At 45.9% G+C, this 87,329-nt stretch carries 70 protein-coding genes and 2 pseudogenes (2 of these 72 cut by a window edge); 24 read left to right on the top strand and 48 right to left on the bottom strand.

Annotated elements, in window-relative coordinates; all coding sequences use genetic code 11:
- From C400_RS0101200 to C400_RS0101150, 11 genes are all read right to left on the bottom strand, one after another.
- Positions 1-1,509 carry the 5' portion of an FAD-dependent oxidoreductase gene (locus C400_RS0101200; RefSeq protein WP_017425716.1) on the bottom strand. It extends 102 nt beyond the left edge of the window, so only the first 1,509 of its 1,611 coding nucleotides appear in the window; its start codon is at positions 1,507-1,509; its stop codon lies beyond the left edge, outside the window.
- A gap of 25 nt (positions 1,510-1,534) precedes the next feature.
- Positions 1,535-2,476, bottom strand: coding sequence for an ROK family protein (locus C400_RS0101195; protein WP_038978227.1), 942 nt, complete (start codon positions 2,474-2,476; stop codon positions 1,535-1,537).
- A 116-nt stretch (positions 2,477-2,592) separates the two neighbouring features.
- The gene (locus C400_RS0101190; RefSeq protein ID WP_017425714.1) at positions 2,593-3,432 is read right to left on the bottom strand and encodes a MurR/RpiR family transcriptional regulator; all 840 of its coding nucleotides are present in this window, start codon (positions 3,430-3,432) and stop codon (positions 2,593-2,595) included.
- A complete protein-coding gene (locus C400_RS0101185; RefSeq protein ID WP_017425713.1) occupies positions 3,410-4,129 on the bottom strand; it encodes an N-acetylmannosamine-6-phosphate 2-epimerase in 720 nt (239 codons plus the stop codon). Before C400_RS0101185 ends, C400_RS0101190 begins: the two co-directional genes overlap by 23 nt.
- A gap of 5 nt (positions 4,130-4,134) precedes the next feature.
- Entirely contained in the window at positions 4,135-5,676 is a 1,542-nt protein-coding gene (locus C400_RS0101180) for a DUF4127 family protein (protein WP_017425712.1), read from the bottom strand.
- A 95-nt stretch (positions 5,677-5,771) separates the two neighbouring features.
- Positions 5,772-7,598, bottom strand: coding sequence for a protein O-GlcNAcase (locus tag C400_RS0101175; RefSeq protein ID WP_017425711.1), 1,827 nt, complete (start codon positions 7,596-7,598; stop codon positions 5,772-5,774).
- A gap of 50 nt (positions 7,599-7,648) precedes the next feature.
- Positions 7,649-8,539: a carbohydrate ABC transporter permease gene (locus tag C400_RS0101170; protein ID WP_017425710.1), complete on the bottom strand. Its 891-nt coding sequence runs from the start codon at positions 8,537-8,539 to the stop codon at positions 7,649-7,651.
- On the bottom strand, positions 8,539-9,420 hold the full coding sequence (locus tag C400_RS0101165) for a carbohydrate ABC transporter permease (protein ID WP_016820245.1): 882 nt from the start codon (positions 9,418-9,420) through the stop codon (positions 8,539-8,541). Before C400_RS0101165 ends, C400_RS0101170 begins: the two co-directional genes overlap by 1 nt.
- Positions 9,421-9,484: 64 nt before the next feature.
- Complete coding sequence (locus C400_RS0101160; RefSeq protein WP_016820244.1) at positions 9,485-10,759, bottom strand: ABC transporter substrate-binding protein; 1,275 nt, start codon at positions 10,757-10,759, stop codon at positions 9,485-9,487.
- 184 nt (positions 10,760-10,943) lie between these two features.
- The gene (locus C400_RS0101155; protein ID WP_017425709.1) at positions 10,944-11,507 is read right to left on the bottom strand and encodes a DUF420 domain-containing protein; all 564 of its coding nucleotides are present in this window, start codon (positions 11,505-11,507) and stop codon (positions 10,944-10,946) included.
- A 291-nt stretch (positions 11,508-11,798) separates the two neighbouring features.
- Positions 11,799-12,074 (bottom strand): GNAT family N-acetyltransferase, encoded by a 276-nt coding sequence (locus C400_RS0101150; RefSeq protein WP_013369011.1) that lies wholly within the window; start codon positions 12,072-12,074, stop codon positions 11,799-11,801.
- A gap of 193 nt (positions 12,075-12,267) precedes the next feature.
- Between C400_RS0101150 and C400_RS0101145 the strand changes: the two genes are divergently transcribed.
- From C400_RS0101145 to C400_RS0101135, 3 genes are all read left to right on the top strand, one after another.
- On the top strand, positions 12,268-13,230 hold the full coding sequence (locus tag C400_RS0101145; protein ID WP_017425708.1) for an ATP-dependent DNA ligase: 963 nt from the start codon (positions 12,268-12,270) through the stop codon (positions 13,228-13,230).
- 110 nt (positions 13,231-13,340) lie between these two features.
- Entirely contained in the window at positions 13,341-13,892 is a 552-nt protein-coding gene (locus C400_RS0101140; RefSeq protein ID WP_016820242.1) for a MarR family winged helix-turn-helix transcriptional regulator, read from the top strand.
- A complete protein-coding gene (locus C400_RS0101135; protein WP_017425707.1) occupies positions 13,877-14,800 on the top strand; it encodes an alpha/beta hydrolase in 924 nt (307 codons plus the stop codon). The genes C400_RS0101140 and C400_RS0101135 overlap by 16 nt, the downstream gene beginning before the upstream one ends.
- Positions 14,801-14,868: 68 nt before the next feature.
- On the opposite strand, the gene C400_RS0101130 is transcribed toward C400_RS0101135, so the two are convergent.
- Positions 14,869-15,804, bottom strand: a complete 936-nt coding sequence (locus tag C400_RS0101130) for a manganese-dependent inorganic pyrophosphatase (RefSeq protein ID WP_016820240.1) — start codon at positions 15,802-15,804, stop codon at positions 14,869-14,871.
- Between the two features lie 362 nt (positions 15,805-16,166).
- Here C400_RS0101130 and C400_RS0101125 point away from each other — a divergent pair, with 362 nt between their 5' ends.
- Complete coding sequence (locus tag C400_RS0101125) at positions 16,167-20,459, top strand: S8 family serine peptidase (protein ID WP_017425706.1); 4,293 nt, start codon at positions 16,167-16,169, stop codon at positions 20,457-20,459.
- Positions 20,460-20,544: 85 nt separating this feature from the next.
- Here the strand turns inward: C400_RS0101125 and C400_RS0101120 are convergent, their stop codons facing one another.
- Both C400_RS0101120 and C400_RS0101115 read right to left on the bottom strand, forming a co-directional pair.
- A complete protein-coding gene (locus tag C400_RS0101120; protein WP_017425705.1) occupies positions 20,545-22,041 on the bottom strand; it encodes a sensor histidine kinase in 1,497 nt (498 codons plus the stop codon).
- Positions 22,038-22,724 carry a response regulator transcription factor gene (locus C400_RS0101115; protein WP_017425704.1) on the bottom strand — a complete coding sequence of 229 codons (687 nt, stop codon included), beginning with the start codon at positions 22,722-22,724 and terminating at the stop codon, positions 22,038-22,040. Before C400_RS0101115 ends, C400_RS0101120 begins: the two co-directional genes overlap by 4 nt.
- 290 nt (positions 22,725-23,014) lie before the next feature.
- Between C400_RS0101115 and C400_RS0101110 the strand changes: the two genes are divergently transcribed.
- The 5 genes from C400_RS0101110 to C400_RS0101090 all read left to right on the top strand — a co-directional run bounded on the left by C400_RS0101110 (position 23,015) and on the right by C400_RS0101090 (position 28,742).
- A complete protein-coding gene (locus C400_RS0101110; protein WP_017425703.1) occupies positions 23,015-25,360 on the top strand; it encodes a glycosyltransferase family 39 protein in 2,346 nt (781 codons plus the stop codon).
- 17 nt (positions 25,361-25,377) lie between these two features.
- Complete coding sequence (locus C400_RS0101105) at positions 25,378-26,469, top strand: glycosyltransferase family 2 protein (RefSeq protein WP_017425702.1); 1,092 nt, start codon at positions 25,378-25,380, stop codon at positions 26,467-26,469.
- A gap of 3 nt (positions 26,470-26,472) precedes the next feature.
- The gene (locus tag C400_RS0101100; RefSeq protein WP_017425701.1) at positions 26,473-26,895 is read left to right on the top strand and encodes a GtrA family protein; all 423 of its coding nucleotides are present in this window, start codon (positions 26,473-26,475) and stop codon (positions 26,893-26,895) included.
- Positions 26,892-27,773 carry a UTP--glucose-1-phosphate uridylyltransferase GalU gene (gene galU, locus C400_RS0101095; protein WP_017425700.1) on the top strand — a complete coding sequence of 294 codons (882 nt, stop codon included), beginning with the start codon at positions 26,892-26,894 and terminating at the stop codon, positions 27,771-27,773. Before C400_RS0101100 ends, galU begins: the two co-directional genes overlap by 4 nt.
- A gap of 141 nt (positions 27,774-27,914) precedes the next feature.
- A complete protein-coding gene (locus C400_RS0101090) occupies positions 27,915-28,742 on the top strand; it encodes a class I SAM-dependent methyltransferase (protein WP_017425699.1) in 828 nt (275 codons plus the stop codon).
- 167 nt (positions 28,743-28,909) lie between these two features.
- On the opposite strand, the gene C400_RS0101085 is transcribed toward C400_RS0101090, so the two are convergent.
- The 13 genes and pseudogenes from C400_RS0101085 to C400_RS0101025 all read right to left on the bottom strand — a co-directional run bounded on the left by C400_RS0101085 (position 28,910) and on the right by C400_RS0101025 (position 45,783).
- Positions 28,910-29,656 (bottom strand): glycerophosphodiester phosphodiesterase, encoded by a 747-nt coding sequence (locus tag C400_RS0101085; RefSeq protein WP_017425698.1) that lies wholly within the window; start codon positions 29,654-29,656, stop codon positions 28,910-28,912.
- 90 nt (positions 29,657-29,746) lie between these two features.
- Positions 29,747-30,808, bottom strand: coding sequence for a hypothetical protein (locus tag C400_RS0101080; protein WP_017425697.1), 1,062 nt, complete (start codon positions 30,806-30,808; stop codon positions 29,747-29,749).
- 23 nt (positions 30,809-30,831) lie between these two features.
- A complete protein-coding gene (locus C400_RS0101075) occupies positions 30,832-32,727 on the bottom strand; it encodes an HSP90 family protein (RefSeq protein ID WP_017425696.1) in 1,896 nt (631 codons plus the stop codon).
- Between the two features lie 414 nt (positions 32,728-33,141).
- A pseudogene (gene arfA / locus C400_RS0101070) lies at positions 33,142-34,657 on the bottom strand (arabinosylfuranosidase ArfA).
- Between the two features lie 343 nt (positions 34,658-35,000).
- Entirely contained in the window at positions 35,001-35,312 is a 312-nt protein-coding gene (locus C400_RS27260; RefSeq protein ID WP_017425695.1) for a hypothetical protein, read from the bottom strand.
- A gap of 673 nt (positions 35,313-35,985) precedes the next feature.
- Positions 35,986-37,833, bottom strand: coding sequence for an ABC transporter ATP-binding protein (locus C400_RS0101060; RefSeq protein WP_017425694.1), 1,848 nt, complete (start codon positions 37,831-37,833; stop codon positions 35,986-35,988).
- Positions 37,834-37,899: 66 nt separating this feature from the next.
- The gene (locus tag C400_RS0101055) at positions 37,900-38,751 is read right to left on the bottom strand and encodes a hypothetical protein (RefSeq protein WP_232795292.1); all 852 of its coding nucleotides are present in this window, start codon (positions 38,749-38,751) and stop codon (positions 37,900-37,902) included.
- Between the two features lie 291 nt (positions 38,752-39,042).
- The gene (locus C400_RS0101050; protein ID WP_017425692.1) at positions 39,043-39,732 is read right to left on the bottom strand and encodes a hypothetical protein; all 690 of its coding nucleotides are present in this window, start codon (positions 39,730-39,732) and stop codon (positions 39,043-39,045) included.
- A 4-nt stretch (positions 39,733-39,736) separates the two neighbouring features.
- Positions 39,737-40,624, bottom strand: a complete 888-nt coding sequence (locus C400_RS0101045; RefSeq protein WP_044788282.1) for an ABC transporter ATP-binding protein — start codon at positions 40,622-40,624, stop codon at positions 39,737-39,739.
- Entirely contained in the window at positions 40,605-42,026 is a 1,422-nt protein-coding gene (papB, locus tag C400_RS0101040; protein WP_017425690.1) for a PapB family radical SAM/SPASM ranthipeptide maturase, read from the bottom strand. Before papB ends, C400_RS0101045 begins: the two co-directional genes overlap by 20 nt.
- Before the next feature lie 709 nt (positions 42,027-42,735).
- Positions 42,736-43,590: a carbohydrate ABC transporter permease gene (locus tag C400_RS0101035; protein WP_013368987.1), complete on the bottom strand. Its 855-nt coding sequence runs from the start codon at positions 43,588-43,590 to the stop codon at positions 42,736-42,738.
- 18 nt (positions 43,591-43,608) lie between these two features.
- Positions 43,609-44,493 carry a carbohydrate ABC transporter permease gene (locus C400_RS0101030; protein WP_016820227.1) on the bottom strand — a complete coding sequence of 295 codons (885 nt, stop codon included), beginning with the start codon at positions 44,491-44,493 and terminating at the stop codon, positions 43,609-43,611.
- A 36-nt stretch (positions 44,494-44,529) separates the two neighbouring features.
- The gene (locus C400_RS0101025; RefSeq protein WP_017425689.1) at positions 44,530-45,783 is read right to left on the bottom strand and encodes an extracellular solute-binding protein; all 1,254 of its coding nucleotides are present in this window, start codon (positions 45,781-45,783) and stop codon (positions 44,530-44,532) included.
- A 572-nt stretch (positions 45,784-46,355) separates the two neighbouring features.
- Between C400_RS0101025 and bglX the strand changes: the two genes are divergently transcribed.
- The 3 genes from bglX (at position 46,356) to C400_RS0101010 (ending at position 53,154) form a co-directional block, all read left to right on the top strand.
- Positions 46,356-48,530 (top strand): beta-glucosidase BglX, encoded by a 2,175-nt coding sequence (gene bglX / locus C400_RS0101020; RefSeq protein WP_017425688.1) that lies wholly within the window; start codon positions 46,356-46,358, stop codon positions 48,528-48,530.
- Positions 48,531-48,543: 13 nt separating this feature from the next.
- A complete protein-coding gene (locus tag C400_RS0101015; RefSeq protein ID WP_017425687.1) occupies positions 48,544-51,984 on the top strand; it encodes a GH36-type glycosyl hydrolase domain-containing protein in 3,441 nt (1,146 codons plus the stop codon).
- 165 nt (positions 51,985-52,149) lie between these two features.
- Positions 52,150-53,154, top strand: a complete 1,005-nt coding sequence (locus tag C400_RS0101010; RefSeq protein WP_017425686.1) for a LacI family DNA-binding transcriptional regulator — start codon at positions 52,150-52,152, stop codon at positions 53,152-53,154.
- A 94-nt stretch (positions 53,155-53,248) separates the two neighbouring features.
- On the opposite strand, the gene C400_RS0101005 is transcribed toward C400_RS0101010, so the two are convergent.
- The 6 genes from C400_RS0101005 to C400_RS0100980 form a co-directional block, all read right to left on the bottom strand.
- Positions 53,249-53,926, bottom strand: coding sequence for a hypothetical protein (locus C400_RS0101005; RefSeq protein WP_017425685.1), 678 nt, complete (start codon positions 53,924-53,926; stop codon positions 53,249-53,251).
- A 90-nt stretch (positions 53,927-54,016) separates the two neighbouring features.
- On the bottom strand, positions 54,017-55,234 hold the full coding sequence (locus tag C400_RS0101000; protein ID WP_017425684.1) for a stalk domain-containing protein: 1,218 nt from the start codon (positions 55,232-55,234) through the stop codon (positions 54,017-54,019).
- Between the two features lie 362 nt (positions 55,235-55,596).
- Complete coding sequence (locus tag C400_RS0100995; RefSeq protein ID WP_017425683.1) at positions 55,597-56,082, bottom strand: cytochrome c biogenesis protein CcdC; 486 nt, start codon at positions 56,080-56,082, stop codon at positions 55,597-55,599.
- A gap of 39 nt (positions 56,083-56,121) precedes the next feature.
- The gene (locus C400_RS0100990) at positions 56,122-56,889 is read right to left on the bottom strand and encodes an ABC-2 transporter permease (RefSeq protein WP_017425682.1); all 768 of its coding nucleotides are present in this window, start codon (positions 56,887-56,889) and stop codon (positions 56,122-56,124) included.
- Positions 56,886-57,599: an ABC transporter ATP-binding protein gene (locus C400_RS0100985; RefSeq protein ID WP_016820219.1), complete on the bottom strand. Its 714-nt coding sequence runs from the start codon at positions 57,597-57,599 to the stop codon at positions 56,886-56,888. The genes C400_RS0100990 and C400_RS0100985 overlap by 4 nt, the downstream gene beginning before the upstream one ends.
- The gene (locus tag C400_RS0100980) at positions 57,596-58,009 is read right to left on the bottom strand and encodes a GntR family transcriptional regulator (protein ID WP_017425681.1); all 414 of its coding nucleotides are present in this window, start codon (positions 58,007-58,009) and stop codon (positions 57,596-57,598) included. Before C400_RS0100980 ends, C400_RS0100985 begins: the two co-directional genes overlap by 4 nt.
- Before the next feature lie 213 nt (positions 58,010-58,222).
- Between C400_RS0100980 and C400_RS0100975 the strand changes: the two genes are divergently transcribed.
- Entirely contained in the window at positions 58,223-58,795 is a 573-nt protein-coding gene (locus C400_RS0100975) for a hypothetical protein (RefSeq protein ID WP_017425680.1), read from the top strand.
- 259 nt (positions 58,796-59,054) lie between these two features.
- Positions 59,055-59,600 (top strand): GNAT family N-acetyltransferase, encoded by a 546-nt coding sequence (locus C400_RS0100970; protein WP_017425679.1) that lies wholly within the window; start codon positions 59,055-59,057, stop codon positions 59,598-59,600.
- A 50-nt stretch (positions 59,601-59,650) separates the two neighbouring features.
- Here C400_RS0100970 and C400_RS0100965 read toward each other — a convergent pair whose 3' ends face one another.
- Positions 59,651-59,983: a hypothetical protein gene (locus tag C400_RS0100965; RefSeq protein WP_016820215.1), complete on the bottom strand. Its 333-nt coding sequence runs from the start codon at positions 59,981-59,983 to the stop codon at positions 59,651-59,653.
- Positions 59,984-60,169: 186 nt separating this feature from the next.
- Between C400_RS0100965 and C400_RS0100960 the strand changes: the two genes are divergently transcribed.
- Positions 60,170-60,994, top strand: a complete 825-nt coding sequence (locus tag C400_RS0100960; RefSeq protein WP_017425678.1) for an alpha/beta fold hydrolase — start codon at positions 60,170-60,172, stop codon at positions 60,992-60,994.
- A gap of 82 nt (positions 60,995-61,076) precedes the next feature.
- Here C400_RS0100960 and C400_RS0100955 read toward each other — a convergent pair whose 3' ends face one another.
- The 3 genes from C400_RS0100955 to C400_RS0100945 form a co-directional block, all read right to left on the bottom strand.
- Complete coding sequence (locus tag C400_RS0100955) at positions 61,077-61,292, bottom strand: cold-shock protein (RefSeq protein WP_013308357.1); 216 nt, start codon at positions 61,290-61,292, stop codon at positions 61,077-61,079.
- Between the two features lie 131 nt (positions 61,293-61,423).
- Positions 61,424-61,624, bottom strand: a complete 201-nt coding sequence (locus C400_RS0100950) for a cold-shock protein (RefSeq protein WP_007428290.1) — start codon at positions 61,622-61,624, stop codon at positions 61,424-61,426.
- 384 nt (positions 61,625-62,008) lie between these two features.
- A complete protein-coding gene (locus C400_RS0100945; RefSeq protein ID WP_017425677.1) occupies positions 62,009-64,444 on the bottom strand; it encodes a LamG-like jellyroll fold domain-containing protein in 2,436 nt (811 codons plus the stop codon).
- Between the two features lie 430 nt (positions 64,445-64,874).
- On the opposite strand from C400_RS0100945, the gene C400_RS0100940 reads away from it, so the two are divergent.
- From C400_RS0100940 to C400_RS0100915, 5 genes are all read left to right on the top strand, one after another.
- Positions 64,875-65,216, top strand: a complete 342-nt coding sequence (locus C400_RS0100940; protein ID WP_017425676.1) for a DUF805 domain-containing protein — start codon at positions 64,875-64,877, stop codon at positions 65,214-65,216.
- Between the two features lie 155 nt (positions 65,217-65,371).
- Positions 65,372-66,967: a spore germination protein gene (locus C400_RS0100935; RefSeq protein ID WP_017425675.1), complete on the top strand. Its 1,596-nt coding sequence runs from the start codon at positions 65,372-65,374 to the stop codon at positions 66,965-66,967.
- 35 nt (positions 66,968-67,002) lie between these two features.
- A complete protein-coding gene (locus C400_RS0100930; protein WP_017425674.1) occupies positions 67,003-68,208 on the top strand; it encodes a Ger(x)C family spore germination protein in 1,206 nt (401 codons plus the stop codon).
- Positions 68,209-68,510: 302 nt separating this feature from the next.
- Positions 68,511-69,365 carry a GerAB/ArcD/ProY family transporter gene (locus tag C400_RS0100920; RefSeq protein WP_017425672.1) on the top strand — a complete coding sequence of 285 codons (855 nt, stop codon included), beginning with the start codon at positions 68,511-68,513 and terminating at the stop codon, positions 69,363-69,365.
- A 510-nt stretch (positions 69,366-69,875) separates the two neighbouring features.
- Positions 69,876-70,274: a hypothetical protein gene (locus tag C400_RS0100915; RefSeq protein ID WP_017425671.1), complete on the top strand. Its 399-nt coding sequence runs from the start codon at positions 69,876-69,878 to the stop codon at positions 70,272-70,274.
- Between the two features lie 75 nt (positions 70,275-70,349).
- On the opposite strand, the gene pyk is transcribed toward C400_RS0100915, so the two are convergent.
- Positions 70,350-71,765, bottom strand: a complete 1,416-nt coding sequence (gene pyk / locus C400_RS0100910) for a pyruvate kinase (RefSeq protein WP_017425670.1) — start codon at positions 71,763-71,765, stop codon at positions 70,350-70,352.
- Between the two features lie 178 nt (positions 71,766-71,943).
- On the opposite strand from pyk, the gene C400_RS0100905 reads away from it, so the two are divergent.
- Positions 71,944-72,732 carry an AraC family transcriptional regulator gene (locus C400_RS0100905; RefSeq protein ID WP_016820209.1) on the top strand — a complete coding sequence of 263 codons (789 nt, stop codon included), beginning with the start codon at positions 71,944-71,946 and terminating at the stop codon, positions 72,730-72,732.
- A gap of 171 nt (positions 72,733-72,903) precedes the next feature.
- Here the strand turns inward: C400_RS0100905 and C400_RS0100900 are convergent, their stop codons facing one another.
- From C400_RS0100900 to C400_RS0100880, 5 genes and pseudogenes are all read right to left on the bottom strand, one after another.
- Complete coding sequence (locus C400_RS0100900) at positions 72,904-74,322, bottom strand: sucrose-specific PTS transporter subunit IIBC (protein ID WP_016820208.1); 1,419 nt, start codon at positions 74,320-74,322, stop codon at positions 72,904-72,906.
- A 67-nt stretch (positions 74,323-74,389) separates the two neighbouring features.
- Positions 74,390-75,865 (bottom strand): glycoside hydrolase family 32 protein, encoded by a 1,476-nt coding sequence (locus C400_RS0100895; protein WP_017425669.1) that lies wholly within the window; start codon positions 75,863-75,865, stop codon positions 74,390-74,392.
- Positions 75,866-76,046: 181 nt separating this feature from the next.
- Positions 76,047-77,069: a LacI family DNA-binding transcriptional regulator gene (locus C400_RS0100890; RefSeq protein WP_017425668.1), complete on the bottom strand. Its 1,023-nt coding sequence runs from the start codon at positions 77,067-77,069 to the stop codon at positions 76,047-76,049.
- 168 nt (positions 77,070-77,237) lie between these two features.
- Positions 77,238-78,080 (bottom strand): aldo/keto reductase, encoded by an 843-nt coding sequence (locus C400_RS0100885; RefSeq protein WP_017425667.1) that lies wholly within the window; start codon positions 78,078-78,080, stop codon positions 77,238-77,240.
- A gap of 31 nt (positions 78,081-78,111) precedes the next feature.
- Positions 78,112-79,309, bottom strand: a pseudogene (locus C400_RS0100880) (MFS transporter).
- A gap of 140 nt (positions 79,310-79,449) precedes the next feature.
- Between C400_RS0100880 and C400_RS0100875 the strand changes: the two are divergent.
- Complete coding sequence (locus C400_RS0100875; protein ID WP_013368959.1) at positions 79,450-79,815, top strand: winged helix-turn-helix transcriptional regulator; 366 nt, start codon at positions 79,450-79,452, stop codon at positions 79,813-79,815.
- A 79-nt stretch (positions 79,816-79,894) separates the two neighbouring features.
- Here the strand turns inward: C400_RS0100875 and adhP are convergent, their stop codons facing one another.
- Complete coding sequence (gene adhP, locus C400_RS0100870) at positions 79,895-80,911, bottom strand: alcohol dehydrogenase AdhP (protein ID WP_016820203.1); 1,017 nt, start codon at positions 80,909-80,911, stop codon at positions 79,895-79,897.
- 241 nt (positions 80,912-81,152) lie between these two features.
- Between adhP and C400_RS0100865 the strand changes: the two genes are divergently transcribed.
- Entirely contained in the window at positions 81,153-81,989 is an 837-nt protein-coding gene (locus tag C400_RS0100865) for a carbonic anhydrase (RefSeq protein WP_017425666.1), read from the top strand.
- Between the two features lie 116 nt (positions 81,990-82,105).
- On the opposite strand, the gene C400_RS0100860 is transcribed toward C400_RS0100865, so the two are convergent.
- Positions 82,106-83,392 (bottom strand): Gfo/Idh/MocA family protein, encoded by a 1,287-nt coding sequence (locus C400_RS0100860; RefSeq protein ID WP_017425665.1) that lies wholly within the window; start codon positions 83,390-83,392, stop codon positions 82,106-82,108.
- A 137-nt stretch (positions 83,393-83,529) separates the two neighbouring features.
- Between C400_RS0100860 and C400_RS0100855 the strand changes: the two genes are divergently transcribed.
- The gene (locus tag C400_RS0100855) at positions 83,530-84,366 is read left to right on the top strand and encodes a helix-turn-helix transcriptional regulator (protein ID WP_017425664.1); all 837 of its coding nucleotides are present in this window, start codon (positions 83,530-83,532) and stop codon (positions 84,364-84,366) included.
- A 10-nt stretch (positions 84,367-84,376) separates the two neighbouring features.
- Here C400_RS0100855 and C400_RS0100850 read toward each other — a convergent pair whose 3' ends face one another.
- The 3 genes in view from C400_RS0100850 to C400_RS0100840 are tightly spaced (at most 38 nt apart) and all read right to left on the bottom strand, a layout consistent with a single transcriptional unit that may run on beyond the window.
- Entirely contained in the window at positions 84,377-85,207 is an 831-nt protein-coding gene (locus C400_RS0100850) for a carbohydrate ABC transporter permease (RefSeq protein WP_017425663.1), read from the bottom strand.
- Positions 85,197-86,069, bottom strand: coding sequence for a carbohydrate ABC transporter permease (locus tag C400_RS0100845; protein WP_017425662.1), 873 nt, complete (start codon positions 86,067-86,069; stop codon positions 85,197-85,199). The genes C400_RS0100850 and C400_RS0100845 overlap by 11 nt, the downstream gene beginning before the upstream one ends.
- Positions 86,070-86,107: 38 nt before the next feature.
- A protein-coding gene (locus tag C400_RS0100840) for an ABC transporter substrate-binding protein (RefSeq protein WP_017425661.1) crosses the window boundary here: on the bottom strand, positions 86,108-87,329 show its 3' portion. The gene runs 77 nt beyond the window's last position; 1,222 of the gene's 1,299 nt are visible here — the last part of the coding sequence; the start codon falls outside the window, past its right edge; the stop codon is at positions 86,108-86,110.

The raw sequence follows: 87,329 nt of genomic DNA, 5'->3' as shown, positions 1-87,329 counted from the left end.
CCGACTCACTTCAAAAGGATATACTCCGTTGGAGACACAGTAAGCCGCCAAGCTTCCCGACGCTTCTCCTATATTCCATTCTGTAGGATGTAGCCGATAGCAACCATTGGCTATTTGAGTCATCCCTATATTTTTGCAAGCAGGAAGCAAATTACGTACTCTCACGGGAATAAGTGAGCCCAATGGAATTTCATAAGGATAGTTAGGGATATAAAAGGTTCGCTGAGATACCGTAGTCGGATGAAGATCTAAATGATAGCTGCCCACACCTACACTGTCTGAATACCGTTTGGGTCCCTCCTTACCCCGAAGCTCACGACTTACATCAAACTCTGAGATCGTATACTTGGCCTTAATCCTACGCGACTCGCGAATATAAGCCGTTTTAGCCAGCCCGTCAGAAGTCCCAAGAAAATCACCCCGTGGTCGAATTCCTGGATAGCCGAAACCTCCATCTAAGCGGGGAGCTTCAGTTTGAAGCCAATATATTAATGAACGGGTCAACTCACGCGCTCCTTCTCGATGTTTTGCCTGCTCCTGAGCGGTGACGCCGATCAAGGGTCCTAGGTAATAATCATTTTGCGCCCAGTTTAAAAGAGTAACCTCGCCATCGTTTAGCGGTTGGCTCCATATGGAGGGATCTACGATACGACGATAATCCCATAAGGATACAATACCCTGATCGTTAGGGAATAATGTGAACTGTTTTAGCTTACTGGTATCATCTGCATCTGTAGCAAACCAGCTCAAAATCGGAAAACGGGAAAATGACGGGATATAATTCCTCCAGAAATCGTATTGCTGCGGTCGCTCTATAATGAAGCTTTCCTGGGGGATATAGTCTACAGCAGCCACATGTGTGATAGATTGCATATCAAGAGGATTAGCACACTCCAGTGCGTGAGGCTCCCCCGTTGCAGCCCGTGACTCCGCTCCACTCGTATGCTCCACACCCGCCATGGGAAGGAGATCACCACACTCTGTGGCATCCAGATAAAACGTTCCATGCAGCACTCTGAGGCCACTCTTATGATCAGGGTTATGCGAGGTACGGACGGTAACAGAAGTAATACAATCTCCATCTGTCTGAGCAGCAATAGGCACGGTGTGATAATATACACGAACGCGTCCCGTATTTAAATAAGGAGCAAGCATATCCTCAAGCACCTGTAGAGCTACCCGTGGTTCATGGGCCAGACGACTTACCCAGCCGTTCCCAGGATTAAGAATCGGATCATTGTAGGCTTCTTCGGTTAACGGATAGTTCTGACGGTAATACTCGCGTACACGATTACGGAACTGACGATATGCGGCTGTGCAACCAAACTGTTCGATCCATCGGTGCTCATCTGGGGGAACAGCCTGTGAAGTTAATTGCCCTCCCAGCCAGTCCGTCTCCTCTGTCATGATGACTCTCATACCAGCTTTCGCCGCCGCAAGGGCTGCCGATGTTCCTCCCAGACCTCCGCCAATCACAACAACATCGGCATCAAGCCGTTTTTGCGTCATGGTTCGTTCCCCTTTCATTATTGTACTAAGATTCCATCACTTCAAAAGCTAGTCTAGCAGCGCCGATGAATCCAGCGCGATTGCCCAACATTGCCCGACTTACTTCTGTTTGAACTCCCAGTTGGTACAAATGCTTTTCCAGCAAGGGCCACCATACCTCTCCCGCATCCGCTACTCCTCCCCCAACAATGATCAACTCAGGATCAAGGGTCACCGAAATATTAGCCAGAAGCACAGCTAAATCTGCCGTGTAGTCATCCAGTGCCTGAATAGTCTTCAGATTGCCGTGAGCGGCCTCTGTCACAATCTCGTTCCCCGAACGGTACAGTTTTCCGGTGTATTCACTGCCTCGACGTAACAGGGCACTACCTGATACGTATTGCTCGGCACATCCCTTTTTCCCGCAATTACAAGGGTGACCTTCGGGAAATAAAATACTGTGCCCCCAATCGCCGCCGCTCCAGTGAGCCCCTCTACACAAGAGGCCATTTTCCATATACGCGCCTCCGACCCCTGTTCCCAAGGTGAGCATGACCAAGCGCTGTTTGCCCTTCCCAGCTCCCTGCCACGCTTCTCCTAGTAACGCAGCGTTCGCATCATTATCTGCAACCGCACGTAGCGCCAACTTTTCTTTAGCCCACTCCACCAAGGATGTCCCCTGCCAGCCAGGCAGGTTATCTGTGGCGTACACAACTTCACCGCTCTCCACGTTCACTCTGCCAGCAGTAGCAATACCTAAAGCGCCTATACCTATAGGGGTACTCACACTGGTATCTCCAAATGAACGCATCAGTCCGAATACAGCCTCAGACACACGCGACAACACCCATTCACGCCCACGTGAGGCATCTGTATCCATTCGGATTTCATCAAGTACCGATCCATCCCGCGCCACTATGGCGGCCTTTACGGAAGTTCCTCCAATGTCGATCCCAATGACTTTGTTCAATGCAACTGCCACCACCATATCCTCCTTGTTCCCCCACATAAAAGCTTACGAGCTCTTAGCACAAACCTTCTATAGATAGAAAAACATGATGAACTGTCGGAGCGTATCATATTCTAATCTACAACCGCAGAATCTCAATAACTTCGTTCAATAACCGCCCTCGCTGTTTTTTCCTTCATCTCTTCGGTGCGGCTTGTGTGCTTGCGAGCAAGTCCTTCGCAGATGAGGTCAATCACGAATAGCTGTGAGATTTTGGCGCCGATTGAACCGCCTTCTATCGGAGCTTCCTTCCCTGCGGTCAGTAAAACAATATCTGCAATGGAGGTAATAGGTGATTTTGCATAATTCGTAATTGCGATAACTGTTGCTCCGTTCTGCTTGGCCTTGTGCAGCATGTCGTTGGTATCCAGTGTACTTCCTGATACACTGATGCCAATAGCGACATCACCAGGACTCATGGACACGGCCATCATCGACTGAATATGTCCGTCTGCCACAGCCTCGGCGCGCCGCCCAATCCGCAAGAAGCGGTTTTTGGCATCCTGGGCGGAAATTCCCGATGCACCTACACCGAAAAATTGAACATAACCCGCTTGATCGAGACACGCTATCGCACGACTAAGCTCCGAACGGTCCAGGAGTCCCATACTGGAATGCAAAATATCGAGCATATTGTGATACACCGTGCGGGTAATATCATGTTCGTGATCTGGATCGATGTTCTCCTCGCTCATATCGGTTTTGCGATAAGTCTGGTTTTGTGCCAGCGACAGTCGGAAATCCTGATACCCTTTAAAACCAATTTTCCGGCAAAAACGCATAACAGTCGTTTCGCCTGTACCTGCAAAGTCAGCCAGCTCCGTCACGGAGAAATATATGATGTCAGCGGGGCACTCCAGTACGCACAAAGCGACTTTTTGCTCCGATTTCGTTAATGAAGGATAATACGTGTTAATTCGGTCGTTCATCTCCATAGATGCATTTCACTGCCTTCCTTGCGGCATCGGCAAACCGCTGCGTAATCAATTGGGGTCTAGTAATCGCCGAGCCTACAACCACTGCATGTGCACCCAGCCGAAATGCTTCCTCTACTTGTGCCGGATCATGGATTCTGCCCTCTGCAATGACAGGAACAGGAACCAGCTCTGATGCTCTCCGAACCAATTCCAGATCCGGACCCTCTATCTGAGTAGAATATGGCGTATAACCGGATAACGTCGTGGATACGCAGCCTATACCAAGGGAAGCCGCATGAAGTGCTTCCTCTAGTGTCGATATATCCGCCATGGAAGCGACTCCGTGCTCATGGGCGTAATCTATGAGGTGTTTCAACTTACACCCCGCTGGGCGCGGTCTCAATGTGGCATCCAGCGCAATGATATCCGCACCTGCCTCCACCAGTTCCTCCATTTCACGGAGGGTAGGCGTAATGTAAATATCAGAATCATTATAATCCCGTTTAATCAAACCAATGACTGGTAGAGGGATCGCCTGTTTAATCGCACGTACATCCGATGCACCATTGGCACGAATCGCTACAGCTCCACCCTCCTGTGCAGCACATGCCATTTTGACCATAGAATCTGCTCCATGCAACGGTTCGCCTGGTAGCGCCTGACAGGAAACGATCAGTCCATGCCGAACCTTGGATAATACACCTTCCATTCCCATAGGAATCACTCCCTCCCCTCGGCATAATGCCGTACAGTCAATCCAACTTCAAAGGTACGGTTCCACGGCATGTAGCAATCTGTAATTTCCACGCGACCTTCCGGCCCGTTTACATATTCATCGAGCGCCTGCTCCAGCCGTCCGCGAATGACTGCAGCTACCGCCCCTCTAGAGCCATCGAGCATAAACTTGTTAAAACCCATCTGCTCCACAATTCCATTATTCATAGCTGTACGTACCACAGCGCAATAACAGGCATCCTCAGCGTAGCGTAGCCCCAGAAAATCCAGGTGTTCCTCCGTAGGACCATAGCGGACATAAAGCATAGACTGAGCAATGACAGTACCGAGCGTATTGGAACTGGTATTCCAGCCTGCATAGCCTGCCAGCTTAAATAGCAATCCCTTTTGCCTCAATAGTCTAAGTAGCTTGAGATCGGCGCCGTTGGCGTAGGCTACATCCGCAATTGCAATATTTTTATTGGCATGATGCTGCATATGAGCACCGTACTCCACCAGCTCTACCAGATTCCGATGTACATCATATCCGGCCATCGCATGCTGCTGGGATGAAGCTTCTGCCATCGTGTCTCCGGGCGTGTTCGCCAGCAAAATCAAATCAGCCTCCGCTGCTGAGGAAGCAATCAGCCCACCTGCCGCTATAATCTGATACTTTAACGTCTCGTAAAAATAACGATCCTCAAAAAGCGGGACTACGAACGCCCCCTGCAAAGCAGATAATCGAGGATATACCAGTGGAACTACATGATTCGTCCGATTCACCCAACGAGCTAGCAACGTACAACCCACTTCGTCTGCCCCCGGATACATGTATACTTTCAAATCCAGCCCAAGCTCGGAAATACGACTTCTTAGTCGCTGTTGATCCTTGGCGGTATAGCCGTAGGGAGCCGAATCATCCTGTGGAATGATCAGAAAATCAATCACGCCTTCTGCTACCAGTTCCAGTGCTACTTGATTAACTTCCAAATTCACACGGCGCCGCCCTAGATAATCGTCCAAAATCTCTATAGGCAAACGCTTGTTGATGTCCGCTAATTCCAGCAACTCTTCTGCGGTAGCGATCGCTAGCTCCTGACGATGCTCAATGAAGCCTTTTCTAAATATTTCACGGCCCCAATCAGCATAGTAGTCTGGTTCCTCATCAGCCAAAGAGTATTGCGGACAACGCATAATCAATTGAAATGCATACAGAGTTAGTTGCGGGTATAGCTGCTTCAACAGACGAAGACAATTGGCCCTGTCCGTGACCTGCTCACTCGACATTCCGTGTAGCCGAGAGGGTACAATTCCTCCGTACAGCAGCGTATCCATCGCAATAATCGCTCCATCAGCGCTCGCCGCACGTTCTTCGAGCCACGTCCATAGCCTGGTCGTATCGCCAGGGGTTTTCTTTTGTCCCATCCATTCCAATGGAGGGCGCTCCATTTCAAGGTCTGTGCCTTGTGCCAGTAAGTAAGGAAATTGATAATTGCAGGGCCGCTCATCCAGCGGTACAAAAAGTAATCGGGTATTTGGCTTCACCATACGCTCCACCTCTCCTGGAAATTACGGTTATTCTAACGGCAAATGGTAATTTTCAAGGCAGCTATGCTGTCTTGTTTCTTAACCATCACCAATTCTCACAAGATCAGTCGATATTTTCCTTGTTCATCCTGATTGACATAGCCCCACTGCACGGCGGCACGGATCGCCGGATTGCTCCCCAGTCGAGTTTCTGCTTCTAGGCAAGCCGTGATACCGCGTCGTAGTTCGTCCACGGCCTTGTCCGTCAGAGGCGGCGGCTTTTGTCCGCCAGTTGCTTCGCTCTGCATGAGGTTTCCTAGCGACTGCACATCGTTCTGGCGCTCGTTGCCTAGCGCAGCTTGGCGCAGCACTTGCCACAGGTCCACATCCAACTTGGCACGTTCCAGCCAAGGCGTAGCCTGTGCCACGAAGCCTGCCGCCGCATCATTGGCAGATATATTCTGTAGGACGCTCACAACGTGAAGCAGCTGCTCGAAGTAGATATCCAGCGCAGGGATATCGCGCATTTGCAAGGCAAGGTCCACGTCCTCATACGTGCTGCTGCCCAGTCGGCTGTTCTTGTTTTGACGACAGAAAAACATCAGTTCATCTGCATGCTCCCCCGCTAACTCCCGCACAGCCCATTCCCAGGACAGCCCCGGCATATAACGCTCACTGTTCCACATATAGTGGGACATCGTAATAAGCGTCACCTTGGAGCACTCCCACTGGTTCATCGGGTTGGCTACCATGCCGGTATGTCCGCAATCTGGAAGACCGGAATACCGTCCGCGCAGTGGATCGAGGAATAACCGATCATGGTCACAGTCATTCACCGGGATGTTATCCCACAACCACAGCTCATGCCCATAGAACGCATGATTATCGGCAGCATGCTGGCGACCTATCTGTGGAGCAAATACAAAGTATCCCGTCCAGAATACCTTAATATCTGGATGCAATCGCTCCCGGAAATCCTTTTTGTATTCGGTATCCCAATAGGACCAATATTCCGATGGACAGACTGTCAGCGTAAATTCAGGCAGCCGCTCAGCCAACCATGTATGAACCTTGTTCGTCAAGAAGACATGAGCGTGACCCGAACGGCCCAGCAAATGCCGATTTTCCCCTTTAAGGACGTAATCAATATCATCCATTAATACAGAAAAATGACGTACGCCTATCGTTATCATGGCTGCCAGCTTCTCCGTCAATTTGAGAAAATCTTCAGCGCTACCAAAGTTCAGGTCATTCCCTGGACTAATACAATAGTGAAAATCAATCTCGTGCCGTTCACAGGCTTCCTTTAATTCGCGGATTTGGGCAAATGTCTCCTCGGGGTACGGTTCCCTCCATAGCTCGCGATGATAGGGATCGTCCTTGGGAGCGTACATAAACGTGTTCATCCGATGCGCAGCCATAAAATGAACGGCATCCAGCCGATCCGCGAAACTCCACGGTTTCCCGTAGAAGCCTTCAATGATTCCTCTGACCGGAAAGGAAGGCTCATCCCGAATAGATATCACCGGTAGCGTACATCGTTCCTGTTCTACTTGAAGCAGGAGATGCAGGGCATCCATGCCGTATTTGAGCCCTCTTTTATTGGATGCATGGATTTCAATTCTCCCTTCCTTCTGAATGTCCAAACGATATCCATCGGCAGTAAGCGTTCCGTCATATTCGAGCATCAACTGCACGCTTCCCCTTGTTTCAGTCGGAACACCGGGCCCCGGAGGTGCAATGAGTCGGATCGGTCCCTCGGGGTCAAGCACACCTTCATACTCCTGATTCATTGCAAAGCGAGAGGACAGTTCACAGATCAGGTTCGGTTCAGCGATAACCAGTTTGTCCCCACTGTCATACACATCACGAAAATAATATTGAACCTCCTGTGGTATTAGCCCTACATCCGAATTAGGTCTCATTCTTTTGGACAGTTCCATCGCAATCGTCTCCTTCCATTTACGCGCTCTCCGTAGCCGTGACCTCTGACTTAGCCTTTTACGGCTCCCGCCAAGCCTTCCATATAATAACGCTGCGTGAACAGGAACAATATAATGATTGGCAATACCGAAATCATTGTGCCTGCAGCAATCCAGCCAAAGTTATAGGCAAACTGACCATTGAGATACGTAAGCGCAGCTGCCAGCGGGTAAAGATCCGTATCGTTCAGAATAACGATAGGCCACAGGAAACTGTTCCAGAATGACATGGCCTCCAACAGAGAAATCACAGCAAGCGCCGGCTTGACCAGCGGAAGCACCAGTTGCCACCAAATTCGAAACTCCGAAGCGCCATCCATTTTACCCGAATCACGCACATCGGCGGGGATATGAATAAACGTCTGCCGCATTAGAAAAATGTTGAACACAGAGACTGCCCCGGGCAACACCACACCCATATATGTATTGCCCAGATGAAGCCCTTGAATGGTCAGATAATGCACAATAAATGCCGTGTAAGAAGGAATAATCATTGTAGCAATCAGCAGCGTAAACACCACATTTTTACCCTTAAAACGAAATACAGCCAAGGGATATCCCGTCAAACTGGCCAGTACCACATTGAGCACAACGCCCAACACCGTAATGATGACTGTATTCAGCATATATTTAGGAAAATCCATGAACTGCCACACCTGAACATAGTTGTTGAAATCAATAAAGGTCGGGAAAATCGCAGGCGGCGTTGAAAAAATATTACGGCCTGGCATGAGGGATACACTAAGCAGCCATAGAAACGGTCCCATCAAAAAGAGGGCTAGCAGCACTAAAAGCACATACATTACCGTCATTCTGATCACTCGACCAAGACTACGCATGATGCGACTGCTTTCTTTTTTAGGAAGAGACGAGCGTAGCATTTTATCATTCTGTAGATTCATCAATAGGGATTGACACCGCCTTTCCTATTGAATCGGAATACAATAATACTAAGTACCGCAATCATTGCACCGACAATTAAGCCAAGTGCCGAAGCGTACCCAAAATTAAACTGCTCCATCCCCTTTTGAAAAATATACAAGCTGGATGTCAACGTGGCCGTTCCCGGTCCACCCTTGGTTAACACATATACCTCATCAAATACGCGAATAGCTGACATGAGCGATATGAGGGTACAAAACAGAACGTATGGCTTCAGCAGCGGAAGTGTAATATGAACAATCAGACGCCATCGACTGGCTCCATCCACCCTAGCGGCTTCGTACAGATCTTGAGGAATGTTTTGTAATCCTGCCAGATAGAGCATCATATAATACCCGAGTCCCTTCCACATCGTAATGAACATCAGTACATACAAGGCTAAATTGCTGTCCGATAACCAGTGTATGTCTTTGCTAATCAAACCGACTTGTATAAGCAAATAGTTCACTACGCTGTTATTGCCCAACAGCCAGCTCCAAATTAAGGCCACAGCTACCATCGAAGTCACAACAGGGATGTAGTAGGTCGTACGAAATATTTTAATTCCGGGGATACGACTGTTCACCAGCACAGCCATCAGGATAGAGAATATTTGAAGAAAGGGAACAATGAGCACGTACAACAATGAGTTCCAAATCGAAATAAGAAAGTTACGGTCCTTAAACGCTGCTTCAAAATTATCCAGGCCGACAAAATGGGTATCTGATATGACAGAGTAGTCCGTCAATGCCAGCGGAATGCTGTAAATAATAGGCCAAAATACAAAGACGGCAAGCAATAACAGTCCCGGCGTCATAAAGGCCCAGGCCGTAAAGGACTCCGACCTCAACCATTTGATCATGCTGCATCACCACCTGATTTTGATAAATGAACAGGGGAGTATTCGCATTACTCCCCTGTCATACCTATTGCTTTAAAATATCATTCACTTCCTGCTCCAAGGCAGTAAGCGTCTCCTTCGTATTACTTCCGTTCAATAAAATATTTTGCAAGGCTCGCGCGATCGCGCTGTTCACATCCTTGGCATTAGGCACACCGACCATATAATCTGTCGCCTTATCCAAGCTTTGTGCAGATACTACCTTGGCTTGTGCCTCTAATGATTGGTCAGACTGAGTAAAATACGGGTCTTTAATCGATTCTTTTGTGGAAGGTAGTGTATTGGCCTCTTTAGAAAATGCCGTTTGACTCTCTGCATTTGTTAAGAAAACAGCAAATTTCACCGCCTCGTCTATATGTGCAGACTTGGTAGGTACGACCAGGTCCATAGAGTTGGAAAGCCGCAAATCAGCTTTGCCGGTTGGGACGGGAACAGCAATCGTATTTTTATATACGTCCGGCGCTGCCGTTTTGATAAAATTAATGAATGTCGGGCCCGCCAGCTCGAAGGCAACCTGCTCGCCAGCGTAATATTTCACTTGCTGCGAGAAGTCAGCATCTTCCTTAAGCACGACTCCATCTTCCATCTGTTTTTTTAGATTATCGATCATGGTGACTGCGTCTGGTGTGTTGAATGCAGCTGCTGTCTTTTCTTTATTTAAGATAGGAATACCGTCAACCGCAAAAAGCTTGGATACAAGCTGCTGAGCATAGCCGGCCTTACCGATTTTTCTATTGATTTGGCGGCCCCATTCTGACAATTCCTCCCGCGTTTTGGGCGGATGGGCAGGGTCCAATCCAGCTGCTTTAACTAGCTTTGTATTCATGTAAAGCACTTCCGTGCCTGTATACCAGGGGAGTGCATAAGCTTTACCGTTAATAACAGTCGAATTATAAATACCTTCGAAATAAGCAGCCTTTTCCTCAGGCGACAAGTGTTCATTCATATCAACAACAGCGCCCTTAGAGCCCATTTGGCTAGCAAATTCCGTATTGAGATTCACTACATCCGGACTGCTGTTGCTAGCGATACTCGTCAACAACTTATTGGTCACTGCATCATACGGGTAATCCTTCCAATCAATTTTGACATTAGGGTTCTTCTGCTCATAATCGGCAATGACCCGATTAAAATACGGGGTAAATGTAGGTTGTAGCGCAATGGTCCAAAATTGGAGTGTCACTTTCCCTCCGTCTACCTTTTCCGGCTTTGAGCCTCCGCCACCGCAGCCGCTCAGCAGTACAACCAGCGCCAGCATAGATACAAGCAACCGTAACCTGCCTTTCGCTTTCTTTGTCACATGGTGACCCCCTTGTTCTTAGTTGATTAAGGTAAATTATAACAGAAATACCGTTATAGAAGGAACATTTTTTCAATAAAATAAATTTAGAAGGAATAATTTTTCTTTTATTGGATACAAAAAAGACGCCTCTTCAATAGAGACGCCATGTTTGCCAAATCAACCCACAGAGGATTCATATCTATTAATAATATGGAGCCATGAAAACGTACACCAAAACTCCAGTCAAGCTCACATATAGCCAAATAGGCATCGTCCAACGGGCAATTTTACGATGTTTTGCTACCTGCATCGTCCATCCCCATACAACTGTGAATAGCGCCAACGGTACGATAATCGCCGCCAATATACTATGCGAAATCAACAGCGTAAAGTAAATCGGCCGAAGGATACCCACACCGCCATATTTTGCAGTTTCCGGTGAAATGTAATGGAAGGTCAGATAGGAAAACAAAAACAAAACGGTACTGGCGAAGGCCAGCAGAATAAAGGTTTTATGCACCTTAATGTTTTTCTTGAAAATCGCAACCAATGCAGCCACCAAGAAAATAAATGTGAAGCTGTTAAAAATCGCATTCAACCTTGGGAAAATAGTGAGATCAAAACTAACACTCCCCTGGTATCCGATCGGCGAAAAGAACAGCAGCAAAATAATCACATTGGCTATAATGGAAACGGTGATAATCAAGGCTGTAAAATTACGATTGCTCGTTGGAACGTACTGCTTGTCCTCACTCGCTTTATTCATCATGAGCGTCTCCTTCGTTTAAATTCAGGTTTTCGTTATTTTTGCGGTCATAACCATAATATATTATATAGAACTCATAGATAGCCTGTGAAGTGACAACAGTATGAACAATTTCACAGCCATTCTCCAGGAAATATGCTTCATCGATTTGGGAACCACTCTTCCTTCCCAATATCAACGGTAGAATGCATTCATTTTACAAGCTTTATGCACACAAAAAACACCGGGAAGGGATCGTTCCCCACTCCGGTGTTGTGTCGGCTATGCAATAACGCGCCTTGATAGCAATATTCATTGCTGCCAGACGTCACTGTATTCCTGATGGCGCTTGAACAGAGCCAGCGCATACGAGCAAGCCGGGATCACCTTTTTATGCTGTTCCCTCGCCATAGCAACAACTTTGTCGATGAGCTCCTTGCCAATTTTTTGACCCCGTAACTGCTCGGATACAAATGTATGGTCAATGACCAGAGAGTGGTCATCTACAGATTTATAACCTACTTCTGCAACTACCTGTCCATCATCCACCATGACTACTGCATGGTCCTCCTCGCGAATTTGTCTCATGAGACCAATCCCCTTTCTGACTGAAGAAATGCCGTAACGACTCCATGCGAACGAACGCTGCATTCACTTGATAACCACGCTAGATATCCTTATCATTCCCCTATTTAGGGGACAGCGAAACATCACATACATAAAAAAAGGAACTATCGTCGACACTATATTTATTCCAATTAAGGTAAAGGGAGGTGCTGTATTGGGTACGGAAATGAAACCTGTCATCCCGTTTGAACCAGAACTGAGTGAAAAAGTCCCTATAGATGCAGGCCCTTGGCGTTACGAAATAAAATGGGACGGTACAAGAATTTTAACGTATCACGACCAGGGCAACACGCGTCTGTTCAATCGTAAGCAGCATGAACGAACGCTGTTGTACCCGGAGCTTGCTCGCTTCTCCTCCTACTGTATGGCAGATTCAGTCATACTGGACGGGGAGATGATCGCACTTGGTGCCGACGGTAAACCGTCGTTCCATGAAATTATGCGCCGGGATCTGATTCGCCGGACGGAGCGAATTCAGGCAGCCTATGAAGCCGTACCCGCTACTTACATGTTGTTTGACATTGTATATCTAAATGGGGAATGGGTTCATCGCAAACCGTTACAGGAAAGGCTTGAACTGCTGCATCAGATCATCTTACCGAATGAACGGATCCAACTGGCTCCTGCTCATCCTGATGGACAGGCTCTTTTTCAGGTTATGTGCAGCCAAGGAATGGAAGGTATTGTGTGCAAAAAACTGGATAGTCCCTACACATTGGGCGGACAGGACAGACGATGGGTCAAGGTCAAAAATTATGGCGATATCATTGCCGTTATCGGTGGCTATACCCTGAACGGAGGTGTGATCAATGCTGTATTGCTGGGTCAGTATGATAAGCAAGGAATGCTGCGCTATATCGGGCACGTGGGTACAGGTAAGCTGACTCGTGGAGATTGGCGTCAGCTTACCGAGCGCCTGATGCCACATACTCTATCGGAGCGACCTTTTATTAACAAACCGGATCGGCATCAAGACGCATTTTGGGTGAAGCCCATGTTTACCGCCAAAATTCAATATAGTGAGTGGCGGTGGCAAGAAGGACGTACCTTGCGTCAGCCCTCCATCCAAGCTCTTGTGGATCAAGGTATTGAACAGTGCATCGGACCCTGGAAGTGACGTTTTGCCGATACTTTTTCAAAAAATGCAGAACAAAGTTTGTATAAATCATTGCAACCAGTGGTTAATTAAATTACAGTTAACTAATTAACTACATCGAGGTGGATCGCATGTTCTTTTTTTTGGACTCCGAAATTCGTCAACTGGCCTATAACCTATTTCCAGGTGGCAATAAACCGATTGGTGTTTTGGTAGATTTATTTTCTATAACATACGAAATAAGAAAAAATATGGAAAAACGTTCACGTGAGTTTGGTCTCTCCTATGGGCAATATATTGCACTTTGTGTACTTTCTGCGCAAAGAGATGAAATGTCATCTCCTTCAGCGTTAGCTGAAAAGATGGGTGTCAGCCGGGCAGCCATCAGTTCTATGGTCATTTCTCTTGAGCAAGAAGGATTCATAAATAAATACGACGATCCCAATGACAAGCGGGGAGTTTTTGTTTCTCTGAATGATAAAGGAAGAAGTAAAATCCAGCAGATGGACCCTTTTTTCATAGGGCTGGCTTCACGTCTGATGTCAGACTTTACTGAATCGGAACTCTGCCAGTTTCAGACCTATTTGTCACGCGTACGGGATGCTTTTGAAGATGTTAAAGGTTCGCGTCTAACCACCCCCAGCGCCCTCAGAGAGGAGAAAGACAAATGGTGCGAAGACTGAGACAAAATCTGTTCGTCAAACTTGCCCGCAGATCGGCTGGCCGAATGATAACAGCATCCGATTTTAAGCCTTCGCATGCTCCCAAAGTACATCGGACTGAGAGAATGATCCCCACCTCTGTAGGTGATTCAAGGGTAATTGTATATGAAGCTTCCCTCCGGTCTGCTGATCCACTCCCTGTATTCGTCAATTTTCATGGTAGCGGATTCATAATGGGCAGCGCTGAAATGGATGACCCCTGGTGCCCGGTCATTGCCGAACGAGCGAATTGTGTCGTCGTTAATGTCGATTATCGCTTGGCCCCGGAGCATAAATTCCCTATTCCGCTACAGGAAAGTTATGATGTGACCCAATGGGTGTACAAGCATCCTGACGTACTAAACATCGATCCCCAACGCATTGCGGTCGGCGGACATAGTGCAGGAGGTAATCTTGCAGCAGCGCTGTGTCTTATGGCCCGGGATCGCAAAGAATTCCCAATTGTGTATCAGGTGCTGGATTACCCATCACTGGATATTGCTACAGATCCCAAGCTGAAGCCCCAATTTGAGAAGGCGATCCCGCCTCGCGTGGCAAAAATCTTCAATGAAAGCTATTTGCGCTCGCCAGGTGAGGCACGAAATCCGTTGGTTTCTCCTATTTATGCAGAATCGCTGCATGATCTTCCTCCTGCGCTGATCATAACGGCCGAGCTAGACTCCTTGGCTGAGGAAGCTGAGCTGTACGCCAAGCGGCTGATTGAAGCGGATGTGCCCGTAACATATAAGAAATATATGGGCGCCGCACATGCTTTTACTCATAGCGGGGATCTCGCTTTAGCTGAAAGTGCCTGGCACCTGATGAGCGACCAGTTGAAATTGGCATTTGAATTTCGTAACGAGGACACTCTGGCAGAGCTGAAGAAATAAAAATAAAAATAAGCCTCCTGCTTCCACTGCCTTCATGCAGTCGGGTTCAGGAGGCTTATTTTTTATCATTACAAACTGTTAAAAGCTTCAGTCAATACAGGTACAATTTGCGATTTGCGCGATACGACGCCTTTCAGAACAGCCTTGTTGTCATCCAACTGTACATTGTAGGCTTTTTCAACTGCCTGAGCCTGGCTTCCCAGCGCAATACCAATGGAATCACTGTTCACAATGTCTGTTACGACGAACAAGAACAGATCAAGATTTTTGGCTGCAATGGTTTGGGACAAAGCAGCTTCCAGATCAGCTTGACGGGACAATACGTCGTTTACGTCTACTGCATTCACTTGTGCGATTTCCACTTTGCGTCCATTCATCTGGAATTCTTTGGCGTCCAAGCTTACTAACTGCTCAATCGTGTGGCCACTCAAATCAGCACCCGCTTTAAGCAAGTCAAAACCGTAACGATCTGCATCCACACCAGCAATTTCGGCCAGTTCGCGGGCAGCGGCTACGTCCTGATCTGTGCAGGTCGGAGACTTGAACAATAGGGAATCAGAAATAATCGCGGACAACATCAGACCTGCGATTTCTTTGGGAATGGCTACACCATTTTCCTTGTAGAGCTTGTTCAAAATGGTGGCTGTGCAACCTACTGGCTCAGCGCGGAAGTACAGCGGCTGGCTTGTTTCAAAGTTAGCGATCCGGTGGTGATCGATGACTTCAGTTACGCGCACCTTGTCAATGTCAGTCGCGCTTTGCTGGCGTTCATTATGATCGACCAGAATGACGCTGTCTGTTTCGGCAGCAACCTGCTCAACCAGACGCGGCGCGCTCACTTTGAAATAATCCAGCGCATACTGCGTTTCCCCGTTAACCTCGCCCAGACGAACCGGCTCTACGTCCGCGCCCAGTTTGGTTTTCAAGTCTGCATAAGCAATAGCTGAGCAAATGGTATCCGTATCCGGATTTTTATGCCCAAAAATCAATGTTTTTGCCAACATAATCGACTCCTTCACCTTAAGCATTTTACGTGATTGTGTAACCTCAACAATTCCAATGCAGATTATATCATTAAATCTTGCATTCTCCCATTCCTCTTCGATTGATTTCAAAAATAATCTAGTAAATTCATAACATTTCCATGGAAGCTATATGTGAAGTTAACCTTATTTTTTCTAAAAATATAAAAAACATATAGTAATATATCCCACCAATATGGTAAGATATGCCTCAAAACTGGCAAGTTAGTCACCAGTGGTCAATTCTATTATTTTAGATATTAAGGGAGGCGTGAGAACAACGGCAGTGGCTTCAAATCCTAGTATGTAGAGATATCATATTTTGATTGAAAAGAGGGAAATCTTTGAAAAAGCCGATCATTTTGAAAAAAATACCTGTCGTATCACTCGCTCTTGCCTTGACGGTAAGCTTATCTCTACCGTCTTTCAGTTCTGCCGCTACTGCAGATCTGCCAATCGACTCATTTTTAAAAGCTCAGGAAGCATTAACTATTGAGTCGGCTCCAGCCTTTATCTCACCTGAGCTGAGCACAGACTCCTCTCGTCAGGTCAGAGTCATCGTACAGCTTGATGGTGAGCCCCTAGCTGTGGACAAATATGCCGCACGTTCAAGCGCCAAAGCTTTCACCGCTCAATCCGAGCAAAAAGCCGAATCTGCGATCGCCACCGAGCAAACAACGTTCGTAGACCAAGCCGCTGAGCACGGCATTTCCCTTCAAGTGAATTACCAGTACAATACGGTGCTTAACGGACTGGAGGTTACAGTGCCAGCCAATAAAATTCCAGAATTGGCTAAACTACCAGGCGTTAAATCCATTCACGAAAACAAAACATATTATTCCATCCCCGTGCAGGACCCGCCAACACTTACAGCCAATGAAGCCACTTATGACAACGCACCACTGGACCAAATTGGTGTGCCTGAAGCCTGGGCCAAAGGATTGCATGGCGAGGGAATCAAGGTCGGGGTTATTGATACCGGTATCGATTATGAGCATCCAGATTTGAAAGAAGCCTACAAAGGCGGATATGACTCTTTTGAACAGGACAACGACCCTTACGAGGAACCTTTCCTTGAAAAAGAGAATGATCCGTACGGCACAGGTTTTAGTGGAACGACACATGGTACTCATGTCTCCGGTACAATTGCCGGGAAAGCTGCAAATAAATCCTCGGATATTGTACAAAAAGGCATTGCCTATAAATCGGACTTATACGTGTATAAGGTGCTTGGACGCAATACCAAGACCGGTCGTTCCTCCGGTTCCTCGGCTCAGGTCATTGACGGTATTGAACGTGCTGTCAAGGATGGCATGAATGTCATCAACCTGTCGCTAGGTTCAGATTCTGAAAAGGATCCCAACTCCCCGGATGCCATTGCCATCAATAATGCGGTACTTTCCGGGGTAGTCGCAGTCATCGCGAACGGTAACGCTGCACAACAAGGACCCTATTTTTATTCCATGGGTTCTCCCGCAACATCCCAGCTAGCGATTTCCGTTGGTGCAGCCACTTCGCCAAGCAAGAGCTTCTCAGGCACAGCCTCAGTGACACGCGACTCCTATTGGGAGGACAACGGTGAATTAAAGAAAACCGTAACTACTGATACCTATGCACATTACGACTTTAATTTAATGGGCTGGGAGACAGGCAGAGAGGATTTTGCCTCCGTTATGGGAACTGCCCCTTATGAGCTTGTATATGCTAATTTGGGACAAGCTGATGATTTTGAAGGAAAAGACGTAGCCGGCAAAATTGTCCTCGTTTCACGGGGCAACCTGGCGTTCGTGGATAAAATCGCAAATGCGAAAGAAAACGGCGCGAAAGCCGTCATTGTTTTCAATGGAAATACGACACCTGGTGACATCACCAAGGCTGATTTAGGGGAAAGCATTTCAGGTCGCGATGACTACGTAAATTCCAATTTGGGTGACAGCTTTGACTTTATTCCGACCTTTGACATGAAAGGTAAGGAAGGTCGCGCGCTGGCTAAACAAATCGTAGACAACGCTGGAGAGAAGTTCTCCGTTTCCTTTGGTGCAGACTATATTCGCACAGATCATTCAGGTAATACCATGGCCGATTTTAGCTCCCGTGGACCCAATGGAGATGAACTGCTGAGCATCAAGCCAGACGTAAGCGCACCGGGTGTTGGCATTTTGTCGACGTACCCTGCCTTCGCCAAGTTCTATCCGGATGCATCCTATGAGCAAGCTTACAAACGCAGCAACGGAACGAGTATGGCATCTCCGCATGTGGCTGGACTTGCGGTGCTGCTGAAGCAGCAGCATCCAAACTGGACACCGTTTGATATCCGCGCTGCTCTGGCAAACACTTCGGTTACACTCTTTGATGAGGATAAAATCCAATATGATGTGTATTCCCAAGGTGCAGGTCTTGTAAACATTGCAAATGCGATTCAGACTCCAGCCCTGCTGGAAACCGTTGAAAAGATTACGATTCTTGACAAGAACTTTAATCGGCAGGAGGTTGTGAATTACAATCCTTCCGCCAGCTTCGGGGTGTTAAGACCGGGTAGTGATGCGAAGCAGATCCAGCTTCAACTCAAAAACTTATCTGCTAACCCTGTGCAGTATGAAGCCAGCTACGTTTTACATGATAATGTCACCTCTGATCCGACTAAGCCTATTGCTACCCCTGATGTGAGCAACATTGCTGTTCAGTTGCAGGGTATCGGTGCGAATGGAGCCATCTCGGCAGAACCTGGCAAGTCACAACCGTTCTTCCTGTCTGTACAACCGAGCGCAAATGCAGCTACAGGTGTATATGAAGGAGAAGTTATTTTAAAAAGCGCTGGACAGCCGACACTTCATCTTCCGTTCGTTGTGCATGTCGGCAAAGAAAATCCAACGACAGGTTTCGGCTTGCAGGATCTAAGTTTCACGAACCCGATTATTTATCCAAGTCGTACAGGTGCGGAGCGCACAACAGATTTGGCTTTCCGTCTGACCACAGATAAAACCAATCAGATCGCGCTCTATGTATACGGATTAGATGATAAGCTAATCGGTCTGATTGATGGGATTGCCACTACCAAAGAACAAGGAGCTAACGCTCGCCTCAAACAAGGCGCATATTCCTTTAAGGGGATTAACGGAAGTTATGTTGAATTTGATGACAATGGCAAGCCTGTTCTGGATGCTAACGGTCAGCCGGTTATTCAACACTTGAAGGATGGCGTGTACAAGCTGGAAGTCAGCTCTCCAGAACTGAATGAAAAGGGAGAAGTTGAACGTAATACCGATGGTCCTAAACTGTTCACTGCCACGAAATCGATCCGTGTGGATAATAGTGCCGCATCCGGTGGTAGTAGCGGCGGCGGAGGTGGTGGAGGTGGCGGCAGAAGCAATACTACACCTTCTGCTGCAACGAATACATCCACCCCTGTCGCTACATCTGCACCTTCACTGCAAAGCGTAGTGAAGCAAGGACAAGCTGTAAAAGCTGTGCCTACAGCCGTTGCGTTAAACAATAATGTACAGTCACTGACAGTAGCTGATGCAGATCTGCAGGCTGCCGTGACAGCAGCTGGCTCCAGTCCGACAGCTATCGTATTGTCGGCTACTAGCCAAGCAGGCCAAACGACTAAGGCATCACTCACTTCGTCACAGCTGGCAACACTGGGCAAAGCCGCAGCAGGAAGCAGCCTGATTGTGAGCAATACAGGTTCTTCCCTGGCATTGCCGGTATCTGCTCTAAAAAATGCACCTGAAGGTGCAGGCATTGAAGTGGTCATCAGCAGCCAGGCAGAGAAGAGCGGCACATTTACAAGCAAGCTTAAAGGCACGAATGTGATTGGCACCCCGATAGGGTTTGAGGCCAACGTTGTCACTGGTGGCAAGAGTCAACCGCTTAAAGTGGTCCCAGGACAGTTCATTAGCCGATCCTTTACCGTACCTGGTCAAATTGATCCTAATACAGCCGGTGTGCTCTATACGGCGAATGGAAATGTCTATCCCGTTCCATCGGTTTTCACCAAGCAAGCTGATGGATCTACCATCGTTAAGGTAAGTCGTCCAGGCTTCTCCACGTATGCAGCGGCGACACGTCCTGTTAGCTTTGAAGATATTTCATCGTCGTATGCCCAATCCGAAATTCGATCGCTAGCGAATAAGTTGCTAATTAACGGCACAACCGACACGACATTCTCACCGAAGCAAAACGTGACGCGTGCAGAATTTGCAGCCTTGGTCACCCGGGCACTTGGCCTGACACCGGGTACTACTGCACCATTCAGTGATATTCCGGCAGGTAGCTGGTATTCCGGCGATGTGGCAGCCGCTTATGAGGCTGGGTTGATTACAGGCCGCAACAACGACAAGTTTGATCCGCACGCAAATATCAGTCGTCAGGAAATTGCTGTTGTGCTGGGTAAAGCAGTAGACCTGCTTCAAATCAAAACAACAGCCGATGGTCCTGCGCACACACCGTACCATGATTCTTCATCCTTTGCAGGCTACGCCAAGGACAGTATTGAAAAGGTAAGTGCAGCAGGGATTATTAACGGAGCGACGATTAAAGGCGCTTCCTACTTCCAGCCAAATGCACCTACAACACGTGAGGCATCTGCCAAGGTGCTGCATGTGCTTTTACAAAAAGCTGCGCTGATTAACTAACAATTAAAAAAGCCCCCCGAGCCGTTGTATCACCAAAACTAGCGGTTCGGGGGGCTATTCTTAGGTTAGACCATAATCTGCGATACTATACTATTCCTGCTAAAGGCAACGTTACTTTAAATATACTGCCTGTTCCCAGTGTGCTTTCAGCCGCAATGCTCCCTCCATGTGCCTCCACAATCGACTGTGTAATAGCCAGACCAAGGCCCGCTCCGCCTGAGCTGCGTGTGCGCGATTCATCTCCACGATAAAATCGCTCAAATATCCGCTCCAGCTGTTCCTTCCCCATGCCGGCTCCATTATCACGAATCTGAATATCTGCCAGTTTATTTCCAGCTGATAAGTTGACATGGATTATGCCTCTTTCCATATCAGTATGTTGAACAGCGTTGTGGAACAAGTTAAGCACGACTTGCTTGATTTTATCGCCCTCTGCCAATACCCGTACGCCTGCCGTCATATCAAAAATCACCTTACGTGTGCCTGCCAGCATAAGGAGCTGTGGCTTCATTTCCAGCAGTAATGCATCTAGCGATATATCTTCCAGCTTCAACTCTGGTGTTCGGTCCAGCTTAGCCAGCAATAGCAAATCAGAGACAAGCTTATTCATGCGCTTGGATTCACCATACATACTCTCTAGTGCTGATTGGAGCTGCTTTGGATTAGATGCTGCTCCACGAAGCAGCACTTCCAAGAAACCGTGAATGGATGTGAGCGGAGTACGCAGTTCATGGGAAGCATCCGCGATAAACCGTCGCATTTGCATCTGCAATTCCCGTTCAGCAGCAAAAGAATGCTCTAGCCGCTCCAGCATGCCATTGAATGAAACCGCCAAGCGATCTACCTCATACTGACCCTGCTCTGCGTCAAAGCGCTCGTCCAAATTGCCCGCATCAATACGTTTGACTGCCTCGACCATTCTGGAAAGAGGAACCAATGTGCGGCGAAGTACAGGAAGCATAAGTGCTAAACCAATCGCAAGTGCAATCAGGGACAATAAAATAAAGGTGCGGAGTTGATTGATCAACTGCGCCTGCATAGAATTCGTGGATACGCCCATTTGAAGTAACCCTGACGAACGGTCTGGTGGTCCGAGTGGGCGAAACACAACCAGTTGCTCTTTTCCCTGAGCATCCGTAATTAATTGATAGCCGTGACGCATGCGCTTGCTCTGCTGCATTGCTTGATACTGCTGAATGGTGAGGCGCGGCGGTTTAAGTCCATTTTCATTGGACAAGCTCTGGAAGGTACCGTCTATACCTATAGAAGCAAGCGACATATCCGGCCAAAACAGAAACGGTCCCGGTCGATTACTCCTCCGATTGGACTCATCTTGAGGAACGGTTACCCCAGTCCCGCTCTTTTCCTGCGAATCCTTAATCAATAAGTCGGCAGGGATTGAATTGAGCTGTGTATCCATAGCTTCCGCCCGACTGCGGTACAAAAAATCCTTCATCAGAAAGTATTGGAGAAAACCGATCAATACGAGCAGTAAAGCCAAAATGAGTAATGTTCTGGCTAAAAGCTGGGACCGGAGAGAACGAAGCGCATATTTTCTCCGACTTTTCCCTCCCGTCTTCATAACAGATCCACTCGGTACCCAACACCACGCAGCGTCCGAATGACCCGATGCTCCTTATCTTTGAGTTTTTCACGTAAGGAGCGAATATACACTTCTACAATATTATCCTCGCCCCCAAAATCGTACCCCCACACTCGGTCCAGAATACGACTTTTACTCAGCACAATTCCGTGATTTAACACCAGAAACTTCAATAATTCGTATTCAGTAGGCGACAGCTCCAGTACCTGACTCTGGTAGCGAATTTCCTTCCGTCGGTCATCCACTTGAAAGGGTCCGTGAACCACTTCCCCCAACAGGTCAGGGAACTGATTTCGCAAACGCGCTTCGATGCGAGCCAGCAGTTCATTAAAACTGAAGGGCTTTACGATATAATCATCCGCGCCGAGCTTGAGCCCTTTTACCCGATCGTCCACATCATCCTTGGCTGTCAGCATAATGACTGCGATGTTATCCTCTGTCTCCTTAAGACTTTGGCATACCTCAAAACCATTCATTTCAGGCATCATAACATCCAGCACCGCTACATGCGGACGAAACTCTCTAGCCAGATCGAGCGCTGCACTCCCGTTCTCGGCGGTTCTGACTTCATACCCCTCATTAATCAGTCCAAGCTCTAAAAATTGCAAAATATGAGGCTCATCGTCCGCCAGCATAATCTTAACTCCGTGTATTGGATTCATCATTAATCTTCCCTTTCATATTGGCGCATTTTTCTCACATTAAAAGTCGGTTCATTTTTTACCTGTATCTAATATACCTGAATCCTGCCGTAAAAAAAAGCACCTCATCTCAGCTTTCAGCTAACGTTCAGGGAGCGCTCAGAACTCATTAAGGTACGTATGGCATGATAATAGCAAGCCGGTAGTTCACCGGGCCAAGATCGGAAGCGACTGGTCATTCCGCAGTCCTGAAGATAGCGGCTAGAACAACGGAATAAAAACAAAGAATTTTCACAGGGAGTGGAATGAACATGATTAAAAAATGGTTCAAGACCAGGGCGGACATCCCCCTGATCATCATTATGCTGATATCCGCATTTTTGAACGGATACAACATCTGGCAAGACAAATACGTAAACACCTACTACACGACGGCAGTAGCAAGCATGCTGCAGAGCTTTCATAATTTCTTTTTCGCCTCACTTGATTCTGCAGGATCGGTAACGGTAGACAAACCGCCAGTGGTGTTCTGGATTCAGACGTTGAGCGCCTATATATTCGGACTTCACGGATGGAGCGTAATCCTGCCACAGGCGCTGGCTCAGGTCGGATCGGTCTTGCTCATCTACTTACTCGTCAAACCGAGCTTTGGTACACTGGCCGCACGCCTGGCTGCCTTCGCCATGGCAACGACACCGATAGCCGTAGCGGTTAGCCGCACGAATAACATTGACGCTATGTTGGTCTTCACATTATTGCTCGCAACCTGGATATTGTTCAGAGGCCTTAAAAATAGCAAAACCGGGTTGATCCTGGCTGCTTTTGCAGTCGTCGGCATCGCCTTTAACGAAAAAATGTTGCAAGCCTATATGATCGTTCCGGCGTTGGGCCTGTTCTATCTGCTGGCTTCCAAGTTTAACTGGAAACGTAAAGCAATTACGTTGGCAGGCTCGGCAGTAGTCCTCTTGATTGTATCGCTCTCTTGGGCAGTCATAGTGGACTCCACTCCAGCAGATGAACGTCCTTATATGGGTAGTAGCGGCACCAACTCTGTACTGAATTTGGCCTTCGGTTATAACGGCCTGTCCCGCCTGACAGGAGATCAGGGAACAGGTGGAAATCGTGGCGGTCAACGCTCAGAGCAGAACAACAACGCTGCAACGAACAGCAACAATACGAACACGGATCAGATCCAGACAACTCCATCATCCGACAGCACTACCACTACGGATGACTCTGGTCCCAACAACATGACAGCAGGCGGACCTGGTGCAGGTGGTCAAATGCCCCCAGGCGGATTCGGGGGGAACGGACAAGGCGCTCCTGGTGGAGACGGACAGGGTGGTCCTGGTGGTGGCCCGGGTGGAAATTCCGGTGGCGGCATGTTCGGTACTGGTGAAAAGGGGCCTTTGCGGTTGTTCCAATCTTCCCTATCAGGCCAAGCCAGCTGGCTACTTCCGTTCGTAATCATTGCATCTATCGGCTTGCTTGCCGGTATTCGACGCCGTAATATCACACAGAAACATAGAGAGGTTATCTTCTGGCTCGCCTGGTTGATTCCCGTAGCTGCATTTTTCAGCGTAGCAGGTTTCTTCCATCATTATTACCTGATTATGCTTGCACCACCGATTGCAGCGCTCTTTGGAGCAGGGTTCGTAGAATTGTGGCAGCAGTATCGTGAGCGTTCCAACTGGCTCTCCTGGCTGTTACCCGTGGCAGTATTGGCAACATCGGTATTTAGCTGGTTTATTCTACAAAATTACAACGACACCATCGGTAGCGGCTGGTCCATCGCGGTATTGATCCTAGGGATCATCGGCACAGCACTCCTGGTGGTAGCACGAATGAAATCTGAGAAGTTCACAAGATATGCCATTATTGCAAGTGTACTCGCTATGTTTATCGGCCCTGTGTACTGGGCATTGACACCAATCGTCTACGGGGGGAACAGCATGATTCCACAAGCTGGACCGACTCAATTTGGCGGCGGCGGTGGCGGAATGCCAGGCCGCAATGACGGCAACAGAGGTTCAGGTTTCAATGGACAACAAGCTGAAGAAAAACAAGCGAATAACCAGAACAATAATGCAGACAATTCCAGCTCTGACGGAAATACTTCAAGCACACAAACAAGTACTGACACGGAACAGAGATCTTCTACCCGCTCCAGAGGAATGGGAGGACCGAATGGCAGTCAAAGTTTAGATCAAAAAACGTTGAGCTACTTACAAAAAAACAATACAGGTGAAACCTATCTTTTCGCAGCAAGTAATTATTCAACAGCCGCTCCTTACCTGATCGAAGCCGGACAAAAGGTAATTATTATGAACGGTTTTGTGTCTTCCGATCCGGTCTATACCGTCGATAAAATCAAGGCGCTGGTTGAAAGTGGGCAAGTGAAATACTTTATGATTTCTGGTGGCGGCGGTGGACCGGACGGCGGCAACTCCGAAGTCAATGCATGGATCAAGGAACACGGCAAAGTAATCCCTACAGATGAATGGAAAACAACAACAGAAGAAACAAGTACAGCAGTGAAAGCAACCGACAGCGGAAACGACACCACAAACAGCAATGCGAGCGCTCAGAATGGCCAAGGTGGACCTGGCGGAGACGAGCGTGGCGGAAGCGGTACTTTATACGAAATCACATTATAAATGAGGAGGAACTACGAATGAGTGAACCTATCCGTTATTCCATAGTTATTCCAATGTACAACGAGGAAGCCGTTATTACGGAAACCTATCGGAGGCTGAAACAAGTCATGGGCTCAATGGGAGAGCCCTACGAGCTAATCTTCGTCAATGATGGAAGTTCGGACCGCAGCGTCCAGCTTATTAAGGAATTCAGTCTCAGAGATGATACGATTGTATTGATTGATTTCTCACGCAACTTTGGTCATCAGCTAGCTATTACCGCCGGGATGGATTATGCGGTGGGAGAGGCGGTCGTCGTCATTGACGCCGACCTCCAGGACCCGCCGGAACTGATCGTTGAGATGGCTAACAAGTGGAAGGAAGGCTATGAAGTCGTCTACGCCAAACGGCTCAAACGCAATGGCGAAACTCGCTTCAAGAAATGGTCTGCCAGCCTCTTCTACCGCGTTCTTAAAGCATCAACGGATATTAATATCCCGGTTGACACCGGGGACTTCCGCCTAATGGATCGCAAGGTCATAGATGAATTGAAACGACTGCCGGAAAATAACCGATTCGTACGCGGCCTGGTCAGTTGGATCGGTTTTAAACAAACCGCTGTTGAATATGAGCGCGATGAGCGGCTCGCAGGCGAAACCAAGTATCCGCTAAAACGCATGATCAAGCTCAGTCTCGACGGGATCACATCCTTTTCGATTAAGCCGCTCAAGCTGGCAGGGTATATCGGCGCACTTCTGTCCATGTCCGGCTTCCTGTATCTGATGTATGTATTGTTTCTTAATCTTTTCACCGATTCCTATGTGATGAAAGGCTGGTCATCCATGATTAGCATCAGCCTGATCTTCGACGGGGTGATTCTGATTATCCTCGGTATTATGGGTGAATATATTGGACGGATTTATGACGAAACCAAAGCGCGTCCACTCTACATTGTCCGTGAGCGTCTGGGTGGACAATACGATAACGGTCCGACGCATGCTATGAAGGTTCCTGAACAGCGCGACTCCCTGTACATGCAAGGAGCCCGTGACAGCCTGATTTCGGGTGGACGCACAGTACGCGGCAACAGCGCGGTATATACTGGACCCAAATCCGGTCATAGAGCCTAACCTATGAAAAGTCGCATGGCCCAGCTGCTTCCTATGATCCGATTTGGCATCGTAGGTCTGGTGAATACGGGTGTAGATTATATCATTTTCATGCTGCTGGCTTGGACCGGAGTGCCGGTCGTGGTGGCGCAGATCATTTCGTACAGCTGCGGCACAGCCAACAGTTATATTTTGAACAGCAAATGGACATTCAGCAAACAACAAGCTAACAACACAAACAAAGGTCAATTACTCAAATTTATCGCCATCAACCTCATCGTATTGGGGATAACCTCTTTATTGCTGCAAGTGCTTCACACTGAAACCGAGCTGCCGCTTGCTTTAGGCAAGCTGATCGCCACTGCAACCGGAATGATCATCAATTATATCGGGAACCGATACTGGGTGTTCGGTTCCCCATCCCGAAAGGAAAGTGAGTCCCTATGAGAAAAATTACAAAAGCCGTTATTCCTGCCGCCGGTTTAGGTACCCGTTTTTTGCCAGCTACGAAAGCTTTACCGAAAGAAATGCTTCCCATCGTAGACAAACCAGCGATTCAATATATCGTAGAAGAAGCCATCAAGTCCGGAATTGAGAGCATCATTATCGTTACGGGGCGTAATAAAAAAGCCATCGAAGACCATTTTGACAAGTCCGTAGAGCTGGAGCAAGTACTGGAGAGCAAGGGTAAATATGATCTCCTGCGTGAAGTACAAAGCATCGGGGGCAAAGCAGTCATTCACTATATCCGTCAAAAAGAACCCCTAGGGTTGGGGCACGCGGTACGCTGCGCCCGTCAGTTCATTGGCGATGAACCCTTCGCCGTGTTACTGGGCGATGATATTATGAATTCCTCCACTCCGGCGATTCGTCAAATGATGGATGTTTACGAAGCCACTGGCAAGCAAGTGGTCGGCGTGCGTACAGTGGAAGAACAGGATGTAAGTAAATACGGCATTATTGACTCTATCCGCCAGAATGGTCTTATTCATGAAGTCGGCGGGCTTGTTGAAAAACCCGCTCCAGCAGATGCTCCTTCGCGACAGGCCGTCATTGGTCGCTATGTATTGGAGCCTTCTATTTTCTCCATATTAGAGAACATGTCGACTGGAGCGGGCGGTGAATACCAATTGACAGATGCTCTGCATCAAGTAGCATTGCAGAACCAACTGCTCGCATTGGAGCTGGAGGGCACACGCTATGATATTGGTGATAAAGCCGGCTATCTGGAGGCGGTGCTCCACATGGGCATGCAGCGCGAAGATTTGCGTCCAATGCTTGACTCCATGATGCGTGAGTGGGCGCTTGCTTCAATGATAAAATAGGAGACTTTCCTCCACCGAAATCCGATGATGTTGTGAAAACACAAAAGTAGCTGGTTAAGCACATAAACTTGTACAATGTAAGAGTACAGAACATCGGAATTTGTTCGGTCGCCCGGCCGAAGCTAAGGAGGAAAAGACCCTATGATTCCTGAGGGAAATCTGCAAAGTAATGTGGATCGTTTCAATGGCTTTGCCGACAACTACGATCAGCACCGTCCAGAAGCGCCATCACTCGTGGTGGAAATCATCAGCCGCTATCTGGATCGGAACGTAGAGCTAGTTGCCGATATTGGCTGCGGTACCGGACTTTCAACTTTCATATGGAAAGACAGCGCTCAGCGAATCGTCGGCATCGAGCCTAACCCGGACATGAGAGGAATAGCGCAGCGCAAGCTGGAGAGAGCAGGAACGACAATGGCAGGAGCTATTTCCTTCGAGAGCGGGTTCTCCAACAACCTGCCCTTTGAGGACAGCACTGTGGACGTCATTACCTGCTCTCAATCCTTTCACTGGATGGACCCCGAGAGTACGCTTCAGGAAGCAGGCAGGGTCTTGGCTCAAGGCGGTGTGTTTGCGGCCTTTGACTGTGACTGGCCTCCAGTGCTGCAATGGCAGATAGAGCAAGCTTATACAGAGCTTATCACCAAAGCGGATGGCGTTTTGGAACAGGAAGCGCCAGTAGAGCAACGAGCTCATAAATGGAGTAAAGATCAGCATCTAGCTAATCTGCACCGCAGCGGACAATTTCGCTATACTCGGGAGATTGTCTTCCACAATCGTGAGCAATGTGACGCTGCTCGTTATACTGGGCTCGCTCTTAGCCAAGGGGGCATTCAGAGTCTTTTCAAACTTGGCAATCGAACACTTGATGACGATATAGCTCGCTTCGTGAAGCTGGTAGAGAATCATTTTGAAGGCAGAACACTGGATATCCTGTTCAGCTATCGTATGAGACTTGGCATCAAATAGAACGGGATCAAAATTGTCGTGATCATATTCTCTTCGGCTCAAGCAAAAAAAGACTCTCCTTGTCTCGTGAAAGCGAGTACGTAGGAGAGTCTTTTTTCATTCAATACATTTCTACTACTATTTCCGTACAATCTCTAGTAGTAGTGTAGTTTTGCTGCGCCTTCCTCTTAAGAAGAGTGGACAGCTAGAATGTGCGCCAAACGATCTGGGTAGTCTGTAATGATGCCGTTCACTCCAGCCTCCAGCAGACGTTCCATTTCTTCCGGCTCATTCACCGTCCATGGGTGGTAGACGACACCTAATGCCAAGGCCTCAGACACAGCTTCTGGTGTAACCACTTGCTTATAGGCATGAAGTGCTGTAACCCCGAATTGGGTTGCATATTCCGATGGGCGAACCATAATTTCAATATATAGCGCTCCCGTCTTGATCTCAGGGGCTATCTGCGCACAGAGCGCGAGCGATTCGTGATTGAAGCTGGATAAGATCACCCGCTCTTCCAATCCGAAACGCTTCACAGCGGCAATAACCTCTTCCTCCATCCCTGGATAGAGATGAACGCTATTTTTCAATTCCAGATTAATAATGGTATCCGAGGACTGGGCCAGTTCCAATAACTCATCCAGCATCGGTACCCGCTCGCCTCGGAATTTCTCATCAAACCAACTGCCTGCGTCCAGTTTATTTAATTCTTCCAGCGTGATATCTCTTACATCTAGTGGACAGCCTGTCGTGCGCTCCAGCGACTCATCGTGAATTAGCACCAAATGCCCATCTTGGGTACGCTGCACATCCGTTTCAATACCTGTTGCCCCCAGTTCCAACGCGTGGCGGAAAGCCGCCATCGTATTTTCAGGACATACCCCCGAAGCTCCGCGATGTGCAAAATTAATCACCTTCTGGGTCATAGTCACGATCTAATCCCTCCTGTCATTTCAAACAAGAACATTGTACTCGTTCATTGTTTGGGCTGTATAAAATATTTGCCACAGCTACCTGTTCTTCTACACTGGTTGAACGATCCTCCCGATCCAATCCGAATAAAATGTATTCCCATTCCGTCGATCAAATTCGGCTGCTGCTGACTCTGCCAGAGGTTTAAAATATGCGATGATCTCTTCTAACGTACGTTCCTGTTTGCCCCATTCAAAAGACGCAGGCATCCGAATCAAACGAAGTTTGCTCGAAGTATCCAGCTTTTGCAGCAACCCCACCATCGCTGCGTAAAAATACATTTGCTCCAATCCGCTCTCATAGTCCAATGCGATGTGCAAATGACGTTCCACCACTCCGATGCCTTCAATCGGATTTGCAACCGTCAAATACTCAATATGCTCTGCGATCGTTTTCAGGAAGTCACGGTCATCACGCACCAGGCGATAGCCTTTGCGATACTGCTCCTTCGCCTGATCAACCTCGCCTTGACGATACAGCGGCAATAGCACCTGCGAGAGCGTCACATGCGGTACTTCTGCACATCTCATCCGTCCCGATAAAATCGGTTTTGCCACGGCAAGCGCCTGCTCGTCTTCCCCGGTCAAATAATAGAAGCGCACCATCTGGCTCTGCTCACAGGCTTCACAATCACTCATACTGTCTGGCTCAATCACGCGGAACATATCCAGATACCGCCGTGCTTCATCCAGTTCCCCCATGTCCATCGCGATGCGGAACTTATAATAGTAATATGGACGCTCATTATACCCGTATTCGGCATAACGTCTGCGCATATCCTCCACCAAATCTTCGATTTGAGTCTTCGATATATTGGAAAAGCTGCACACCTTCCCGAGTATCCATTTGTAGTTCCACAACAGCTCAACGGGGTCGTACTCCTCTGGATTTTGGTCAAATTGACCCAGCTGCCATGAAAAAGCAATCAGTGATTTCAATGGATATCCGTTAAAAATAGCACAATCTACAATCTCTCCCCGAATTTCATAAGCGAGCTCCTTCAAACCTGAAGTATCCGCCAAGCGAACAGCCTCTTCCAGAATCGCCAGCTTCGCCGCCCCTCCGGGCATATCCTGCGCCTGCTCCATCAATTCATATATCGTCTCTTCCATTTGAATCCTCCTTTATTACGCAATTACGTATTCTGTCCGTTCCCTAATCCCCAATTGATAAAATGCAGCACACTCCGGTTCATCAGTTCCAGCTCACTGCGGTTCATCGGATAGTGACCCATCATAAGTGCATTCACATACATCATTTCTGTGGCAGCCGTAATCATCTGTGTATCAGTAGCTTCAAAAATTCGCGCCACTACCGGGTTGTTGAAATTAAAATACAAGGTCGAGTAGCCCGCGTTCTGCTGGACTCCCGCTTTTAGACTATCTAGCACATTGGAAAAAAGTGAAGTTGTCTCTTCAACTGTGTGTTCCATGGAGCGCAAGGTTAGTGCATCCTGTGAAATGGTGTAAAGCACAGGCAAGCTCGCAGGCTCAAAACGCTTCAACTCAGCACGGCAACGCATTGGCTGCAATGCAGCATCCATCACACGCAACACACCGTAATACTTTGTGTGCTCTTCCTGCGTCAGTCCGGTAAATGATAAAGATACATCCTCAGGGCTGAGCCGCTCTGTTTGCAGGGTAGCGTCGATCCAGTGCAGCTTATCCAAAATTTCTGCATCATAGATATATCCGCCATTGATCACCAGCATCGATTGCGCTGCCGCCACATGCGTAATCTGGCGATACTCATCCACGGTCGCCGTGTAATAGAGCGGACGTCCGCCCGCCTCTCGGATCAGTTCACTCAGCTCGCGCCGCCCAAATGTACTTTCGAAGGAAAACCAGCGATGCATAATCCGCAGAAACTCATCATCCTCAACCGCGAGCGCCTTCATGGACAGCTCATGCAAACGAATCCAGTGCTGCAAGCGGTCTGGCTCATATTCCGCCATGCGTAGCAGTTCTTCGCGAATACAGGTCCCCAATTCAGAACGAACCGCATCAAGCTGCTCATTTTCATAAAAATATTCACGTGATGCCGTTGGTTGCAATTCATCTGTCCAAATCAGGCTTTTAATGAAAAATGCCCATTCTGGCAATACATTTTCCGCTTTGTCAGACACGAGCATATGCTTCAGATACACCCGATGCAGCCGCTTGCTGTTCAGATTAACACTGCGAGGCAAAATGAATGCAATCCCGCCTGTTCTACCCGATGCTGTCCGCAGTGGTATAAAATCACTGAAGCGCTCACCCATCAGACGATAGCCTAAATCCAGCACCTCACCGCGGCGGCTCCGTAATTGTTCCGGGTCTTGCATCCAGCTTGTCGATGGAAGATTGACCTGCTTGGTCTCCCCGTCTACAGACAGCAGGACAGGATAGGGCAGCAAGGCTCCATAATAAAATAAAGAATCTTTCACCTGAGCTGGCTCATAATAAAACTCGCTCCCTGGCTTGCAGCGCAAATAAATTTGCGTCCCTGTAGGCAATTGGGTCTCTAATCGACGAATTGTATATGTCCCATCCGGCTTCCCTTTCCATTCCATAGAGACGCCTTCCTTCACCGAACGGGTCAGTACTACAATCTCATCGCTCACCATAAAACAAGACAGTAAACCAATCCCAAAACGCCCGATAAATGAAGTCTCCGAGGTCAGCAAGTCAGCTCCCTTCTTGGAAGACTGCCCGATGATCGACAGAAACCGATGAATGTCTTCTTCAGACAATCCAATCCCATTATCCTGAATCATCAATACCTGCTGGTCCCCGGCACCGGATAGCTCCACGATGACTTTGCCTTCATAGTCGTTACTCTCAAAAGCTGTATCTCCAAGAGTATTGTCTTCTTTCAATGGTTTACTTTCAGCAGCAGCCTTCCCCAGCTCCTTGCGAGCTGTGATCGCATCTGTTGCATTTTGCAGTATTTCACGTATAAACACTCGTGGACTGCTATATAAATGATTGGCCAAAATATCAATCATGCCGCCCAAATTCACTTGAAAACGATATTCGTCCGTTTGACTCATAGAGATCATTCCTTTCTCGAAATGCTACAGCCATCTTTTTTTTAAAATAGCTATCTTTTAAAGTATAACGTGGATTCAAGTCGGATTACACACCCTCGTTTCAGATATCAATTCATTGACAACGGTATAACAGGGTCTTTTTTCACCCGGGAATGTCGGACCTGGGTCTAATTAACTTCACAAAAATGAATGAAGCACGAACACTTAGTGAATAAGGATCATCTTTGCCTAGTTAAATTTAGGAATAAACATAATATTTATTAAAATTATCCCTTCCTTTCGGGCACTAGATCGATGGAGGGACAAATGACTCATTTTATACAAAAAGCCCGCATTCCTGCTCTTGTAGTAGCCTTACAAGAGAGAATGCGGGCTGATTAGGCATAGCCTAGTGCGTTCCTTTTAGAAAGAGAATTAATGAGACTTAGCAAGACGGATCACGTTCCACGAGGCTTTACCCAAATGGGCTTTTATAATTCCGTCTTCAAGCTTGGCATTGCCACCGTTATGAGGTGTAACCTTTTCACCAGCTGGGCTGTTGGTCGCTTTGAGATCATCATGCTCCAGCACAGTATGCTCGACAATGCGGTAACCCTCAAAACTGCGTACATCTACCGTCAGCTCCAGCGATTCAGACAAGTGACGGTTTACTGCAAAGACCGTCAGCGCATCTCCCTCTTCATCATAAACCACAGCACTATCCAGATAAGGAATATCTGTAAAGTCCTTGGAGTCGTATTTTTCGGAGTCCACTACAGGCATCAGCGATATCCCACGACCATAACGGGAGGCATGCAGATACGGATAGAAGATCGTTTGCTTCCACGCTTTTCCGTTATTTTCGGTCATGATTGGTGCAATAACGTTGACCAGTTGAGCCATACAAGCCATTTTTACACGGTCTGCGTGACGCAGGAACGTAATCAACATGCTGCCGACCAACAATGCATCTTCAAAATTGTAAATATCCTCAAGCTGCGGTGGTGCCACAGACCATGGATCAATTTTTTTTGTCCGCATCATTGGAGTGGTACCACACATTCCATTCGTCAAAGCTGAGCATCATTTTTTTCTTGCTGCGTTTCTTCGCTTTGATATAATCACAAGTCGAAATGACTGTACGAATAAAATGATCCAGGTCCATAGAACGTGCCAGATAATTAGCCGTATCATTGTCATGGTTGCCGTAGTATTGGTGCAGGGAAATATAGTCAGCTACCTCATACGTATGATCCAGTGTGGTTGCCTCCCATTCCGGGAACGTCGGCATCGTGGAACTGGAACTCCCACAGGATACAAGTTCAATGTCAGGGTCAATCAGCCTCATAGCTTTTGCAGATTCTACAGCCAGACGACCATATTCCTCTGCTGTCTTGTGACCAATCTGCCATGGACCGTCCATTTCATTGCCAAGACACCAGGTCTTAATCTTATGTGGCTGCTCTACACCGTGACTACGACGTAAATCACTCCAATAGGAGCCCCCTGGATGGTTGCAATATTCCACCAGATTACGCGCCGCATCGATTCCACGCGTACCCAGATTCACCGCCATCATTACTTCGGAGCCAACATCCTGGGCCCATTTAAAAAATTCATTCGTCCCTACTTCATTCGGTTCGACCGTTCTCCACGCCAGTTCTAACTGTCTAGGTCTGGATGCGACAGGGCCAACGCCGTCCTCCCAATTGTAACCGGATACAAAATTACCGCCCGGATAGCGTATAATAGGAACATCTAGTTCTTTTACCAGTTCTTTAACATCATTACGGAAACCGCTTTCATCACTAGTTGAATGAGTAGGCTCATAAATACCACCATATACAGCACGCCCGAGGTGCTCTACAAAAGAACCATAAATGCGTTTATCGACTTCAGCAATACGAAAAGACTTGTCTACGATCATCTTTGCTTTTACAGCTGCTGCCACCTAAACCATCCTCTCTGAATGCGAAAATAAAATTTGTTGTACCTAAAGCTAACAAGCCATTTTATTAACGCTTTCAATATAACACACCATAATCACTATGGTCAACATTATTATTAAATACTTAATATATATATTAAGTATTTAATAATAAAAGATAAGCATTTGGTTACGTATTTCTAAACACTTCATTTTATAAACAAATCTATTTAGCGAATAGCCTCTTTACTAAATAATAATAGTCCTATTGATCGTTTTATTAGAGTAAACGAAGGTTCTTCTTCGAACGATACTGTTTGTCAGAAAGCACCCTCCTAATTGGTGTACCATATACATAATAGCCCGATCAAACTGCGATATTAATCTTCACACCTGCAATCTTAGCTTCGTCTTTAGCCGAATTCACATAAGCATTGAGTTCTTGTTCAGTCCACACCCTACCAACCTCTATACTTGATTCTTTCTCATCCTTTGGTTCATCTCCATCTATTATCGTCGGTTCCTTATTCACTGCTTTACTAATGCACTCGTTGATATTCGAGGCAATCGCCATAATTTCCTCATTAAGACCTTCTGCCTTCTCACGCAAAGCAGTTGATCTTGAAGGGTTAGTGTTCTCCCAACCCTTTGCTTCGCTTCCTAATGTAATTTGTGCCATTTTGGTGATTTCGGGATTCTTCAGCTGGTTGTTTGCTTATACAATACTATGCATCGTATAAGTAATGAGACTTTGCTTATGCTCCTCTGCAGTCTGGTGCGTATATTGTTCCTTCTTATCTTCCTGAGCTTCTTTTTTGCCATTCCAAACGCTGCGGCTTGTCTATACTCTTCCTTTCAGCCTGAGGGGGGAGGGAATGCCGTAGTTCAAGTTGGTTGTTATCTGAGGTGTGGAACGGCGATTGGTGAGATGATGTAAAAGATACATTCATCTTAAAACCACCATTTCTCTTCTAAATAATAATACTAGAGGTATATCGGATTTTTTGTATGTTTTTGTATATTTTATCATCGTTATTCATAAATTCTTCATTCCTTTTTGACTGTTAAGCAGTCCTTTATCGTCTATCAATTTGTTATATGTAAGCAGCCTCTCCCAATATAACGCTGTATATGTCCTTCCTCGCTGACAAATATAATATTTCAGTTACGGCGACAACGACCCGGAACTACAGACTAAAAAGAAAAATTCCTACATTATCCCATCAATATTGTCTAACTCATATAGGAAATGTCCAATGGGAAGCTCCGCTTTTTTATTATAGTCTACTTCTCATAAGGTAAAAAACAATTCTGTTCGCAGTCCCACTAATTACCGGAATCTCATTACACAGTTAGCGTACATCATTAATAACTAGCGCTTTCTGGAATGTATTAATTTCGTCAGAAAATAAATTATAGTAAAATCCTCTACTTTCAATTAGTTCTTGGTGGGTTCCTTCTTCTACAATCTGACCCTTTTCCATAACTAAAATTTTATCTGCATATAAAACAGAGGTATAACGATGAGAAATGTAGAGGCAAAGCCTGTCAATAACAAAATTTCGAAATTGGCGAAATAGTTGTTTTTCTGATTCTGGATCAAGAAATGAACTTGGCTCATCTAACACATAAACGTCAGCATCTTTGAAGAGCGCTCTCGATATAGCTATCTTTTGCCACTGCCCTCCTGAAAGCTGTATACCCCCTTCGAAGTTTCTTCCTAGCTGTTGTTCTAATTGATTAGGCAAATCTCGTATTACCGAATCTACTCCTGTATGTTGTGCCGATTCCCATATCCTAGTATCAAGTTCAAGATCTCCTATACTGCCAAAACCTATGTTTTCTCTTACTGAAAAATCAAATTGGACAAAATCTTGAAATATAACACCTACTTTCTTGTAAAGCATTTCTTTATTGTAATTTCGAATCGAGATAGAATTGATTAAAATATCTCCTTCAAAGTCTTCATATAACCCCGTTAAAAGTTTTATCACTGTTGTTTTCCCTGATCCATTCCTGCCCACTAGAGCAAGAGGTTCACCACGCTTCATTTTAAAACTTATATCTTTGAGAGCTAATTCTTTTTGATCTGGGTAGGCAAATGAAACATTTTTAAATTCTATGCATTCTATTGTTGAATCAACACATATACCTGATTCTCTTAGTAACATACTAGAATTCTCTTGTTTTTCTTTTATGTTAAAAAAAGCGAATAATTCATCCAGATACAGATTATGATCACACAATGAAATCAATCCTTGAGATACCGTGTTAATATTTTGATTAGTTAATAATACTGCTTGAACTAATGCATAAACACTGCCAACAAGTAATTTTTCTTTCCATGTTATTTGTATAATCATGATCAAAGCTATGGCTATAACTAATGTACTTATCACTTGAAATGATAAGTATAAAGTGATACGTTTTTTGGCTAAATGCTTATCCTCTTTATAGAAAACATCAAAAATGCTCTTATATCTTGCCGTTAAATAGTCACTAAGTTGATACAATACGATTTCTTTAAAAGACTTGTCATTAGTGAGCAAATAATTAATATACCTAGATTTGCGTTGTAAAGGAGCACGTTTCTTTTTAGCTATATACTGAATTTGTGTGAACCTCAGTAAAGAATAAAAGGATGCTAGGGGAGAAAGAATGAGAATAAGTAAAATCCACCATCTGAACGCTAGTAAAATGGCAATACTAGAGCATAGTGTAACCATGGAACTTAACAAATTAATGAGTTCTTTATAGATCTGGATAGGTCTATCTATCGAGTCGTTCTGAACTCTTTTGAGCTGATTATGTACTTGCGGGTTTTCAAAATCCGAAAGATTAAATTTTGATGTTTGTTGTACTATCAATGTTTGTAATTGGTTTATCAGAGTAATTTGGAACAGTTTATCAGAATATTCAATTAAACTTGAAATGAGCAGACCACAAAACATCACAAGAACTAAAGGGTACACTGTGCTTATTTGAAGCATATGCGATAATGGTCTTGTTTCTATTTCAGAAACCAAATACTGTATGGAAAGGAGATTGGCAATCGGGAGTATTCCTTTTAAAAGATAACCAATGATGATGATAATAAAATAGATAGGTTTTGTATTCCATAACAACCTAGTTAATTTCGGCCAATATTGGAATGAATGAAATATAGCTCTTATATTCAAATGGTCTACCTCACGTTCCATTCATTCCATCCCTTTCTTTTATATCCACTATTATTGGTTCTTCACGAATTCTCGTTATTTCAGCTTTCAATCTCCCTGAATTGTATAGACACTTCCAGGATTTTTTCTGCGAACTTCCACAATAATATTACTTTTGACGCGCCTAAATGCGTCCACTTGCTCATTGGAGAAGTGAGTTGATTGCGGCAAAATGTAATCAATCCACTTACTCGCCCAATCCATTCCGAAATTAAACTCTAAAAGCTTATTTGAATAAATATTGATTTGAAGTTTATTATGATTTTGAACTATTATTTTCGGCTCGAACGATGACATGGAGTGTATTCGGGTGATTTCCAAGGTATAGCGAACCGGGTGTGTCCCATTTTTCTTAGCCACTTGATACAGCGTTTCGAAAAGGGTGGCAAATTGCCTCGCCTGATACAAACTAATTCCCTTATACTCTACTTGTGTTTGCCCCACAGTTATTTTTTGAAACGACGATGTCTGTACATTCTCATTAAATAGCCTCTCATATCCCCATACGCCCATCAATATACTACAAGCAAGGACTGTACTAATCCAAGGGATTATAGACTTTTTGCCGCCTCCACGCCGACTGGATAACATTGTGCCTAATCCGTAAAATAATAAACTACAGCCTAAGAGTCCAAAAAGATTTCGCCAGTTGACCATATAGGGGTTGAATATATTCACTATAGGAGATATGTAACGTAACTTTTCATTAAAAGACCAGGAAACTAAACCTATAGGAAGGTAAAAAGCAATGAGAAAAGTAAAGGCTAACCCATAATGCTTTACTACCTGCCCCAGGAAGAGACCCAACATCGATGAAAAAACACTAGAAAAAAATACAATGAGAACCAAATTCCATAGTGAAACATCAGCGAATGATTTCCATAAAAGTCCTACCATCATGAGCAAGAGAGGAAACGAAAGAATTAAAGAAACATAAAGCTGGTAAGCGATTAGACGGTAATTAGGAAAGACAGAAATATATATATACGGTTCTGTATGATTACGATTGTGTATACTCGCAATCTGTAAAGAAAAAAAAAGCTACAAATAACAAGTTAACACTATAAGTTATTGCAATACCTTCATTCATTATTAAATTGAATAAAAGAACCACACTAAAGGAAACGAGCAAGGTTACTGCTTGTTCTCTTCGAAATAAAAGCTGTAGCCAGAAACGAACTATAATTCCATTCATCCTTGTACCCTCGCCATCCATAGATGATTACTGACTTTCATCAATACCCATATAAGCAAAAATAGGAATACTCGCCCAAAAGAAAACGACTGTGTGAAGAAATTGGAAATAATCCAATCCGGATTAAACCAGATTGAAATGTAAGGAAAGTTGATAGTAATACTGATTAGAAGGTAAACGAGCATCACAATGTTCACATACAGTTGTTTACGTAAGACCAAGTTCAATATGACGGTAATTTGAACAGAATACCCCATAGTTGCTACACCTGCTGCTGTTAGCTGAAGCAGTATCAAGAATGGAGCCTTACTATGAGTCGTCCATTGAACTACACCAATCATAGCTAAAGCGACAAATTGAAATAAGCAAACCACTCCCCATAATACACAGCTCTTACAATAAAAATATTGGGCTCCTTTAAGTAATTTAGGCATAATAACAGAAGAGATCATTTTTTGCTTCTCACTATCATAAAGAACAGAATACATTAACGGCATTAGTAATATGGTAAAGAACATTTGTCCATGATGCAAAAATATCCATAACTCATTATTCTTATTCCCTGCTCCTAGATATAAAAATAAAGGAATTAAAAAACAAGAGAACGTTAGTGCTATAAAAAACACTACACTTTTTTTCATAAGCAAAACTTCAAATTGAACTAGGGCTCTGGTTACTTGTCCCATTCTGCTAACTCTCCTCCGAATCAGAAATGTACAGATACGCATCCTCAAGATTAGCCGTTTCAGGTGTGACTTCTGTACAACAATCTGGAGGGTAGTTACACAATAATCGAGCCTGAATTCTTCCTTCCTTTCGCACAATGGAAGTGATTCGAGCTTGTTGGTTTAATTGTTCCAATTGACGCTTGCCAACATCAACCAACCATACTTTACCCTCAACAGTTCGAATCATATCGTCTATAGCCCCTTGGTACAGACAACGACCTTCTTTTAAAACGAGTAGTTTGTCACATGTGCTTGAAACGTCAGGGACAATATGAGTAGATAACAATATAATCCGGTCTTCTCCATAATTCTGAAGCAAGTTTCGAAAAGCAATTCGTTCTTTGGGGTCCAGTCCAACCGTAGGCTCATCTACAATTAACAACTTAGGCTGTCCTAACATAGCTTGAGCAATTCCTAAGCGCTGCTTCATTCCCCCAGACAAATGTTTTATTTTTTTATGAACTTGATCGATAAGTCCTACCTCAATTAATCGCTGTGATGTCTCCTCTTGAATATGATGTTTACCTTGAATACCTTTTAAAGCTGCAAAATAGTTCATGGATTCCAAAATAGTCACATTTGGAAAGAAATCAAAATGCTGCGGCAAGTAACCCAGTAAAGAACGAATAGCATCAGGTTCTTTTTTCAAAGAATGTCCGAATATTTCAACTTTCCCTCGGTCGAATCTAAGTAAAGTGGCAAGAATTTTCATTAAAGTGGTCTTACCCGCCCCATTGTCTCCAAGCAGTCCGAATATACCATTATCAATGTGAAAATGAAGCTCGTTAAGTACTTGGTGAGAACCATACGACTTACTTAAAGCTTGAATATCAATTGTCAAATGAGGCATCCTCCAATAGTTGCTCTCGCTGCTGCTTAGCTGAGAACAGGTTTGTCTTGTCTTCTTTAGTTAATCGTAAATACAACTTCATACAATCCATTATTGCACTACGAGTAAAGTTACAGTATTTATCCACTGGCTCATTAATCGAACCGCTAAGCACCATATTTTCTTGAGGACAACCTCCACCACATAGATTCTTAGCCCAACATTCTCCGCATACAGTTCTCTTCTCTAAACGCATCTCACTAAGCATGCCACTCTTCTTTCTTACATCCATCCCTTCCCTCACATTCCCTAAAGAATAATCCTTTACATTAACAAATCGTTGACAGGGATAAAGATTACCGTGCACATCAACGGCAAGCATATGCGAGACTGCTCCACAAAAATAATCTCGCTTAGAAGAAGAATGAATCATCTGCAAATATTTTAGAATGTTCGATATTTGACGTGCTTCCCCATATTTTTTGGCCTGAAGCAAAGATTCAAAATGAACAACCAATTTGGTGAATTCTTGTGCATACTTCTCAAAGTCTTCCTCACTAAGCATCTCAACTGCAGGATACATCGCAACATGGCGGATACCAATCCCCATTAAATGTGTAAGTGTATGTGTTATATCCAATTGTACTGATGAAATCGTAGCTCTTGCTGTTATGGCACCCTTTTTTCTTAAACTTTCTGTTCTATTTAAAATGATTTCATAGGTACCTTTTCTGTTCTGATAATATCGATTGAAATCGTGCGTCATTTGATCACCGTCTAGACTTATCTGAATAGAAACATGATGATCTAATAAAAAGTTTTCAATTTCTTTGGAAATCAAGGTACCGTTCGTTGTCATACTATATGTAACACGTTTATTTGATTTTTCTAGTTTTAGCTTAGTGTAGGCTACAACTTCTTTAATAACTTCAATGTTCAGAAGTGGCTCCCCTCCAAAAAAGCAAATATTCAGTTCTTCTTCTTCGCCAGAATGATTAAACAGATAATCAACTGCTTTTAATGCGGTCTCTGTGTCCATCCTCCCTCGATCATTATACTCTCCGTCTCCTCCATAACAGTAAGAGCATCTTAGATTACACTCTTGAACCAGCATAAGGACTATAGACGATAGACTTACTTGCTCATCATTGCAACTTTTAGATTCCTTTTGAATAGGCAAATCTTTATTATATATAACCGATGCTTCCTTCAGACTGGCTAATAACCTATCTATCTCTTCTCTACTAGAACGATATTTAAGTAATTCATATATTTCTTCAATGCTCTTACCTTCGCTATTACATATATCTACTACGACATCATCAATCTGAAAAAGCCCATTTGTTTTTATATTGTATAAGTATAACTTTTCATTTTGTTCTATGATTTTGACGGGATTTTTTTTAAATGGAGCACTAATCACTATTGATCATCCTCTCAAAGTTACAAAATAGGGGGAAGTCCAAGAAGATTAGTTCCCAGACCTCCTAATTGACTACCTGTGTTTGAAAGTCCTATCGTTGCGAGCTTTACTTCAATTAATCGCTATCATTATTAGTACACCAATGACCACTTTCTTTGCTACAAAACCAATCGGTAGCATCACAACCTACACAACGATCACGTGTATCACAAAGAACACACGTCATAGGGGAAACACTTCCTTCAGCTGCTTGGTTAATAGGATCGAACAATTTGAATCACCCCATTTTTTTGTATTTTTTTATTTCATTTCCAAGATAATCATTTTCCTATTGCACTTCAATACTTTTTTTTAAAATAATTATATAAAATTTGTTAACATATTATTTTTGAAATATATTCAATTAAATATAATAAAAGTATAATTTTCTTTGCCAAAAAAACTATTCGTTGTTTATGTAATGCATGTCTTAAAGATTCTAGAGGTCGGAACTTTTATTCACCTTCGTAACACGCAATCTTTGAATTCTAAATCTTCGTTCTCCCGTTTTCATATATAAACAAAACCTGATGCAGCCTCTTAGAAATGAATGTGACTAGCCAGGTTTTCTAATTTTTCTATAAAACAAGATCACAAAAAACGGAGGGCTTCTTTTTCTAAGAAGTCCTCCGTTTTTGTGTTTTTATCATTTTACATACCTATTATACCCCTACTTAATTCCCGAAATTGTATAATTCTCGATAATATACTTTTGGAAAATAATGAAGATAATCATAATCGGAACGACCATAAAGGTCGAACCCGCCATTTGCAGGGCAAATTGACTTTCGTTCTGTCCCTTGAGCAGTGATAAACCTACGGACAAGGTGTACAGCTTCTCATCGTTCGCAATAATGAGCGGCCATAAGAAGCTGTTCCATCCACCGATGAAGGTCAGGATCGCCTGTACCGCAATAATCGGCGTCGAAATGGGCAGCACGATTTGTAAAAAAGTGCGGAACTCCCCTGCTCCATCAAGTCGTGTCGCCTCCAGCAGTTCTTCCGGGATATCGGACATGAACTGCCGGAAGAGGAAGATCGCGAACGCGCCCACCAATCCAGGAAGCACAATCCCCAGCATGGAATTGGTCAACCCCATCTGGTTTAGAATCAAATAGACGGGAATCATCGTCACTTGACCTGGAATCATCATGGTTGCCAGCACCAGATAGAACAGGAAACCTTTGCCCTTAAACTGAAATTTGGCAAAACCATAACCCGCCATAGCGTTAAGGAATAATCCGAAGAAGGAAGCTAGGACAATGATCAGCGTATTCGTCAGGTAGGTTCCAAACGCCATGCTATCGAATAGGATTTTAAAATTATCCAGTGTAAAATGCTCCGGCCAGATGGTTGGAGGAATTTTGGTTACCTCGCCCTCTGTCTTAAAGGAGGATAAAATCATCCACGCAAAAGGCAGCACCATCAACAGACCTCCCACAGTCAGGAGAATCGCCACGAACCATTGAAATGTTTTTTCACCACTGCGCGTATTGGCGCGGGCTTGCTGAACAGCTGTTTTCACGCTCATCACCTCTCTCTATCAGGACTCCGCTTTATTTTGCAAACGGAACTGAATCAGCGTTACCGCGATGATCGCGAAGAACAGAATGAACGATCCCGCCGCGGCATACCCGAATTTACTAAATTGGAAGCCGTTATTGTAAATGAACAAGGATGCCGTCAGCGTACCGTCCAGCGGTTTCCCTTTGGTCATGACAAAAGGTTCCTCGAAAAATTGCAGCCAGCCGATCATCGTCGTGATGGACACGAAGAAAATAGCGTAACGAAGCTGCGGCAGCGTAATATAACGAATTTGCTGCCATGTATTGGCCCCGTCAAGCTGGGCCGCTTCATAATAAGAGCCTGGAATGCCTTTAATAGCCGCAATAAAAATAATCATGTTTAAACCGATGCCCCGCCAAACCGCTAACACAATCAGCGAAATTTTCGCTACTGTTGGATCGGTCAGCCATGGGACGGGACCTAAATTCACCAGACCAAGTACGTAGTTGAATAACCCAAGCGTCGGATTATACAGATAGCTCCAAACCACTGCGACCGCAACCACATTCGTTACGGACGGCAGATAGAACACGACGCGGAATACTTTGAAAGCACGTGATTTACCCATGTTAATCAGAATCGCGATGCTGAGTGAAAATATCAGCACCAGCGGAACGCCAATGATAACAAAGAACAACGTATTCCCAATGGACTTCAAAAAGGAAGGGTCCAAAAGCACGTTCGTGTAATTTTCCAATCCTATAAAGCGAATACTTTCATAATTAACGAGTCCGGACAGATCCATATCCGTGAAGCTGATCACGAGCGCCAGTAGTATCGGCAATAACGAAAACAGCGTTAACAGGATGATGGAGGGACCGATAAACAAGTATGGCGCAAGCTTCTGCGAGCTTCCTTTCATGCCTTCACTCCCTTTGACAATGACGGATATGGATCATTATTTTTTCATTATACTTGCAGCCTGCTGATTAAAGTCATCCATTTCCTTCTGTACATCGGCATGACCGCGGTAAATACGCTCAAAGCTCTTGATGAATTGTTGAGAAACCTCTTCCCATGCAGCCAGTTGCGGCAATGCTGCGGAATGATCCAGCTGTTTGCGAATCGTCAGAAGCATCGGATCACTCTTCAGTTTGGCATCTTCCCACGATTTAGTAGTCGCAGGCAAGTTACTGGACAGCTCCATCCATTTCAGTTGTGTTTCTGGTTTGCTCATGTAAGCCAGGAATTTGGCCGACTCCTCTGGGTGCTTGCTGAATTTCATAATTGAAAGGTTAGCTCCACCCAAAACGGATAGGTTGTTTACTTTGCCAGGAAGCTCCGCAATATTCCACTTGCCTTCCAGTTCTGGTGCCTTGCTCTTGATTTCTTTAATCATGAAAGGACCGCTGATAAACATTGGAACGATCCCCTCGCCTTGCAAACCTTGAACGGAATCAATTCCAATATCCACTGCGTTAGAGCCATTTTGGAAAAAGGTATTTACATACTTCACAGCATCTACAAACGGTGCTTGGTTGAATAGCGGATTGCCCTGCTCGTCAACCAGCTTGGAACCGTTCTGGAGAGCAAACATAAAGCCCATGGACTGCTCCTTTGCACTAAAGGAGATACCATATTTGCCTTTACCCCGAGCCGCTAGTTTTTGAGCAGCATCGGACAGTTCCTCCCACGTTTTAGGTGCTTCATTGTATCCAACCTGTTTCAGTAGGTCCGAACGATAGAATAAAACTCGCGTTTCAGTGTACCAAGGTACGGCGACCGGTTTAGCTTCAAATTGAGCCGTACTCACAGCGCCCTTGAAGAAATTTTTCGCTTCAAGCTCAGGGTATTTGCTGATGTAAGGCGTGATGTCTGTTAGTGCACCCGCAGATGCTAATTCCGGCACCCATGATGTACCGAGCTGGACAACATCTGGACCTGATTTTGAGGCAACCGCCGTGAGCAATTTGTCGTGAGCGTTATCCCAAGGCAACGCCTGTACATCAACGTGAATATCTGGATTTTCTTTTTCAAAATCTTTTACAATTTCAGGCAGCAACTTCCCTTCCGCTCCCATTCCCCACATGGTGATGGTCGTCTTGCCATTTGCATCTTTGCCCGACGAATCATCGTTGGATGAACAGCCTACCAACGCACCCCCCAGTAATAAGGTGCTTGCCAAAATGATCCCCAATGTTCTTTTCATCATACGAATTCCTCCCGAGATGATCAGTTTACCGATCATGCAATATGATAACGGATTCAAGCACATGAATTTTGCAAAAATTCAATAAGCGACTTCCAATGTCCAAATATTGCAATTTGGAGCGACTGAAATCGAATTTTGCAAAATCCTGATACATGCAAATACATAGCAGTTAAAGCATACCGTTATAACAATTATGTTTAAAGCCTAAGGACCATACTCATCAATAGAAACGTTTCGATAGTCATTATAGAACAAATTGAAACCGTATTCAATAGGGATATTATTTTTTATTTACTTGGAATCGCACCTCTTTTTCATTTATTTCAATCTTTATTACGCTATTTGTCCTATAAAAAACCCCCGTTTTGCATTTGACTCTCTATTTGGAAGCGTATATAATCCAACTGAGTCCAACAATAGAAACGTTTCGATTAATAATACAACAGAAGATTATGCTTCTATACTAGCTATTAGCCTGTTCAGCACTTTTTTGAATCAACTTTATCCAAAAAATCTCATGAATCTGAAAAAGAGAGCTGTTTTACCAACCATACAGCTTACGGAGGATTATGATGGAACAACACCTGAATTCCTATTTACAAAACATGACTCTTGAAGAAAAAGTTGACCAACTGCTTCAGCTTGTGGGTGGCTTTTTTGAAGAAGCGGGTACAGAGGGCCAAATTACTGGGCCTATGGCTTCTCTCGGCATCACAGAGCAAACGGTTCACAACGTTGGTTCCGTGCTCGGCCTTGCAGGAGCCCAGGAAGCAATTCGTGTTCAGCAGGCTCATTTGAGTAAAAACCGTCTGGGTATCCCGCTTTTAATTATGGCAGATATTGTACACGGCTTCAAAACGATTTTCCCTATACCACTGGCTATGGGTTGCTCATGGGATATGGAACTTGCAGAAGAGAGCGCTACTATCGCTGCTCGGGAAGCAGCCGTATCCGGTGTTCACGTCACATTCGCTCCTATGGTCGATCTGGTACGTGACCCACGCTGGGGTCGTGTAATGGAATCTACTGGGGAAGACCCTTATCTCAACAGTCAATTTGCCCGTGCGTTTGTGCGCGGATTTCAGGGTAATGATCTGACGAATGATACCGAGCGGGTAGCCGCATGCGTGAAGCACTTTGCTGCTTATGGAGCCGGTGAAGGCGGACGTGATTACAATACCGTAGATGTATCTGCATGGCAGCTGCGAGAGTATTATCTCCCTTCCTACAAAGCTGCTTTAGATGAAGGCTGCGAAATGGTGATGACGTCCTTCAATACCGTAGAAGGCGTAGCGGCAACGGGCAACAAGCGCCTGATGCGTGATCTGCTTCGTGATGAATGGGGTTTTGACGGTGTACTCATTTCGGATTGGGCCGCGATCAAAGAGCTTATTCCTCACGGCATCGCCGAGGATGAACGGGAGGCAGCAAAAAAAGCATTGCTGGCAGGCGTAGATATTGAAATGATGACCTCCTGCTACAATGGGTACCTGCCTGAGCTGATTCGCAGCGGACAGCTGGATGAAGCGCTCGTTGATGAAGCAGTGATGCGTATATTGAAGCTCAAACAAAAGCTGGGCTTGTTCGAGAATCCGCTACGCGGCGCAGACCCTGAGCGTGAACGTGAAGTGGTATTCTGTGAAGCCCACCGTGCGGTTGCTAAAGAACTAGCCATTAAATCATGCGTGCTGCTCAAAAATGATTCTGTGCTTCCATTGAATCGCAATCAACATATTGCATTGATCGGACCTTTTGCAGAGAGCGGCGATATTCTGGGCTCTTGGTCATGGAGCGGTTCACAAGAGGAAGCCATTCGTGTTGTTGATGGATTCCAATCGAAAATATCCTCCTCGCTGCTCACGGTAGCGGCAGGATGCTCTGTAGACAACATAACAGAGGAGCAATATGCAGAAGCTCTGCATGCTGCCAGTCAAGCAGAGATCATCGTACTAGCGCTTGGCGAGCGCTCAGATATGAGTGGTGAAGCAGGCAGCCGTTCAAATATTCGCCTGCCGCAGGCTCAATTGGAATTGGTGAAACGCCTGAAGACACTGAACAAGCCCATGGTAGCCGTACTGTTTAATGGTCGTCCATTGGATCTGCACGGCGTCATTGAAGAAGCAGACGCTGTACTGGAAGCCTGGTTCCCTGGTGGCGAAGGCGGCGCGGCAATTGCCGATTTGTTATACGGTGATGCTGAACCTACGGGTCGTCTGACGATGTCCTTCCCGCAATCGGTCGGACAGGTGCCAGTGTATTACAATCATTTTAATACTGGACGTCCGCAGTTAGATCCGAACACAACAGAACGCTACGTGTCTCAATATCTAGACGTACCGAACGAACCTTTATTCCCGTTCGGCTATGGCCTGAGCTACACCGATGTAGCCTATGACAGCTTACAACTTTCAGGCGATACTCTTATTCCCGGTCAAGAACTGACCGTTAGAGTGCAGGTAACGAACACAGGAACACGTCCAGTCGAGGAGACCGTTCAGTTCTATGTCCGTGATATCAGCGGTGATACGGTTCGCCCCATGAAGGAACTGAAAGATTTCTGCAAAATCCTGCTTGCCCCAGGCGAAAACCGGGAAGTGGAGTTTACAGTGACCGAGCCTCAGCTGCGGTATCATCATGCAGATTTGAGCTTTGACAGTGACAGCGGTGAATTCGCCGTCTTTACAGGACCTAACAGCCGAGATACTACTGAAGGCCGTTTTCGGTTAGTAAAAGAAACAGGAAAGTGAGGCGTTCCCTTTGATGAATACAAGTCTAGACCAAAATATTTTGCTGCGGGCCGGAGACCTGTCTTTTACCTTCTTAAGCAGCGGTGATGTGTACAAGATCGCTCACGGCTCAACGATGATCAACCAACTGTTGACCAATTCAGTCGATGGTTCCCTGAACAATCTGTACTTGAGACTGTATCGTCCTTCCGGCGTAAGCATCACTCCTCTGCTGGGAGTTCGTTCGCCCGGCGTAATCCGACAAACGGATCAGCAGATTATATGGGAAGGGTTCACTGCCGGTGTAGGCTATCAGGTGACCTTCACACTCAGCCGCCTGGGAGTATGGTTCTGGGATGTAACCCTACAGGGCGATGATGTTGAAGCAGATATTGTGTACGGTCAGGATATCGGCATTGCCGATACCGCTGCTGTGCGCAGTAATGAAGCATATTTGTCTCAATATATTGACCATACTGTCTATCATGATGAACAAAGAGGCTATACCGTTTGCTCACGTCAAAACCAGCCTCAAAGTCAGGCATTCCCATACATTCAACAAGGCTCGTTAACCCGCACTGTTGGTTACTCGACAGACGGATTTCAGTTCTTTGGACTTTCTTACAAGGAAACGAATGAGCCGGAAGCACTGCGCCGCGACACGCTCGCCAATGAAGTGTATCAATACGAATTCGCTTATACAGCGCTGCAATCTGAGCGGGTAAAACTCGCTGGGGAAGCTCGCTTTACGTTTTACGGTCTGTTCCAGCCGAGCCATCCGGCTGCAGTGACGAAGCTGGAGTATCAGGACCTGGTAACCAAAGCACGCGATGAAGTAGCTGCCGTTCTAGCGGACGCTTCTGAGACCAGCATACCAGCACACGCGGCAAGTGATCTTCAGGCAGGGCGTGTGGCCCCAGCTCAAACCATCGGTGAACCGCTGCGCACACTGGACTTGACCGATGCCGAAGTGAATCAGCTTTTCCCGAAACGCCAGGAAGAAGAACGGGATGGCGATACACTACTTTCCTTTTTCACGGATAGCTATGAGCATGTCGTACTCAAATCCAAAGAGCTTCGTGTAGAGCGTCCTCACGGACACATTTTAATGGGTGGGCATTACTCTGGAGGTAAGGAAGAAACCATTACAACCACTTCCTATATGTACGGGGTATTCAATTCCCAGCTCGTGATCGGCAATACGAATTTCAACAAAATGATCACCAACGTGCGTAATGCGCTCAACATTCCTAAGACATCCGGTCAACGTATCTACGTCGGAATTCAAGGAAAATATCGCCTGCTCACCATGCCTTCCCTGTTTGAGATTGGCTTTAATTATGTGCGCTGGTATTACAAAACGGCTGACGATACATTCATTATTACAAACCATACGAATGCTGATAGCCCAGAAGTGCGGCTTCACATGCGCTCGGCAAGTGGTAAAGCCTATCCATTCCTGATCACTCAGCAAATGTGTATGCATGTGAACGAATATGAGCTTCCGTTTCATATGGAACGCGAAGGTGATGACCTGCTCTTTAGAGCTGATTCCGCTTCCCTGAGCGCCGAGGCCTATCCCGACCTGCTTTACCGAATGCACGTAGAGGGCGCTCCATTACAGCATGTGAGCGACGCTCAAGCACTGCTACAGGGTGGAGCCTCTCCTGATGCATCCCTGGTCGTTTTGGAACTGGGCGACAGCAGCGAATGGACCTGCATTGTACAGGGCTGGCTGCATGGCCGCTCGACCGGGAAGGACCGAGCACACAAGGAGCTACACGCCTCCTTTGAAGATGAGCGCGAGCGCTACCGGGAGTATTTTGCCGAGCTTATGAATGGCTTCCATCTGACGCTTGGCCAACAGGAAACCAGCGAGCTATTCCGTGTGAACGCAGTGGCCTGGTGGTACACCCACAACATGCTCGTCCACTACTCTGTGCCTCACGGTCTGGAGCAATATGGCGGTGCGGCCTGGGGGACACGCGATGTATGTCAGGGGCCTGTAGAATACTTCTCGGCTGTGCAGAAGTTTGACGAGGTTCGTTCTATTTTGCTAACTGTATTCAGCCATCAGTATGAAGACAGCGGAAACTGGCCGCAATGGTTTATGTTTGACAACTATACTCACGTGCAGCAAGAAGAAAGCCATGGGGATATTATCGTTTGGCCGCTCAAGGTACTGGGCGATTATTTGACCGCTACCCGTGATTACAGTATTCTGGGAGAAAATGTGCCTTACACCCATCGGCATACTTTCGATTATACCAAGCAGACTGCGACCCTTATGGAACATGCCCTGAAGGAAATCGAATATATTCGAGAGAATTTCCTGCATGATACGTACTTATCGGCTTATGGCGATGGCGATTGGGATGACACCCTCCAGCCAGCCAATGCGCAGCTGAAGCAATACATGGCGAGCAGTTGGACGGTTGCACTCACCTACCAAGTGATTCGTAACTTTGCTGCTGCGTTGGAGCAAGCTCCAGCAAACGTAGTAAGCGAAGCGGATAAGATTGCACAAGATTTACATCAGATGGCGAACGGCATCCGTAAAGACTTCAATCGCTACATGCTGGAGAGCGGAATTATTCCAGGCTTTGTATATATGGAAGAGCCTGGTCAACCCAAGCTCATGCTCCATCCGTCCGACACCGAGACGGGAATCCACTACCGTTTGCTGCCGATGACACGCAGCATGATCAGCCAGTTGCTCACGCCTGAGCAAGCATTGGCTCATGAGCAGCTCATCCGCGAGCAGTTCCTCTGCCCGGATGGTGTGCGTCTGATGAACCGCCCTGCTCAATATGATGGCGGTGTGAGTTCGCACTTCAAGCGCGCAGAGCAAGCGGCCAACTTTGGACGTGAGGTGGGGCTGCAATATGTGCACGCTCATATCCGCTTTGTGGAAGCCATGGCCAAGTTAGGACGCAAGGATGACGCTTGGCACAGCCTGAAGCTCATCAATCCGGTCGGCATCCGTGCAACCGTACCGAATGCCGAATGGCGCCAAAGCAACGCGTATTTCAGCAGCTCGGACGGTAAATTTAACACCCGCTATGAAGCACAGGAACGGTTTGGTGAACTGCGGGAAGGAGCCGTACCCGTCAAGGGTGGCTGGAGAATCTATTCCAGCGGTCCGGGAATCTACATGAATCAGCTCATATCGAATGTCCTTGGTATTCGTCAGTCAGGCGAGGACCTGATCCTGGACCCTGTGCTGCCGGACGATCTCAACGGATTGGAATTTAAATTTTCCTTTGCAGGAAAGCCAATCACCTTCGTCTACCGCATGCTGCAAGAGCATACGAGCGGTGAGCAAGGCCGTGCAGTATTGAACGGTGCCCCTCTGGAAAGTGAGCCAGCCGATGATAATCGCTATCGTTCCGGTGCCTTGCGCATCAAACGTGAGACTTTCGAGCAGGCGTTAGCAGAACATGATGGTGTACACCGTCTGGAGATTATTTTATAAATCGAATGATGCATAAGCAAAATCAGGTATAGGCAACAAAGGAATGGCGATCTTGCGGGATCGCCCTTTGCTGCTTGCATGTAGAACTACGACATTTTGAATAGATATGTGGTTAATAATCCATATACAATAGCACATATAAGACGAACACAAGGAGGTGACGTTGTGGTCAGCATTAAAGATATCGCCAAACAGGCGGGCGTTTCCATATCTACCGTTTCATATGCTTTGAACGGTAGCGATAAGGTAACAGAAGAGACTTGCGCACGTATTTTGGCCATTGCCAAAGAGCTTAACTATGTGCCCAATGCCGCCGCACGGAATCTCAAGAAAAGGCAGACCAAAATTATTGGCGTATTCCTGACTGATTTTCGCGGAGACGTTTATGGAGATTTGCTGTACGGCATCAAGAAAATTTTGAACCGCAAGGGCTATGACCTCATTGTCTGCAGCGGCAAGCAATCACATCGAATGCTGCCAGAACGCATGATTGACGGTGCCATCGTACTGGATCAGACGTTTGATAGTCAGGAGCTGCTGAACTACGCCGAGCGCGGACATAAAATTGTCGTATTGGACCGCGAACTGAATCATCCTAACATCAACCAGGTGCTGCTGGATAACAAAGCAGGTGCCGCGCTCGCCATAGAGCATCTATTGGAATTGGGACACCGCAAGCTATATGTTGTGACCGGACCAGAAGGTTCTTATGATTCCTGGCAGCGGATGCAGGCGGTCAAGCAGACCATTGAGCGTAGCGGTGTCGCCGAGATGATTGAAATTGACGGCAATTTCGAGAAATCGGGCGGTGAGCAGGCGGCTGAGATCATTTTACAGCAGCAGGCTCGCCCGGATTCGGAACCTGTAGCTGTATTTTGTCTCAATGATGAAATGGCCGTAGGCTTTTACAATCGAATGGCTCAGTCAGAGCTTACCATTGGCAAGGATGTTCATATCGTCGGCTTTGATAACATCGAGCTGGCGCAATATATTCAGCCCCGGCTGACAACGATAGACTACTCCAAGCGCAAATGGGGCGCTGTAGCCGCTGAACAGGTTCTCAAAATCATTGCCGGGGAAGACGTGGAGCATGAACGGTTGTACGTTACGCTTGTCCAAAGAGAATCGGCAGGCGCGGCGCTCATCACCCAAGACCAGCAGGAGCACTAATGAATCGTACAGAAGTGCCCCCACCTACCCACTTCCAAAAAAAAGAACTTCCACTGTCCCAAAATGGGTAGGAAGTTCTTTTAGCTATACTTATTTAACCTAACAAAACCTCAAGTAAATTCGCCAACGACCGTAAGGGATTGGCAATCGTCCGCCCTGTCTCCAGCTCCACCTGCAACGCAGCATCAACCATCGATAACTGTGCTACAGCCAGCCCTCTGCTGGGATCAGCCTTCCTCAATTCATGCAATGAACGAACCAGCAATTCCTCATACTCATCTTTACGTCCCTGCATAATCAGTTCAAAAGCGCCCTCCACCACCTTGACCTCTATTAAAGAAGAGAGGTCCGGCTTGCCTAATAGATTGGCCGTATGATAAAGACGCTTCATCGTGCCCTCTACGGTAGCCGGATTCGTGAATACCAAGGTTCGTGGCAGCAAATCATCACACATCTCATGAAATAGAGGCTCATCCAGTGCGACAATTGGCGTAGGCATTGACCCTTGAGCCTTCTCCGCCAAAGCAATATAATTCGTACACGTTATCAAAATAACGTCTAGATCGCTTTGAGACATCCAGCTCAGCTGCTCTTCTACCTTGCGACTGGCATCATCTGAAGAAAAATGCGGATCCGACGATACCCGGCGCATAAGTCCCGGTTCCACAAAATGTACCAGCTCCACCTCATAAGAAGCAAAAGCTCGTTCCACATAGGCAATGTTCGAATGATGCGCATGCAGGCAACCCACACGTTGCTTCAAGTCTTCCACCGTCCAACCCCCTGATATGTTTGCCCCATTTTAACAGGAACCTGACGGTCTGGACAGTGCCAATCAGATCACACGACGAGAGCGTATTCTTTAAAATTTACCGTTCGTATTTTTCCACTCTGTTTTAGCTGGAATCTCCTGAACTACATCCCAATGCTCGGCTATTTTGCCGTTCTCCACACGGAACAGATCATAGACAGCGGCTGAGATTCCCTTAGGAGATTTCAGTTCACTTACAACCAGCACGAAGTTGCCTTCTCCAAGAACCATATGCACCTGATCATATCCAATAGAAGCTCCTTGACCCGTAGCGGATAATGCTTGCTTCAGACTGGATACACCGTCACCAAAAAGAGGATTATGCTGAATGTACTGATCCCCATTATAATAGCTTTCCAATGCTGCACGATTTTTGCCAACCAGCACATCATCTACAAACTTGCGGATCAGCGTCTTGTTTGTCTCGGTTTGGTTGAGATCCGTGACTTGTGTTGTTCCGTCAATCATGGTATGTCCACTTGGATTGGTTGGAGCCGAGTCCTGCATGTTATCCCAATGCTCAACAATTTTACCATTGCTATCGAAGCGGAAAATATCAAAAGCAATGCTCGTTTTCCCTGCAATAGACTTTTTATAATGTACTGCTACATCATTGCCATCCTGAATAACCCGCTGGACTTCAACCAGCACATTGGCTCCCTTGGATTGGCTAATCCCTTGCAAAAAGGCATCTCTCCCGCTAGCAAAGCTCGGATTATGCTGAATGTACTGATCTTTGCTGATCCAAGCCTCAGCTGCTTTCGTATCGCCCGTTTCAAAGCTCTTCAGAATCTCTACAACCTTATCCTTATTACTCACCCCGATTTGCAAGGTCTGGCTGGCCGGGTCCCAAATCACTTGCTTGCCCCACGCTTCTTTGACGACATCAACTGGTACATAGGTTACCCCTTGCTTGGTCAAAATGGTCGAGGTGGACAGTGGTACCTTAATCCCGTTGATTTGCGCTTCCGGACTGCCTGATACCAGTACAACCGTCGCTTGATCATAACGAATCGTCGTACTTTGACGCGCCGTATTGAATGTAATATGCTTGGCGTCCAGCGGAATTCCTAAACTAGTAGCCAATTGTCTCAGGGGGATCAACACCTGCTTATTTCTCACGATAGGCGCAATTTTGTAAGCCTCCTTCTTGCCATCTACCCAAACCTGGATACCCGTAGCAGGTTTCACGTCGGCTGCTAAAGCCGGTACAGCAGAAGACAGAACGAGCAAGCCAGCAAGTGCAGCAGTAACCGTATGTTTTTTCATGAATGTAAGCCCCTCTCAACCTGTAAAATAGAGTATGGAATGCAATTTCTCTTTATGTAACTAATGTGGTTGCAGTTAACTACGAAGGTATGAACTCTTCCCCACCTATCTAACTTTAAACCCCATTTAAATCTTTTGAAACCTTATTAACCCTCCTTTGAATTTTTATACTTATGACCGTTGTCATGCAAGTCACAAACCTTCGAATAAAGGATATGGAAAGCAATAACAATGTATGATCATCCTCATTATTTTATTATAAATAACATGTACTAATGAAGTTAGCTCAAAAAAAGCGGCTCCTATCACCAAGCGAATGGACGCTTTTTGAATAGAAAGCCGCTGTTACCTCATTCATATTGTTATACAGATAACGTCCTCCGAAACTTGATAAAGCTCCCAATTCGCCAGATTGAGATATATACCAGCGCCATCGTAATGGCCAGCATGCTAATTTCGGTCGTACCCAAACTACTGAGGTATTGAGTCAGAACAACCCGAATCAAAATAATAGCGATAATAATATACTTAAAATATTGGTTCGGCTTGGGATAGATGAGACCGTCATCTCGTCTTTCATACGCCGTATGCAGCAAAATAACGTAGCCAAACAGAGCCCCTAATAACCCAGCAACCAGCAGTTCCCAAAAGGCGGGAGGCGCGTACGTTTGACCAGGAATATGCATCAATTGATATACCGATATCATCATAGCTGGGAAAGCGATAAACATAGGGAGCAAAATCCGAAATCCTTTTCCCTTTACCGGGCCCCTTCGTCTTTTGGTTCTCAACCAAATCATCAGACCCACCAGAACAGCCATCAATGCATAGATAAAGATTGTCGCCATGGTGAAATTCCTTTCTAATATAGAGTCATTTATCCTAAGTTAAATCGACAGTTTTTTCTCCAGCAAATAAGCGTTCAAGCGGATCAATGCATATGCAGCAACCCAACTAATCAACACCGCAACCGGAAAATGCCAGGTAAAAGGAAACCACTGTCCGTTGTGAACATGATGAAACTGCTCATAAATCCGCTGATCGCCTGACCAATAAAAGACGCTTCCTCCACCCATCAAAAGAATCCACAGGATTGGGCTAAGCGGCCGCAAGGTGCTGTATTTGGTACTGGCCGTCAGCAGACCCAGCGCAATAACCAACGGCGTAAAGGCGATAATCATTACAAACCAGTTTAAGCCGGCTATCATAAAAGACGCTGCATCCGCAAACGTATAAGCCTGTATGGTCGATGAGATAAATAGCGCGTATAGAGAACCTACTACAAACAAGAGCAATATCACGACAATGGTTTGTAAAATAGCAGCAATCCATTTGGCGCTAATTAGCCACATACGCGGATAGGGAAGGGTCAGCCACCATCCGTAGGTGTCATTTTCCCATTCTCTTCTCAGCATTCCCACACCCATGAAAACAATCATGTACGGCAAGCCCAGGGTGACATACCACAGCCTTGTCAATTCGAGTTGGTTGTGAAGAGCGAAGTACAAGGAGATCGCGAACGCCGCAATTAGAAATAGTGAGAAATATACAAGTCTCCACGATCTGGGCAGTCGATTGCGGCTTTGCTTTCTCCAGCTTCCTTTATTTCGAAATTCATGGCGTATTAAATCTTTGAACAGCCCGGATGAATTCACGCCTTCCACTCCCTTTTGTACAAATTGCGGAACACCTGGTTCAGCGAGCCATGCTCTGCACGCAGATCATCCGATTCACCAGACCATATCACTCGCCCGCGGTCCATCATGACCGTGTAATCAAACAAGCCTTCCACTTCCTGAATATCATGTGTGCTAATGAGTATAGATTGTTGCCGATCCTCCAAATAATCAATAATCCCAGCTACGATCGCTTCTCTAGAGAGAACATCAATACCTACAAAAGGTTCATCCAGGATCATAAGCGGTACTTCTCGTGCCAGGCACAGAATCAGCAGCACACGCGCCTCCTGTCCGCGACTCAACCCGGCCATCTTTAGCTCCAATTCTACATCCATATGGTCAGCAAGTTTATAGGCATCCTCTATATTGAAGCCAGGCAAAAAGGACTTCCCCCATTCCAGCGTCTGCTGAACTGTATGATTGGGATACCAGCGTGCCCGGTCAGGAAGATAGGATATATTCCGGTTGGTTTCCCAGCCAGGCTGTTGGCCCAGCACCTGAAGCTCGCCCCCGTCCGGCTGAATTAACCCCGTGATGGCTCGAAAGAGGCTGGACTTCCCGCAGCCATTGGGCCCAAGCACACCTACAATACGTCCTGCTGGAATGACGACATCCAGTTGGTCCAATGCTTTTTTATTTCCATATTGCTTCATCAGTTGCTTTGCGGTTACCACAGACTCCGTCATGCCTTTTCGCCTTCTTCCTTGTGATCTCCGTCCTGTCGGCTTCTTATATATTGCTGTACATCTTCCCAGGATAATCCCAGGCTGCTCATCTGTCCGAGAAACTGATCTATATACGACATAGCCAATTGTTCCCGAAAGCTGGCAATCCGCTCACTGGACGAAGTTACATACGTACCCAGACCGCGTCGCTTCTCAGTCAATCCGTCCCGTTCCAGCTCCTGATACGCCCGCATCACGGTATTCGGATTCATACGCAATTCCTGCGCCAGATCACGCACAGATGGCATTTTGCTTCCCATTTCAATCTCTCCTTTAGCAATGGAGCTTCGTACTTGATTTAATATTTGTTCATATAATGGCTGGCTAAAGTCTATTAAAAATCGGAACGAGCCAACCCGTTGTTCTTCCATGGGTGTTTCCCCCTAATTCGGCTGTATCTATCGTGCCTGTAGTGTATTATATCACTTAATACACGTAATACAATAGCAATTCGTTAAAATGCTAGTCCTGCCTTGCAAATTCCATTCAGTAAATGCTCAGCTTGCGCTCAGATAGCATTCAAGTTAATCCCTTATGATGTATCACGTACCAAATAAACCATAAACGAAAGGTGGAAAATGAAGATGAAAAGCACCAAGAAAGCAATTTTGGCCGGAACGATGGCGTTAGCATTTTTAGGAGGCGGAGCGCTGTACTCCACAGGCGCAGCCCATGCTGCTTCAACTACACCTGAGAAGGCTCCTACTGCAAGCAAAGCACAGGCACCTAAGGGAAACCCTGGCGATGCTAACGGTCCACAAATCGCAGGAGGAAACTATGCTGAGAACAAGGCTCTCCTGAAACTATTGAAATTGTCCTCCAGTCAGTTGGATACACAGTTGAAGGCTGGTAAATCCCTTGCTACGATCGCCAAAGCACAAGGCGTGAGCGTAAACTCCGTAATTGATGTGATGGTTTCGGATATGAAGTCAAAACTCGCTACGGAAAAACAAAATGGCAAGATTACCGCAAGCGAATATAATCAGCGTGTTTCCAATCTGAAGCAAATGATTACCGATATGGTGAATGGCGTTAAGCCCTCTAAGCCACCAGTAGACGGGGCTAAAGGAGAAGCAGGTAAAGCTCCAGCTAAAACAGATGCGGCTAAGGCTCCTGCTAAGCCAAATGCAGCTAAAGCCTCTGATAAGCAAAAATAGCTACAGCTTCTGTTTTCCAAAAGCTGTAGCTCGATAAGTCACATTCATAAGAACGATTTGTTAATCTGACACAGCCACTCCACAATAATAAATCTCCATCCGGCCTCCCTGTACGGATCGAGAATGAATAAGCCTGCCCTCTGCTACGATACAACAGAAGAGGACAGGCTTATTTTTCATGCACTTCATACAATATGTGGTAAACTAACTTAAGCCAGAGATCACATTTTTTATCCTGATTCAGCAAAAGGAGTATGTAATGAAAATAAATAAACAGGAATTTCATGCACAAGGAGTAAGCTATATCATTAGATCGGCTATGATTCAAGATGCGATGAATTTGTCTGAAATCCGCTTACGGATGGATGGAGAGACTGAAAATTTAGACAGAGAAAAGGGAGAAGCATTCATAAGTACATCCGGTTTTGAACAGCTTATTAAAGCCGATACAGAGCACGCCAAAAATCTATTTTTAGTTGCGGTCGTTCATGATAAAGTCGTTGGATTTTCAAGATGTGAAGGTCATGTTCTGCATCGATTCGCTCATAAAGTTGAATTTGGTGTGTGTGTACTAAAGGATTTCTGGGGGTATGGAATCGGGACGAATCTTTTGAAAGAGTCTATTTCCTGGGCAGACTCTAACGGCATCCAGAAAATGAGCCTACAAGTTCTAGAAACCAATAATAAAGCCATTGAACTTTATAAAAAGCATGGATTTGAAATCGAAGGGTTATTAAAAAACGACAAGATTCTCTCAGATGGTCAATACTACAACACCATAATCATGGGAAGATTCCATAACTAAAAAAGATCCTGTTCCACAGGATCTTTCATCATTTCGAGGCGATATTGGCCCTAGTAGCGATAATCATCGTAGGGATTGCGATTACGATAATGGTCTCGCGGCTGTTGGGCTGCGGTAATCATCAAAAATATGCCTGAGAGCAGGTGCATTAACCAGCCTACAAATGGAATCCACCCAACAACCGAGGTCACAATCCCTAAAATAGATCCATAATAAGTCTCTTTATTAGTCACCGATAGTACCAACGTAACAATGTGGAAAATCAACATAAAGAACAATACAGTATACGCAGAATTTATGACGAGCAGCCCGCCCAAAACAGGAATAGCAAAAAATAGCTCCAATCCGCCCGTAATCCATTTTAATGTTTTTGATGGTGTCATTGTTCCACTCTCCCAATGCTGTTTCATTCCATAAGTATATCCTATCCCCATGCAGGATGACATACATATTTTACTAATTCTATACTTGTATAGCGGCGATCTCACCCCTTTTCCGAATGAGCTAAGCCCTGACTACATATATGTGAGAGAGAACGAAATTTCGTGATTTTTAAAGGGGGGAGCATCATGGGATATTATATTGAAGTGGAACGTGGCGTTAAGCTGTATGTAGAAGATATAGGAGAAGGCATCCCTGTTTTGATGGTGCACGGCTGGCCGCTGGACCATCGAATGTACGAATACCAGGTTGCCCAGTTGCCTGCTTACGGATACCGCTGTATTCAAGTTGATCTTAGGGGGTTCGGGAAGTCTGATCGACCATGGCATGGCTACAATTATGATCGACTGGCAGACGATCTCCTGGCTGTTATACAGGCCCTCCAATTAAGCCATATACGGCTGATCGGTTTTTCTATGGGGGGAGCAATTGTCACGCGCTACATGAGCAGACATAGGGGATGGGGTGTTGATCAGCTAATTTTGATCGGAGCTGCCACGCCTCGGTTTACCCCAACCAGCGACTTTCCTTACGGCACTCCTGTCGCAGAGGTAGATAAACTCATCACACAAGCCTATACAGATCGTCCGCAACTGGTAACATCATTTGGCGAAATGTTGTTCGCCAAACCCGTCAGCCAGAGTTTACGTGACTGGTTACGTGATCAGGGCTTTGCGGCTTCGGTTCATAGCATGGCTTGTACTTTGTATTCACTGCGTGACTCTGATTTACGGCCCGATTTGCCATGTATACACGTGCCTACGTGGATTCTACACGGCAAGCTGGATCGGGTCTGCCCTTTCCCTCTAGCGCTCCAAACTCAAAAAGGAATTGCCGGCTCCAGGCTTATTCCTTTCGAACGAAGTGGTCACGGTGTATTTTATGAGGCACTACCTGAATTTAATTCCACCTTACTGAGCATACTATCCCCATCCTCTATACACCCTAATTGAAAGCCTGTTCTCAGAAAAACAAAAAAGACGCCTCAGCGCCGTTACGGCTATGGGGCATCTTTTACTACAAACATGTATCCGCTTAGGATTGTTTGGTATGATTAAAGCTCGTATTGTTTAAAACAGCCAGCTTTTTCTCGCCCTTCACCATGGCAGAACCGCAAATGGGGCATGTCGGCTCGACAGAAAAAGCGAAGTTATCCCGCATCCAGCCGTTGCATGTATCACTGGCGCAATTCCAAACAGTTGTAATTTCCTCAGGAATTTCATCCATTGGCTTTTTCCGTGAATTGTACATAAACATCCCTCTTTCTTCATGATTTATAAAGCGATAAGATGTAATCAGTTCAAAAACGGTCTTGTGAACAGATAAAAACAAATGCCCCAAACGCTATGTTCGGGGCATCTGAAGTAGGCTGTAATTTAAAATTACAGTTTTACAACGTTCTCAGCTTGTGGTCCACGGTTTCCTTCAACTACGTTGAATTCTACGCGTTGGCCTTCGTCCAAAGATTTGAAACCTTCGCCTTGGATTGCGGAGAAGTGTACGAATACATCGCTTCCACCTTCAACTTCGATGAAACCGAAACCTTTTTCTGCGTTAAACCATTTAACTGTACCTGTTTGCATGGAATTACCTCCAAAATATATTTATATGACCTTTATTTTTTACAAATAAAAATTCACATATTGCACAAGGTTATTTCAACCTAAAACAATAACCCTCTACAATATGTGAATCTCAGGTCACAATTTCAATATACTCATATTACCATAAGTGTATTGAAAACGCAAGCACTGGAGAATTTAATTTATGCAGAGTGCTTATGTCATCTATTGCTGCCTCAAGCTGTCTCCATTAGACAAGAGTGAGTCATTAACGCCTACTTAAAACATTATATCCGCAATTGCTTCCTATTATACCAGTAATCAAGAAATAAATATACACAACGTTGCGCAGGAGATGAACTTCTTGAGAAAAAGTCCATCCCCTGCTTTGTTTGCTCATTTTAATTACAAATCCGCTAGTGCTTTAATTTCCTCTGCTGTCAGCGCTTTGTTATATAACTGTACCTCGTCCATGCTGCCGTTAAAGTAGGCATCAGCGACAAAGCGGCTTTTACCGAGATACGCTTCGTTTGTCAGCAACTCATTAGGGTTAAAGGTAATACCGTCATTTACAGCTACTTCTTCACCATTTACATACAGCTTCCCTGTATTCCCCTCCAGTGTAACCGCCACATGGGTCCACTGGTTTAGAGGTAATGATGATTTGGAGAGCAGGCTCTGATCCGTACCTTCATGGATTGTAAACTGGAGTACACCGTTTCCTTGGGAAGGGGTGAGGAACATATGGCGAGCCTGGCCGTTGCCGAAGTCAAAAATCCGTTGCCAAGCGGCTCCGCCCTTCCAGTTCACCCACGCGGAAAAGGTAAAGTCCTTCGCATCCGTTACCGTGTTGGGCAGCTGCACGTAACCATCCTTGCCGTTCAGGGCAAGAGCACCGCCAAGCTTCCCATCTTTATCCCATGTGGCACCACCATAGGTCTTACCGTCGAGTTGATTATATGTGCTGTCGACAACCGAAGTTCCTTGATCCTCACTCCATGAGTAACGTGCGAGCTGAGGGCCTTGAGCCTGCTCGGGAACAATGGCACTAAAACTTTTCTTTGCTGTAGCTTTGTCCTTTTTAATAGTCGCCGTCAATGTAACTGCTGCAGGCTGGGAACCGGCTTCTGGACGGTACACTTCACCAGTGACAGAAATAATCTCAGGGCGGGAAGATTCCCACGAAATCGTGGTATCTTGTGCAGCTTGAGTAGGTAGCGTGAGATCATAAAAAACGTTGCTTGTGTCGCCTAGACTCAGATCCTTCTGCACCGCAGCTACAATCTTGCTGGCCTTCAGATCAGGCTTTAGCGAACCCCATACTGCAACACCCTTGGAGGACAGTGCGGTAAAAGCAAGGGTTTTGGCTCCCGTGTCTGGATCACGGTGCCGCAGGAATACCCCTTTGTACTTCGCACCATCTGCTGTAATTTCCAGCTGATTGTCTGCCCCCAGCTTCCATGTACCGTTCACTCCGCCAGACAGTTTGCCACCGTGATCCAGATTGACGGTAACAGCTTGCTTAATATTGGCCGAAATTTCCTTCCCGTGATTTACATACGAGTATTGGCCGATGACATCCTTCTCTGACAGCTTTTTCAGTGAATCCTCATCTCCTGAATAACGATAAGGAGCAACTACAGGCCAACCGTCAGCGTTCATGAACATTTCATGTACCCGCACTTCAAACTGCTCACCTCTCCCCGGAAAACGGGAATGAAAAATGACAAAATGCTTTTTCGTCTTGGGATCATAATAAGCCGAGTTGTGTCCGGGCGACACATAGCCTGTTCCCAGCCCTGTTCCCGGATCACCAATTTCTCTTGGAATTAGGTAATTACCTATTAACTTGACGCCGTATGGCTCAATGGAAGCGTCATCAAAAAGAGGTTTGTCAGGATTCGCTTTAACCTTGATCATGTCGTTGCCTTCAGCATCGTAGAAAGGACCATCCGGTGTTTTGGACCGAGCCACACGCAAGTTATATCCGCCATCCGCTGACAATCCGCCATAGGACAGGAACAAGTAATAGTAGTCCGTTTGTGGACTGTATTGTATGTACGGCCCCTCCATACGAGCATGGTTACCGCCCGTCAGTTTTTTCCCGTAGCCTTGGCCTGGTAAAGGCTTCCCTGTTTTTTCATCCATCTGCATAATGAAAATGCCTCCGGAGTAGGAGCCATATACCATCCACAGCTTGCCGTTCTTATCATAGAAAGTGTCAGGGTCTACGGCATTGGGATGCTTGGTTGCGTCATAGATCGTCCCATCTTCACTCGGTTGATCCCACATGCCGGACTTCAGGAAAATTCCTTTATTCTTATAAGGTCCTTCAATTTTATCAGCCACCGCTAGGCCCATAGCTGAACGCGGGGAGTCTCCTTTACAAGCGTTATAGTACATATAAAACTTGCCATCCGCCAGTTGAATAACATCCGCTGCCCACAGCGTGTCTGTCTGCGCCCAATCCAGCGCTTCCTTTAATTCCTCTTTGACGTTGGGAATCAATGCATTACCATTTGCCACACCTGTCGCAATTGTATCCCAATTCATGAGGTCTTTGGATTTGGCAGCCGCCAGATGTGAACCAAAAATGTAAAATGTATCTTTCACTTTCAGGATGGATGGATCATGTACGGAAGTCTCCTTGAAGGAAACAGCCTTTTTACTTTGGCTTAAAATGTTATCCAGACCTTGAGCTTGAAGGGTGGTTTGCTCCAGACTTTGAATCCCAGCTGTATCTGAATTGAGTGTGGACTCGGCGCCCACCAAAGAAGCAGGCAACAACAGTGCACCTGCCAGAGAAGCAGCCGTTACTTTACGAACAAATAATTGCTTCATAAATCAATCTCCTCTCGTTTTGAACATTCCTGCTAACATAAAACAATAATGAATAAGACGGTCAGGATTATGTTTGTATTAACTTCTCCACTCTTAAATTAAATGCTGATCATCCCCCTCTCTGAATTAAAGCGCTTTCAACCAATATGAAAAATAAAACCTCCTTTTGTTAAGAAGGACGATTCAAACCTGGCGGTTAATCGTATCTCTATATTATTCAATGAATATGGAAAATTCAATATGTAATTTTATATTTTTACGAATTATTCGTTTAATTATTAACCTTAATAAATGTGTTGCTTTAATTCCTAGTTTAAAGTTATAATTTGACAAGTAAAATTCTATATGTTACCTGCCGATATATCTAAAAAGAATTGTTTTACGATGAATATAATACAAATATTTACATTTTATGAGGAGGTGAAAATATATGCAATGGTATTTAAATGGATTAAAAAACTATGTAGGATTCCAAGGTAGAGCAAGACGTACAGAATACTGGATGTTTGTTCTATTTAGTGTAATTGCCAGTTTTATAGTCGGTCTGATCGATGGTCTTTTGGGCTTAACTCCAATATTGACTCTCATCTACTCTCTGGCTGTCCTGTTGCCATCCTTGGCAGTTCTTGCTCGCAGACTGCACGACACGGGTAAAAGCGGTTGGTGGATTCTGATTGCTCTTGTGCCATTCGGTGGTATTGTACTGCTTGTATTCGCATGCCTAGACAGTCAGCCTGGCGACAATAAGTATGGGAAAAATCCTAAATTGTAATTTGATGTAGTTTGGTCTAAAACCTCTTTCACTTTTGTGAAGGAGGTTTTTTTATACCCGCTTCTCCCCTATCGAAATTACAGCTATAAGTTTACCAAGAGACTCCAGCGTCCATACTGGATTAAAAAGTATCCTCAAAGAGAGGAAGAACGTGCATGCGTTTTCGGAAAAGAACCCCCCTTAACAAATTTAGAAAGGCACCCGTTCAGCAAAGCGAGAGTAAGTCTGAACATTCCGTAGAACAGCTCAGTGCAAATATCGGAACCAATCTTCAGCAGATCAGACAAGCGCTCGGCAACAGCACCGACATCGTCATAAGAGAAATTCGAATCGGCAAGGACGGTGACCAGACCATTGCGATCCTCTATACCGACGGTTTGGTGGACCAAAATATAGTCTCCGACTTCATTATGGAATCAATGATGCTGGACAGCAGCTTGTCCAAGGACGTGGAATGCCGGATTCAAGCCTCCTCTAATGTCATGCAAATGTTGAAAGATTACGCCCTTACTATCGGCAGCATTCGGGATATTAATGACTTTGAAGCCTTATATAACGCGCTGTTGTCGGGGGATGCAATCATTTTGATTGAGGGTGAGACGCAGGCAATATCGGCCAGCGCACGTGGATGGAAGGATCGGGGGGTCACCGAGCCTGCCTCAGAAAATGTCGTCCGTGGGCCTCGGGAAGGATTTTCTGAGACATTGCGTACGAACACAGCCTTGATTCGACGTAAAATTAAAGATCCGAATCTATGGCTGGAGACCAAACAAATCGGTCGTGTAACCCAGACCGATGTCGCTGTCATGTATATAAAGGGGATTGTGAACCCTAAATTGGTTGAGGAAGTACATGAACGATTGAATCGCATTGATGTAGACGGCATTCTCGAAAGCGGGTATATCGAGGAATTAATCCAAGACAAAACCTTCACCCCCTTTCCGACAGTATACAATTCAGAACGCCCAGACGTGATCGCCGCCGAACTGTTGGAGGGAAAAATTGCGATCCTGGTGGATGGTACCCCTTTTGTGCTTGTCGTGCCTGCATTATTTGTTTCCTTCCTGCATGCGGCGGAGGACTATTATCAGCGTGCAGACATTAGCAGCTTCATCCGTGTCCTTCGTTATACCGGAGTTTTTATTTCCTTGCTCGGTCCGTCCTTATATGTTGCCATCACTACGTTTCATCAGGAAATGCTGCCGACCTCACTGCTAATCGGTCTAGCAGCACAGCGCGAAGCGGTCCCCTTCCCTGCCTTTATTGAAGCACTCATGATGGAATTGACATTTGAAATATTGCGGGAAGCTGGCGTTCGCATGCCCAAGTACATTGGGGCAGCCGTCTCTATCGTCGGCACACTCGTCATTGGACAAGCTGCTGTCGAGGCGGGCATCATATCTGCGGCAATGGTTATTGTTGTATCGATTACCGCTATTTCCAGCTTTGTTCTTCCTGCCTACAATATGTCCATCGCTTTTCGTATGCTGCGATTCCCCCTGATGGGGCTTGCCGCTTCCTTTGGGCTGTTCGGAATTATCGTCGGAGGCATTGCCCTGATCCTGCATATGTGCAGCCTTCGTTCATTCGGCGTTCCCTATATGACTCCTTTTGCACCTCTCATACCGGCAGACACCAAAGATACCATCTTTCGATTCCCTCACTGGATGATGATGTCACGTCCCCGGTTAGTCGATCAGAAAAATGTCAAACGTCGAAACAGCACTCCGCCCCGCAAATCACGGGAATAGAAAAAAGAGAAACCGTCAGAAAGGAGTGGATCATCATGAAGCGGAAGAAAGCGTTTCTCTTCCTGGTTCTTGCACTCGTCTTACTTCTGACAGGCTGTTGGAATCGTAGAGAGTTGAATGAGCTTGCCATCGCCGTCGGTATGGGAATCGATAAGCAAGGAGATCAATTCCGGGTCTCTATCCAAGTGGTGGACCCTGGCAAAGCATCGGCTAAAAAAGGAGCAGGAGGTGGGGCTCCAGCCACCTTGTATACAGAGGAGGCGGACACCATATTTGAAGCGATCCGGAAAATAACAACAATTAGCCCCCGGAGAATGTATTTTTCTCACCTGCGCATATGTGTTATCGGTGAGTCGTTAGCTGCCGAAGGGATGGCAAAATCTTTAGATTTACTCTCCAGATATCATCAGTTCCGCACTGATTTTTATATTGTAGTGTCCAAGGACGTTAGTGCGGAGGATACGTTGAAAATTATGACGCCTTTAAATCCGATTCCCGCCAATGACCTTTTTTCTTCCCTGGAAACATCACAGAAAAACTGGTCGCCTACTACGACGGTAACCTTGGATGAATTGATTGCAGCTATGACTAGTGAAGGAAAGCAGCCTGTGTTGACAGGACTTCGGATCATTGGCAATAAAGAAATGGGAGAAACCAGCGATAATGTGCAAAAGATCGCTCCTTTCAGTCGTTTACAGTATTCAGGACTTGCTGTATTCAGAAAAGATCGACTAATCGGATGGTTAGATGAAACTGAAAGTAGGGGCTATAATTTTATCCTTGGCAAAGTGCAAAGCTCTGTCGGCTACGTTGCTTGCCCCAGAGGCGGCAAAGTCGTCTCCGAAATCATTCGCACCCAAACCACTGTAAAAGGAAGCACCTATAGGGGAGAGCCCCAGATTCATATTAAAATGCAGGTTGAGGCCAACGTGGGAGAAGTCGAGTGTACTGACCTCGATTTGACCAAGGTAGGAACGATTTATGACATTGAAAAGCAAGAAGAAGAAAAAATAGAAGATATTATGAAGTCGGCCGTTAGAAAGGCCCAGCAATCCTACAAAACGGACATATTTGGATTCGGTGAAGCCATTCATCGCGCTGCCCCGAAGACTTGGAACAGACTGAAACAAAACTGGGATGAGGAACACTTTACAGAATTACCCGTAACGATCAAAGTCGATTTCAAGATTCGGCGCTTGGGCACCATCGGTAGCTCCTTTATGAATGATATGAAAGAGTAATTCCTCACTCCACAAAAGAAGGTGTTTTGCAAAGTGCTATCTCAAATCGTAAAAATCATCGGCATATTCCTCGTCGCTGCTGTAATTAGCTTAATTGAAGTCCCCGACATGTGGAAAAAAGGATTTAAAAAAGAGCTTTGGTTATTTTTCATCCTACTCTTTTTTGCGGTCGGAATTAGTTGTGCCAAGGTATTACACTGGCTCATTCCCACCCCCCTGGATTGGATAACAGCCATTTATAGACCATTCAGCAATTTCCTGATCCATATGGGCCTAATAAAATAAGAGGAGGTGAAAAACAAGTGCCCGCACAAATCAAAATCTCAGCACGACAAATCATGATCATATCTGCTTTATTTACGGTCGGAAGTGCAATCCTCATCGTCCCTTCAGGGATGGCACTTGTAGCCAAACAAGATGCGTGGATTGCCGCGCTCGTGGGGGTCGGGGCTGGGCTTCTTATCTTGTATATGTACAGCAAGCTTGCGGCGCTTTATCCAGAGATGACCCTGGTTGAGATGATGGAAACCCTACTCGGAAAATGGTTAGGCAAAACCGTAGGTTTTCTATTTTTCACCCTACTATTCATTAATGCTCCTGTACCGGTGTTATTTTATTTAGGGAATTTTATGACTACTCAAATGATACCGGAAACGCCGATTCTAGCGGTAAATATTCTTTTTGCACTTATCATAGTATTCGCTGCTCGGCTGGGTCTCGAAGTCCTGGCTCGTTCGGCCGAACTGTTGTTTCCTTTATTTACTCTGCTGTATATTTCTTTTGTAGGTTTAGTGGTATCCAACATTAAGCTGGAAAATGTCCAACCTGTATTGGAGGCAGGAGTAGGGCCGATTTGGCCTGCTGCCCTGTCCTTTTTTAGCACAGTATTTATACCTCATATTATTTTGCTCATGATTTTCCCTTCTTCTATAAATCGTTCCGATCAAACCCGTAAAGCTTTTTTCATAGGAAGCCTGATTGGCGGATTGATGCTGGTCGTGGTGGTTGCATTGACAATTTTGGTATTTGGTCCTGACTTAACGGCAAGGAATATATATCCTAGCTATGCGTTAGCCAAAAAAATTAGCATTGGCAACTTTCTACAGCGCATCGAAGCCATTATGGCTACAATGTGGTTTATTTCACTTTTTTTTTAGAATCACACTGTATATGCACACCACAGTGACAGCAATAGCCCAAATCTTTTGTCTGAAAAGCGATCGGCAACTGGTGCTTCCTCTCGGGATGTTATTAGTCATCCTGTCCATCATCGTGTATCCTAATGTCCCTTACCAACAAACCTATGATACAAAGACGTGGATTCCCTATTCTCTATCCATTGGGTTGTTTTTCCCCTTACTGCTGCTCTGTATTCATGGGATACGAACAATCTGGTCAAAGAAAAAAACAGCATCCAAAGGGTAAATCACACTCTTTTTTCGTTATCTGCGAATTTTTTTAACGCTACCTGTTTACAATCTCCTCTTTTAGTTTATTTTAAACGAGTATTAAGCTGGCGCTAAGATTGGGCGTGTATGATGTATTTAAGAATCTGGTAACTACATAAGCCGGATGGGCTAAAGGCATAAACATCACTCCCGTTGGATATCCATATACCGTTCCACCCCCTCAGAAATTTAATGAACTACAAAAGGAGATTTACACTTATGAATCGAAAACGAATGTTGGTCATCTGCACACTGTTGCTGGCGTTATCTATTGGGCAGTCATCTACTTGGGGAAGTCGGGCTAATGCTGCTGCACTGGCTCCAGAGAGAGCCCTGCATGTACAGGACAATGAAGCTTCCAAGGATGATGATCTGTTGAAAGCACTGGGTATATCCTCGGATGAGCAATTATATGATGCGTTATATAATGGTCAAACCTTGGCTGATATTGCACAAACCCATAATCAGGATGCTCAGGCTATCGTTGATCTACAGGTAGCTCAGTTGACGGAGCAGTTGGATCAACGACTGGCCAATAAGAACATTACCCCAGAGCAATACCAAGCCCATAAGGCAGAACTGACACAAGTCGTTGCCAAAAGTGTGTTCGGGCTATAAGCCTAGGACACGACCGAACATCAAAAAGGCGCTGAACCCATAGAGGATCAGCGCCTTTTCTGTATTTGATATAACTTACGCTTGATATACCCGAATCAGATTGGTCGTGCCTGCCTCAGCGACAGGGACACCTGCTGACAGGACTACAGTATCTCCTTTATGGATATATCCTGCATTCAGCGCGTTACGGATGGAAGATTCGAACATTTCATCCGTTGTGGCTACCTTATCCCCTTTAATCGGGAATACACCGGACAACAGGCAAATTTTAGCGAATACCGTGTTATTCGGAGTAACCGCAATGATCGGTGCCTTCGGACGATATTTGGACACCATACGAGCCGTGAATCCACTGGCAGTCGAGGTAATAATCGCTTTGGCATCCAGCTCCAGAGACGAACTCACCGCACCCTGACTAATGACTTCAGTAATGTTGGTGCTTTGGCGTGCTCTGCGCTTATCGAACTGCTCCTGGTAATCCAATTGTGATTCTGCACTGGCAGCTACCGCAGCCATGGTCCGTACGGATTCAACAGGGTATTTACCTGCAGCAGATTCGCCCGACAGCATCACTACGTCAGCTCCCTGCATAACGGCATTGAACACGTCACTAACTTCAGCTCTCGTCGGACGCGGGTTCACCTGCATGGACTCCAGCATGTGAGTAGCAACGATAACGGGCTTGCCGACCAGATTACACTTGTCGATCATTTCTTTTTGCATCACAGGCACGTCTTGAATCGGCACTTCCACGCCCAAGTCGCCACGAGCTACCATAATACCGTCCGAAGCTTCGATGATATCATTCAGGTTTTCCATACCTTCGGCATTTTCAATTTTGGAATAAATCTGTACATGCTCGGCATGATGTCCCTTCAAAATCTCACGGATTTCACGGATATCGTCGCCTTTACGCACAAAAGAAGCCGCAATAAGCTCGATACGCTGCTCCACCCCAAATTGAATGTGCTTTACGTCGCGCTCTGTTACGCCTGGAAGAGTTGTATGAATCCCTGGCAGATTCACACCTTTTCTCGGCTTCAAAATACCGCCGCTTACGATGTTACAAATCATCTCGGTTCCTTCGATGGAGGTTACAGTCAGATCAACCAAACCGTCGTCGATGAGAATGCGGTCACCTGCTTTGATATCCTTCGGCATATCTGGGTAATTCACCGAAATACGATGCTCGTCCCCCAAAATCTCTTCCGTGGTCAGAATAAGCTGGCTGCCTGGCTTCAGTAGAACAGATGCCTCCTTCAGCTTGCCAATCCGTATTTCCGGTCCTTTAATATCCATCATGACAGGGATACAGGTATTCATTTCCTTCGCTGCCTGTCTCACATTTTCAATACGTTTAACATGATCCTCCAGCTCCCCATGAGCCATGTTCAAGCGAGCTACAGTCATACCAGCCTGGATCATTTCTTTTAACAAATCAATGGAGTCGCAGGCAGGTCCCATAGTACAAATAATTTTCGTTTTAAGCATAGTAATGTCATCCTCCTGAATGTCTTTACTGTATAACTTCTTCTCCACTTTGCTTCTCTATCTACATTAAACTTATATAGTCCTATTCTACCTGTACCCGTTCACCAAGACTATGAACTATAGTATGATGGATGTATTACAGTATGATGAATGTTGAAGACATTGGAGAGTGAGTTTTGTGATTACATTGACGGGTATACGGCAGGACAATGGCGTAGACTGGTATGAAAAGGCTGGTGCAAATACCGACAACGATGACTTGCTATTTATTTTGGTCACCTTTGGCAAATGTGTATATTGGGTGAACGATAGCAAGATCATTCTGGGCAAGGGTGAAGCACTGCTTTTACCCGCTCATCTGAATTACTATGGCAAGAGCATTCCTACGCTTTTCCATACCAAGTATGTGATACATTGCCGCAAAACATGTACGAACAGCACACTTCCCATACTGAATACAGACCAGCCGTTATGGATCAAGCCCGGATGCTACGATTTGCTGCATGAACGGATCAAATCGATGTATTATCAATGGACTGAACACCCAAGCTACTACGCCCTGATGGCTGACTGTCTGCTGACCGAAGCCATGATTTATATGAACCAGGAATGGGACAAAGGTACCGTTCCTCGCGATAAAGAACGGCATGTAGAACATATGAAACAGTACATTCAGAATCACTACAGGGAAAAGGTAACCAAAGAAGAGCTTGGTGATGCCATTCGCAAAACCCCCAATTATGCCGCGACACTGCTGCGTGAGGTTACAGGCCAAACGATCAGCGAGCATGTACATACGCAACGTATTAAAACCGCCATCTACATGTTGACGGAGTCGCGGCTAACGATTCGTGAAATTTCGGAGTATGTGGGCTATAGTGATGTGTCCTATTTTCATCGGATCTTCAAACGCTTAACAGGCTGTTCCCCGTCCGAGTTTCTGGATGAACGTTCCTCCATCGTCTAATCTGATAGCCTGAAGCAGAATTTCACAGATAAAAAAATGGCCGCTTCACATCGAATGCTGCTCTAGTTATCCTTTTTTTCATTAAGGGACAAGAGCGCTCCGTGTAAAAGCGACCATTATATTTATAGTTACACGCATGAATCTGCGTATATTGATGCTGACTGAATGATATTATTTGGAGGAACCCGCTGTTTTGACTTTGTCCAGCATTTTATCGTTAAAGCCAAACATCCAAGTCAGGACAAAGGATACTGCCATAGCAGCCAAGTTCGCCAAAATATAAAACGGAAGCTGATGGTTCATGTAGAGCAACGTACCTGGAATAACCGTAACCGCCATCCCTGTAGCCGCTAAATGCAAGACCGAAGCAATAAAACCACCAACCGCTCCGCCGATGAGACCCATGACAAAAGGCTTCATATATCTCAAGTTGACCCCGAAGATAGCCGGCTCTGTAATTCCTAGGAAAGCAGAGAACGAAGAAGGAAGCGCCAACGCTTTCAGCTTGCTGTCCTTCGTTTTCAGACCAACTGCCAGACAGGCAGCTCCCTGTGCAGCCATTGCGCAGGTAATAATAGCATTGAAGGCATTTACGCCGTTCTTTTCAAGCAGTTGAATCTCCAGAAAATTAAATATATGATGCACACCTGTAACGACGATAATCTGATGCAAAAAGCCGATGACGATCCCTGCAATACCGAAAGGCAAATCAAGTACAAATATGGTTCCGTGCAGCACCCATTCTTCAAGTGAATGGAAAACTGGACCGATAGCAAACAGTCCCAAAGTGATCATAATCAACAATGTTAAAAATGGTGTGAGAATCAGATCCAGTGCTTCAGGCACCCGTTTGCGCAGCGCCCGCTCCAGCTTGGCTCCGATCAAGCCCACGAAGAAGGCTGGTAATACCGAGCCTTGATAGCCCACCACAGGAATAAAACCGAACATCGTCAACGGATGGGCTGAGCCGTCCGCAACACTATACGCGTTAGGCAAAGCTGGGTTTACCAGCATCAGACCGAGAACGATACCCAGCACCGGACTGCCGCCGAATACTCTAAAGGCTGACCATGCGACTAAAGCAGGCAGAAAGGCAAAAGCCGTATCCGTTAATACCTGTGTATATAATAAAAAGTTAGGTGAAATATCCTGCGGCGTCATGCCGAGCAATGCGAGAATTTGCGGCTGAGTGAGCAAACCGCGCAGTCCCATGAACAACCCCGTAGCGACCAGCACTGGAATAATCGGTACAAACACGTCGCCAAAGGTGCGGATAGACCGCTGGAAGACGTTGCCCTCCTTTTTCGCCTGACTCTTCACCTCTTCTTTAGATGAACCCGTCACGCCAAGCTTTTCAACCTCATCAAAAATCCGATTTACCGTTCCTGTACCAAAAATAATTTGATATTGACCTGAATTGAAGAAAGCCCCCTTAACCTTGTCGATCTCCTCAACCTTTTTCTGATCAATTTTCTCTTTATCATGCACCATAATGCGCAGGCGCGTTGCACAGTGAGCAAACGAAGCGATATTTTCCTTTCCACCGATCGCCTCGATCACTTCTTTAGCTATCTCTCTGTTTTCCGCCATGATGTTCATCCCCTCGTTCATTCCGTTATGTTTGATGATTAACGATCCACTTGATGAATTAGCCTACTCATGTAAAATTCCATTTTACCGCTTGGAAGAGAGCCTCTCCCTTGTCGGCAAAAAAGCGTATTTCGTCACTCTCTGGGTGCGGAAAAATACGACTGGTGAACACTTCTTCCCCATCATTGACGAAAATCTCAACTGAAGATGTATCTACAAACAGATGAAGTTTAATATGATCCTTGTCCCATGCACACTGCCGTACTTCACCGTACGAAGTGGCTACAGGCTCACCCGATTGCGTACGATCCAATACAAGTTTACGGCTAACGGCATTATATTTAATCACCGTTTTCTCCGTCTCACTCGCACGGAATTCAATACCGAATGCCTTGGCATCCAAAAGATCTACTTCGCAGATCATCTCATAGGCAGTACCCTTAAATCCTTCGTAGGTTTTGCTCTCTGAGGACAACGTGTCAGCTACCCGATCCTCACTATTTCTACGCAGTGTGGTTAATTCGGGGATAGGTCGCTGCAAGAGTTTTCCCTCATGAAGCGTAAGTTCCCTCGGTAACGTCAGACAATGGGCCCATCCGTTCGGATCTGTCGGATATTCGATATCCGGCAGCCCCATCCAGGCCACCATAATACGACGCCCCTGCGGGTCAATCATCGTCTGTGGTGCATAGAAGTCGAAGCCCCGATCAAGCTCGTGGAATGCGCCGTGCTCCAGTGTTCTTGTCTCTGTATCCAGCAGTTTGCCGATGACGTAGCCCGATTGATAAATATTGTGGTTTTCATCCCCTGAAGGCTCCAAGCCCTGTGGAGAAAAGACCAACACACCCGCTCCATTCAGTTCAAAATAATCCGGGCATTCCCACATATATCCAAACGATTCCAGCCCCGTGCTCAGTTCTCCCTCGAACTGCCAAGTGTGAAGATCCGTTGAACGATAAAGGACAACGCAGCCTGTTGAATTCGTTCTCTGGGCACCAATCACACAATAGAAACTATCGCCGTCCTTCCACAGCTTGGGATCACGAAAATGATCTGTATAGCCTTCTGGTACATGGTCAATAACAGGATGCTCCCACTTGATAATGCGACCGCTCTCATCCATCACAGCCATGCATTGATAAGGATGTCTAATCCAGTTTTCGTCTCTTGTATTTCCTGTATACATCATGTATAACTTGTCCTCATGCTCTAGCGCGCTGCCGGAATAAGCCCCATGCGAGTCGAAATCGTCCCCAGGTGTGATGCCAATGCCTGCACTATGCCATGTGACCAAATCTTTGGATTTCAAATGATACCAATATTTCATCCCATGATCGGTTCCGAGCGGGAACCACTGATAAAATAAATGGTATTCACCTTGATAATATGAAAATCCATTCGGATCATTGAGTAAACCTGTCGGTGGCTGGATATGAAATGACTGTCGCCACTGACATTGCTCCACCTTTTTCTGCAAGCTCGCTATTTCACCGGGCTCTGCCTGCTCGATCAATCGATACTTTTGTTCTTTTGTCATTTTCATAGGTGTACCTCATTTTTTAAAAACTTAGATTTAGGGAACCGGTTCCAAATTAACGAAAAAATATTATAACGGAACCGGTTCCTATACGATTAAAAAAAATACTCATCCATGGAGTTGCAACCGATTCCAATTGTGCAAGAGTAAAATGGAACCGGTTTCGAAGAAATTATAATCCACTTGTTTAACGTTTGTCAACGCTTTCTCTTTCAATAAGGGAATAATCCATGACTGTCACTTGCTCTACCGTTTTATGTTCTACCAGCCGTACAATATTTTGTGCTGCTACACGTCCAGCCTCCATATACGGATATTGAACAGTTGTTAGCGCAGGGTGAATGACCTCCGTAATATCGTATCCCCCAAAGCCAGTGACCGACAAATCCGACGGAATGGTAATTCCTCTGGAATAAGCCGCGTTGATTACCCCAAGCGCGATATTATCCGTAGCGCACACCATCAACGATGGCTTGAATTGGTCTAAGATGGCAGATGCAGCAATCCGTGCATCGGACATTTTAAACCCGGTTTCATAGTACCTGATATCATATCCTGCGACTCGCATCGTCTCGTCCGTATAACACGTAGCAGGTAACGCATCGCGAACAGCCTGCCTAAAGCCCTCTTTGCGTTGCACACCGACAGCAACGTCCCTTTCAGTAACACCGACATAGGCAATTTCACGGTGGCCCTGTGACAGGACATATGCACCGATATCATATCCGGCACGATAATCATCATGGATAAGGCTATGGATCTGCTCATGTTGTTGGCCTACCAGCAATACCGGAATACTGATGTCTCGAATCGCGGTCAGGTGGTCGTCTGTAATTTGAGCAGCCAGCAGAATGATGCCTGAAATTTTTTGTCGTGCGAACTCATAGATCGCTTCGATTTCACGCTTTACATCCTGACTCGTATTAGAGATCAGCATCTGGTAATGCTGGGAACGCAGTTCCTCATCAATCCCCATTAACGTATGAGATGTCGCAAAGGAATCCAGCCGTGGCACGACGGTTCCGATAATGTTGGTTCGTTTTGCCTTCAAACTTTGGGCAAAGGTATTGGGCACATACCCCGTGGCCTTAACCACCTTTTCAATTTTACGCTTAGTGTCCAGGCTGACAGATCCGCCGTTCAAAAAACGGGATACGGTGCTCTTGGATACACCAGCCATTTGGGCTATATCTGCAATTGTCTTATTCATGAGGTCCCCCGGAGATTTTCATTTTCATAAGCGTCCAAAACTTCTCATTTCATATAATTCTATAATACCATATGGCAGGATTGGATTGCTGTAGCTCCAGATTCATCATGCACAAAAAAGCCGTCCCTTCCATGAAGAAGGAAACGGCGTTTTATGATGGACTGAATTTTAAAAATCAAAGTTGTCCGGATCTGGACCTACCCGAAGATTGGCATTTAACGCCTGAATTTGATCCATATCCTCACGCGTCAATTCAAAGTCAAAAATATCGGCATTTTCGACGATTCGATGCGCCTTGGTGGACTTGGGAATAGTGACGACTCCCTGCTGTACATCCCAGCGTAAAATCACTTGAGCCACCGATTTACCGTACTTGTTCGCTATGTCTTGCAGTACCGGATGATCGAGCAATTGACCCTGCATGAGCGGGGACCAGGCTTCCATTTGGATGTTGTTCTTTTGACAGAATTGCAGCAGCTCGGTTTGGGTTAGCTGCGGGTGAAACTCCACCTGATTGACCATTGGCTTGATTTCTGCATCCTGCATGAGATCTTCCAAATGGTGAATTTGGAAATTGCTGACTCCGATGGCCTTAATCCGTCCTTCTTTATACAAGGACTCCAAAGCTCTCCAGGCTTCTTTGTATTTGCCTTGAACCGGCCAATGAATCAGATATAGATCCAGATAGTCCAGCCCCAGCTTGTCTAGGCTTGCTTCATAAGCTGCTCGCGTCTCTTCATAGCCTAAATCTGCATTCCACACTTTGGACGTGACGAATAGTTCTTCTCTGGACAGATTATTCTCCGAGAGGGCTTCCTGAATAGCCTGTCCTACACTGTTTTCATTCGCATAGATTGCCGCTGTATCTATACTGCGGTAGCCATGCTTTACAGCAGCCTTCACAGCATTGACCAGCTCTGAACCTTCTTCTACTTTAAATACCCCGATGCCAAACCAAGGCATGCGAACTCCGTTGTGCAATGTTGTTGTGCTTTGTAGGTTTTGTGTCATTTTGTATCTTCCTCTCTATTTTTTAAAAGTTTTAGCCTACCAAGGCGGTTGTATCCCTTTTTTCGAGCATACGACTCCATGCTGTCAGTAGAACCGCAACAAAAACCATTACCCCACCGACCCAAGTCGTATGCATAAGCCCCAGTGAATCTGTCACAATTCCTCCCACATATGCTCCGATTGCGATTCCTGCATTAAAAGCCGCGATATTAACAGCAGAGGCGACATCGACCGCTTTGGGTGCAAAACGTTCGGCTAACATAACTACATACACCTGTAGACCAGGCACATTCATAAACGCAAGCAATCCCATAAAAAAAAATCGTCAACAGACCTGCCGTTTGAAATGGCACGGTAAACCACAGCAGAAACAGGATCACAGCTTGAATCAGAAACATGTAAAACAAAGCTGAAAGCGGTCTGCGGTTCGCAGCTTTTCCACCGATGACATTCCCGATAGCAATGGCGATTCCATACAATAAGAGAATGAATGTTACCGTATTTTCTCCAAAACCGGTTATGTCATGAAGTAATGGAGATAAATAAGTAAACACGACGAATGTGCCCCCATATCCCAAGGCAGTAATGATAAATGCAAGTAGCAAGCGACCATTCGTAACCAGTTTGACCTGCTCGCTGAAAGGGGTCTTGTTCCCTTTCCGAAGCGTAGAGGGCAGCAGGATCAGATTGGCAATGAGGGCCACAACACCGACGACCACAATAGCCATAAATGCAGCCCGCCAACCCCATTGCTGCCCCACGTAGGTGCCCAACGGCACTCCTGTAACGGTGGCAACGGTCAAGCCGGAGAACATAATCGAAATGGCACTCGCCCGCCGATCATCGGGAACAAGGTCGGCCGCGATGGTGGACCCGATGGACATGAACACTCCATGGGAGAACGCCGAGATGACACGTGCAATCAGCAGCAGGGTGATTCCACTAGAGACCGCAGCAAGGCTGTTGCCTGCTATAAACACAATCATGATCCACAGCAGTAGCGTTTTACGAGGAACACTCGATGTTAACGAGGTCAACACAGGTGCCCCAATGGTAACCCCTAATGCATACAGCGTTACAGTTAGTGCGGACATTGTTACGGATATGTGCAAGTCTTCAGCGATCAGGGGAAGCAATCCTACGCTGATGAACTCAGTGGTCCCAATGGCAAAGGCGCTTACGGCTAAAGCCAGTAATGGCCAGATACTTCGTTTGGATTCTGGCGACATGTTTTTCACTCCTATCTATAGTAATCTTCGACCAGCAGATGTTATTATGAGTTATTCAATCAATTATGAACAGTACGTACTTTTTAGTGATATAGGTACCAAAAAGTACCCTAGAGGCGACATACACGGAGGGATCGGCATTGGGAAAGAAAAAATACAATATCTCTGTTGAGGCGACATTAGAGGTGATCGGAGGAAAATGGAAGTGTGTGATTCTGTGTCATTTGACCCATGGAAAGATGCGAACAAGTGAATTAAAGCGCATGATGCCTTCCATAACACAAAAAATGCTGACTCAACAGCTTCGTGAATTAGAGGAAGACGGCATTGTCAATCGGATTAGTTATAATCAGGTTCCACCCAAAGTGGAGTACGAGCTTAGTGAATATGGATGTAGTTTGAAAAGCATTTTGGATTCACTTTGTGCCTGGGGAGAAAGACATATTATTAAAGAATACGGGGATAAATCTGCGGTTTTGGAGGATAACATTCTGAATAAGCTGTAAAGCAAAAAAAGCGTCTGCACTAGATCAGCAGGCGCTTTCTCTCTCTTACAATTCCAAGAGTTACGAATTGGACATCATTTTATTTGGTAAAATCAATGACCATACGTCCTTGGATTTTGCCATGCTCCATCTCTTCGAAGATCTCATTGATGTCTTCAAGCGGACGTTTTTGTACAAGAGGAACAACTTTACCTTCTGCAGCAAACTGGAACGCTTCTTTAAGGTCTTCACGAGTACCGACCAAAGAACCGATTACTTGAATGCCGTCCAGAACCAGACGCGGAATGTCCAGATCCATTTTATCGGTTGGAAGACCTACAGCTACGACACGCGCGCCAGCCTTCACAACGTCAATAGCTTGGTTGAAAGGTGTTTTGGCAACAGCAGTAACCACGGTTGCATCCAGACCAGCACCGTTCGTTAATTCCTTAGCTCGGGCGACTGGATCTTCTTTCATGCTGTTAACAATATAATCAGCACCAATTTTTTTGGCCAGTTCGAGTTTTTCATCACTGATGTCAAAGGCTACAACTTTAGCATTGAATACATTTTTAGCGTATTGCACAGCCAGGTTACCCAAGCCGCCGATACCGAAGATACCGATCCATTGTCCTGGTCTGATATCGCTTACTTTAACTGCTTTATATGTTGTAACCCCTGCGCAAGTTACACTACTTGCAGCGGCAGGATCAAGATTATCTGGTACTTTGACCGCATAGTCAGCTGTGACAATACATTGTTCTGCCATTGCACCGTCTACCGTGTATCCGGCATTTTTAACTTCACGACACAAAGTTTCCCGTCCAGTTAAACAATATTCGCAGTGACCGCAGCTTTCGAACATCCAGGCAATACTTACGCGATCGCCAATTTTAAGACTGGTCACTCCTTCACCTAATTCAATGACTTTCCCAATACCTTCATGTCCCAGAACTCTGCCTGTGACATCACCGAAATCTGCATTTTTTACGTGCAAATCTGTGTGGCAAACCCCACAATATTCAACTTGGACTAACGCTTCCCCATGTTTCAGGGAGCGCAAAGGTTTCTCTTCTACACTAACTTTCTTGTCTTTTGTAACAATTGCTGCTTTCATGTAGATCTCTCCTTTGAGTAGATATGGAATTATTTTGTAACGCACACCCCACTATTATAGTCACTTCCCCCAAAGAGGACAAACAAAATTTCACCACTCCATTATTCTTTCTACACCCCGGTAATAATAAGCAACCATTTCTACCTTTTTCCTAAGTCCTTGTACCCTTGCAGGAACTTTGTACAATAATTTACAATGTAAAAAGTTTCACATACTCTATTTGGAAGAAGGATAAAGAAACATGAAAAAACATTGGAGAGGTTGCTTGTTCAGCATATTTTCCATAATCTTGGCACTGTCGGTAACAGGATGTACATCACCCGCCACTTCTAGTCCTACTAGCGCATCATCGTCCTCAGCTAACAACGCTCATGCAGTTATTCAGAAAAGCCCGCACTGGTCCTACGAAGGGGATGAAGGACCGGAGCATTGGGGGGAGCTGGAAAAGGATTTTGTCGCTTGTGGTAACGGTCAGGAGCAATCTCCCATCAACATAGAGCATTCCCATCTGGAAGCTTCGCATACGCAGCAACCGCTGCAGGTTCATTATTCAACCACTAAAGTATCCATACTGAATAATGGACATACCGTCCAAGTCAATGCAGCTAGTCCCAGCAATAATATTGTCGTGGACGGCACTACATTCACCTTAAAGCAGTTCCATTTTCATCATCCAAGTGAACACCAAATAGACGGTAAAAATGCTGAAATGGAGCTTCATTTTGTTCATCAAAGCGACAACGGAAGCACAGCTGTCTTAGGGGTTCTTATACAAAGTGGCAAAGAAAACAAGGCCTTCAACCGCATTTGGTCCAAACTGCCGAAAGATATTTCCAAAGAAGCGGTTCTGAATGAGGATGTAAATCTCGCTGCGCTGCTGCCAAAAGACCTGCACTCCGTTCGCTACAATGGGTCGCTGACTACCCCACCATGCACAGAGCATGTGAATTGGACGGTATTGGAACAGCCTATTGAAATGTCCGCAGACCAAATCAATCAGTTTGCTGCCATTTTTCCCGATAACCATCGTCCTGTACAACAGCTAGGAACCCGTGAGCTGAAGACCGATAAACAATAAAATATAGTGCCCTAAGACATAAAGATATAAGGTGCATTTTAAATACAAACAGAAGCCTCCTCATTCATCTGATAGAGGGGCTTCTTGTTATTATAGTTGCTGTCTACTTACCATCGTTATAATCGCACCAGTTGCTCCACCTTCACCGGCAGACCTGTGCGCATAGAGCGGTTGGCAGCGATGCCTGTTAAAATGGACCATGCGCCATCAATATGGGAGGCCGCACGATGAAACCGATCCTCTGCCGGCTTATCGAAAATATCCCGCAGCATGACCGGATCTCCTCCGCCATGTCCCCCCACGCCTTCCTCTACTTCGACCTCGTAAGGTGCTGCAAAGTGAGGATAGATCGTGATAGTTTTCTCTTTTAGCGCCCCCTCATCTGCCTTGCTGCCACCGGAATTAACATAGGATTGCTCGGACACCCGAACTTCCATCCGTCCCTTGGTGCCGTTAAATACAATGATAAAGCCCTCCCATGGCATATAAGCGTTCAGTGAATAGTTCATTACCGTTTTATTCTGATACTTCACCATGACACTGAGCGTATCCTCAATACTGATATTGTCGCCAAATACGCTTTGGTCCCGCACATATCCATCCTCATGCTCCGCATCCAGATACATACTTTTTAGATGCTCGTTACGATCCAGATGTAAGGCAAAAGGGTCATTCTCCGCCGCCTTGCTGCCGTAAGCCCGTTGATAGAACTCCGTCACGCCACGCTGCTCCGCATTCTCCCGGCCGTAAAATTTCAAATCACCCAGCGCATACACCGTCTCCGGCTTCGAGCCAAGCCAGAAGTTCATCAGGTCAAAATGATGCGTTGATTTGTGCACCAACAGACCGCCGCTATTGCGCTTGTCCCGGTGCCAGCGGCGGAAATAATCCGCGCCATGCTGGGTATTCAGCAGCCATTCAAAATTGACTGATAAGATGTCACCCAGTGTCCCGTCCATGATAACCTCACGGATTTTCGTATTATGCGGGGCATAGCGATAGTTAAAGGTGACGCGCAGCTTCCGTCCCGTGCGTTCTATGGCATCCAGAATGTCTTGGCATTTATCCTCGTCCACCGTCATCGGCTTCTCGGAAATGACATCACAGCCCAGCTCCATCGCCCGGATAATATACCGATGATGCACCCGGTCAATGGTGGTGACGATGACGATATCCGGCTTCACCTCCGCGATCATCCGATCAAATTCGTGAGCTTTATAGGTTGGAATCAGCTGGTGCTCGTATTTCTCTTGCAACAGCCGATTGGCATAGTCCATTCTCGTCTGGTTGACGTCACAGAACGCGACCAGCTCTGATGTATCTTTGAAAACGGTAACAACTTCACCGTAAAAAAATTCAGCTCTTCCTCCGGTGCCCACAAGCGCATATTTGATTTTAGCCAATAGGTTCACACCCTTTACATGAATTACTTCTATTTTATAGTATAAGAAAGAGCGAAATCTTCGCTTTTATTGTGAATCGGTCCAAAAAGTATGCATATATTATCCTCATGAATATTTTCATAAAGGAGCACGTCGTTATGATCGCCACTCCCCATTTTGCTATCGAGCAAGCGCTTCGGACGGTGCCATTTAGCATGTCTGCCGACCATGTCCATCAAGCGCATGAAATCTATTATCTGCTGGCAGGAGAGCGTTACTACTACATTAATCAGCGTGTATACGCACTACAAAAGGGCGATCTGATCTGGATTAGCAAACATGATTTCCACCGTACGAGTAACAAAGGGAACGGCAGCCATGAGCGAATTTTGATCAACTTTGATGAAGCGTTTGTAGGCTCGTCCACGTCTGTCACTCCATCCGGCGATCAGAATCACCTGCTATTGCCTGAAAAAAGCTTTTTGCTTCGCCCCTCTGCAGCAGAACAACGCGAGTTGGAGCATCTGTTCCAGCAAATGCTGGATGAATACCATCAAGAGCATGCCTACCGATATATGTATCTTCAAAGCCTGCTGCTGCAGCTACTGATACGAATCCGCCGCATACAATCAGCGGCTCCTGAGACCATAGCGCCTGAGCGCAGCGAGAAGCAGCAGCGCGTGTACTCGGTGATTGAGTATCTGCATATCCACTATGCCGAGAAGCTATCGTTGGAGCAACTGGCAGGACACTTTTATATTAGCAGCACCTATCTGTGCCGCATTTTCAAGCAGACCACAGGTTTTACGTTGGTCGAGTATCTTCAGGATGTACGGGTCCAGCAGGCTCGGGCGTATTTGAAGGAAACAAACTGGAAAGTGACCGCCATTGCTGAAAAAACGGGCTTTGACAGCATTGCTCACTTTGGCCGTGTATTCAAGCATTTCACCGGGCGTACTCCATTACAGTATCGGAAAGTACATAAAAAGGAGTAGGGAAAAGCCCCTACCCCTTGATACCTGTTAAGGTAATCCCCTCAATAATTTGCTTTTGGGCGATGATGTAGACGATGAGCACCGGGACGACCGAAATAGTGGTGCCCGCCATCATCAGTGACCAATCGGCGGTATATAGTCCTTTGAAATTGTTGAGCAAAAGTGGAACTGTAAATTTCTCTGGTGTATTGAGATAGATCAGCGGATCAAGAAAGCTGTTCCAGGCACCCAAAAAAGTGAAAATCCCGATCGCCGCCAATGCCGGACGAATGAGTGGCAGAATGACACTCCAGTAAATGCGAATGTATCCCGCCCCGTCCATGACTGCTGCTTCCTCCAGATCGCGTGGAATTCCCATGACGAATTGACGGAGCAAAAACACCGCGAATGCATTAAACAAGGCTCCAGGTACAATCAGCGACCAATGCGTATCCAGCCAGCCGATACGATCCATCACCAAGTATAGCGGAATCATCGTTACCTGCTTAGGCACCATCATCGTAGCGAGGAACAAAATAAACAATATATCCGAACCCGGAAAACGGATTTTAGCAAAGGCATACGCTGCCATAGATGCGCTAATCAGCGTCGCTGTCACGATGATAAACGTAATGTAAAAGCTGTTCATGTACGCCTGCACGAAGGGCATGGCCTCCAGCGATGCCGGATAGTTGCTCCATACAAACGGATCGGGAATCCATTGTGGCGGAACGACAAAAATTTGAGAGATATCCTTTAAAGAACTGAGGATGGTCCATAGAAATGGAAAAAACATGATTAAAGAGCCGACAGCGAGCAGCACATGGCGCAGGAGCATCCTGCCTCTGCAACTAATCTCCATAGTGCACCCACCTCTTTTGCATTTTAAATTGCAGCAGTGTAAATATGAGAATAATCACGAACAAAATCATTGCCGCTGCCGCACTTTCTCCCATCGTGAAATCAATGAATGCCTGATCGTAAATGTGATACACAAGCGTATAGCTTGCTTTGGCTGGCCCGCCGTTTGTCATGACGAACGCCTGATCGAACACCTGAAAAGAGCTGATGACCATCATAATGGTGACAAAAAAGGTTGTTGGTGACAATAGCGGCAATGTGATATACCTTAGCTGCTGGAACTTACTGGCCCCGTCAATTTCGGCTGCCTCGTAATAGCTTTTAGAGATGCCCTGAAGTCCTGCCAAAAAAATGACCATGTTGTATCCCAGTCCCAGCCATATGCTAAGTAGAGCAATCGACGGGATCACCCAATGCGTATCGGTAAGCCACATCGGGCCTGCAATGCCAATCGCTCGCAGCAAGTGGTTTAAAATGCCGAATTCACCATTCAGTATCCACATCCAGATGACCCCCACCGATACCGAACTGGTTACGACAGGCATGAAAAAAAACAAGCGATAGATTTCCCTGCCCTTCACTTTGTTGAGTACGATGGCTACGAGCAGAGCCAACACAATCCCCACCGGAATGACCAGCACCATATAGTACACCGTATTAATGAGTGCCTTCCAAAAATCAGGATCAGATAATTGACCTTTAAAATTGTCCAAGCCGACAAACAAAGGCACCCCAAAACCATCCCAATTGACAAAGCTTAAGTAAAACGCATACAGCAAGGGCAGCAGTGAAAAACATAACAGACCAAGAAACTGGGGGCCAATAAATAGATAGCCCCACAGCGCTTGATGCTTTTTCTGCATCTTGTCACCTTCCTCCCTGGTCACGGCCCATCCCGTGTTTACTTGACCGCCTTGGATATGATCTGATTCAACTTTTCAATGGTTGTCGCAGCATCCTGCTTGTCCAGGAACATCAGGTCAATGGTTTCCGTGATATCGGAGTTCAACCCCGGCACCTGTGCATCATACGCCAATGCAGAACCATAAGCATGCCCTTTATCACGTCCCTCAGTCAGATAGCCCGAGTGCTCAATCGTCGCCTTTTTCATGATGCTCTCATCTGCGGCAGCAAGCGTACCCATGGCATTGCCACCTTCAACCAGCCGCGCCTCCTGCCCTTTCACAGAGACGTAGAAGGCTGCCAGCTTCATGGCCTCTTGCACATGCGGACTGTTTTTGTTGACAGCTACATATGCAACCGGGATGGCGACAGGCTCATTTTTACCAGTGTTGGAGGGCCAGTAGATATAATCAAAGTCGAGGCTTTTATTTTGACTAAACAAGGGCTCCAGCCATCTTCCTGCCGCCAGCATGCCGACCTGATTGGACATGAACATGGCATCTGCCCCCTGCCCTTTTGGGAGTGAGCCAAGGTATACCGCATTTCCCTTTTTCACCATATCGTACATAAAAGCGAACGCTTCCTTGCCCTTTTCATTGTGGTCCAGCACATACTTGCCTTGTTCATCAAAGATCCGGCCACCATTCGACCACACCCATGAATACCAGTGAGCCCACCAGTTTTCCGCAATATAGCCCTGCTTTCCGGCGGCCTTCAGCTTGGATGTAACCTCCTCAAAGGCGTCCCAGTTCCACTTGCCCTCATCATAGTATTCCTGCGGTGTTTTCACACCTGCTTCCTTAAATACCTTTTTGTTGTAGTACATGACCATCGGGTTTGAGTCAGGAGTGACCCCATAGATTTCCCCATCACGCTTGGCCGGACCCCATAATCCTTCCGGAAAATCCTCGGCCTTCACGTCACTTGCCTCACTTTTTAAAAATTCACCCAAAGGCTGCACCTGTTTTGCTCCGATCAAACGCGCAATCGTCGACTCATATGAATAAAAGACATCCGGTCCGCGACTTCCCTGTAGCTGTGTCAACAGCTTTTGCTCATATTGGTCTCCCGGTACTGGTACCAGCTTAACTTCGATATTCGGATTCTCTTTTTCAAATGCATCCAGTGCCCGCTGATACACCTTCACCTCCGCAGGGTTACCCCAAACCTGCATCGCAAGCCGCACCTTTTGTCCATCTGTATTCTCTATTTTGGGGGAA

The organism is Paenibacillus sp. ICGEB2008, assembly GCF_000307675.1.
Taxonomy (GTDB): domain Bacteria; phylum Bacillota; class Bacilli; order Paenibacillales; family Paenibacillaceae; genus Paenibacillus; species Paenibacillus polymyxa.
Note: the sequence above shows the minus strand (reverse complement) of the source record. Positions and strands in the feature narration are given on the sequence as shown.

Bases quoted from the DNA above. Each gene is read 5' to 3' on its own strand.
- C400_RS0101025 (WP_017425689.1), bottom strand. From the start codon at position 45,783: ATGATGAAAAGAACATTGGGGATCATTTTGGCAAGCACCTTATTACTG.
- C400_RS0101105 (WP_017425702.1), top strand. From the start codon at position 25,378: ATGAGTGAACCTATCCGTTATTCCATAGTTATTCCAATGTACAACGAG.
- C400_RS0101130 (WP_016820240.1), bottom strand. From the start codon at position 15,804: ATGTTGGCAAAAACATTGATTTTTGGGCATAAAAATCCGGATACGGAT.
- C400_RS0101135 (WP_017425707.1), top strand. From the start codon at position 13,877: ATGGTGCGAAGACTGAGACAAAATCTGTTCGTCAAACTTGCCCGCAGA.
- C400_RS0101185 (WP_017425713.1), bottom strand. From the start codon at position 4,129: ATGGGAATGGAAGGTGTATTATCCAAGGTTCGGCATGGACTGATCGTT.
- C400_RS0101140 (WP_016820242.1), top strand. From the start codon at position 13,341: ATGTTCTTTTTTTTGGACTCCGAAATTCGTCAACTGGCCTATAACCTA.
- C400_RS0101080 (WP_017425697.1), bottom strand. From the start codon at position 30,808: ATGGAAGAGACGATATATGAATTGATGGAGCAGGCGCAGGATATGCCC.
- C400_RS0101100 (WP_017425701.1), top strand. From the start codon at position 26,473: ATGAAAAGTCGCATGGCCCAGCTGCTTCCTATGATCCGATTTGGCATC.
- bglX (WP_017425688.1), top strand. From the start codon at position 46,356: ATGGAACAACACCTGAATTCCTATTTACAAAACATGACTCTTGAAGAA.
- C400_RS0101190 (WP_017425714.1), bottom strand. From the start codon at position 3,432: ATGGAGATGAACGACCGAATTAACACGTATTATCCTTCATTAACGAAA.
- C400_RS0100985 (WP_016820219.1), bottom strand. From the start codon at position 57,599: ATGACGGAGTCTGTGGTAACCGCAAAGCAACTGATGAAGCAATATGGA.
- C400_RS0101060 (WP_017425694.1), bottom strand. From the start codon at position 37,833: ATGGAACGTGAGGTAGACCATTTGAATATAAGAGCTATATTTCATTCA.
- C400_RS0100865 (WP_017425666.1), top strand. From the start codon at position 81,153: ATGAAAAAACATTGGAGAGGTTGCTTGTTCAGCATATTTTCCATAATC.
- C400_RS0100945 (WP_017425677.1), bottom strand. From the start codon at position 64,444: ATGAAGCAATTATTTGTTCGTAAAGTAACGGCTGCTTCTCTGGCAGGT.
- C400_RS0100930 (WP_017425674.1), top strand. From the start codon at position 67,003: ATGAAGCGGAAGAAAGCGTTTCTCTTCCTGGTTCTTGCACTCGTCTTA.
- C400_RS0101165 (WP_016820245.1), bottom strand. From the start codon at position 9,420: ATGATCAAATGGTTGAGGTCGGAGTCCTTTACGGCCTGGGCCTTTATG.
- adhP (WP_016820203.1), bottom strand. From the start codon at position 80,911: ATGAAAGCAGCAATTGTTACAAAAGACAAGAAAGTTAGTGTAGAAGAG.
- C400_RS0100855 (WP_017425664.1), top strand. From the start codon at position 83,530: ATGATCGCCACTCCCCATTTTGCTATCGAGCAAGCGCTTCGGACGGTG.
- C400_RS0101180 (WP_017425712.1), bottom strand. From the start codon at position 5,676: ATGGTGAAGCCAAATACCCGATTACTTTTTGTACCGCTGGATGAGCGG.
- pyk (WP_017425670.1), bottom strand. From the start codon at position 71,765: ATGCTTAAAACGAAAATTATTTGTACTATGGGACCTGCCTGCGACTCC.
- C400_RS0100935 (WP_017425675.1), top strand. From the start codon at position 65,372: ATGCGTTTTCGGAAAAGAACCCCCCTTAACAAATTTAGAAAGGCACCC.
- C400_RS0100970 (WP_017425679.1), top strand. From the start codon at position 59,055: ATGAAAATAAATAAACAGGAATTTCATGCACAAGGAGTAAGCTATATC.
- C400_RS0100845 (WP_017425662.1), bottom strand. From the start codon at position 86,069: ATGCAGAAAAAGCATCAAGCGCTGTGGGGCTATCTATTTATTGGCCCC.
- C400_RS0101150 (WP_013369011.1), bottom strand. From the start codon at position 12,074: ATGAGACAAATTCGCGAGGAGGACCATGCAGTAGTCATGGTGGATGAT.
- C400_RS0100885 (WP_017425667.1), bottom strand. From the start codon at position 78,080: ATGACACAAAACCTACAAAGCACAACAACATTGCACAACGGAGTTCGC.
- C400_RS0101090 (WP_017425699.1), top strand. From the start codon at position 27,915: ATGATTCCTGAGGGAAATCTGCAAAGTAATGTGGATCGTTTCAATGGC.
- C400_RS0100900 (WP_016820208.1), bottom strand. From the start codon at position 74,322: ATGGCGGAAAACAGAGAGATAGCTAAAGAAGTGATCGAGGCGATCGGT.
- galU (WP_017425700.1), top strand. From the start codon at position 26,892: ATGAGAAAAATTACAAAAGCCGTTATTCCTGCCGCCGGTTTAGGTACC.
- C400_RS0100965 (WP_016820215.1), bottom strand. From the start codon at position 59,983: ATGACACCATCAAAAACATTAAAATGGATTACGGGCGGATTGGAGCTA.
- C400_RS0100960 (WP_017425678.1), top strand. From the start codon at position 60,170: ATGGGATATTATATTGAAGTGGAACGTGGCGTTAAGCTGTATGTAGAA.
- C400_RS0100850 (WP_017425663.1), bottom strand. From the start codon at position 85,207: ATGGAGATTAGTTGCAGAGGCAGGATGCTCCTGCGCCATGTGCTGCTC.
- C400_RS0101120 (WP_017425705.1), bottom strand. From the start codon at position 22,041: ATGAAGACGGGAGGGAAAAGTCGGAGAAAATATGCGCTTCGTTCTCTC.
- C400_RS0101000 (WP_017425684.1), bottom strand. From the start codon at position 55,234: ATGAAAAAACATACGGTTACTGCTGCACTTGCTGGCTTGCTCGTTCTG.
- C400_RS0100895 (WP_017425669.1), bottom strand. From the start codon at position 75,865: ATGAAAATGACAAAAGAACAAAAGTATCGATTGATCGAGCAGGCAGAG.
- C400_RS0101075 (WP_017425696.1), bottom strand. From the start codon at position 32,727: ATGAGTCAAACGGACGAATATCGTTTTCAAGTGAATTTGGGCGGCATG.
- C400_RS0101155 (WP_017425709.1), bottom strand. From the start codon at position 11,507: ATGAATAAAGCGAGTGAGGACAAGCAGTACGTTCCAACGAGCAATCGT.
- C400_RS0100950 (WP_007428290.1), bottom strand. From the start codon at position 61,624: ATGCAAACAGGTACAGTTAAATGGTTTAACGCAGAAAAAGGTTTCGGT.
- C400_RS0101055 (WP_232795292.1), bottom strand. From the start codon at position 38,751: ATGATGGTAGGACTTTTATGGAAATCATTCGCTGATGTTTCACTATGG.
- C400_RS0100940 (WP_017425676.1), top strand. From the start codon at position 64,875: ATGCAATGGTATTTAAATGGATTAAAAAACTATGTAGGATTCCAAGGT.
- C400_RS0101030 (WP_016820227.1), bottom strand. From the start codon at position 44,493: ATGAAAGGAAGCTCGCAGAAGCTTGCGCCATACTTGTTTATCGGTCCC.
- C400_RS0100955 (WP_013308357.1), bottom strand. From the start codon at position 61,292: ATGTACAATTCACGGAAAAAGCCAATGGATGAAATTCCTGAGGAAATT.
- C400_RS27260 (WP_017425695.1), bottom strand. From the start codon at position 35,312: ATGGCACAAATTACATTAGGAAGCGAAGCAAAGGGTTGGGAGAACACT.
- C400_RS0100975 (WP_017425680.1), top strand. From the start codon at position 58,223: ATGAAAAGCACCAAGAAAGCAATTTTGGCCGGAACGATGGCGTTAGCA.
- C400_RS0101015 (WP_017425687.1), top strand. From the start codon at position 48,544: ATGAATACAAGTCTAGACCAAAATATTTTGCTGCGGGCCGGAGACCTG.
- C400_RS0101175 (WP_017425711.1), bottom strand. From the start codon at position 7,598: ATGGAACTGTCCAAAAGAATGAGACCTAATTCGGATGTAGGGCTAATA.
- C400_RS0101050 (WP_017425692.1), bottom strand. From the start codon at position 39,732: ATGGGACAAGTAACCAGAGCCCTAGTTCAATTTGAAGTTTTGCTTATG.
- C400_RS0101045 (WP_044788282.1), bottom strand. From the start codon at position 40,624: ATGCCTCATTTGACAATTGATATTCAAGCTTTAAGTAAGTCGTATGGT.
- C400_RS0101170 (WP_017425710.1), bottom strand. From the start codon at position 8,539: ATGAATCTACAGAATGATAAAATGCTACGCTCGTCTCTTCCTAAAAAA.
- C400_RS0100890 (WP_017425668.1), bottom strand. From the start codon at position 77,069: ATGAATAAGACAATTGCAGATATAGCCCAAATGGCTGGTGTATCCAAG.
- C400_RS0100980 (WP_017425681.1), bottom strand. From the start codon at position 58,009: ATGGAAGAACAACGGGTTGGCTCGTTCCGATTTTTAATAGACTTTAGC.
- C400_RS0101110 (WP_017425703.1), top strand. From the start codon at position 23,015: ATGATTAAAAAATGGTTCAAGACCAGGGCGGACATCCCCCTGATCATC.
- C400_RS0100915 (WP_017425671.1), top strand. From the start codon at position 69,876: ATGAATCGAAAACGAATGTTGGTCATCTGCACACTGTTGCTGGCGTTA.
- C400_RS0100995 (WP_017425683.1), bottom strand. From the start codon at position 56,082: ATGGCGACAATCTTTATCTATGCATTGATGGCTGTTCTGGTGGGTCTG.
- C400_RS0101195 (WP_038978227.1), bottom strand. From the start codon at position 2,476: ATGGTGGTGGCAGTTGCATTGAACAAAGTCATTGGGATCGACATTGGA.
- C400_RS0101115 (WP_017425704.1), bottom strand. From the start codon at position 22,724: ATGAATCCAATACACGGAGTTAAGATTATGCTGGCGGACGATGAGCCT.